Genomic DNA, 110,976 nt, shown 5'->3' on the forward strand with positions numbered 1-110,976 from the left:
GAATCTTGAGGATCAGCTCGGTGTGCAGCTGTTCGAGCGCGGTACGCGTTCGGTGAGTCTGAAAGCCGTTGGCGAGCCCTATGCGCGGGCGGTGCGCGAGGCGCTCGCCCAGTTGGCCACCGCCACCGCTGCAGCAACAGCCCGCTATTCGAGCTCGACATTGAACGTCAGCACCTCCGATGGCTTCGCGGGGAGATGGCTGGTGCCGCGCCTCTATCGCTTTCACCGTGCGCATGGCGACGTCGATGTGCGGGTTTCGACAAGCGGGAAGCTGACCAACTTCCTCGGCGACGGCATCGATGTCGCCGTCCGTTATGGCAACGGAAACTATCCGGGGCTCACGTCAGAGTTCCTCACCGGCGAGGAGGTGTTTCCAGTGTGCAGCCCAAAGCTTCTTGAGGGTGCACATCCGCTCCGCACGCCTCAGGACCTCAAACACCACACGCTGATCCGTGACAGCTTTCCGATCGACTGGGCGACCTGGCTGGCAAGCGCCGGGGTCGAGGGCGTGGACCCGCAGAGCGGGATTACCTTTGACTCTGCCACCTTTGCCATGGAGTCGGCCGCACAAGGCGAGGGGGTGGTGCTCGGCCGGACCATGCTCGTTGCGGCCGACCTTGCCGCCGGGCGACTCGTCCGCCCCTTCGGCCACGCCCTGAAATCCCCCTCCAGCTTCTATTTCGTCTACCCGCCGGAGGCGATCCGTCAGCGCAAAGTCAAGGCTTTTCGGGATTGGCTGCTCTCAGAAGTCGCGCCGCAAATTGACTGACGGGAAGGCCGAGAGAACAGGATCGTCTACATCGCGCAGTCACCGTCGGCTCGCCCGAAACGCGGTAACGATCCAGGCACGCGAGTCGAAAAGCACACCGTCCGCGGTCAAATGCGCGTCGAGCAGATCGCGCAACCGCCGCAGCGCCGCATCGACATCCACATCCGCGCGGGCGAGCGGATCCTTGACCAGTTGCAGGCCAAGCAAAGCGTCATAGGCCGCATCGACGTCCTGGCCGTAGAAGACCGGCTCATGCACTTCGGCAAAGTCGACCGAAACAAAACCGGATGCACGCAAGATCTCCGCGGTGATGGCGGGGTCGCCAAGCGAAAACGGGGTGGCGGCGCCCGCCGATATGGCGGTCCCCGGCGCAATCGCCCGCTGAATGGCAGTCGCCCACTCGTTGCGGCCCTCGCACTGCCATACCATCCATGCAAGACGCGCCCCTGGTCGCAACGCCCGGCCGATGTTGGCGAACGCCGCCGCCGGGTCGGCAAAGAACATCACTCCAAATCGACTAATGCACAGATCGAAGCCGGCAGGCGGAAATACCAGCAATTGCGCATCGCCGCGCTCAAAGGCGACGTTTCGCAATCCCTCTTTCGCGCTACACTTCCGGGCGATCTCGAGCATCTCGGCCGATACGTCCACGCCGAGCACGCTGCCTTCCACCGCGACACGGGCAGCATCACGAGAGGATTGTCCCGAACCGCATCCGATATCGAGCACGCGATCGCGCGTTCCCACCTTGACCGCAGCCCTGAAGACCTCGTTGTGCCGTCGCAGTTCGGCGTCGTAAAACGCAGCGCAGTTCAGCACCATCGCACGCCTGCCTGGAGATGATGGGCCGGCAGCATTTCCGGCCGCTCTGCCCTGATCTTTTCGCGTCGGGCCACCCCCGAACTGTCAGCCGCGCCGCGCCGCCTCGATCGCTGCAACGTCGATTTTCTTCATCTCCATCATCGCCTCGAATGCGCGCTTTGCTTCATCGCCGCCGGCGGCCATCGCTTCGGTCAGCACGCGCGGCGTGATTTGCCAGGAGATGCCCCATTTGTCCTTGCACCAGCCGCAGGCACTTTCCTGGCCGCCATTGCCGACGATGGCGTTCCAATAGCGGTCGGTCTCCTGCTGATCGTCGGTGGCGATCTGGAAGGAGAAGGCTTCGTTGTGTTTAAACGCGGGCCCGCCATTGAGGCCGAGACAGGGGATGCCGGCGACCGTGAACTCGACCGTCAGCACGTCGCCTGCCTTGCCGGACGGGTAGTCGCTGGGAGCGCGGTGGACGGATTTCACCGAACTGTCGGGAAAAATCTCGGAATAGAAGCGGGCCGCAGCCTCGGCGTCCTTGTCGTACCAAAGGCAGATCGTGTTCTTGGCGATTGTCATTGCTGGTCCCTTTGCTTTCGAAATCAATCTGGGCTTTTGAAATCAACCCGGGTTTTTCACAGCTGGCCTCGGCGTTGCACCGGACATGGAAATGCGCTCGTGCCATCGACGTTCCGACAGCAGCAGCTGCCCGGAATCAAGGTACCACGGCTGGTGCTTTCAGGACCAGATGCGGGCAGTGACTCGAACCGGCGATGGTCCGCCTGGTCCGACCGGCGGCCTCACTCTTTGCGTAGGGCAGCGCCGCTTTGCTCAAGGTCGCGCTGGCTTTCCGTTGGCGCGCCGTTGCCTCAGAAGGCGCATGAGCAAGTTCCGTCTGTCCTTGCGCGGGACGAGTTCGATATCGCTGACAAGTTTTGCGCCGCCCTTGTGCCGCTCCAATGTGATCTTGCGGCTGTGGAAGGCCTCCAGCTCGGCGCGGTGCGCTACGCTTATGATGGTGACCTTCGGCAATTCGCGAATAATCATCTCCATCATCTTGTCCTGGCTCTTCTCGTCGAGTGCCGACGTTGCCTCGTCCAGCACGATGATATCGGGGCGGTGCAGCAGAAGACGCGCGAAGGCGAGGCGCTGCTTTTCGCCACCCGACAAGGTCTGGTCCCATGGCGCGTCCTCCTCGATCCGGTCGTTGAGGTAGTCGAGTCCCACCTTGTCGAGGGCAGCCTTGATCTTATCCAGCGTCCAGTTGTCGGCGGCGCCTGGATAGGCGACAGCGCGGCGAAGCGTCCCGGTCGGGATGTAGGGCCGTTGCGGCAACATGAACAACCGTCTGTCGGCGCGGATGTTGACGCTGCCGCTACCCCATGGCCACAGACCCGCGACGGCCCGCACCAGCGTACTCTTGCCCGAGCCGGATTCGCCGGCGACGAGCACCCGCTCGCCTGGTTCGATCACGACCTCGGTTTCCTTGACCACGGCGGTGCCGTCGTCGAGCGACACGGAGAGATTGTTCAGGCTGAGCATCGCATTGCCGCCGGTCTCGCCGCGCTTTATGCGTCCCAGCGTGTTGCTCTGTTCCGCCCGCTCGAGCCCGTCGAGCGACATCATCAGCGAGGCGATGCGCCGTGCACAGGCGTTCCAATCGGCGAGACGGGGATAGTTGTCGACCAGCCATCCGAACGCGCCCTGCACGATGGCAAAGGCCGAGGCAGCCTGCATGACCTGTCCAAGTGTCATGCTGCCTTCGAGGAACTTTGGAGCGCAAAGCAAGACCGGCACGACAGGCGCAAACAGGCTCGACCCCTGAGACACCAGCGCCGTGCGCATGTGCTGGCCTGCAAGGAGCGCCCATTGCCTGAGCACATGGGCAAATGTCTTGTCCATGCCGCTGCGCTCCTCCTCCTCGCCGCCGAGCAATGCGATGCTCTCGCCGTTTTCCCGCACGCGCGTCAGCGTGTAGCGGAACTCGGCTTCCGCCTGATTTTTTCCCTCGGAGAGGTGGACGAAATGGCGGCCAATGACCGCCATCGAAGTGGACGTGATCGCGGAATAGAGCACTGCGGTGATGACCAGGAAGCCGGGAACGGTGACGGTCGAACCTGCAATCGTCAGGGTCAGGGCGCCGCCGATCGTCCAGAGCACCACGATGAAGGTCGAGGCCGACAGAAATGCGACGATGACACCGGCGATGAAATCGACGGGCGATTCGGTGGCAATCCGCAAATCCTCGGCGATGCGGGCTTCGGGGTTGCTATGATCGCCGCCGACGAGGTTCAGCTGATAGTAGCGGCCGCTTGCGAGCCAGCGCGCGATGACCGCAGTGGTGAGCCAGGAACGCCAGCGGCGCTGTATCCTCATGCGAAAGAAGACTTGCGCCACCACAAGGCTGGCGCTTCCGAGCACGAGTGGCACGAAAACGGCGCTCAGCCAATATACGGTATGGGCATTGCGTTGCTCAATGGCGTCGAAAATTGCGCGATTCCAGACATTGATCCCATACTGGAAGCCGACATTGGTGACGATCAGAACCAACAGCCCGATCGTCAACGGCCAAGCCACCCTGTCGCCACTGCCGCCCCAGTAACCGCGCGCGCTGATCCAGAAGCGCTTAAGCAGGTATCTCTTGCGCGCCCGCTCGGCCTCTTCAGGTGTCAGCTCCGGACCGGGTTCGGTGACATCCGGCGGCGGCGCGGGCTCGCCGACGACCTCGGACGCGACTTCGACAGTCGATTGTTTCTCGTGGCGCGGCTTCTCGGCATAGCGCGATTGGGCGCCGTCAACCGATTTCAGCTTAAATTTAGCCTCGGGCATCCGGCGATAACGGCTTAAAAATCAGAAGGTTTCATAGCGTCCGCTCGAGATCCCAGATGCCAACAACGCCAAGGCTTCTCAGCTGTTCCGGTGCTCGCAGCAGCCTATGGTCGTTCTCGATGACAGGCTTTGATCGTTGCGGGGCAGAATTCGCTTCAGGCTCTCAAGATTTGTCCGCATGCTGCATTCGAAGAGGCTGGACGCAAGCGGCGCGAGAAGTGCCATCGGCCCGAGTCAACAGGATCGAGGAGGAGAGATCATCTCGATTGCGATTGCGAGCATCTGCTGCCCAGCCGGACCGCGCCAGCCCCGAGTTCCGGAACAAGGGTGCGATTTTGCCGTTGAGCCAGAAACTGGAAGCGACCCGCATGTCCGAATTGCCGAATGAAGAGATCGAAGGGCGGCTGAACGCCCAGCGCGAGACTCTGGCGCTGGTCGTTGCGCTGCTTGCCAGCAAGGATACGGCACCCGAGCGAATATGGGCCGAACTGGAGGCCCGTTTTCAGTTTCAGAACAGTCAGGAGGACCCTGGCGTCCTGCCAAGCCGCGCATTCGCCATCGAAGCTGCGAAGATGCGGGAGTTCAAGCTGATCGCCGAAGAGGCGCGGGCGCGCAATGCGGAATGGAACGGCAGGGACAAGCCACAGGGCGCCAGCTGAAACCCCGGAGAGTGGATGCAGGACCAGCTATTTTATGATGACTGAGCAAGCGTCAGCTTTGCTGCAAAAGTGTACGTGCCAACTCTTGCCATTCCTCGTCAAGCGTTAAGGTCGACGGCGCCGCGTTGCTGCGGCGATACCAATATTCCGCATTCGACTGGTCGCCTTCCTTGCGGTGGAGATAGGCATGCACGTGCATGCCCGCCGTATCGTCGCGCTGCTGCGCGCACTCGTGCGCCTTAGCCCAATCGCCCTTTGCATCCCACCACAGCGCCTGCAGGGCAGGGCTCAAGCCGGCTGGCGGCTGTGGTTTCGCAATCGATTCCCTGAAGGCTTGCAGATCCATTTTCCACCTTAGCGACGGTGCAGGCGCCGATAATAACCGCGCCGGCAGCCGACCGCTAGCGCGCATCGGGCGGTATGACCGGAATGGGTGTCGGGAGCGCTGAGCGCGGACGTCCGATAACCGCGCGGCCGGAGGCTTGATTTGATGACGTGCATGAAATAGCGCGCGCCACGACACCATGATGCCTGAGACAACGAGGATGAGTAGCGAGCCGATGACAGCCTCCGACCAGCCGCGCCAATTCTACCACGGCACCCGGGCCGACCTTAAACCGGGAGACCTGATCGAAGCCGGTTACAACTCCAATTACGGGGCGCGAAAGCAGGCAGCCTGGGTCTATCTAACCGGCACTCTGGATGCGGCTATCTGGGGTGCAGAACTGGCCGCCGGTGACGGACGCGAAAGGATCTACATCGTGGAACCAACCGGCCCGGTCATGGACGACCCTAATCTTACGGACAAGAAATTTCCCGGCAATCCGACGCAGTCCTATCGCTGCCGCGAGCCGCTCAGGATCACGGGCGAGGTCACCGAGTGGCAGGGCCACTCCCCCGAGCGGCTGAAAGAGATGAAGGACCATCTCGAACGGCTGAAGGCACAAGGCATCGAGGCAATCGATTGATCGCTGAGCCCTGCGATTGCCAAGCTTGGCTCTGACCTACGGTCGGCGGCAGTCCCCGCGAAATACGGCTCCACGTCCGCAGTGGCTCCGCGAGTTGTCGTTGCTTGCAGGGCTGGAGAGCGGATGCTCCTTTTCATCTCGTCGCGAACGTGATGATCTCTGGGCTCGAAGGGCCAAGTGGGCTGCCGTCAAAGCCGCCGAATTGCTGTTCGATTCGTAGCCCCGCGTTCCCCAGCAGGCTCGATAAGGCGTCCGTCTCGAGGAATCGCAAGGTGCTGCGACTAACTTGCGGAAGGCTCGGATGCTTTCCGCCGAACCTGTGGGTGAATGTCACCGTCTGTCCATCGAACGGCATGATCACCTCTGTTGTGATCTGCACCAGCGACCCGTCAGGCAGCTCAACGACGACCGCATTTTCGGGTGTCCAGTGCTCCCACGCCCGCACCGAAGGGTTCCGCGTTTCGAACGCGAAGCATCCGCCTGGCACAAGGGCGTGTCGGACAGCCGCCATGAAATCCCTCAGGTCTTCGTCGCTGACAAGGGCCTGGAATGCGTGCCCCGTCATCACAATGAGATCAAACTCGGCTGTCCAGCCGGCCGATTGGAGATCGCCGAGAACCCATTCGATATCCGCGCGCGTTCGTGCGCGATTCAACACGCCGGGTGCTGGGTCGATGCCGCAGAGCCGCCCTGAATGTCCGGCCAGGCGTGCCTCGTGAAGGAGGGTGCCCGTTCCACATCCGACATCAAGCACCGCGTCTGCTGTTAGAATGCGGGGCAGGTAGAAATCATAGTCGTCGCGCGCAGATCTCGGGTGCCAGGCATCGTAGACGGCAGCGAGATATGGGTCGGCGAAAAGGTGGTCGACCATAGGCGGTATTCCCAATCAACTTTGACTGTGCGAGCGGTGTCGCCGCGAGCATATAGCCCATAAGTCGCGTCGATCGTTACCGCACGACCTCGCGGTGGCGGCCGGGCAGGCGGGTGGCGATGAGCTTGTCGATGCGGCGGCCGTCGAGGTCGACGACCTCGAAGCGCCAGCCTTGCGCGTCGACGCATTCGCCGGTCGCCGGCAGATGGTGCAAATGCGACAGCACATAGCCGGCGACGGTTTCATAGTCGCGGTTCTCGGGCAGGTCGATGCCGAGGACCTCCGCCATCTCGTCGGCCTGCATGTAGCCGGCGAGCAGCCATGAGCCGTCCTCGCGCTTGACGGCGTTTTCCTCTTCGCCGGCGTCGAGATCCGAACGGAAGACGCCGGTGATCGCTTCCAGAATGTCGGCCGGGGTGACGATGCCTTCGAAATGGCCGTATTCGTCATGCACCAGCGCCATCGGCACGTCGGATTCCTTCAGCGTCGCAAGCACGTCCAGCGCGTCGGCCTGGTCATGCACGATCGGCGCGGTACGCACGTGCCGGCGCGGGTCGAGGGTGCGTCCGCCCAGCATCGCGGCCAGCACGTCGCGGGTCTGGACGACGCCGATCATGGCGTCGACGCCGCCGTCGCCGGCCGGCAGGCGCGAATGCTGGGTGTCCATCAGCAGCTTCCTGATGGCCGCCTCGTCGGATTGCAGATTGATCCAGTCGACTTCGGTGCGCGGCGTCATCACCGCGCGCACGGCACGGTCGCCGAGCCGCATGACGCCGGCGATCATGCGCCGTTCGTCGGATTCGATGGTGCCGTGGTGCTCGGCTTCGGCGACCAGCATCTTGATCTCCTCGTCGGTGACCTTATCCTCGCTCTGGCCGTGCTGGCCAAGCAGCCACAGGAGGGCGCGGCCGGAAAAATCGAGCAGGAAGACCAGCGGCGCCGAAACGCTGGCGAGGATGGTCATCGCCGGAGCGACCCTGACGGCGACCCGTTCGGGGTCGCGCAATGCGATCTGCTTGGGCACCAGTTCGCCGATGACCAGCGAGCCATAGGTGATGATGGCGACGACAATGCCGACACCGAGCGGGTCGGCAAGGCTTTCGCGGACGCCGGCCGACGCCAGGAAGGTGGCCAGCCGCTCGCCGAGCGTGGCGCCGGAAAACGCGCCGGACAGGACGCCGACCAAGGTGATGCCGATCTGCACCGAGGACAGGAATTTTCCCGGATTGGCGCCGAGCGCCAGAGCCCGGCCGGCACCCTTGACGTTGCGGTCGATCATCGCCTTGAGGCGCGCCGGCCGTGACGAGACGATGGCGAGCTCGGACATCGACAGAAGGCCGTTCACACAGATGAGGACGACCACGATGGCAATTTCAGCATAAAGCATGCCGGGTCCATAGCATTGCTGCGCGGTTTTCGAAAATAGGACGGTCGCGCTTTTTGAATTTAGCGAGCCGGGCAATCAGGCGGCACCCCTTCCGCATCCCAGGGCGGCGCGGAAAAATGCTCGATCAGGGCGTCGACGACGACGCGCACCTTTGGCGCGAGATTGCGTGTTACCGGCCAGATGGCATGCACCACGGTGTTTTCGACAAGACAGTCCGACAGAACCATTTCGAGCTCGCCGCGCCTGATGCTGTCGGCCGTCAGCCATGTCGGCAGATAGACGATGCCGCAGCCGGCCAGTACCGCATCGAGCATCGGTTCGCCGTGGCCGAGCACCAGCCGCGCCTTGGGCGCGAATTTTTCGAGACGGCCGTCGACATGCCTGACGGTCCAGGGATGGACCGTGCCGTCGCGGCCGTAGCCGATGAGGCTGTGCCTGGCCAGGTCCTCCATCGATAGCGGCCTGCCATGGCCGTCGAGATAGGCGGGGGCGGCGACGATGGCCGAACGTTGGGCATAGATGCGGCGCGCGGCGATCGACAAGCTGTCGTCGAGGTCGCCCATACGCACCGCCAGGTCGATGCCTTCCTCGATCAGGTCGACGCGCCGGTCGTTGAACGAGATTTCCATAGTCAGATCCGGGAAGCGCTTCGAAATGTCGAACAGCACCGGGGCGACGCATCGCCGGCCGAAGGCCAAAGGCAGGTCGACGCGCAGCCGCCCGGAAGGCACCTGCTTGCGGGAAGCGAGTAGTGACTGGGCGGCTTCGATTTCGGCCAGCGCCCTGACGCAGGCTTCGTAATAGCTCAGACCTTCGCTGGTCGGGCTGAGGCTGCGGGTGGTGCGGTTGAGCAGGCGGACGCCCAATCGCTGTTCCAGCTGCGCGATCGACTTGCCGACCGCCGATTTGGTGACATGCAGCCGTGCGCCAGCGCCGGTGAAGCTGCCGGCCTCCACCGCGTGAGCGAATGCGACGATGCCTTGCAAATTGGCTGATTCCAATGAAGCGCTCCTATTGTAGAGTTTTGCTCCTTAATCTGTTGCAGAACATGCCACATGGAAGCACTTTTCTCCATAGTGAAACGGCGTAAATGTCTCGCGCAATCATCAACCACGGAGCGCGAACCAAATGAGCACCGAAAACAGATCCTGGCAGATGAACGGTTTCGGCCTGTCCAGGTTGAAGCCGGCTGATGGAAAGCTGCCCCAACCCGGGCCGCATGATCTTCTGGTACGAGTCACAGCGGTATCGCTGAATTACAAGGACAGGATGATCGTCGATGGCGTGCTGATACCGGACCTCAGCTTTCCGTTCGTGCCGACATCGGACGCGGTAGGCGAAGTAGTCGCCACCGGCAGCGAAGTCAGCCGCTTCGGCATCGGGCAGCGCGTGCTCGGCCAGGTGATCGCCGACTGGCCGGACGGCGACGCCCCGCCGGTGCTGCACAAGCATACGCTTGGTTCGTCACTGCCCGGCATGCTGTCCGAGCATGTGCTTTTTCATGAGGATGCCGCCGTGGCGGCGCCGCCGCAGCTCAGCGACGTCGAGGCATCGACGCTGCCGATTGCGGCGCTGACGGCGTGGTTCGCGCTGGTCGAGGCGGCCAAGCCGATCCCGGGCGAAACCGTTCTCATCCAGGGCACCGGCGGCGTGTCGCTGTTTGCGCTGCAATTTGCCGCCGCCTTCGGCCTGCGCACCATCATCACCTCGAGCAGCGACGAGAAGCTCGAGCGGGCGAAGGCGCTCGGCGCCTGGAAGAGGATCAATTATCGCAGCCAGCCGGCATGGGACGAGGCGGCGCGCGAACTGACAAACGGGGCCGGCGTCAGCCATGTGCTGGAAATGGTTGGCGGCGACAATGCGCGGCGCTCGCTCAATGCGCTGGGCGCCGACGGCAGGCTGTCGCTCATCGGCCTTCTCGGCAGCATGGAGCTCAGTTTCCCGATCATTCCGTTCCTGCGCAATCGGATCGTCGTACAAGGCATATCGATCGGCCACCGCCGCGCTTTCGAGCGAATGAACCAGGCGATCGAGACGCTTGCCATCAAGCCGGTGATCGACAAGGTGTTTGGCTTCGACGAGGTGCCGCAGGCATTTGAGCGTCTGGAGACAGGACCGTTCGGCAAGATCGTGATCACCGTGCCCTGAACCCGTCGGGACGAAATGGCTGTCAGACGGGAAGGCCGATTGCGCGCCTACGGCAGTTGCAGCAGGACCCCGATGATGGCCTTGCCGTCGGTGAAATAGGGATCGCCTTCGCCGTTGCGCCCGGTCTTCGTGGCGCCGACGCCTGGTATCTCGCTGGTCGAGATCAGCATGCCGGCGGCGGAGAGGTCGCGCATCAGCCCGTCGCGCTCGGCGTCGATGTCGGGGCCGATATGATGGGTGATCGCGCCGGTGTCATGGCTGAGGCCGACGCCGCGGTCAAAGCTTGCAGAGCCAAGCCAAAGCGGCCGGCCGTCGTCTCCGGTCGCATCGGTCTGCCAGAAGCGGACGTGGTGGCGCCGATCGGCGCTGTCGCCGACCGGCTTTTCGAAGGCTAGGTCCTGGGCGCGGCCTTCGAACAGCAGCCGGCTGACCGGCGCGTCGGGATAGGGGCGGTTAAACAGCACGCTTTCGCCGATCTCGATCGCCGTCTTCAGCGTGATCGCGTCTGCCGTATCCCAGCCGGCGACGGCAAAAGCATGGACAAGCTCCTTCTTCATGCCGACCAGGCCGACATTGATCGGATCGCCCGGAATGCCTTGCGGCGTGTGCGTCACCATCTCGAATTGCTGATTGCGAAAATTGCGGTCCCGTAACGTCCAGAACTCAGGCGCGGCGAAATAGGCGAGCGAAAGATAAGCGGCACAGCATGCCACCAGCCAGGTCGTTGCACGTCGTCGAAGGCTTCGTTGGCTCAAGAGGCACCACCCAAGCGTCTGCGCACCATCTTAACCGGCACAGCAAGTCTTGGGCAGGGGCTGCAATCAGCGGCAGGCGCGATAGCCGTTCTTGCGGTTCTTGATGTCGAAATGGAAATGGTTGCGGTGATCGTAATTGTAGCCGGGGCCGAGCACGGTGGTGAAATACTGGCAGCCGTCGGCGCGGACATTGTTGAGGAAGCCGCGCGTCCGGAAGGCGAACAGGCCGGGCTTGCGGACGTCGATGTCGTCGCCATTGTTGAGCTCGATGCTCATCACGTCGAGCGCATTGCCCTTGCCGTGTTCCGACAAAACACCTTCGCCGGCAATCCTGCGGCAGGAATAGCTCGAGCCCTGGTGGATGGTCTTGACGCCCGAGAAATAGCGCCAGCGGGCCGACGGCACGAGTTCGTTCCTGGTCCAGCCGGCAAAGGTGGCGGCCATGTCGCAGGTCAGCGTCGCGGCCGGCTTCATCTCGACACTGCCGATGGCCGAGACCTTGACCGGATAGTCGATGCCGCACTGGCCTTCATGGATCGGCGCAACGTCGGTGTAGACGACGCCGAGGCGTTTTAGCTCTTTACGGCAATCGATCTCTGTGGCCGGCATCTGTTCGGCCGGCGACATCGGGTTGTCCAGGCGCGGATAGGCGGCGGTCATAAAGGGATTGGACGGGACGAGGCGCTGCATACCCGAATATTGCGGCCCGGAATCTTGCGCGCCGGAATATTGCGGGTCGGAATTGGGCGGGACGGCAGCGGTCTGGCTGCCGACATCGACGGCCGGCTGCAGCGACAGCACGCTGCCGGTATTGCAGGCTGAGACCGCCGCCACGGCAAGTAGGGCGGCAAGCCTGCCGGCTATGCGCGCGCATCCTGTGTGCCGCGCAGCGGCAAGCGCAGCGCGAAATAGCCCGGCCATCGGAAGGGTTCCTGTCCCCAGATGGCACAGACTCTAAACCTGAAGAGTAAAGGAAAAATCAGCGGCGCCGTTCACGCCTGCGGCCAAATTGCGGCGCCCCATTACCGGCGGCCGGCGTCATTGGCAAAACGTGCCGCCGTTGCGGCGCGGTTCGAGGTCGAAGTGGAGATGCTGCGAATGATCGGCGTCGCTGCCGGGGCCAAGCACGGTCTTGAACGGTCCGCAGGCTGCCTTGCGCACTGCGTTCAGGAATTTCGCGTCCTTTTCCGGCGGCGCCGGGCCGACATCGATCTCCTTCCCGTCCGAAAGCTTGAAGCTGGCGATATCGAGCGCGTTGCCGAAGGCGTGCTCCGACAATTTGCCGCCGCCATTGCGCGACCGGCAGACAAAGGCGGAGGCCTGGCCGATCGATTTAATATCCGCGCCGAACTCGGCCTTTGCGGCAGGCTGGATGACCGAAGCAGCAAAGCGTGCGGCCGCTTCCGCCATCTGGCAATTCAGCTCGGGCTCCGGGCCGATGGCTATGGATTTGCCGAGCGTCTTCAGCGCGATCGGGTAGGGGATCGAGCAACCGACTGCCGTATCATGCTCTGGCTTGCGCTCCTCGAAATCGACGCCCATCGACTTCAGCCGCCTGCGGCAGGCCAATTCCTCGGCCGGCATTTCTTTCCCGGCAATGGCGGCCGATCGAGGATCAGGAAGGATTTTTTGCTCCGCCTTCTCGTCTGCCTCGGCCGGGTTTGGTGGCGCGCCTGGTGGGCTTGCCGGCGGCTCAGCCCGTGCCGGCTTTTCGGGCGGCTGCGGTGCAATCGCCGGCGGCTCCGGAGCATCCTCCGGGCGCGGTTCGGGGACCGGGATCTCGGTTGGTGGCGGCGGAGTGACTTGCTGGTTGAGCTGCGGAACCGGTGCAGTTTGCGGTAGGTCGGGTGCCTTGGCCAAAACGGGTCCCGCCAGCGGCGTAGCCGCAACAGCCAGCAGCAATCTGCCCAATCTGAAAAAGCCAAACGCCGCCATTACGTCGCAACGGCCAGAATGCAGGGAAGTTGCCTTGAGCGAGGGGGGCGGCCGATCACAATCGGTAACCGCGCCGTCACGCGCCGATCGCTTCCAAGCCTTCCTCGAGCCAGTCCGCCAGCAGCGGCATGCCGAGCAGATATTTTGCTGTGCGCTTGTTGGCGCGCTCGCGGGCGGCGGACAGCGCGTCCGTCCATTCCGTCGCGTCATAGTCGCCGCGGCCGACCCAGGCCAACGCAATCAGTTCGGCCGCTTCGTCGACATTGAGATCGTCGATCAGCTCGCGCAGTTCTTCCTCGGTGAGATCTTCGGAGCTTTCCTCGGCAAGGCCGTCATGATGGTGGTTGTCGTGCGCGTTGCCGTCGAGCTCTACCTCGTGCTCGGCGCCGTCGGCATAGTCTTCGTTGACGGCGGCGCTGAGCGCCTTCGCCTTCAGGATGAACAGGCGCACGGTGTCGGGACCGATCGAAAGCTCCCAGTCTCGTTCAACGCGTTGCTGCACCGGCCGTCTCCCTGCTTCGTGCTCGGTCGGCCCGATGATAGCGGATTTGCAGCGCTCGTCACATTATCTTGCGCGGCGGCGTTGATCGTGAAGCATGATTTCCGATGCCCTCTCTTCCCGGGATAAGATGGCCTTGCTGGGAGAGATCGCGGTTTTGAGATAGGATGACATTTTCCGGGACGAAACGGCTTTGGCCCGGCGTTAGTGTTGCATTGTCAGGTTCAAAGGAGAGTGTAATGCGCAGACGACTGCTGATTCAGGTCATGACCATCGCCGCCCTGCCGCTGTTTGTGGCGCCGGCGTTTTCGGCTGGTGAAGGCGGAGGGGGCGGCAGCGATGGCGGCCAGAGCCAATGCAAGAAGGGGCAGGTCTGGGACAAGAAGCAGAAGAAATGCGTCTCGCCGAAGCAAGGCATGCTGGACGACGACAGCATCTACGATGCCGGTCGCGCGCTGGCGATGGATGGACGCTACGACGAGGCGATCGCCGTGCTCAGCCTCGCCGCCAACAAGCAGGATCCGCGCATCCTCAATTATCTCGGCTATTCGCATCGCCATTCCGGCCGCGTCACCGTCGGCCTCGGCTATTACGAGGAAGCGCTGCGCATCGACCCGAATTACACGCTGGTGCGCGAATATCTCGGCGAGGCGCACCTGCAGATCGGCGATCTTGCCGGCGCCCAGGAACAGCTCCGCGAGATCGAGAAACGCACGGGCAAGGGGTCTCGCGAATACGGCATGCTGTCGGAGCAGATCGATCATTTCATGAGGAGCTGATCCGACTTCCGGAACGCTGCTCATAACCGGCTGCGAGCGATCGCAGCCGGTTTTTTGCTGTACTGGATGCTGCCCCGAACCCGGAATTTGGCATCACGGTACACGTGATGCGCTCCTTGACGTTAGGTCAGCCGCGCAATCGGTGGATGATTTTTCAAAATCCGACTTTTTGGACGTGAAAAACCCGCGAAGATTGCTATATCTTGCGAAATTGTGGTGAGACGGTTCCGTTAGCCCGAGGCTGCCGGACCGTTTTCTTTTTGTACCATCGACAAGGTCGCTCCCGATTGCGGGGGCGGCGGCAGGAAAGGTCAGGCATTATGAACAAGGTCCCGATGACAGGCGAGGGGTTCGCGTCATTGAAGGAAGAACTGCGCTGGCGCCAGCAACAGGAGCGGCCGCGTATCATCGAGGCGATTTCCGAAGCGCGCTCGCATGGCGACCTATCCGAAAATGCCGAATATCACGCGGCAAAAGAGGCACAGAGCCTCAATGAGGGCCGGGTCAACGAACTCGAGGACCTGATCGCGCGGGCCGAGGTGATCGACGTCACCAAGCTCAGCGGCGACAAGGTCAAGTTCGGCGCCACCGTGGTGCTGGTCGACGAGGATACCGAGGAGAAAAAGACCTACCAGATCGTCGGCGACCAGGAAGCCGACGTGAAGTCCGGCCGCATCTCGATCTCCTCGCCGATCGCGCGCGCCCTGATCGGCAAGGAAGTCGGCGACGCCATTGAGGTCAACGCACCGGGCGGCGCCAGGGGCTACGAGATCGTCCAGGTGCAATTTATCTGAGGAATTTAAGGCGAGCCCCTGATCCCGTCAGGTAGCGCCGCCCCTCATCGCCCTGCCGGGCACTTCTCCCCATATAGTGACGGGGAGAAGGGGCCGTCCGGAACCTCGGCGCCGTTTCTGCAACGTTACTGATTGGCGAAATCTTCGGTGAAAGGCGTCCTTCTCCCCGTCCCTATACGGGGAGAAGATGCGGCAGCCAGATGAGGGGCAGCGCCAACTTTCAGGACTATCCCCTACCGACCTTGACCTGATCAATCTCCCGAAGCGCCAGCAATCTCTCTGCTTCCGCCATCACCTCCGGCGGCGTGACGCTGCGGCCAGGCTCGGCCAGTAGCGTCGATGAGAATGGCCCGCGCGGGCCGGTCAGGCCAGGCTCGGTAGCGAGGAATATCGCCACCGTCGGCAGGCCGAAAGCGCTGGCGAGATGGGTCAGGCCGGTGTCGGCGCCGATGACCAGCGCCGAGCCGCCGATGACGGCGGCAATCTCGGCAAGCGGCGACCTGGGAACCACCACGGTTTGCGAAATGGCGCGGGAGATCGCCTCGGCAACCGCCTGTTCCCGGTCGTCCGACCAGGTGGTGACTGGCGTCATCCCCTTGTTCACCAGCAGGCGAGCGGTTTCGATCCAGTCCGCGACCGGCCATTTCTTGTCCTCGCGGCTGGTGCCGTGCAGCAGGAAGGCGGTCTTTTCGCCGACAAAAATCGATCTTCCGGCTGGCGGCGCGATACCCGATTCAAGCCTGGAAAAATCCGGCTCGTAGCCGAGCGCCAGCCCGAACAGGCGTCTCGTGCGCTCGATGGCATGCAGGCCGCGCGGCACGGCGTAGCGATGGCCATAAAACAGGCTTGCCGAAGGCTCGCGGGCGCTCGAGCGGTCGAACCCGGCGATCGGTGCTGCCGCCAGCCGCGCCACCAGCGCCGATTTCAGCAAGCCTTGCGCATCGAGAACGAGGTCGTAGCGGCAATCGCGCAAGGCGCGGCGCAAGCCGACCACTTCCCGCCATGTGCCGGGCTCGAGCAGCTTCCTGCGCCAGCGCCGGATCGCCAGGCTGTGGATGGTTTGGATGGCTGGATGCAGCGCCACGATGCCGGCAAATGCCTCTTCGACACACCAGTCGAAGGAGATATCCGGCCGAGCGCGGCGCGCATCCTCGACCGCCGGAAAGGTGTGGATGACGTCGCCCATGGACGATGTCTTGACGATCAGCACCTTCATGCGGCGGCCGGCATTTCCAGCAGCCGCTCCGCCGCCGCCACGACGCGTTCGACCTCCAGCGTCTTCAGGCAGTTGAGATGACCGAGTGGGCAGGTCTTCTTGTGGCAGGGCGAACAGGAAAGGCCGAGCCAGACCAGTTCGCGGCGCTCGGCGAGCGGCGGCGTGTTCTGCGGCGAGGTCGAGCCGTAGACGGCGACGACCGGCGTGCCGACGGCGGCGGCGACATGCATCAGCCCGCTGTCGTTGGAGACGGCGAGCCTCGCCGCCGCGATCAGGTCGATGGCATCCTCGAGCCGCGTCTGGCCGGCAAGATCGACGGCGCCCGGAGCCAGCGCGGCGATTTCCGCCGTCACCCCAGCGTCGTTCTTCGACCCGAACAGCGCGACGCCAAACCCTTTCGCCATCATCTCACGGGCAAGGCCGGCATAGTGTTCGCTCGGCCAGCGCTTGGCCGGGCCGAATTCTGCGCCGGGCATGACTGCCACGAATTTCCCCGCCGTCAGCCCGAAACGGCTGAGCAGTGCCGCCTGGCTGGCTTGATCGACGGCGAGCTTCGGCGCCTGGAAGGCGCCACCACGGGCAAGGCTGAAATAGGCCTGCGCGGTGCGCCGTTTCAGGCGATCGGGCAAGGGCACGATGTCGGTCAGCAGCCCATAGCGCATTTCCTTGAGATGGCCGACGCGGCGCGGAATGCCGGCAAAGAACGGGATCAGCGCCGACTTCCAGCTTCCCGGCAGGACAAAGGCCATGTCGTAGCGGCCGCGCAGCAGGCGGCCGAAGCGCCTTCGGACGCGGAATTCGAACGCGCCGGATTGCAGCGGCAGGTCGATCTGCTGGCGGATTTCGGGCATGCGCTTGACCAGCGGTGCTGCCCAGGCCGGCGCCAGCACGTCGATGGCGGCGTTCGGATGAAGCTCCCTCAGCGCCTGGAACAGGCACTGCGCCATCACCATGTCGCCCACCCAGCGTGGGCCGATCACGAGGATCGTTGGGCTTTCAGCCATTCGACATAGTCTCTGACGCCGGTTTCCACTGTGCGGAACTGGCCATTGTAACCGGCTGCGCGCAAGCGGGACATATCAGCTTGCGTAAAGCTCTGGTAGCTGCCCTTGAGGTGGTCGGGAAACTCGATGAACTCGATCTGGCCTTGGCCGAGCGTATCGATCACCGTTTCGGCAATGGCGCGGAACGGCTGAGCCTTGCCTGTGCCGCAGTTGAAGATGCCGCTCGAGCCGCGTTTCCACAGCCACAGATTGACGTCGGCGACATCGCCGACATGGATGAAGTCGCGGCTCTGCTCGCCGGGCCCGAAACCACCATAGGCGCCGAACAGTTTCGGGTTCTGGCCTTGCTCGACCTGGTTGAACAGATGGAAGGCGACAGAGGCCATGGCGCCCTTATGCGCCTCGCGCGGTCCATAGACGTTGAAATAACGCAGGCCCGCGACCGGCGAGTGATCGGTATCGAAAACGGTGCGGCGGACATAGTCGTCGAACAGTTTTTTCGAATAGGCATAGACGTTCAGCGGCCGTTCGCATTGCGGCTCCTCGCGGAACTCGGCGCCGCTGCCATAGACCGAAGCGGAGGAGGCATAGAGGAACGGCACGCGCAGGGCCAGGCAGGCGTGCAGCAGGCGCTTCGAATAGGCGTAGTTGACCTCCATCATGAACTTGCCGTTCCATTCGGTGGTGGTCGAGCAGGCGCCCTGGTGGAAGACCGCCTCGATGCGGCCGAGGTCACCGGCCTCCATCCGCGCCAGAAAATCGTCCTTGTCGAGATAATCGGCGATCTCGAGATCGGCGAGGTTGGCGATCTTGTGGCCGTCGGTGAGGTCGTCGACGACGAGGATGTCGCTGAAACCCTCGGCGTTGAGCGCGGCGACGATGTTGGAACCGATCATGCCGGCGCCGCCCGTGACGATGATCATGAAAGCCTCTGGTCTCGCTTGTCGATTCCGGCCCTTATAGGGGAGGTCGATAGGGCTGTCGATAAAGCAGCAGAGAGCAATTGCTTCGGGTGGATGCAGTTCCAACTTCTGGCGGAGACATCGATTATCTAGTCGGCGCCGCCCCTCACCTGCCTGCCGGCATCCTCTCCCCGTATAGTGACGGGGAGAGGGGCGCTCTCGTCGACGGTTTCGCCGATCGCCAACATTACAGACGAGCGCTGAGATCGCGGGCAAGCCCCCCTTCTCCCCGTCACTACACGGGGAGAGGATGCCGGCAGGCGGATGAGGGGCGGCGCCGACGCCTGCAAGAAGGGCAAGGGGGCGATTGCCCTGCGCCACAGTGAGGCCGCAAAGTTGCCGCTTCAGTCGATTCGCTACCCGGTGAGATCGTCAGGGACAAAGAATGCCGTCAACCGAACTGCTTGTCGCCTTTTTCGCCACCACGGCGATCTTCGCCTATATCCCCGGTCCCGCCATGCTCTATGCCGCCGCGCAAACCATGGCGCGCGGCCGCTGGTCCGGCCTGATGGCGGCGCTCGGCATTCATCTCGGCGGCTACGTACACGTCTTCGCCGCCGCTGTCGGCCTGTCGGTGCTTTTCCATGCCGTGCCGGTGCTTTACATGGCGGTCAAGCTGGTCGGTGCGCTGTATCTGATCTGGCTCGGTGTTTCGCTGTTTCGCGCCAAGGCGCAAGGCGACGTTGTCTTGCCGGGAATTCAGCCGAAATCCGCCCGCCGCGCCTTTTTCGAGAGCGTTGCCGTCGAGGTGCTCAACCCCAAGACGGCGATTTTCTTCATGGCGTTCCTGCCGCAATTCATCGATGCCTCGGCAGCGTTTCCGGTCTGGCTGCAGTTCGTCGTGCTTGGAACGATCGTCAATTTGATGTTCTCGTCGGCCGATATTGTTTGCGTGGTGCTGGCCGGCGCGGTGATCGCCAGGCTGCGGCAGTCGAGCCGGGCGCAGCGCCTGATGCGGCGCGCTGGCGGTGCGGTGCTTGTCGGACTGGGCGTGCATGTCGCGTTGCAGAAAAGCTGACGCACTGTCTCGCCGCGGCGATCGGTCGAAGGCCCGCCGTTGCGTCGGCTGAAATTGCGGTATATCGGCATCGCCATGAACGGCCGGCCCTGCCAATCGAATTTCCCGTCACTGAAAATCGGCCCTCCCGCGCGTTGACATGATCAAGCTGCCCTCTCCCGAACCTCTTCACCGCGCCATCTCGCGTTTCGGCGGCGTCACCGTGCTGGTGGTCGGCGATTTCATCCTCGACCGTTTCGTCAACGGCGTGATCGAGCGCATTTCGCCGGAAGCGCCGATCCCCGTGCTGCACGGGCGCGGCGAAACGCTGGCGATGGGCGGCGCCGGCAATGTCGTCGCCAACATCGTTTCGCTCGGCGCTGCCGTGATACCGGTCTCGGTGATCGGCGCTGACGAGGCCGGCAAGAACCTCATGCGCATGCTCGGCGAATTTCGCGTCGACACCGGCGGGCTGGCGCAGGATGCCGATCGCATGACGTCGTCCAAGAGCCGCTTCAGCGCGCTCAACCAGCAGGTGCTGCGTTTCGACGAAGAGGAAATCAAGCCGCTGGGCGATGCCGAGCGCGCGACATTGGTCGGGCATTTTCGCGAAGCGCTGGCACGCGCCGACATCGTCATTCTGTCCGACTATGGCAAGGGCGTGCTGCTCGACGGCGTCGCCGGCGAGCTGATCTCGATCTGTCGGGAAGCGGGCAAGCCGGTGCTGGTCGACCCGAAGGGCCGCGACTATGCGCGTTATGCCGGCGCGACGGCAATCACGCCCAATCGCAAGGAACTCGGCGAGGCGGTCGGCCGCGCAGTGTTTGCCGACGACGAAATCGAGGCGGCGGCACGCCAGCTGATTTCGGCGCACGGTTTCGATTTCGTCGTCGCGACGCGCAGCGAAAAGGGCATGAGCGTCGTCGGTGCGGACAACGCCCGCCATATCGCCACGCAGGCGCGCGAAGTGTTCGACGTTTCGGGCGCCGGCGACACGGTAATCGCGACCTTCGCGCTGGCTCTTGCAGCAGGGGCTGATCGTGTCATGGCCGGATCGATCGCCAACGCCGCCGGCGGTGTTGTCGTCGGCAAGCGCGGCACGGCGCGGCTGACGATCGAGGAGCTCACCGGTGCGCTGTTTGCCTCGCATGGTCCGGTCGCCCACTTGGATGCGATCCTCGATGCCGCCGCCGCCGCGCGGCTGGTGGCGGGCTGGAAAGACGAGGGCTTGAGCGTCGGCTTCACCAATGGCTGTTTCGATATCCTGCATGCCGGCCATGTCAGCCTGTTGCATGCGGCGCGCAGCCAGTGCGACCGGCTGGTGCTCGGCCTCAACAGCGATGCCTCGGTGCGCCGGCTGAAAGGGCCGGGGCGCCCGGTCAACGACCAGCATGACCGGGCCTGCGTGCTGGCAGCACTTGCCTCGGTCGACGCCGTCGTCATCTTCGAAGAGGATACGCCGCTTTCGCTGATCGAAGCGCTGAGCCCCGACATACTGGTCAAGGGCGCCGACTATACGGTCGATCAGGTGGTTGGCGCCGACGTCGTGCAGAAGGCCGGCGGGCGTGTCGTACTGGTCGACCTCGTCGCCGGCAAGAGCACGACCGGCACCATCGGCAGATTGCGCGCCGGGAACTGAGGGTTACATGTCCGAACTGAACGATTACCTGGCCCGCTCGGCGGCCGCGATTTCGGCGATGGTCGAGCGCGACCTGACCAGCGGGATGGAGCGGGCGGTCAGCGCCGTCGTCGCCGCGCTTTCGCAGGGCAAGGCGCTGCTGATAGCCGGCAATGGCGGCTCGGCCAGCGACGCCATCCATATCGCCGGCGAGCTGGTCGGCCGCTTCCTCAGGGAGCGCAAGGCCTACAACGTCATCGCGCTGCCGGCCAACGCGGCGGTGCTGACCGCCTGGGGCAATGATTACGGCTTCGACACGGTGTTTGCGCGCCAGGTCGAGGCGCATGGTTCGGCGGGCGCCGTGCTGCTCGCCATCTCGACCAGCGGCAATTCGCCAAGCATCCTCGCCGCCGCCCAACAGGCGCGCATGATGGGCATGACGGTGGTCAGCCTGACCGGCGACACCGGCGGCAAGCTGAAGCCGCTCTCCGACATCCTGCTCAACGTACCCTCGACCTCGACGCCGATCATCCAGCAGGGGCATTTGTGCCTCTACCACCATTTGTGCGAAATGGTCGAAACGCGCCTCTGCGACGCAGGGTGATCCTCGAACTCTCAGGACTTGGGTTCCTCGCCCTCCGCGAAGCGGGGGAGAGGTGGCCGCGCAGCGGCCCGCGAGGGGGGGTGGTATAGCGCGGGTGCCACAACCACACTCCCGGGGGGCCCCCCCCCCCCCCCCCCGGGGGGCCGAGGGGGCCCCCACCCGGCCGGAGAGGGGGCTTCGTAGAGCGCGGTTCCCTCTCCGTCTCGGCTTCGCCGAGCCACCTCTCCCCACTTTCGTGGGGCGAGGAACCCAAGCTGGAATGAAGCCAATCTTCAACGCTGAAGGCAATTTTGTTCTTGCTTTGTGCCGGCAGCTATGCTACTAATTTAGGTATGGTGATGATTTCCACCGACGATCCCGCCCGCCGAGGCGGGTTTTTTGTTTCCGGGTTTTGTTTCGCAGCCGCTTTGCCTGCTCTCTTAAGCCGAAAACGCCACCAGCCCTTCGTCTTTGACCCGGCGGATGGTCAGCGCGGTTCGCACCGTATCGACATTGGGGGCCGAGGCCAGTTCCTCGATGACGAAGGTCTGGAAGGTGCCGAGATCGCTCGCCACGCAATGCAGCAGGAAATCGGACTCGCCCGACACCATCCAGGCGTCGCGCACGATCGGCCAGCCGCGGGTGCGCTCGGCGAAGGTCTTGAGTTCGGCGTCGGCCTGGTGATGCAGGCCGATCAGACAGAAGGCGACGACGTCGAGGCCGAGCGCCGGAGCGTTGAGCAAAGCGCGGTAGCCGCGAATGATGCCGGCCTCTTCCAGCCGCCTGACGCGGCGCAGGCACGGCGGCGCCGAAATGCCGACGCGGCTCGACAGTTCGACATTGGTCATGCGTCCGTCCTGCTGAAGCTCGCGCAGGATCTTCCAGTCGATGGCATCGAGATCGGCCTTGATCGGCATGGTGGCTTCCGTGGTGACGCGAAAGAATCTTTCGCGACTTTGTAATTAAACGACTTTGCTGTCTATTCCATCCGCTGGATCGAGGATTTTCGCATCATCTTGCTGCGGGTTGCTTGTCGCCGTTGCCGGCGCCGAAGCTTTCCGGGGACGAACGGCAACTTGCCTTGCTGGCGTCGCAGGCAACACTTACATTACGCGCAACAATCGACGAGAGTTCATGCCACAATCCATGGCTGCTCCCCGCAGAGGCTTTTCATGATCACCAAGCACGCGCCTGTTCTCATCATCGGCTCCGGCCCCGCCGGCTATACGGCGGCAATCTATGCCGCCCGCGCCATGCTCAAGCCGATGCTGGTCGCCGGCCTGCAGCAGGGCGGGCAACTGATGATCACCACCGACGTCGAAAACTATCCGGGCTTCGCCGAACCGATCCAGGGTCCATGGCTGATGAGCGAAATGCTCAGGCAGGCCGAGCATGTCGGCACCGATATCGTCAACGACATCATCACCGAAGTCGACCTCAACGTGCGGCCGTTCCGCGCCAAGGGCGATACCGGCACGATCTATACCGCCGACGCGCTGATCATCGCCACCGGAGCCCAGGCGAAATGGCTGGGCATCCCGAGCGAACACACCTTCATGGGTTTTGGCGTCTCGGCCTGCGCCACCTGCGACGGCTTCTTCTACCGCGGCAAGGACGTCGCGGTGATCGGCGGCGGCAATTCGGCGGTGGAGGAAGCGCTCTATCTCTCCAACCTGGCCAAGAGCGTCACCGTCATCCACAGGCGCAGCGATTTCCGCGCCGAGCGCATCCTGCGCGAGCGGCTGCTGCGGAAAGATAATGTCCGCGTCATCTGGGACACGGTGGTCGACGAGATCACCGGCAGGCCCGGCAAGGCGCCGCTGCCGCCGTCGGTCGAAGGGCTGAAGCTGCGCAACGTGGTGACCGGGCAGGAGATGCATCTGGTGGTCGACGGCGTGTTCGTGGCGATCGGCCACGCGCCGGCGGTCGAGCTGTTTGCCGGCAAGCTGAAGCAGAAGCCGAACGGCTATCTGTGGACGGCGCCGGATTCGACCCGCACCGACATGCCGGGCGTGTTCGCCGCCGGCGACGTAACCGACGACATCTACCGCCAGGCGGTGACGGCGGCCGGGCTCGGCTGCATGGCCGCGCTCGAGGCGGAAAAATATCTGGCGGGGATCGAGGTTCACCGCGAAGCGGCGGAGTGATTGTTCGATAAGCGGCTGAGAAAAGCCGCGCAAAAGCCTGATTTTTCATTCAGACGCCGAAAACAGGCGGACGCCAGAAAACAGGACGAGGGGAAATCATGGCGTTGGATTGGGACAAGCTACGCGTGTTTCACGCCGCGGCGGAAGCGGGGTCGTTCACCCATGCCGCGGAAACACTGCATTTGTCGCAATCGGCGATCTCGCGGCAGGTCAGCGCGCTCGAGCATGATGTCGGCGTGCCGCTGTTCAATCGCCACGCCCGCGGCCTGGTGCTGACCGAGCAGGGCGAGATGCTGTTCCGCACGGCGCACGACGTGCTGATGAAGCTCGAAACCATCAAGTCGCGACTGACCGAAACCAAGGACCGGCCCTCCGGCGTGCTCAGGGTGACGACCACGGTCGGCCTCGGCGCCGGCTGGCTGACCGAGCGCGTGCAGGAATTCATCGAGCTTTATCCCGAGGTCAGCCTGCAGCTCATCCTGGCCAATGAGGAGCTCGATCTCACGATGCGCCAGGCCGACTGCGCCATCCGGCTGCGCCAGCCGCAGCAGCCCGACCTCATCCAGCGCCGCCTGTTCACCGTGCATTTTCATCTCTACGCGGCGCCATCCTATGTAAACAAATACGGCAAGCCGAATTCGATCGCCGAGCTGAAAACCCATCGCATCGTCACCTTCGGCGTGCCGGTGCCGGCGCATCTGTCGGAACTGAACTGGCTGGAAACGGTCGGCGATTTCGAAGGCGGGCAAAGGGTACCGACGCTGCAGATCAACGACATCCTGTCGATCAAGCGGGCGGTGCAGGGCGGCGCCGGCATCGCCATGCTGCCCGATTACGTGGTCAGCAAGGATTCCGGGCTGGTGCAATTGCTGCCCGAGACCGAAGTGCCGTCCTTCGATACCTATTTCGCCTATCCCGACGCGATGAAGAACCAGGCGAAGCTGCATGTCTTCCGCGATTTCATCATCGCCAAGGCGCGCAGCTGGTCGTTCTGATTTAATGCATGTCGCGCAAAAGTGTGCAGCGGTTTTGCGATAACGACATGCATCAAACAAGAACCTAAAGCGCGTCGCATCAGGTCGGTCGAACGCAACGCGCTTTAGGAACGCGTATCCGCCAGCGTGCTGGCGCCGTAGCGCAAACCGTCGACCAGCAAGGCAACCATGCGCCGCGCCTGGGCAGGGCCGCCGCCATGTGCCGGCATGGCAAGGCTGGCGGCCGCCCCCAACAGGTCGCCCGGCTCGATATCGGCGCGCACCTCGCCGGCCGCGGCCGCCGCCTCCAGCAATGTTTGGAGCGCGGGCCGGAGCCGTTGGTTGAAATAGACAGGCAAAGTGTCGAATGCCGGATTGCCTGAGTACAAGGCTGCCGCGAGGCCGCGTTTTGCCGTGATGAAATCCACATAGCGCTGCATCCACAGGGCCAGCGCTTCACCGGGCTCATGCTTTCCGGCCAAGATCGGCGCGGCGTCCGCACAGGCGTCGACCTCGTTGCGGAAGACGGCCACGATCAGGTCCGAGCGCTGTGGAAAATGGCGGTAGACGGTGCCGACGCCGACGCCAGCCTTTTCCGCGATCTCTCGCACCGGAGCCTCCACGCCGGAGGTCGCGAACACCGCCATGGCCGCCCGGAGCAACGCGTCGATGTTGCGCCGTGCGTCGGCGCGCACGTGCCGATCCGCGCGGTCGCGGGGTTCCAGACCATCGCCTTGATCCGTTTTGCCGTTCGGCGTTTTTTCGCCCATCAAATTACCTCTTGCAAACGGAACCTTGTTCCGGATATATGTGGAACGTGGTTCCGCTTGACTTGTATCTAGCACGGCAAGGCGGTGTTGGCCACACATCGGTGCACAAAAGGAGATTACCATGCAGGACAAACCCGTCGCCCTGGTCACCGGGGCCAACAAGGGCATCGGTCTTCAGATCGCCAAGGACCTCGCGGCGAACGGCCTTACCGTGCTCGTAGGATCGCGCAGGCTCGAGCATGCGGAGGCAGCCGCAAAGAGCATTGGAGGGGATGCCCACGCCCTGCAGCTCGACGTCACCGACCAGGCCTCGATCGCCGCCGCGGCAGAGCGCATCCGCATCGAAATCGGCCGCCTCGATGTGCTGGTGAACAATGCGGGCATCTCCCACGCGGGAAAGCCCGGCACGTCGTTCGAGGAGATCATCAACTCGGGCCGCCCGAGCGTTGCCTCCCTCGACGACGTACGCGCGGTGTTCGAGACGAACGTGTTTGGCATCGTCGCCGTCACGCAAGCGATGCTGCGGCTCCTTCGTGAGGCGCCGGCGGCGCGTATCGTCAACGTATCGAGCGGCGCCGGCTCGCTGACATTGAACGCGGATCCGGCCTTTCCGTACCGCACTTCGTTTGGCGCCGTTTACAACCCGTCGAAGACGGCCGTCAACGCGATGACGCTCGCCTTCGCCATCGAGCTCGAGGAGACCGGCATCAAGGTCAACGCTGCGTGCCCGGGCTACACCGCGACGGAGCTCAACAACTTCGAAGGTCCGCGCACCGTCGAACAGGCCGCGCGGGAGCCCGTGCGCCTCGCGCTTCTCGACGCTAGCGGTCCGACGGGCACGTTCTCGAACGAGGACGGCCCGCTGCCGTGGTGACGTAGCGTTGGAGCCTGCTTCAGCCGCGCCAAGGTGTCAGGCGGGGCAGCCAGCCTGGTACGGCACGGCGGTAGGCCTCGTATTCGTCACCGTAGCGGCGGGCAAGCGTCGGTTCCTCATATAGTCTCACGAAGGAGATCATGGCGGCCGCGGCGATGACTAGATAGGCGGCGACCGTCCAGCTCGAAAACAGCAGTGCCTGGCCGAGGACGATCGACAGCACGGCGACGTACATCGGATTGCGGACATGGCGGTAGATGCCGCCGACGACCAGCCTTTCGGTCGGCGCGACCGGGGCGGGGGTACCCAGGCCCTCCAGGGCAAACCGGGCAAAGGCATGCAGCAGTATGGCTGTGCCGGCGACAACCAGCAGCCAGCCCACAGGAACGAAACCGGGCAGTCTCGACCAGGGCAGGCGATAGCGATCGGTCAGCAGCCAAGGCAACAGTCCGGCGACCACGCCGGGCGCTACAGCAAGGAAGATGATGCTGCCGGCGATCGCCGAAGTGGCTCGCATATAGCTCTCCTTACGGGCGCGGCCTTGAACGGTCTCCTGCAACGCGCTTCAGGTCTTGTCCGGCATGTAACCCAAACCGCTGCACCTCAGGTCAAGCTCGATGGCGGGCTTTTGGGCGGCATGCACCAGCAAGGTCTGGCTGCCGAAAAAACAAACGCGTGCTGCACGATTCCACGTCATCCTGCGTTTTTCGACTTTCCGAGCAGGAATCGCTGCTGATTCGCGGCTGCGGATCGATTTTTGCCTTGCCGCACGCCGTATTTCAGCGATTCAACTGGTCCTATTGCGCTTCGGGACGGATTAGACCACAGCCGGCGCCTTTTTGCATGTGAGTGTTGCAAAATAGATGCTTGTTTCTTGGGCATGAAGAGCACATATATACATCATCTCCTGAGCGCGTTCTCCTCCCATTAGCGCTCTCGAGTGTTCCCCTCTGGAGGTTAGCCTTAACAGGCACTTCCAATCAAACTCAGCCGGGTCTTCATTGATCCGGCTTTTTTGTTGCCCGAAACCAACACATCGCCAGAAAATCGGCCGGAACTGGCGCGTAACAGTGACATGTAACCTCGGGTAACATGCGTGGGCGCGCCAAATCGAGTAAGCAGAGCACAGGACGCGGTGTGGCTCGTCCGGGGGATGGGGGCATCACTCGGACGACTCGGGCTCAGGCAGCTACCGCGTCCGAACCTTCCTCCGCCAAAACACCGGCGGCAAGCATGCGGCGGACCTGCCGTTTCGCCTCCCACGAAGACGGTCCGCAAGAAACGGCGCCCGGATCATCCGGGCGCCGTTTCCTGTTGGGCCGCAAAGGCAGCTCAGGCGGCCTTGCCATTGGCGTTCAGCGCTTCGTCGGCCAACCGGCCGGTGAGTTCGGCCATGTGGTCGAAGACGGCCCGGTAGCTGGCGACACCCGCCGTGGCCGAGCGCAGCTCGATGATGAGGTCGCCGATCTCGGCTTGCGGCATGGTCGCCTCGACGACGTCCCATCCGGGCCAGTCGGGCCGCGCGTCGTAGCCGAGGATCTGGCCGCGCCGCTGCGGGATCAGCGCAATGATCTTCGACGTCGCGTCGGACGGCGTGACGATCTCGACCTTCATCACCGGCTCGAGCAGCACCGGCGAGCACGCGGCCATGCCTTCCTTCATCGCCAGCTTCGCCGCCATCTGGAAGGCCATGTCGGAGGAATCGACCGCATGGTAGGAGCCGTCGGAAAGGTTGACGGCAACATCGACGACCGGGAAGCCGAGCGGCCCGGACTTCAGGTAGTCACGCACGCCGGTCTCGACCGACTGGATGTAGGTCTTCGGCACGACGCCGCCGGTGATCGTATCGGTGAACTGGAAGCCTGACCCGCGCGGCAGCGGTTTGATCTCAATCACGACGTCGCCGAACTGGCCGTGGCCGCCTGATTGTTTCTTGTGGCGGCCGCGCTGCTGCGTCGCTTTGCGGATCGTCTCGCGGTAGGGCACGGCCGGCACATGGCCTTCGACCGGGATCTGGTTCTTGCCTTCCAGCCGCTCGCGCACGACGCGCAGATGCATCTCGCCATGGCCGGACAGCACGGTTTCGGCCGAATCCTGGTTGTGATGCAGGTTGAGTGAGGGATCTTCCTCGGCCAGGCGCTGGATGGCCGCCGACATCTTGACCTCGTCCTTGCGCTCTTTCGGCCGCAGCGCGAAGGCGAAGACCGGTTGCGGCGGCGCCAGCGTGACCAGCGGCTGGATGCCGCCCTTGGTCGAGCTCAGCGTCTGGCCGGTCCTGACGGCGTCCAGCTTGCCGAGCGCGACCGTGTCGCCGGCCTTGGCCGAAGTCAGCTTGACCTGGTCCTTGCCGAGCATCTTGTAGATGCCGGAGACCTTTGCCGTTTCGCCATTGGAAAGGAACAGCTCGGCGGCGTCGGCGACCTGGCCGGACAGGATGCGCGACACAGACAGCTTGCCGCCATGCGCGGTGTGGATGGTCTTCATCACCTGGACCACGGTGGCACTGCCGTCGGGGGCGCCGAGACGCTGGCGCGTCGCCGCGATGTCGGGTGCGTCGTGACGGATCGCCTTCAACAGGCGCAGCACGCCGTTGCCCTTCTCGGCGGTGCCGATCAGCACCGGCGTCACCGTGCCGTCGCGCAGATCTGCGGCGAGGTCGTCGAAGATCGCGTCCTTCGGCGGTTCGATCTCGTCAAGCAATTGCTCCATCAGCCGGTCGTCATGGTCGGCGAGCGTCTCCAGCATGGAAAAGCGCGCCTCGAGCTCGCGCGCCTTGTCGTCGCTCGGGATCTGGGCGACCTCGCTCTCGGCATATTCGCGGTAGATGTAGGCACGCTCCAGAGCGAGGTCGATCGAGCCGATGACGACGCCGTCCTTGCGCAGCGGGATCTGGCGCAGCAGCAATGGCACCGAGCTTGCGGGCTGCAGCATCTTCAGCGTGTCGCGCACACCTGCTATCGCCTTGTCGACCTTGTTCAGGAACAGCATGCGCGGCACGCCGAGCTCGTCGAGCTTGCGCATGATCAGCTGCAGGGCAGGGATCTTCTTCTCGTCGGCCTCGGCAACGACCACGGCGACGTCGCAGGCGGCCAGCACCGGCTCGGCTTCGAAGGAGAATTCGATGGAGCCGGGACAATCGACGAAGGTGAACGGCTCGCCCATGAAATCGGTGGTGGCGAAGGTCGCCTCGACGCTCATGCCGTGAGCGCGCGCCTCGGGCGAATGATCGGAAACGGTATTTCCGGACGAAACGGGATTCTGGCGGGGAATGGCGCCTGTACGGGCGAGTATGGCTTCGAGAAGTGTCGTCTTACCGCTTGCGAAGGGACCGACTATGGCAATGCATTTCGGTCCCGTGCGTCGTCCTCCGGCGCGAGTACCCATGGCTGACCTCCACTCAGGCGTTTCCCTGTGAGCGGCGGCCGGCCTGTCGGCCGTCGCGGGCGAGGCTTTTTTCAATTTGCCACCTACCCAAAGGGCATCGTCCCACGGGCAGGCCGGGAGGGCAAGGGATTTGAAGTTGAAGGGATTTGAAGTTGGGGCCGGTTCAGCCGGTGCCGGTCAGGCGCGACGCCAGCGGGGGTGCGTCCACGCGCTGCACCGCCACCGTCTCGGCAAAGCGCGCGAGCAACGGATTGAACAGGTCCGCACGCTCCCAGAAAGGCGCATGCCCGGCGCCGGAGACGATGTGGCAATGCTCCCACAGCGAGCCGTAGGCGAGCGTCTCAAAATAGCCGAGCCGGACGAACGGATCGTTCTCGCCATTGACGATAGCGACCGGAAACGCGGCTTGCTCGACCACCTGTCTCTGGTCGGCACCCTTGCCGGTGAGCATGCCGCGCGTCACCGCGGCGCGCAGCCGGCCGTCGGTGCGCAGGATGGCTTGGCGAAAGGACGGATCGGCGGTGTCGCCGAAACACAGCGTCTCGAAGCGCTCGGCATCGCGTTCGGAATACGTCTTTTTGGACGCCAGCAGCATGTCCCAATGCGCGTGGAAGCCGCGCAGCATGCCGAAAGGACCCTTCGATACCGGCGGCGCGCCGGTCAGCATCAGCCCGCCGACGGCGCGGTGAAAACTCGCGAGTTCGATTGCCACGTGCCCGCCAAGCGACCAGCCGAAGACGACGGCGCGGCCGATGCCCAAGGCATCGAGGAGCTGGGCCGCCGATTGGGCAAGGCCGGCGATTGTGTAGTCCGTCGCCGGATCGCGGGCGTCCGACGATTCGCCATGGCCGGGCAGGTCGAAAGCAATCAACCGATGGGCAGCGGCCAACGGGCTGTCGAACTGGCGGGCGAATACGGCGCGCGAACTGCCTGAGCCGTGGATCAGGACAAGCGGGATGCCGGGTCCCGACGACTGGCTGAGGCGCAAATCCGCTTGCGGCGTGCGGATCGTGCGGTGGGAAACGGCCATATCTGGTTTGGACCTTGGGATTGTCTCCAGGTCAACATCGCATGCCGAGGTCACCATGTTGTTTAGAACGGTGGTTAAGAAATGATTTCTCGGCTTGCGCCGGGTATGATGAACGAATCCACCACAGCTAACCCCCGGAGCCTGATGATGGAATCCACACTCGACCTTCTCGTCTCGATCAGCAGCATCGCGACGCTCGGCCAATATGCCTGGTCGATGCGCGCGCATTTCCAGTCGCCGACCATGTCTCCAGGCGCGATGATCATTTCGGCCGTCGTGGTCGGCACGGCGCTGTTCTTTCTTGCGCTGCTGTGGATCGAGCGGCAGCCATTGGCGGCGAAGATCGGCGGGCTCGCCATCGAACTGGCAAGCTCGGCGCTGTTCTGGTGGGCGATCTCGGTCTCCCGCAAGGCGGGGCTGCGGTTCGCATTCGATCCTGACAATCCCGACAGCCTGGTGACCGAAGGCCCTTATCTCCATGTCCGGCATCCGTTCTACACGTCCTACATCATCTTCTGGGTCGGATGGGGTATCGCGACCTGGTCGGTCTGGGCGGTGGTGCCGGTCGCCGGCATCGTTACAATCTACGTGATCGCGGCCTTGGACGAAGAGCGAAAATTTTCGCGGACAAGGTTGGCCGATGCCTACGACGCTTACCGCACGCGGACCGGTCTGTTCTGGCCGCGTTTTGCCCGCAGCCGGCAGGAGATGCAGCCGGCATCGGACGAAAGTGGTAGGGTCTAAGACACTGGATTGAATCGAGGATTTGCGACGATGAAGATCATTGCCTGCGGCAGCGTGCCGACGATTGTTGCGCCGGAAAAATACTTCACTGGCCGGGTTTTGCAGACGCCGATCATCGAGAAAGAGGCGCCGGCGCGGCTACGCGCCACGCTGGTCAGCTTCGAGCCCGGCGCCCGCACCCACTGGCACACGCATCCGCTCGGCCAGACGCTCTATGTCACATCCGGTGCCGGTCTCGTGCAAAGCTGGGGCGGGCCGCTGCAGGATATCAGGGCCGGCGACGTCATCTCCTTTGCGGCCGGTGAAAAGCACTGGCACGGCGCCGCGCCCAAATCGGCGATGACCCACATCGCCATGCAGGAGGCGCTCGAGGATGCGCATGTCGATTGGCTGGAGAAGGTGAACGACGAGCAGTATGGCGGCTGAAACGTCTCAGACCAGCGCGGCGGTAAAGCGCTGGATGCGCGTGCAGGCCTCTTCGAGCAGAGCCTCCGACGTGGCGTAGGAGATGCGGAAGTTCGGGCCGAGGCCAAAGGCCGAGCCGAAAACAACCGCCACGCCCTCGGCCTCGAGCAGTTCGGAGCAGAAGGTTTCGTCGCTGTCGATCACCTTGCCGCTCTTGGTCTTCCTGCCGATCAGCTGGGCACAGGAGGGATAGACGTAGAACGCACCCTCCGGCGACGGACAGGTGATGCCGCGCGCCTGGTTGAGCATCGAGACGACGAGATCGCGCCGGCCCTGGAAGATCGCCTTGTTCTTCGGGATGAAATCCTGCGGGCCGTTCAGCGCTTCGACCGCCGCCCATTGCGCAATGGTGCAGGCGCCGGAGGTCTGCTGGCCCTGGATCATGTCCATCGCCTTGATCAGCGGCACCGGGCCTGCCGCGTAGCCGATGCGCCAGCCGGTCATGGCATAGGCCTTCGACACGCCGTTCATCGTCAGCGTGCGCTCATAGAGCTTAGGCTCGACCTCGGCGATGGTCTTGAAGACGAAGTCGCCATAAGTCAGGTGCTCGTACATGTCGTCGGTCAGCACCCAGACATGCGGGTGCTTCAACAGCACGTCGGCCAGGCTCTTGAGTTCCGCTTCGGTATAGGCGGCGCCCGAGGGGTTCGACGGCGAGTTCATCAACAGCCATTTGGTGCGCGGCGTGATCGCCTTTTCCAGCACGGCCGCCGTCAGCTTGAAGCCGTTGTCGATCGAGGTGTCGGCAAAGGCCGAGGTGCCGCCGCAGATCGCCACCATTTCGGGATAGCTCACCCAGTAGGGCCGCGGGATGATCACCTCGTCGCCGGGGTTCAGCGTCGCCATGAAGGCGTTGAACAGGATCTGCTTGCCGCCGGTGCCGACGATGGTCTGCTCCGGCCGGTAGTCGAGATTGTTCTCGCGCTTGAATTTTTTTGCGATCGCATCGCGCAGCGGCACGATGCCGGATACCGGCGGATACTTCGTCTCGCCGCGGCGGATGGCCTCGATCGCGGCGTTCTTGATGTTGTCGGGGGTGTCGAAGTCCGGCTCGCCGGCGCCCAGCCCGATCACGTCGCGGCCGGCGTTTTTCAGCTCGCGCGCCTTCTGCGTCACCGCGATGGTCGCGGAAGGCTTTACGCGGGAAAGGACGTCGGCAAGAAAGGCCATGACAGATATCTCCAGAAAGGACCGGCGGGCGAAGGCGCCGCGGCGCCTCTCATGTCGCATCATCTGGTCAAGCGCAAGCCCAGCGCAGGCATTGTCGAATGAGCCAGCGCGCAATGCTGGCAACAATAAATTCATCAACGATCGGTAAAAGCTTGAACGGCAGGACCGTAGCCGGTCCGCCAGTCTCGCATAGCGAGGAACCGTGACACGCAGCATCGGGCTTGCCCATATCATCCGCCATGATGACGGCACCGCCAGCGGTGTCTGGGGGGTCTATACGCTGCAAAGCGCGTTCCAGCCGATCTTCGCCTTCAACAAGGGCAAGCTTTCCGTCGTCGCGTTCGAGGGGCTGATCCGGCCGTTCCGCGAAGGCGAGCCGCAGCCGCCAATGAGTTTCTTCAACAGCTGTCCGGCGGTCGACCGCCTGCATATCGAGGCGCTGACACGGACGCTGCACCTTCTGAACGCCGGCGCCTGCCTGCCGCGAGACGCCTCCATCTTCATCAATTTCGATCCATCGGTGTTCACCGACCGCAGCATCGCCGACAAGGCGCTGCGCGAAATGCGGCTGGTGCTGCACGAGGCCGACATCGATCCGCGCCGCGTCGTCTGCGAGGTCACCGAACAGAAATCTGCGTCGCAGGAAACGCTCTACAATTTCGTCGAGGCGCTCAGGGGCAATGGTTTGCGCATTGCCGTCGACGATTACGGCGCCGACGAATCCGACATCAATCGCATCAAGGAACTCAGGCCAGACATCGTCAAGTTCGACGCCGACTGGATCATGACGCTGATGGAATCCGGTGCCGGCTTCGCCTTGCTGACCGCCATGGTGACCAGCTTCGAAGAGCAAGGCATCCGTACGGTATTCGAGGGCATCGAGACGGGCTGGCAGCTCGAGCTCGCCGAAAAGTCGGGCGCCTCGATGGTGCAAGGCTTCGTGCTGGCACGCCCGGAGCTTGCACCGACCAGCTTTCACGTCTTCGACAAGGCCGGGCAGGCATCAGCGGTGTCGCCCGATAAGGACAAAGTGCCCACGGCCGTTTCGACCTCGCGGCGACCGATGCGGGCTTTCGGGCGCAGGGTGGCACCGTGACCGGGCGGGCCGACATGCGGCGCAAGGTCGGCGAAGCGATCTTTGCCGACGAGGTCGGCATCGAATATGGCGTCTACGGCGCATTCCGGCTGAGGAGCGCCTACCAGCCGGTCTTCGCGCCGCGCGGCAGGTTTCTCGCCGCCGTCGCGGTCGAGGGACTGATCGAGCCGCATCGCGCAGGCAGGCCGGTGGCGCCGCAAATCTTCTTCGAAGGTGTGCCGGCAGCGGATCGGCTGTTTGTCGAAACCATGTGCCGGGTGCTGCATTTGCGCAACTTCCGCAACATCGGCGTCGACGGGCTCGACCTGTTCTTCAATTACAATCCGCTGATCAACGATGACCCCGCACGGGCGCTGGCCGAAATCAGGCTGATGACCAGGCATCTGGCGGATTTCGGCCTGCATCCCGGCATGCTGGTCTGCGAGATTACCGAGCAGGCGGCCGGCGACAAGGTGCTTGTCAGCCTGGCGCGCGAGATGCGGCGCGACGGCGTCCGCATCGCCATCGACGATTTCGGCACCGGGCATTCGACCGAAGAAAGGGTAGCGCTGGTGCAGCCCGACATCGTCAAGATCGACGGCACCTGGTTCGCAGAATTCTGCCGCCATGCCGCCGCCGAGCGGTTTTTCCGGCCGCTGGTTTCGACGCTGCACGACCGTGGCGCCAAGGTGCTGGTCGAAGGCGTCGAGAACGCCACGCATCTGCGCGTCGCGCTGGATGGCGGCGTCGACCTGCTGCAGGGCTTTTACCTTGCCCGGCCGGCGCTGGCCGGTACGCTGTTCGACGAGGAGCCGCTGTCGATCGACAGGCTGCTTGGCAGGGATAACAACGTCATCCCCTTGTTCGGATGAATGCATCAGCGGCGCTGATGCTTACGCCAAAACAAATCACTGGATGAAGCCGCCGCTGCCGCGATAGAGGCTGGATCAAGCCCTGAGACGGGTGGTTGCGAGCAAGGGGGAGCACCGATGATACTCTATGGAATGATCGACAGCGGCAATTGCTACAAGCCGCGCCTGTTGATGGCCAAGCTCGGCATCGCTTTCACCAATGTCGAGGTCAGCTCGCACACCGGCGACACGCGCAAGCCCGACTATGTCGCGAAAAACCCGAACGCCATGGTGCCGCTGCTCGAACTCGACGACGGCCGGCGGCTGGCGGAATCCAATGCCATCCTGCTCTATCTCGCCGAAGGCACGCGGTTTCTGCCGGCGGACAGATACGAACGCGCGCTGGCCTATCAGTGGCTGTTCTTCGAGCAATACAGCCACGAGCCTTATATCGCCGTGCGCAGGGCGCTGCTGACCTTCCCCGAAAGAGCCAAGGACGCAACGCCCGAGCGGCTGGCGCTGACGCTGGAGCGCGGCAACAAGGCGCTTGGCGTCATGGACAAGCACCTGGCCGGGAGCACGTTCTTTGCCGGCAATGCGCTCAGCGTCGCCGACATCGCGCTCTATGCCTATACGCACACGGCCGAGACGGGCGGGTTTCAGCTCGACGCCTATCCGGCGGTGGCCGCCTGGCTGAAAAGGGTCGAGGCCGACCCGGGGCATGTGCCGCTGGAGTGGCTGCCTTAGTCACGCTTCTCGGCGCTTCGCGGCTCGCTCCGGAGGTCGGGCTTGCGGCCCTCGGCCGATGACGTGAATGGTCGCGCGGCTATTTCAGCAGGCGATCATATTCGGAATGGGTGCCTATCCAGAACCAGACCACGTCATCGTGGTCGCGAACAGCCACGGCGCGGTAGTTGATATCAACCCGCGCCGACCAGTAGCGCCCGACCTGTTTGAAATGCAACGACGGGTGGAACGGGTCAGAATTCAGTTTGGCGAAACGTCTGTTCGCCTTTGCTCTGATTAACGAGGGCAGTTTTGCGTAGGCCTCCCAAAACGAGGGAGTAGCAAAATGATTCACAGAGGCCGGGTCCGGCCGGCGCGATGATCAGCCAAGGCCTGCTCGGCAAGCTTGTCCAGCCTGCCGCCCTTGGCGTCGGCTTCGATCTGCCGGTCCCACATGTCGGCCTGCAGCGCCTCGAACCATGCGGCAAACGCTCTCAGCTCTTCGGGGCTTAGTTCGGCAACGGATTTCTCAATCTGTTCAAGCTTGCTCATGAATTAATAGTACCACATTGGGCCAAAAACACCACAAAGTGGGACTATAGGCCCAAGGCAGCGGTTCACTGGAATCCAGACAGCAAAAAGGCGGGACAAAATCCCGCCTTCCCATGCTTGGTAGCCTGATCGGGAGCGCTTTGGCCGGGCCGGCAGCAATCTGCTGCTTCGGCTTGTCGGGGTCTTTCGCTCCGGCGCGCTTCTCGCGCGACCGCCAGTACATCCGTGACTTGCCGCGCGCCCCGGGCTAGCGCCCGGCGCGCGCCATTCGCAAAATCAGGCTGCCTTGCTCAGAGATCCAGCGGACGACTTGCCAGTGCGGCGGTCCTGCTCGATCTCGAAGTTGATCTTCTGGCCTTCGACCAAGGTCGACAGTCCAGCACGCTCGACTGCGGAGATGTGAACGAAAACGTCCGCGCCGCCGCTGTCAGGCTGAATGAAGCCGAAACCCTTGGTGGAATTAAACCACTTGACCGTACCTGTTGCCATTTCGATAGTCCTTTACGTTTGCTTTAGTTTGACTGGGCCGAAACCCAGCCGGTTTGTATCGAGATTTTGGAGATAGAACGTCAGCAAACGCGAATATCGCGAGGCCCGGATCGATCGGCCGAAATATCAATGGACCGCATATAATATGCCTTCGCGCAAAAAACAAGACGGGGCGGAAAATGGCGCGGCGGCAACGCTGCCCAACGGCCGCCCCAATCGCGTGAGAGCGTCGTCGCTGCGCGCCTGACGCGGGAGGATCGCGACAGCTTCGGGCACGGGTTTTGGGGAGAGGGACATGAAAATCGTTCTGCTTGCCGCTTGCCTGACGCTGGTGGCCGCCGAGGCGCAGGCGGTCTCGCGCTACGACCCGACCCGCATGAGCTGCGGCAAGGTGCAGGCGACGATCGCGCGCGAGGGCGCGGTCATCCTGCGCTACAGATCGGCGCGCGTGCCGGGGCTGGCGCTCTATGACCGCTACGTGCGCAGCCAGCAATTCTGCGACATCGGCGAGGTCAGGGCGCGGGCCTCCGTGCCGAGTGCCGATACGAATTCGTGCACCGTCTATAAATGCAAGCGGGTGGAATTCGATCGGCGCTTCCGCCGGCGGCTGCTTCCGGATTAGGCTGGTCGAGATGGGTGCGCCGGGGTACCGGCATCACCTGAATATCAGCACACCTAAAACCCGAACGACACCTGCGCCGGCGGCGGCGGGCCGACGCGCACGCCTTCCATGGCCAGCATCTTTTCCTTGGTGGCCGAGCCGCCGGGCGCGGAAAATCCGCCGATCTTGCCGCCGGCGGCAAGGATGCGATGGCAAGGGATGACCAGCGGCACCGGGTTGGCGCCGAGTGCGGCACCGGTTTCGCGCGCCAGCCCGGCATGGCCGGCGCGTTTGGCCAGTTCGCCATAGGTGGTGGTTTCGCCGAAGGCGAGTTTTCGCGCCGCGTCATAGATCGCCAGGCGGCAACCCCAGGCGCGCCGACCGGCTCTACCAGAGCGGCTATTATTACGACGCCAAGCGCAAGGGGATGCTGGGCGAAACCGGCCTCGGCAGCGATAGCCTGCGCCGCCGCATGCAGCCCGATGCCTGAGCCGCGCCCGCCGGCGCCAAACGACATCCGCCTGCGCAAGATCTTCGACGACACGCTTCTGGCGCCGCGCTGGCCCGAAGGTTTTTTCATGCGCGGCTTCGAAGCCGCCGATGCACTCGCTTTGCATTCGCTGTTGACCGCGGTGTTCGACGACGGCGCCGACGGGCCGTTCGACGAATGGTGGCCGCGCATTTCGGCCGACGCGGAATTCGACCCAGCTTTGTGTTTCCTGGTCATCGACGGCAAGGGCCGGCTGGCGGGCGCGGCGCTCTGCTGGACGCGGGCTTTCGTCAAGGATCTTGCCGTCCACCCGGAGGCGCGCGGCAAGGGCATCGCCGAGGCGCTGATGCGGCACGCGTTTGCGGTGTTTCGCGCGCGGGGCGCCGAGCATGTCGATCTCAAGACCAACACGGTCGAGAACGCCGCCGCCGTCCGGCTCTATCAGCGGCTGGGGATGGTCGAGGTGGATTGGGCGGGGTGAGCATAAGTTCCCTTCAGCGAAGGCTGGCCGCCAATTGGCGAGGTCGGCGCCGCCCCTCATCCGGCTGCCGCCACCTTCTCCCCGTATAGGACGGGGAGGAGGGGCTGGCCGCAACGCTGGCACGCCCTTCTGCCACGCCGGAGATTGGCGAAACCATCGGCGAAGGTACCTTTCTCCCCGTCACTATACGGGGAGAAATGCCCGGCAGGGCAATGAGGGGCAGCGCACACCTTATGTGATTTGACGCTGCGGCGCGCTGACCTACCCTCTAGTGCCGGAACCGGGGAGACGAGCGATGCAGTCACCTTTCAACCGGAGCGTCACGCTCGCAGCGGCGGTGATCCTGGCCGCCGCCACCGCAGCCTATGCCCATCACGGCTGGTCGTGGACGCAGGACGGGTTTTTCGAACTCCGGGGCAAGATAACGGCCATCTATATCGGCAACCCGCACGCCACGCTGGACGTCGATGCGGAGGGAGAAGCCTGGCGGGTGGAGATGGCGACGCCGTCGCGCACGATCGCCGCCGGCTTCACCGAGGAGGTCGCCAAGATCGGCGACGAGGTGACTGCGATCGGCAACCGCTCGCGCGACGAGAGCGAAAAACGCATGAAGGCGGTCCGCGTCATTGTCGGCGGCAAGACCTATGATGTCTATCCCGACCGCGTGCCGCCGGCCTGAATGGACGGGTTTTTCGCCGGCATCGAGCAACTCGCCTTGGTGCGGTGGCTGAAGGCCTCCTTCGTCGCCTACCCAATCGTCAATGCGCTCCACATCATGTCGATCGGCGCGCTGCTGACCAGCGTCTGGCTCATGGACCTCAGGATCCTCGGCGCCTTCCGCTCGCTGCCGCAGGCACCGTTCGTGGCGCTGCTGCGCCGTACAGCATTTGCCGCGTTCGCCGGTGCGCTGGTCACGGGCTCGCTGCTGTTTTCAGTCAGGGCGAGCGAATATGCGGCGATGCCGATTTTTCTCGCCAAGATGACCCTGATCCTTCTCGCCGGCGCCAACTTTCTCATCTTCATACGCCGTGCAAAGGGCGGTGATGAGCCGGCCGGTGGGGTCGTCACCGTCCTGGCGGTGCTTTCGCTGGTGTTGTGGACGTCCGTGCTGTTTGCGGGGCGGTTTATTGGGTTTCTGAACTGAGGCGAGCGTTGGGGTGTGGGCAGGGCTTAAAGCGGGCCAAGGGCCCTGCCCGCCATAGGCCTTAATCCTATGCAACCCGATGGGGTTCAATTTCAAATGACGCTTTGTTCACTCGCCGAGTAAAACACCGAAAAACGCCTGGTTTCGTTTCTTTGCGTTTTCGATCAGCGTTTCATACCCGATCGCCTGTATAAATATCTCTTCGTGATCCCTAAATCGAAAAAATATCTTCGGACTCCAATCATTCTTGAAATCGTGCTTCCGAAGGACACTAACCATACTTGGTGTATGATCAGCGATTATGAAGGCAAACCGACGGATGACACCGGTAAAAGTAATATGACTTCCGTCTGTTTTGCTTATACCGCCTCTATCTGTTGCCTGCTCAAGAGTATTTATTACTTGAAGGACCGGGTCAAGTTTTTCGTGTCCGAACCTATGGTCATCGCGACTCGGCTTCTTAAATTCAATGATATTGATCGTTGTGCCATCATTGTCGCCGAGGATCATGCTATCCTCGAAGAAAATCAAATCGGCGACTTTATCCCCTGGTTTCCTGCGTCCGCCGTGTAGCGTCCGATCGCTGGACACATAAGGCAAAAATGCGAGCGCATCATCTATGAGCCACAGATTGTGTGAAAAGTACTCCGTATTCACACTGTCGGAAAATCTTCTAAAAACAAGCTCGTGGATGACGTCTTCTGGCTCTCTCTTTCCATCTGATTTAAATTTTCGGGCGACTTCCAAGAGCTCGATGATATTCTTTCTATGGATTACGTATTCTGCCAGAGCTTCTTTTTTTGCAGCATCAATTTTTCCAACTATCTCGGAGAGCTTTTCGCCGTAATTCTCGGGATCGCCCGCAGCAAGAGAGATCGCTTTCGATAAATCTCCCGAGGCTCGGAAACGCTCGATGGCCAAGTCGGAGACAAATTCTTCTGCTGACCAGTTATTCGGTTTCGCCGCAACATATTCAGTCACTGTTCTGCCGCGCAAGCCTAAGCGAAGGATTGGGTTCTCACGGAGGGCATCTCCAAGGTTGCTGGATTGCTCATCTTTAATCTTCTCGATCTGGGAGACTTCGGCTCTCTCAATTACCTCGCTTATCGCTGAAACGATATTTTCAACCGATTTCGGTGGAAGATTTATACCTGTTCTCGCGTCGTTGAGCCTCGTCTCGAAAGCAGGCCCTCTGACTACCGCGATTACTATGTATTTTTCGCCCTTTTCATCAATGAAGAATGGTTGGCCGAGTTTATTGGTTAGATCGCGAGGTGCTCCGACGATCCGATCTGCAGCGGAGAGCAGAAGGCAGTGGCTAGTGAACGTTCTGGTTTTGGGGATGCGAGTTACGGAATATTCCAGTTTTTCATTTTTCCCGTCGATCTCGCATTCAATCTCTCCGGAGTCGGATTCAACAAAGACGCTCTTAAAATGCTCTGTAATGTCTTGTGGTGGTGCGTCGTCGAATTGGATCGTGATCTTTGGAAGCCACTTGTACAAAAAATAGGGGAGAAAATGACTGCCTATTTCATCGGCGACATGATCTGGGCGTAACCCTCGTATCAAGTCATGCCAATTTGTAAGGGGCTGACGGTATTCCACCCGAAGTCCTGGACCAAGAAAGTCAGGTTCGCCCTCGACAAACGTTATTTCGTTGTCGTTGACTATGTCAAATTTGAATGATCTTAATTTCTCAAACGAGAAAAAGTGGTATCTGCTTTGATACGAAATAGAAGAATACACCTTAAACGCTATGAAACGACCGAACCCACGGCCATTTTCCTTGAGCTTGTATCCAGAAAATGGGGTTCGGAATGACTTATAGTTGTCATCTGTCAGACCTACTCCATTATCTGCTATCGTAACGCGGAACCTCAGCGGGTCTGCGGGGTGAATGAAATGTATTTCAATTTTTCCGTGTTCGGCCGCGCTATCTTTGAATCTTGCTCCGATACCATGCATCCCGTTCGAGATAGCCTCTAGGACCGGGAGCAGGAAACTGTGAAGATCATAGCCGAGATGCGTTCGTGACAAGACCGCACGCATGTCGGGTTTTAAAAGTTCGTCAGAGATACTTTCAAGCATGGCGCGCCCCTCCCACCTAAAACCCTACATTACCTGCAATATCTCGTTCAAGAGAACAGACAATCACCATTCGTCGTTCAAAGTGCCATTCAAGGGCGGCACCTCTCCTCAGGCCGATCGCCCATGAGTGACGGCCGCCGCAGGGGAGGTCGTCGTGCCGTAAGAGTGTTCTTCCTCCTGCTGTCGAGAAGGAGTCGTGGATCAGCACACTAGACTAGCGCCGAGACAGTTCAGGTTGTTGGCAAGCTGCCAGCGTAGGCGGGACAGCGCCCCCCTCTGGCCTGCCGGCCATCTCCCCCACAAGGAGGGAGATTGGCTAATCGCCTAAGCAAAATACTCCTGCAGCGGCCTGACTTCCAGGCTCCCCGCCTTCAGCGCAGCAATCGCCTCGGCCACCGCAGCCGCACCCGACAGCGTCGTGTAATACGGCACCTTCTGCATCAGCGTCGCGCGGCGCAGCGACTTCGAGTCCGACACCGCCTTCTGGCCGTCCGTGGTGTTGAAGACGATCTGGACCTGGCGGTTGCGGATGGCGTCCTCGATGTGCGGGCGGCCTTCCAGCACCTTGTTTATCTTTTCGGCGACGACGCCGTTTTCGGCGAGGAAGCGCTGCGTGCCTGAGGTCGCCAGCACCTTGAAGCCTTGGCCGGCGAGGCGCTTGACCGCCGGCAAGATGCCTTTCTTGTCCTCGTCGCGCACCGAGACGAACAGCGTGCCCGCGCGGGGGAGATCAACACCAGCCCCGAGCTGGCTCTTGGCGAAGGCGAGCGCGAAGTCGCGGTCGAGGCCCATGACCTCGCCGGTCGAGCGCATTTCCGGGCCGAGCAATATGTCGACGCCGGGAAAGCGGGCGAAGGGGAACACCGCTTCCTTGACCGCGATGTGGCCGGGATTGCGTGGGTCGGGCATGGCGCCGTAATGGGCGAAGGCGTCTTCCAGGCTCTCGCCGGCCATGATGCGGGCGGCAATTTTCGCGATCGGCCGGCCGATGGTCTTGGCGACGAAGGGCACCGTGCGCGACGCGCGCGGGTTGACCTCCAGCACATAGACGGTGCCGTCCTTGATCGCGTATTGCACGTTCATCAGCCCGCCGACATTGAGCGCGCGGGCCAGCGCCGCCGTCTGGCGCTCCAGCTCGTCGACCAGCTCGGAAGGCAGCGAGTGCACCGGCAGCGAGCAGGCACTGTCGCCGGAATGGATGCCGGCCTCCTCGATATGCTCCAATATGCCGGAGACGTAGGTCGACTTGCCGTCGCAGAGACAGTCGACGTCGACCTCGATGGCGCCCGACAGATAGGTGTCGAACAGCAGCGGGTTCTTGCCGAGCAGCGTGTTGATCTGGCCGGTCTTGTCGTTGGGGTATTTCTGCTTGATGTCCTCCGGCACCAGGCCGGGCACGGTGTCGAGCAGGTAGGATTGCAGCATGCTCTCGTCGTGGATGATCTGCATGGCACGGCCGCCGAGCACATAGGACGGGCGCACCACAAGCGGGAAGCCGAGCTCGCCGGCGACGAGGCGGGCCTGCTCGACCGAATAGGCGATGCCGTTCTTCGGCTGGCTGAGGCCGAGCTTGTGCAGCAGCTTCTGGAAGCGGTCGCGGTCCTCGGCCAGATCGATCATGTCGGGCGAGGTGCCGAGGATCGGGATACCGGCCTTCTCCAGCGCATCCGCCAGCTTCAGCGGCGTCTGGCCGCCGAACTGGACGATGACGCCGACGAGCTCGCCCGAGGCCTGTTCGGCGCGCAATATCTCCAGCACATCCTCCGGCGTCAGCGGCTCGAAATAGAGCCGGTCGGAGGTGTCGTAGTCGGTCGAGACGGTCTCGGGGTTGCAGTTGACCATGATCGCCTCGAAGCCGGCGTCGCGCAGCGCAAAGGCGGCATGGCAGCAGCAATAGTCGAACTCAATGCCCTGGCCGATGCGGTTGGGGCCGCCGCCCAGGATGACGACTTTTTTGCGCGACGAGACCTGAGCCTCGTTGGCGAGCGCGCCGGCGAAGGGAACTTCGTAGGTCGAGTACATATACGCGGTCGGCGAGGCGAACTCGGCGGCGCAAGTGTCGATGCGCTTGTAAACCGGATGAACGTCGAGTTTTTCGCGAATCTTCTGGATCTCTTCGACGTCCTTCCTGACCAGCGATGCGAGGCGGGCATCGGAGAAACCCATCGCCTTCAGCATGCGCAGATTGGCGGCGTCCTCGGGGATGCCGTGCTCGCGAATGCGCGCCTCCATGTCGAGAATGCCGGCGATCTGCTCGAGGAACCACGGGTCGATCTTGCACATTGCGTGCACGTCTTCGAGCGAAGTGCCCATGCGGATCGCCTGCGCCACCATGCGCAGCCTATCGGGCGTCGGCGTGCCGAGTGCGGCGCGAATGGCGTTGCGGTCGTCGACGTGGCTGGCAGCTGTCGTCCCATGGCCGATGCCGGGGATCTCAATCTCGTCCAGACCAGTCAGGCCGGTCTCCAGCCCGCGCAGCGCTTTCTGCAGCGATTCCTGGAAGGTGCGGCCGATGGCCATGACCTCGCCGACCGACTTCATCGATGTGGTCAGCACCGGCTCGGCGCCGGGGAACTTCTCGAAGGCAAAGCGCGGGATTTTCGTCACGACATAGTCGATGCTCGGCTCGAACGAGGCCGGCGTTGCTCCGCCTGTGATGTCGTTCTCCAACTCGTCCAGCGTATAGCCGACGGCGAGTTTTGCCGCGATCTTGGCGATCGGGAAACCGGTCGCCTTGGAGGCGAGCGCGGAGCTGCGCGAGACGCGCGGGTTCATCTCGATCACCACCAGACGGCCGTCGGCCGGGTTGACGGCGAACTGGACGTTGGAGCCGCCGGTCTCGACGCCGATCTCGCGCAGCACCGCGATCGAGGCGTTGCGCATCATCTGGTATTCCTTGTCGGTCAGCGTGAGTGCTGGGGCGACGGTGATCGAATCGCCCGTATGCACGCCCATCGGGTCGATGTTCTCGATCGAGCAGACGATGATGCAGTTGTCGGCCTTGTCGCGGACAACCTCCATCTCATACTCCTTCCAGCCGAGCACGCTCTCCTCGATCAGCACTTCGGTGGTCGGCGAGGCGTCGAGGCCGGACTGGACGATCTCGAAGAATTCGGCGCGGTTGTAGGCGATGCCGCCGCCGGTGCCGCCCATGGTGAAGGAGGGGCGGATAATTGCGGGCAGGCCGACATGGTCGAGCGCTTGTGCTGCAATCGCCATGGCATGGCTGATATAGCGTTGCTTGCGGTCGCCTTCGCCGAGGTTCCAGCGCGTTTCCAGAGCATCGAGCGCGGCGTCGAGATTTTCGGGCTTCTCGGCCTTCAACTCGGCGCGCTCGGCCTCGTGCGTCTTGCGGTCGGCATTCTTGACGTCGGTGGCGTTGGCCAGCATCGACTTCGGCGTTTCCAGGCCGATCTTGTTCATCGCCTCGCGAAACAGCGCGCGGTCCTCAGCCTTGTCGATTGCGGTGGCGTCGGCGCCGATCATCTCGACCTGATAGCGGTCGAGCACGCCCATGCGGCGCAGCGACAAAGCGGTGTTGAGCGCGGTCTGGCCGCCCATGGTCGGCAGCAGCGCGTCGGGCCGCTCCTTGGCGATGATCTTGGCCACCACTTCGGGCGTGATCGGCTCGATGTACGTGGCGTCGGCCAGCTCCGGATCGGTCATGATGGTGGCCGGATTGGAGTTGACCAGGATGACGCGAAAACCCTCTTCCTTCAGCGCCTTGCAGGCCTGGGTGCCGGAATAGTCGAACTCGCAGGCCTGGCCGATGACAATGGGGCCGGCCCCGATGATCAGGATCGACTTGATGTCGGTGCGTCTTGGCATGTCGAGGGTCCGTTCGGCGGGCGGCTTGCACAAAAAGCCGGACGGGATGACCCGGCCGGTTGTGCGCGCGATTCTGGTATCAGGCTAGGAGGGCCTTATAGGGAAGAGTTTTGCCGGATGTAAGCCCCTAAAATGCGGGTAGGGGAGTAGGGGAGTAGGGGAGTAGGGGAGTAGGGGAGTAGGGGAGTAGGGGAGTAGGGGAGTAGGGGAGTAGGGGAGTAGGGGAGTAGGGGAGTGGGGGAGTAGGGGAGTAGGGGAGTAGGGGAGTAGGGGAGTAGGGGAGAGTTCGAGCGCCCTTTAAACATATTGCCCTACTGCCCTACTGCCTTATTCCCTTACCACTATCCCCCAACGCCAAAGCATCCGTAATCTCGAAGCGTTCGGAAGCACCGACGCGGATCATGTTCAGGCTGCCCTCGCGGGTGAAGCGGAATTCGCCGGGCGCGTCCGCACCGGCCGGCTTGCCGGCCTGGAAGCTGATGATGCGCGTGCCGCCATCGGGCCATGTCACGGTCACGTCGATCTTGTCGCCGGTGCGCACGACGTCGGCCTTGCAGTTGGTCATCGGCTGACCGAGATAGCGCGCGCAGGGGATGGCGTTGCCGGCACCGGGTACCGGTGTCCCCGGCGGCTGCAGCCGCGCAACGGTCTTTGCGTCGGCCGGAGGCGCCGCATTGACGGCGCCGAAATTCTGGACGGAATCCCCCGCCGCGGGCGGCGATCCATCAACCGGTCCAGTCGAGGGGTTTCCAGCGGCCAGGGCCAGGCGGTAAGCATCCTCGATCGCCACCTTGCCGATTGCGTCAGCGGAGTTCAGCACCGTTTCGGGAGCGGTCGCGCCGAGGCGCGTTGTCAGATCGGGCAGTGGTTGAGAGGCAGGGCTCTCCGTATTGGCCGCCGCCTGGGGTGTCACTTGCTGGGGATTGATAGGATCGAGGTAGCGCGCCGGCGCCCATCCGCTCAGTTTGGGGTCGTCAATGTCTTCAACCTTGCACCATTTGTAACCGCTGATGTCGCCGCAGCCGAGATTTTTCACGCTCGAACCGCTCGGCAGCCGCGCCTCGATCTTGCCCATGGCCGACGCCGTGGCGCGCACGTTCAGGAGATCATCCGGAGCAAGACCCGTCACAATCGAGATAATGGGCTCCGGCTCCTGGCCGTTGGCCGGCAACTCCGCCAGCATCAGCGGAGCGGCAACCATCGCAAGCAGCGTCGTTGGGAGTGTTACTGTGCGCCTAATCATCTGCCATGGGCGGTAGGTTCAATTGCCGAAGGCGCGGCCAGGCACGAAAGCGCCATCGCACGCCAGCCGGTTTTTATAGGCGACGAGACGGCGCTGTGTAAGCCCGAAAAGGTGCCGCGTGTTGAATCGCGACCAAGCCACTTCCGTGAACTATCAGCCGGCAAAATATTGCACATTTCATGTAAATATGCACTCTCTCAAGTAAGGTTGAGGAGGGCAATATGGTCGACCTTGAAATATTTGCGCAGGTGGAAAACATAGTTCGCCAGCGTATCAAGAAAACGCGCGCCGAGATTGAGGCTTCACTTGGTCACATCGCCAACGGCAATCCGCTGGCCGCCGAACAGACCCTCTCCAGGCGCCTCGACAGGTTGCAGGTAAAGGCGTCGCTCAGCCGCACCGAAGCGGAGATGATATCGGCAGCGATCGACATGAGGTCTGCCGGGGAAAGAAAGGCCGCCGCCAAGCAGCCAGGGCCGGAGGCAATTCTCGGCCCAACGCTCGATTTCATCGGGGTCGCATTCCTCGAGCGTGGGCGCCGTGCTGCCGATGCGGTTGGCCGCGTTGCCTTTCTCAACGGCAATCCACAGGGATCGGGTTTTCTCGTCGGGCCAAGGCTGTTCCTCACAAACAACCACGTGATTTCGTCGCTGGCGGATTCCCGGCGCTTCCAGGTCCAGTTCGATTATGAGCAGGACGGTGCGAATGCCGTGCGTACGCCGACGACGTTCCTGTTCGATCCTGAATCCTGTTTCGTGACCGATAGCATAGAGGGTCTGGACTATACGCTGATCGGGGTCGGCGAGCGGCGTTCCGGTCCAAAGGAACTGGGGGAGTTCGGTTTTATCTCGCTGTCGGATGCGCGCGACAAGCATATGCTCGGCGAAATCGCCAACATCGTTCAGCATCCCGATGGCCGCTTCAAGGAACTGGTGTTGCGTGAAAACCGGCTGGTGGCCCGCGACGAAACGGTGCAAGTGCTGCACTATGTCGCCGACACCGAACAGGGTTCGTCCGGCTCCCCGGTCTTCAACAATGAATGGGAACCTATCGCCCTGCACCATTGGGCCGGCCCGTTCCACGAGGTGACGGGCATAGGTGGCTATGCGCTTGCGCGCGAGATCAACGAAGGCATACGGATCAGCGCCATCGTTGACCATCTGGGTGCTAGAAAGTCCAAGCTGCCGGGCTCCTCGGCATCGGCGGTTTCGCAAGCTCTGGCGATTTGGGCCGGCATGCCGCGCATGATGGACGAGACAGTTCGGCTGAACGCCGATATTCGCGAAGATGTGCCGGACAAGCCGGTGCAGCGGCCGAACCGGATCGCAATCCGCCGGCGACGAGACACAATGCCGATGGCTCGGTCACCTGGACTTTTCCCGTCGAAATAAATGTCCGGGCGCCGCTGATCGACCGCGACGGAGGCGATGCGAGACGAAACGACGGCAAAGGCCCGGCAAGCGAACCCGGGAAGGTGGCCATCGCCGAGGCCGCGGGTTGGAAAACAGAGGATTTCGACGATCGTGGAGGGTATGAGCCCGGCTTCATACCGGGCTTTGTCCTGGCAATGCCGACGGTTGCCAATTCACCCTACCGGTTGGCCAAAAACCTTCTTGCCAAACCGGGAGAGGACCCACACGAATTGCGCTACCATCATTTTTCGATCTTGATGAACGCCGATCGCAGGCTTGCCTTCGTCACCGCCTGCAATATCGATGGATCCCGCACCAAGGCGGTCAATCGTGAGGACAAGACGGTCATCGACAACCCGTCGCTTGTCGAATTGGGGGTGGAGTCGATTTCCGGTTCGGAAGCCAGCGATGCTTTCCGGCCGGATCGGCGCATCGACCTTGGCGAGCAGATGAACCAGGAATTCTATTCGAGCCAGAATGTGCCTGGATTTCCCGTCGCAAAATCCAAGGAACGAATCGCTCGAATGTTCCAGAAGGGCCATATTACACTTCGCGGCGACCCCGCATGGGGCGTCGATCAGGAGGCGGTCGCGGCAGAACGCGACACGTTCTTTTATACCAATGCTGCGCCGCAAGTCGGCTTCTTCAATCAAGGAAGCTCGCTTAACCATCCCGGCTCCAAAGGGAAGTTGAGATGGCGCGCGGTAGAAACCTATGTGCTGCGCAACGCCTATACGACGCGAGGCCGTGTCACGGTGTTTGCCGGGCCAGTGTTCGGCGAGGACGATCCTCCCTACCGCTTCGACAGCCATGTTCCGCTGAAGTTCTGGAAGATCGCGCTGTGGTCCGATCAAGCTGGCCTGCGCGCCATCGCGCTGCTGGCGGACCAGAAGCCGGTTTTGGAAGTGATGCCCGAAGCGTTCGGCGAGCGTGCCGAGGCATTCGATGACCCGCTTGAAATTGCCAGGATATCGGAGTTCCTTTCGACGGTGGCCGAGATTGAAGAGCTGACCGGCCTGAACTTTGGCCAGCAGGTGCGCGACGCCGACATTCGGGCCGGTTCCGAATCCGCCCCAGCACAGACTTTCAACCCAACGCAACTGGCGCCCAAGACGTCACGGCCAAAGGCTTCGGCGACCAAGACTTCGACGTCCAAGACTTTGGCGTCCAAGACTTCGGCGGCCAGCGCCCGACGTCCTGCCAAGCGATCGAAGCGATCGGCGTCCGACGACTGAAGATTGGACCGGTCGCGACTTCTGCCGCTCGAAGGCGGTCATCCGTTCAGCTGGGCATGAGCAAGCTCAGCCTGGGATGAGCAAGCTCAGCCTGGGATGAGCAAGCTCAGCCCGGCATGAAGCCGGTGCGCAGCGCGTGAGCCCATTCGGGCCGTCCCGCCTGCTCGGCCTGATACGCCGCCGCCTCATGGTCATAGTCGACGGCGATGGCTTCGAAACTGTCGGGGTGCAAGTCGACGATGCCGTAGCGGGCGTGCGGCGAACCCTGTTCGGAGACATGCGCCGGCGGGGTTGAATCGTCATAGGCGGGGCAGCCGATGCTGCCCGGGTTGAAGATGACCGGACCGCCGGGAATGCGGACCAGCTCGCTGCGATGGCTGTGGCCGCAAAGCATGATGCGGCAGGCGGGATCGATCGCGCCGAGGCGCCGCTCGATTGCGACCAGCGGCGCGCGCACCAGCCGGCCGTCGACGATCGCGTCAGTCAGGTATTTTTCGTCGTGGTCGGGCCGGGCGTGGAAGGCGAGTATGCCGAGCGCCACCTCCAGCGTGACGGGCAGCGCAAATAGCGCCTCGCGTTGCCCTACGGTCAGCCGTTCCTGCGCGTAGCGGTCGGACGGCCAAATTGTCTCGTCGGCGGTGTCGCGGGCAACGCGGCGGTCGTGGTTGCCGCGCACCGTCGGCAGGTCGAGCGTCTCGAGCCGCTCCATGGTCTCGCGCGGCCAGAGCGGGCCGGAAACGCAATCGCCGAGATTGACGATGAGGTCGGCGCCGCCGCGCTGCCGCAGATCATTGAGCACGGCGTCGAGCGCCAGGACATTGCCGTGGATGTCGGCGAGGACGGCAATGCGCATGGCAGGCTCCGTTAATTGGAATGGCTGGAGGGCGGGTGAAGCTACTTTGCTCGCCTCGCGAGGCAGGCGAGAGCGGAACCCAGCTTCGGGTCGTTCAGGCGCGGACTTCGATCTCGTGGCCGCCGACCGCCGGCAACGATGCGTCGCCGGCCGCGGCAATAACACTGTCGAGCAGGCCCGGGAAGCGGCGGTCGAGATCGTCACGACGCAGCGTGATCAGCCGGCTGGTTCCAACCGCCTCGGTGCGGGTGACGCCGGCCTCACGCAGCTTGGCCAAATGGTAGCTCAGATTGGTCTTCGAGCAGAGATCGAGGAACCGGCTGCAATTCAGCGGCACGCCCTCTTTGCTGGCGAGATAGCGCACGATGGCCAGTCGCGTCGGGTCGCCGAGCACGGCAAGCACGTTCGGCAGGCTGATCTGGTCGGCGGTGGGATGGGGCAAGGTCATGCCCAGGAATTAAGCACATTCGGAGCCGATTTCAACGCATCTCCTCTCGTGGCTAATGGACACATAGTTTCGTCCCGTCGCCCCGTCCTGACACCGGGCTGTCAGGATGGTTCGGCTATTTTGCAGCGGCTTTATTGACATCATGCCCTGTTATGTCCAATTGTTCAATAACCTTTGAACTAAGGAAATTGCCATGGATAAGCGCCTTATCTGGCTTGCGCTCGGATCGTTCACGATTTCGACCGAAGGTTTCGTCATCTCCAGCCTTTTACCCGACATTGCAAAGGATGCCGCCATCTCCGTTCCGCTCGCCGGCACGCTGATCACCGCGTTTGCGCTCGCCTATGCGATCGGCACGCCGATCCTGGCAACGCTGACCGGCGAATGGGACCGGCGCCGCGTCATCCTGTGGACGCTGGTGTTCTTCGTGTTGGGCAACGTCGCCGCGGCGCTAAGCTCCTCCTTCGAATTGCTGTTGATCGCGCGCATCGTCATGGCGCTGTCGTCAGGCTTGTTCGCGGCGACCGCACAGGGAACGGCCGTTGCGCTTGTCGACGATCATCACCGCGCCCGCGCCATTGCCGTGGTCGTCGGCGGCACTACGGTTGCGGTCGCGGTCGGAGCACCGCTCGGCGCGCTCGTTGCGACGGTTGCCGGCTGGCGCGGCACCTTCTTTGCCATTGCCGGCCTTGGTGCGCTCGCCGGCGCGATCCTGTGGTACCGGCTGCCGCGCGGCATCGTCGGCACCAGGCTGCCGCTCCGGATGCGGCTGGCAGCGGCACTTCGCCCCGGCGTCATGCCTATCCTGGTGACGACCATCCTGGCCCTGATCGGCGCCTTCACCGTCTTTGCCTTTGTCGCGCCGCTCGCGATCGAAGGCGGCGGACTGAACCCGATCGCGCTTCCCGGAATGCTGCTCGCTTTCGGCGTTGGCGCGGTCATCGGCAATATCGGCGGCGGTCAGGCCGCCGACCGTTTCGGCGCGACGCGCACCGTCTGCTGGTCGCTGGCGCTGAGTGCCGCCATGCTGGTCACGTTTTCGCTGATCCCGATGTTCCTGCCGCGCGAGATCGCCGGGCCGGCGCTCATGGCCATGATGGTGCCGTGGGGCATCGTCGGCTGGGCGTTCCCGCCGGCGCAGGCCAGCCGTATCATCAAGCTGGCGCCCGATGCCGCGCCCATCGTGCTATCGCTGAACGCTTCGGCGCTCTATCTCGGCGTGGCACTGGGTGCCGTGGTCGGCGCCGCGGTGCTGCGCTATGGCGCACCGGCCGACCTCGGCGTGGTCGCGGCGGCATTCCCGATCATTGGTCTGGGCGTGGTGCTGGCGGGCCATCTGGCGGCGCGCCCGGTGGCGATGCCGGCCGAATAAGGCTTGTTAGCGGAGCTTGGCTGCCCGCCGCCGATAATTCACGTCGCGGCGGGCGGTGCGTCAAAATCCAGCGCGGCGATTTCGTCCAGCGCCGAATTCTGGGAAGTTGCCGGAAGCGACCTCGCCGACGTTCCGCAAGAAATCGTCATGACCGCCGACGATCTGGTCGATGCGGCGCTTGCCGGCCTGGCCAAGGGCGAAACCGTCACCGCGCCCGGGCTCTCCGATCCGGCTGGGTTGGAAACCTATCTTGGTGCGCGGCAAGGTTTCTTCGGCAGCCTGCTGGCCGGCAAGCCGGCGGCACGCTACGCTGCCTGAAATAACTGATCTTACGCTGTCCGCCACATCGGGATGATCGAGGCGGCCAGCAGCAGGCCAAGCATGATGTTGAGCATGCGCCACTGCCGCTCGGTTCGCAGCAACCGGGCGAGCAGCGTGCCCGCCACGCACCATGCCGCCAGCGATAGGGCCGCTGCAAGACCGAAGACCGTGCCGAGCAGCACGGCGAGCTGCAGCGGCCCGTTGGCGAGCGCGGCAAAGGATGCCGCCGCTCCCAGCCCCATGGCCCAGCCCTTTGGGTTCATCCATTGCAGGCCGGCGCCGCCCAAAAAGCTGTTCGGCTTTGCCATGGCCACGTCCAGATTGGGCGGACCGCTGCGGCCGATCTTGAGGGCAAGCCACGTCAGATAGAGGGTACCGGCCATTTTCATTGCCAGTTGCAGCGAAGGAGCAGCGGCCAGCAGACCGGCGAGCCCGGCAGCGCCTGCCGCAGCCACCGTGGCCAGGCCGGCCGCACTCCCGGCCATCAGCGGGATAGAGCGGCGAAAGCCGAACTGCGCGCCGGACGCCGTCGATAAGGTCGTGGCCATGCCGGGCGTTGAGGTTGAGACCAGCGCGAACAGGACGAGGGGAAGGACGGTTTCAAACATGCTGCTTCCTTTGAAGCCTGCACGGTAGGCTGTTTGGCTCATCAGTAAATGCAATGTTTGCTATGGTTTGTATTAGCAAATATAATGGCCAGATGCTCCGCAATCTCGATACTGCCCTGATCCGAACCTTCGTCACCGTTGCCGATAAGGCCAGCATGACGGCAGCAGCCAATGCGTTGCATCTGACGCAAGGTGCCGTCAGCCAGCAGATCAAGCGTTTGGAAGAGGTTCTCGGCTGCAGCCTGTTCGAGCGCGACCGGCGTGGATTGCGGCTGACCCGCTCCGGCGAGCGATTATTCGGCAAGGGCAAGCGCCTGCTTTCCCTCAATGACGAGATCCTGGCGGAGATGGCGGGCGATGCAGTTGCCGGTCAGGTGCGGCTTGGCGTGCCGTACGACCTTGTCGGCACCTTGCTTGCGCCGGTGCTCAAGGCCTATGCCGAGGCGTATCCGCAGGTCGAGATCTCGCTTGTCTGCGCCTCGTCGCCGGAGCTGGCTGCGGCCTTGGCGGCTGGCACGATCGAGCTCGCGGTGATCGAGGAGCCGATCGGTCGGTCGGCCGGCGAATGCCTTGTTGTCGACCGGCTGGTCTGGGTCGGCGCCAATGGCGGCGCCGCCCGCAGCAAGCGGCCCTTGCCGGTTTCGATGGTCGCCGAGACCTGTGCGTTCCGCCCGGTGGTGCTGGAGGCGCTTAACGAGCATGGGCTGGAATGGCGCACCGTATTCGAAAACGGCAGCATCGACGCGACGACGGCGACAGTGCGCTCGGACTTGGCCGTCACCACCTGGTTGGCGTCGACCGTGCCTGTCGACCTCGACATTTTGGCCAACGATCCGGAGCTGCCGTCATTGCCGAATTTTTCGATCAATCTGCATTTGCCGAAGCACGACGTCGCGCCGGCTGCACTGGCATTCGCGGGCCACCTCCGCGATGGGTTGGCAGGGCGACGAGAGGCGGCTTAAAAACAGCAATAAGGACGGCCAGTGTTCAGCCGTCCTTGATCGCCCCGCGGCATCTACTTCCAGTTCTTGCGCCGCTCGATCTCGGCTTCGGACGGCTGCTCCGTGGCAAATGACCCGGTCTTGATCTCGCCGGAGCGTTCATAGCTCGCCATGAGGACGCCGGTGGTCGATGCCTGCGAACGGGTCAGCTTGAAGGCGGCAGGTATCGTGCCGCTGCCGAACAGCTTTTTGCCCTTGCCCAGCACCAGCGGGAAGATCAGCAGGCTGATCTCGTCGATCAGGTCATTGGCGAGCAAGGTCTGGATCAGCTCGCTCGATCCCTGAATGAGCAGGTCGGGGCCGTCCTCCTGCTTCATCCGGCGCAACGTCGCCACGACATCGCTGCCGAGCGGCTGGCTGTTTTGCCAGGACAGCGAATCCGGCCTGTGCGTCGCCACATATTTGGTGACGGCGTTGAAGCTCTCGGCGATCGGATCATTCTTCTGATAAGGCCAGTGGGCGGCGAAGATGTCGTAAGTCTTGCGGCCGAGAAGCAGCGCGAACGGTTTTGAAAACGTCTCGCCCATCGCGGCGCCCATCACATCGTCCCAGTAGTGAAACGTCCAGCCGCCGAATTTGAAGCCGCCGACAGGGTCCTCTTGCGGGCCGCCGGGCGCTTGCATGACGCCGTCGAGGCTGACGAATGTTGCGGCGATGATCTTCCTCATTGGAGCTCCCTTTCCCTGATCCGTGCCGTCATGGCCGGAGTTCGAGCCAAGGACGGGCGAACGGACATTTATCCGACAGCGGCCGGCAAATTTCCAGGGTTGGAAGGGCGGATGACTGCCGACATGGTTGCGTCGGCTTGGAGAAGAGAAACGCTCAGCCCAGACCGACGACCGTATCGTAGAGCAGCTTAAAGTTGAGCACCAGGATGAGCCCGGCGACCACCCAGGCCAGCACGGCAACAGCGCGGGAAATGGCGAAATTGCCCATCTTGCGCTTGTCCGAGACGAACTGCACCAGCGGTACGACAGCGAAGGGGAGCTGCATCGACAGGATTACCTGGCTGAAGACCAGCAACTGGCCGGTTCCCTTCTCGCCATAGAGCGCGGTGACCACCACCACCGGAATGATGGCGATGCCGCGCGTCAGCAGGCGGCGCGCCCATTGCGGGATGCGCAGCCGCAAGAACCCTTCCATTACGATCTGGCCGGCGAGCGTCGCCGTCACCGTCGAGTTCAGGCCGGAGGCGAGCAGCGCTACGGCAAACAGGATGGAAGCGATGCCGAGGCCAAGCAGCGGCGACAGAAGCTCGAAGGCCTGGCCGATCTCGGCAACGTCATGATGACCGGTGCCGTGGAACGCCACCGCCGACACGATCAGGATGGAAGCATTGACGAACAACGCCAGTATCAGCGCGATGGTCGAGTCGGTCGTCGCCCATTTGATGGCATCGCGCTTGCCGCGATCGGTGCGCTCGTAGGCCCGGGTCTGCACGATCGAGGAGTGCAGATAGAGATTGTGCGGCATCACCGTGGCGCCGATGATGCCGATGGCGATGTAGAGCATGGCCGGATTGGTGACGATCTCGGACGACGGCACGAACATCGCGTGCAGGATGGAGCCGACCGGCGGGGCGGCGGCAAAGATCTGAATGGCGAAGCAGCCGAAGATGATAATCAAAAGCGCTATGATGAAGGCCTCGAGGAAACGGAAGCCCTTGTTCATCAGCAGCAGCAGCAGGAAGGCATCGAGCGCGGTGATAATGGCGCCGCCGATCAGCGGAATCCCGAACAGCAGTTGCAAGGCGATCGCCGTGCCAATGACCTCGGCCAGGTCGCAGGCGATGATGGCCAATTCGCAAGCGACCCAAAGCATGAAATTGACCGGTCGCGGATAATAGGCGCGGCACGCCTGCGCAAGGTCGCGGCCGGTGGCGATGCCGAGCCGGGCGGCGAGTGCCTGCAGCAGGATCGCCATCAGGTTCGACAACATGATGATGAAAAGCAGCGTGTAGCCGAATTGGGCCCCGCCGGCGAGGTCGGTCGCCCAATTGCCCGGATCCATATAGCCGACCGAAACCATGTAGCCCGGCCCCATGAAGGCGAACAGCCGGCGAAGCCAGATCCCCGAGTGCGGCACCGTGATCGTTGCGTTGACTTCGCGAAGGCTGGGCTGCTCGTCGTCCTCCGGGCGGGCAAATCGCCACATGGACCGGGGGGCTGAGGTGGCTTCGGCTTCCGACATGAAATGGCTTTCCACTGGGACGATCGATGTTGTCTCCTTATCTATGCCACGGCTGAACATTATGCAATATGCTATATTTCATTGTCTGAGCTTTTCTTGTGGCCGCTTGGCCGTGCGGCCGGAACGGCAGTGAACGCCGGTTGCGCCGGCCACCGAATGGAAATAAACGGCCAGAACCAATAGGGTTCCGTGTTATGACCGCAATGTCGATTCAAACTGCCGGGAGGAGCGCGTATTGGCGCTGAAGAAAAGACCGGTTCCTCGCGAAAAGCCGCTGCCTGACGCAGAAATCCACTCGGAAGGCTTCAGGCAGACGCGTGAAGCGCGCCGCAGCGCGCTGGTCGAGGATTATGTCGAGCTCATCGCCGACCTGATCGAGGATGGCAACGAGGCGCGCCAGGTCGATATCGCGGCACGGCTCGGCGTCGCTCAGCCGACGGTGGCGAAAATGCTGACGCGGCTGTGCGCCGACGGGCTGGTCTCCCGGAAGCCTTATCGCGGCGTGTTCCTGACCGATGCCGGCCGCAAGGTTGCGGAAGAGAGCCGCATTCGCCACCAGACGGTCGAGGCCTTCCTGCGCTCGCTCGGCGTCAGTGCCGAGACGGCGCGCATCGACGCCGAAGGCATCGAGCATCATGTCAGCGCCGAGACGCTCGAAGCCTTTCGCAAGGCAATAATCGCCGCCCGCTGAAAAGCACGGCCAGCGTATCTCTTCGCGCGACTCGTTTCCCACGAGCAGGGTGAACGGCACAGACCTTGCGATGTCTCGGCCAGAGCAGGCAAGCGTCAGCAAGCATTGCTTGTTCGCACGAAAAATACTGTGACTTGGCGTAACCGTTGAGATAATTGTTGTCGTGTCCGATCGAACCGGGACACGGCCCGATCGGCCGGAAAATTGCATCACGGGGGTTGCCATGCTCTGGAAGGGCCGTCGTCAGAGTGACAATGTCGAGGACGAGCGCGGCCAGAGCGGCGGGCTTGGCGGCGGGCCGGGGCAGTTTCGCATCCCGATCGGCGGTCGCGCCGGCGGCGGCGGCATGTCAGGCATTATCATCGTAGGGTTGATTTTCCTGGCAGGGTGGTATTTCGGCTTCGACCCGAGTCAGATCCTCGATAACAGCGGCTTGCAGCCCGGCGGCGGCCAGATCACCGACAATAGCGGCGAGCAAGACGGCGGCACCGGTGCGCCGGCATCCGACGAGATGAAGCAGTTCGTGTCGACCGTGCTGGCCGAGACCGAGGATACCTGGACTGGTATTTTCCAGTCCGAGGGCCTGACCTATCAAGATCCAAAACTGGTCCTGTTCAGCGGCCAGATTCGCTCCGCCTGCGGTTCTGCCTCGTCAGCGGCCGGACCATTCTACTGTCCCAACGATCGCAAGGTCTATCTCGACACCACCTTCTTCCAGCAACTCGATCAGCAGTTCGGTGCCTCAGGCGATTTCGCACAGGCCTATGTGATTGCGCATGAGGTCGGCCATCACGTGCAGAACCTGGTCGGCATCCTGCCCAAATTCAACCAGATGCGGCAGAGCATGGGCGAAGCGGACGCCAACCACATGTCGGTGCAGGTCGAGCTCCAGGCCGACTGCTTTGCCGGCATTTGGGCACATTTCACCGGCCAGAAGGGCATTTTGGAGCAGGGCGACATGGCGGAGGCACTGAACGCCGCCAAGCAGATCGGCGACGACACGCTGCAGAAGAAGATGCAGGGCTACGTCGTGCCGGAAAGCTTCAACCACGGAACGTCGCAGCAGCGGCAGACCTGGCTGGCGCGCGGCTTCCAGAACGGCAAGCTTTCGGACTGCGATACGTTCAACAACCCGATCTGAACCGCCGGTTTTCTCGCTAATCCGAGAGACTGGATCGCAGTCAGGGGATGTCAGGATGAAAGCACTCGGCCCGTTCCCTCATTGTTCCCAGCGATGTGCTCGCCTATAAGGTGTGTTCCCGTTCGCTCGGGCGGCCCGAGGAGATATACCATCATGATAGACCCCAAAACCGCCAGGCGGGGCCTTGCGCTTGTTTTCACCACCCTGCTGCTCGACATCATCGGCTTCGGCATCATCATGCCGGTGCTGCCGGCCTATCTCAGGGAATTGACTGGCGTCGGCATCAGTGAGGCGGCTATCGAGGGCGGCTGGCTGTTCTTCGTCTATGCGGCGATGCAGTTCGTTTTCGCACCAGTGATGGGCGGGTTGAGCGACCGGTTCGGGCGGCGGCCAATTCTGCTCGCCTCGGTGCTGACGTTCGCTATCGACAATCTGATCTGCGCTATCGCCTGGTCCTATCCGATGCTGTTCATCGGCCGCGTGCTGGCCGGCATTTCCGGCGCCAGTTATTCCACGACATCGGCGTTCATTGCCGACATCTCGACCGACGAAAATCGTGCGAAGAATTTCGGGCTGCTCGGCATTGCTTTCGGCGTCGGCTTCGTCATAGGGCCGGTTCTGGGCGGGTTGCTCGGCACGTTCGGGCCGCGTGTGCCGTTCTATTTCGCTGCCGGGCTTGCTTTCGCAAACTTTCTGATCGCGCTGTTTCTGTTGCCGGAAACACTTGATAACAAGCACCGTCGCCGCTTCGAGTGGAAACGCGCGAACCCGGTCGGCACGCTCGTCCAGATGCGCAACTACGAAGGTATCGGCTGGATCGGACTTGTCTTCTTTCTGATGACGCTGGGGCACATGATGTATCCTGCGGTCTGGTCGTTCGTCTCCAGTTATCGCTATGGCTGGAGCGAACAACAGATCGGCTTCTCGCTCGGCGCTTTCGGCCTGTGCGGGGCGATCGTCATGGCGACAGTCCTGCCGCGCGTGATCCCTAAGCTTGGCGAGTGGAAGACGGCGGTAATCGGTCTGGCATTTACCGCACTCAGCGCCTTCGGCTACGCCTTCGCGTCACAAGGCTGGATGATCTATGCAGTGATCGTCGTTGGATGTCTCGAGGCGTTGGCCGACCCGCCGCTCAGAAGCCTGGCGGCCGCCAAGGTGCCACCTTCCGCCCAGGGCGAACTCCAGGGCGCGATGACCTCGATCTTCTCGATCACCTCGATCATCACGCCGCTGCTTTATACGGCGATCTTTTCCTGGTTCACGGGGCCGAGCGCGCCGGTGGTTTTCGGCGGTGCCCCGTATCTGCTCGGCGCGATTTTCCTCACGCTGGCGCTCGTCGTCTTCGTCACCAGGGTGGCCAAGCCGACGCCGAAGGAAGTCAAACGCATGCACGCGCAGGAAGCGGTGACAGACGGGGCTTGATCGGCGCCGGGAGCCCGGCCGGCGCCGTCAATCAAATCCGTTTTTACGCATGCGCTAAACACGCTCGGCCAGTGCCGGCTCGCCGCGCTTTTCGCGGATGAGATTGACGAAGCGGCGAAACAGATAGTGCGAATCCTGCGGGCCGGGCGAGGCTTCGGGATGATGCTGGACCGAGAAGACCGGCCTGCCGGTGAGCGCAATGCCGCAATTCGAACCGTCGAACAGCGAGACATGGGTTTCCTCGACGCCGCTCGGCAATGAGTCGGCGTCGACGGCAAAGCCATGGTTCATCGAGACGATCTCGACCTTGCCGGTGGTGTGGTCCTTGACGGGATGATTGGCGCCGTGGTGGCCCTGATGCATTTTTGCGGTCTTGCCGCCCAGCGCCAGCGCCAGCATCTGGTGGCCGAGGCAGATGCCGAAAAGCGGGATTTCGGTCTTCAACAGATCCTGGATGACCGGAACGGCGTAGTCGCCGGTGGCTTCCGGATCGCCAGGGCCGTTGGATAGAAAAATGCCGTCGGGCCGCATCGCCAGGATCTCCTCGGCGCCGGTTTTTGCCGGCACCACAGTGACCTTGGCGCCGAGGCCGGCCAGCAGGCGCAATATGTTGCGCTTGACGCCGTAGTCGACGGCAACGACGTGCATCGACGGATCAGCCTGTTCGCCAAAGCCCTCGTTCCAGACCCAGGGCGTCTCGCGCCAGACCGAGGACTGGCCGGAGGTCACCTCCTTGGCGAGATCAAGCCCGATAAGCCCCGACCATGCGGCGGCGCGGCGCTTGAGGTCATCGATGTCGAAGATACCGTCGGGCGCGTGCGCGATGACGGCATTGGGCATGCCCTTTTCGCGGATCAGCGCGGTCAGCGCCCGCGTGTCGATGCCTGAAAGTGCGACGATGCCGCGCTTCTTCAGCCACTGGTCGAGACCGGTTCCGGCGCGGTAATTCGACGGGTTGGTGACATCGGCCTTGAACACGGCGCCGACGGCGCCGGCGCGGGCCAGCGGGTTGAGGTCCTCGATGTCTTCGTCATTAGTGCCGATATTGCCGATATGCGGAAAGGTGAAAGTGACGATCTGGCCGGCATAGGATGGGTCGGTGAGTATCTCCTGGTAGCCGGTCAGCGCGGTGTTGAAGCAGACCTCGGCGACGGCGGAGCCGGTGGCGCCCAGACCGCGGCCCTCTATGACAGTGCCGTCGGCCAGCACCAGCAGGGCTGTCGGTCTCTCGCTGGCCCAAGGGGGGGTCGACGCGGCTGTCATCGTTGCCATGGCGGCACTCCTAAAGGTTGCGCCCTCAGTCGGCGCAACAAAAGGCGCGAAGCGGCGATCTCACAGCCTCGGCGCGCTAGGTTTTCATTTGTGCCTGTCGTTGCCCAAAACCGCTACGCATTTTTGGGCGACGTGCACTAGAATTCAATTCATGCAAGGCCCAGTACATAGGGGAAGGCGCCAAGGCGGTCAATGATGCCGCGCCGTGCGAGCCTAGATTTATTTCGTCGAATAATATCAGCGGTTTGCCGGACGCTATCGAGTTTGCCTTGAGCTATCGGCACGACTATTGTCCGCGGCATTCGAAGGAGAAAGCACCATGCGAGGCAAAATCGCCGAATCCCTGAAGAGTGCGATGAAGGCGCAGGACAAGCGCCGGCTGCCGACATTGCGGCTGATCCAGGCGGCCATTCATGATCGCGACATCGCCAATCGCGGCGCCGGCAAGGAGCCGGCCAGCGACGACGAAATCCTGCAGATCCTGGCCAAGATGGTGAAGCAGCGCGAAGAATCGGCCAAGGCGTTCGATGACGGCAAGCGGCCGGAGCTTGCAGCGCAGGAACGCGACGAGATGGCCATCATCCGCGACTTCCTGCCGACGCAACTGGGTCAGGCCGAGACGGAAAGCGCCGTCCGTTCCGCCATCGCCGAGACCGGCGCTAGCGGCGTCAAGGATATGGGCAAGGTGATGGCGGCGCTCAAGGAGAAATACGCCGGTCAGATGGATTTTTCCAAGGCGAGCGGCATCGTCAAGAGCCTGCTTCAGTAAGCTGCCGAAGGCCCTTGCCGTCGCGCCCGCAATCCGGCAGCCAAAAGCTCGCGCCCGTGATCGAACTCGTCAAACCGGCGCTTGAACACCTGCCGTCCTACAAGGCGGCCCTCGAGCGCGGCTGGTCGCCGGACAATGTGCGGCTGCTCGACGCGACGCGCGAGCAGCTTGCGGCTATCGAAAAGGATCCAGCGACTTTCCTTGGCGATCTCGACGATTCCGATGGCAAGGGACCGCCGATCACCTTGCCCGACGGTTCGACGGTGCCGCGGCTGCCCGGATTCCGGCGCTGGATCTGGGACGGGGAAGTCGCAGGCTCAATCGGCCTGCGCTGGCAGCACGGCACCGCGGCGCTGCCGTCGCATGTGCTCGGCCACATCGGCTATGCGGTGGTGCCGTGGAAACGGGGACGCGGCTATGCGACCGAGGCGCTGCGGCTGATGCTGGTGGAGGCGAGGGCGGTTGGCCTGCCCTTCGTCGAAATCACCTGCAAGCCTCACAATGTGCCCTCGCAGAAGGTCGTTCTGGCCAATGGCGGCCGGCTCGTCGGCCGTTTCTTCGAGGACGCCGCCTATGGCGGCGCGGAAAGCCTGCGCTACCGGATCGATCTGTAGCCCTATTCGGCGGCAGCCGGCAGCGGCGGCGCAGCCCGGCTTCGCCATTCCCAGACATGCGAGGCAAGCGCAACCGCGACCGCGACCAGCATGGCGATCGCGCCAACCACCGGCAGGCTGCGATAGCCATAGCCGGCATTGAGCATCGCCGCGCCGAGCGATGCGGCGAGCGCGATGCCGACATTGAAGCCCGACGGGATGAGCGACGAGGCAAGGTTGGAGGCGTCCGCGGTCCAGGTCAGGATGCGGGTCTGGATCGGCGTGCCGATGGCAAAGTTGAGGCCGCCCCAGACGAAGATCGCTATCACCATCGGCAGCGGGTAAGGGCTGACAGCGTAGATCAAGGCGAGCATTGCCGCCTGTAGGAAAAGCATGGCGATGAGCGACGGCATCAGCTTCCAGTCGGCGAGCCGCCCGCCGGCGAAGACGCCGATCGTTGCGCCGACCCCATTGAGCAAGAGCACCCAAGGTATCCATTTCTCGTCGAGGCCGGTGACCTCAAGCAGCGTCGGCGTGATGTAGGTGAACAGGCCGAACTGGCCGATCATCAGCATCAGCATAATAATGAGCGAGGTCCAGACCTGCTGGCGTGCGAGCACGCGGACCTCGCTTCCAAGGCTCGCCGACGGGCTCGACGATCCCGTCTTGCGCGGCAGCAGGGCGCCGATTGCCGTGAAGGCCACCACACCGAGCGCGCACATCACCCAGAATGTCGCACGCCATCCCCAGATGTTGCCGATTGCCGTGCCGGCCGGAACGCCGATCACGTTCGATACGGTGAGGCCGGACAGGATCAGCGCCACCGCCATGCCGCGCTGGTCTTCGCGCACGAGGCCGACGGCCACCACCATGGCAACGCCGAAATAGGCGCCATGCGCGACGGCCACCGCTATCCGCAACAGCAGCATCGAGGCGAAGTCGGGCGCCAGCGCACAGGCGGCCTGGCCGATCGTGAAGGCTGCAGTCAGTCCAAGCAGCAGGGCCTTGCGGGAGAACCTTTTGGTGGCGAGCGCCAGCAGCGGGCCGCCGACTGCAATGCCGCCGGCATAGCCGGAAACGAGATAGCCGGCGGTCGGGATCGCGACGCCAAGGCCCTCCGCCACCTGCGGCAGCACGCCGGCGATGACGAATTCGGTGGTGCCGAAGGCAAAGGCGGCAATGAACAGGGCAACGAGGGGGAGCATGGCGGAAAGACGATCCTCGGATAAGGTCGCCTCAAACCACGGATGAGGGCAGCGGGCAATCCAGAAATTGTCGACGCCGCTTTAGCTTTTCTTGATCGCCGGTCAGGCGCCCGCCGCGGAGGCAAGAGCTAGGCGGCTGCCTTCCTTCCATAAGGAATTTTCAGCCACGCTCGCTCGTGAAGATAGTAGAGCAGCGACTTGGTGACGACCTCGGTTAGGCCGATGGCCGCGGCGAGCTTGATGCTTCCGGTCACGACGAGCGAAATGATCATCGTGTCGATGGTGCCGGTGACGCGCCAGGAAAGCGCTTTGGCGAAGCTGCGGGAATGGGTGTCCATCGACTTTCCTTCCGGTAGATGCGGCGATCTTTAGCCGACAGACAGGAGGTGGCGCAAAGATAATTTTCTGCGCATTGGCCAACAGCAATTTTCTAGGCGATGTTCTGAAGCTACCCGGCCTGTGGATGCAATCTATCCGGCCTTCAGCCGCGAACCGGTGAGCAGGCCGCGCTCTTCAAGTACGGGATAGGCCATCGAGGCGAGCAGCGAGTTGATCTGCTTGAGGTCGCGAATGGTGTCGAGATGGATCGAACTGGTCTCGACGCTCTTGGGGGTGCCGTCGCGCAGCCGTACGAAATGGCTCTGGCTGGTCTCCTTCTCGCGGTCGCGCAGCCGGTCCTTTTCCAGCACCAACTGGCGAGCGGTCTCCGGATCGCGGGATACCAGCACGTTGAAGGCAAGCCTGGCATTGGCAAGCACCAAGCCATGGAAGGCGCAAAGCTCACGCCAGCCTTCCGGCGTGAACTCCAGCCCGCGCTCGAATTTCTTCTTCACGTGGACCAGCATGTTGCGCACGATGATGTCGCCGACCTGCTCCAGCTTGACGCAGGCGCCGATCAGCTCCTGGCAACGCAGCGCCTCGTCCTCGCTCAACGGGTTCTTGGTGACCTTGGCCAGATAGAGCTTGATCGCAGCGTGCTTCCTGTCGACACGGTCGTCGAGTGCGGCCAACGCGCCGATCTTGTCGGCATCGGCGCTCTCATAGAGCTCGATGATCCGTTTCAGCATGATCTCGACCGTTTCGCAGACCCGCACCACCTCGCGGGTGGCGTTGGCTAATGCCTGGCTCGGCACGTCGAGCGCACTTTCGTTGAGCGCCGAAAGCTCGACGACGTCGAGCGCGTTGGCGGGCTGCGGCTTGGTGCCCAGCGCCACGATCTTTTCCGAGGCGCGATAGACCAGGCTCGCCAGCGGTAGGCCGGCAATCAGGATCAGGATGTTGAAGACAATGTGGGCATTGACGATCTGCTCGGGCACCGTGCTGCCCAAGAAGGCGACCGGCGGTTTGAACGTCAGGAACAGGATCAGCATGATCAGCGAACCCATGCCGCGCATCAGGAGATTGCCGATCGGCACGATACGAACGCCGGGTTCTGCGTTGCGGGTTAGAAGCGGCGCGATGATCGAAGAGCCGAGATTGACACCGAGCACCAGCACGATGCCGAGTTCGGGCGGGATGAAGCCGCGGCCGGCCAGCGTCACCATCAGCAGCACCGCGGCGATCGAGGAATGGAACAGCCAGGTGACCAACGCCGCCAGAAGATAGGCGGTGACCGGATCGCCGGAGAAGTAATCGACGATGAGCGGCATCAGCGTGCTCTGGCGCAGTGGCTCCGACGCCTGGCCGATCATCTCCAGCGACAGAAGCAGCAGGCCGATGCCGACCAGGATGCGGCCGAACTGGCGCCAGTCGCGCCGCTCGGTGGCCATGAACATGACGGTGCCGGCGACCAGGCAGATCGGCACCAGCAGCGACAGATCGAAGGTGAGCAGCTTGACCACCAGTGCCGAGCCGATCTCGGCGCCGCGCACCGCAAGCTGGCCCGACATGCCGCTGACAATACCGGAGCCGGCGAATGAGCCGACCAGCAAGGTGACGGCGGTCGAGCTTTGCAGCGCGACAGCCAGGCCGCAGCCGGCCAGAACCGCCATGAACGGATTGCGCATTGTGGCGCGCAGTTTGTGGCGCAGCACATCGCCATAGGCGCGCTCGACGCCGGTCTTCACCAAACGGGTGGCAAACAGCATCAATGCGACCGCACCGGCAAGGTGCAGCAAAACGACAGAGCCACTCATGCCAGGCCCCGCAACGCGACAGGTGCCAGCGACGCGGGCGCGGTGAAGTCAAAGGGGCAAAAGTGGGCGCGAATCGTGGACATTGCAGAGGTTGATATTACTCCGATTTATTTTAGCCGAATAATAAATTTTGCCCGGTTCGGACGCGTGCTGCCACGCGACGGGGCGTGTCGGAAATGGATGGCTGACAAAATGGTTGCATAGCCTGCGGGGTTGCGGAGGGTCATGCGTCCATTCTCGGACGGTCGCTTTAAAGGTAGCGCTGAATTAGTCGTTCTAAATGCAAGAAATCATTACGAAAACGTAATCTCGGTGTTCAGTTTCGGTTCATCCTTCCGGCTCTATTCCGTAGGCATCGACAACCAAGGGGTACCCGCCATGAAACGTATCGTTCTTTCCGCCATTGCCTTCTCGATGCTGGCCGCAACCACCTGGCAGGGCCAGGCTGCACCTCTGAACACACCAAACGCGCCGCAGTCGAACTACAGCCAGGTCGACTGGCAAAGGCCCGGCAGGCATATCGACGTAAACAAGCGCGTCGTAGTGAAGAAGAAGATCGTCGTGAAGCGCAGCCATTGGCGCAACGGCCAGAGATATTCCAGCTGGAAGCGTCACCAGCCGATCCGCGATTATCGCCACTATGGCCTGCGCCGTCCCGGTCCCGGCCAGGAGTGGATCCGGGTCGGCAATGACTATCTGCTGGTCAGCGTTCTCTCCGGCCTGATCTTCGGCGCCATCGCCGCGCAGTGACCGCGGAACGGCTGACCGCGCTGCGTCGGTTTAGATCGAGAAGGCGGCCCGCGGGCCGCCTTCTCTTTTTGGCCTGTGAAAACCGGGTATGATCGCCATTAGGAGTCGTCGGGCTTCGCCGGCGTGATTATATGGAGGCCAAACGAGCTGTCCCCCATGCGCTTTCCGCCTGCTTTCCTCGACGAGATCCGCGACCGCGTGCCGATTTCTTCGGTGATCGGCCAGCGCGTCGCGTGGGACAGGAAGAAGACTAACGCGCCGCGCGGCGACTATTGGGCGTGCTGTCCCTTCCATGGCGAGAAGAGCCCGTCCTTCCACTGCGAGGACAAGAAGGGCCGCTACCATTGCTTCGGCTGCTCGGTTTCGGGCGACCATTTCAAGTTCCTGACCGAACTTGACGGGATGAGCTTTCCTGAAGCGGTCGAGAAGATCGCCGACATGGCCGGCGTGCCGATGCCGGTTCGCGATGCCCAGGAGGAGCGGCGCGAAAAGGAACGCGCCAGCCTGACTGACGTCATGGAGATGGCGACGGCGTTCTTCCAGGAACGGCTGCAGGGACCGGAAGGGGCAAAGGCCCGCGCCTATCTGCGCGACCGGGGGCTGACACCGGCGACGCAGCAGTCTTTCCGCCTCGGCTATGCCCCCGACAGCCGCAATGCGCTGAAGGAGCATCTTGCCGCCAAGGGTGTCCCCAAGGCCGACATCGAGGCGTGCGGGCTGGTGCGCCATGGCGACGACGTCCCGGTTTCGTACGATTGGTTCCGCGACCGCATCATGTTCCCGATCCCGGATTCCAGGGGCAAGATCATCGCCTTCGGAGGGCGGGCACTGGCGCCGGATGCGCTGGCCAAATATATGAACTCGCCCGATACGGAGCTCTTCCACAAGGGCAACGTGCTCTACAATTTCGCCCGTGCGCGCCAAGTGCTGGGAAAGGGGGCGCTGGCCAAGGGCGGCACCGTCATTGCCGTCGAAGGCTACATGGATGTGATCGCGCTGGCGCAGGCCGGCTTCGAAAACGTGGTGGCGCCGCTCGGCACCGCGTTGACTGAAAACCAGCTCGAACTTCTATGGCGCATGGCTGGCGAGCCGGTGCTGTGCTTCGACGGCGACCAGGCCGGGTTGAAGGCAGCGTGGCGCGCCGCCGACATGGCGCTGCCGGCGGTCCAGGCAGGCCGCTCCGTGCGCTTCGCCCTGCTGCCGGAGGGCAAGGATCCCGACGATCTGGTCAAGGGTGACGGACCGGATGCGTTCCGCGCCGTGCTTTCCGAGGCGCGGCCGCTGGCCGACCTCTTGTGGATGCGCGAGACCGCCGGCGGCATCTTCGACACGCCGGAACGGCGGGCGGAGCTCGAAAAGACGCTACGCGAACTGACCAGCCGCATCCGCGACGAGAGCCTTCGCTATCACTACCAACAGGAAATGCGCGAGCGCGTGCAGAGCTTCTTCGGTGCCCAGCGCGGACGCCAGGGACGTCAGGACGGACGGCCAGGTGAGCGCTTCCCGGGCAGGGTCTCAGCACCCGGCGGACAGTTTGCACGTGGCGGCAATGCCGGTGGGCGCACCGCGATCACCGAAAGCCTCGGCCGCTCGGCGCTGGTCAAACGCGGCGGCGAGGGCATGTCGGTGCGCGAGGCGACGATCATTGCGGCCCTCGTCAACCATCCCGTGCTGATCGACGAGAATTTCGCCCATGTCGAGTTCCTCGATCTCGCCAATTCCGATCTGAAGCGGCTGCATGCGGCCATCCTCGACGCCATGGCGCACGATATGGCCAACAACCGCGAGGCTGTAATCGCGACGATCGAGCGGGCCGGCTGCGGTGAGATCTGGCAGCGCGCGGTGGCGCTGATCAAACGTGCGCGGCAATGGCCGGCGCTGGAAACGGCAGCACTCGACGATGCTCGCGATGCGTTCAGCCAAGCTCTCCACTTGCAGCGCAGCGCGCGCACCTTACATAAGGAGCTGAAGCAGGCGGAAGCAGCGCTCGCCAGCGATCCCACGGACGAAAATTACCGGCACCTGGTCGAAATCCAGGCGCAATTTCGTGATGTGCAGGCAACGGAAGCGCTGATCGAAGGGTTTGGCGTATCGTCGGGCAGAGCTGGGCGCGTTTAGATCGAAGCCTCCAGAAGACTGAAATGTAAGGACGTGCTTGCGCGTTGAATCAAGCGTGCGGTGCTCTAAGTCGGGTAATTGATTCGCTTTTTTCATGCGAATCATGCGAGAGGCGCTTGACCTTCCGCCAGAATGGCGGAATCAGGTCGATTCGAAACGTTAACCCGCCCCGGCATCGACGGGAATGCAGCGATGTAAGGTACTGATCACTGGACAGGCAGTCAGCTTGCCACAGATATCAGGGTTAATCTGGACTTAACGAGAGATGCAGTTACTGGCCCGGTAAAGCGCGTTCTGGAAGGAGCGCATCCAATTTGACCGGACCGGCAGCTTACGCGGCTTTGATACTCAGCCGCTTGGAGAAAATAAAGACTATGGCGACAAAAGAAAAGGAAGAAGTCGAGACCGAACGCGAGGCCGCGACCGATGGCCCTCTGCTCGACCTTTCCGACGATGCTGTCAAGAAGATGATCAAGGCCGCCAAGAAGCGCGGTTATGTCACCATGGACGAGCTGAATTCGGTGCTGCCCTCGGAGGAAGTGACCTCCGAGCAGATCGAGGACACGATGGCCATGCTTTCCGACATGGGCATCAACGTGGTCGAGGACGACGAGCAGGGCGAGGAGCCCGAAGCCGCCGATACCGCCGCTGACGCCGAGGAAGACGCCAACGAGCTGGCCGAGCAGACCGGCACTGCCGTCGCCGCCACCACGACCAAGAAAGAGCCGACCGACCGAACCGACGATCCGGTCCGCATGTATCTGCGCGAGATGGGCTCAGTCGAGCTTCTGTCGCGCGAGGGCGAAATCGCGATCGCCAAGCGCATCGAAGCCGGCCGCGAGACGATGATCGCGGGCCTGTGCGAAAGCCCGCTGACTTTCCAGGCCATCATCATCTGGCGTGACGAGCTCAACGAATCGAAGATCCTGCTGCGCGAGATCATCGACCTCGAGGCGACCTATGCCGGGCCGGAGGCCAAGCAGGCGCCGGTTGTCGAGCGTATCGAGGAAGCCAAGACCGAGGAAAAGTCGCGCCGTTCGCGCGAGGACGAGGACGACATCACCAATGTCGGCGGCGACACCCGTGGCCTGGTGGACGATGACGAGGAAGACGATGACGAGGCGAGCCTGTCGCTGGCGGCGATGGAAGCGGAACTGCGCCCGCAGGTGATGGAGACGCTCGACGTCATTGCCGACACCTACAAGAAACTGCGCAAGCTGCAGGACCAGCAGGTCGAGAACCGGCTGGCCGCCGCCGGCACGCTGTCGCCCAGCCAGGACCGCCGGCTGAAGGAATTGAAGGACCAGCTGATCAAGGCGGTGAAGTCGCTGTCCTTGAACACGGCGCGCATCGAGGCGCTGGTCGAGCAGCTCTACGACATCAACAAGCGCCTGGTGCAGAACGAAGGCAAGCTGTTGCGGCTGGCCGAAAGCTATGGCGTGCGCCGCGAGGAATTCCTCAAGGAATATCAGGGCTCGGAGCTCGATCCGAACTGGACCCGCTCGATCGGCAATTTGACTTCGCGCGGCTGGAAGGAATTCACCAAGAACGAGAAGGACGCCATCCGCGACCTGCGCGCCGAGATCCAGAACCTCGCCACCGAGACGGCGATTTCGATCCAGGAATTCCGCAAGATCGTCAACCAGGTGCAGAAGGGCGAGCGCGAAGCCGCGATCGCCAAGAAGGAAATGGTCGAGGCCAATCTGCGCCTCGTCATCTCCATCGCCAAGAAATACACCAATCGCGGCCTGCAGTTCCTCGACCTGATCCAGGAAGGCAATATCGGCCTGATGAAGGCGGTCGACAAATTCGAATACCGCCGCGGCTACAAGTTCTCGACCTACGCGACGTGGTGGATCCGGCAGGCGATCACCCGTTCGATCGCTGACCAGGCGCGCACCATCCGCATTCCGGTGCACATGATCGAAACGATCAACAAGATCGTGCGCACCTCGCGCCAGATGCTGCATGAGATCGGCCGCGAGCCGACGCCAGAAGAACTGGCGGAAAAGCTCGCCATGCCGCTGGAAAAAGTGCGCAAGGTGCTGAAGATCGCCAAGGAGCCGATCTCGCTCGAAACGCCGGTCGGTGACGAGGAGGATTCGCATCTTGGCGACTTCATCGAGGACAAGATGGCGATCCTGCCGATCGACGCGGCGATCCAGGCCAATTTGCGCGAGACGACGACGCGCGTATTGGCCTCGCTGACGCCGCGCGAAGAGCGCGTGCTCAGAATGCGCTTCGGCATCGGCATGAACACCGACCACACGCTTGAAGAGGTCGGCCAGCAGTTCTCGGTCACCCGCGAGCGCATCCGCCAGATCGAAGCCAAGGCGCTGCGCAAGCTCAAGCACCCGAGCCGGTCGCGCAAGCTGCGCAGCTTCCTGGACAGTTAGGCTAGGCTTCCGTGGGGGAGATAACAGAGAGACGGTCATTGCGCCGCCTCCTCCCACGGGTCATCGTTTTCAGCCTGGCCGGTCTTACCATTCACCTATTGGCTCTACTTGGAGCAATGATCTTCGGTCATTCTTTTGTGCCGTCGCAACGTTATGTGAGCGACCACGATATGATCGCGAAATCGATTGCTATACCTGCTGGCTGCTTAATTCTCGTTCTTTACTGCCGAAAGTTTGCAAGGGACTTCGACGCCCCGCAGGTGTCCATCAAGACCCTCATCCTTTCTGGTTTTGGCGTTATTGTGTTGCCTTTTATTTTCGGCGTTTTTATCCGTGCAACTGTCCTGACTGCATACCCGCTCTGGCTGGCGGCACTGATGGGGAAGCATACGCAACTCGAATTTTCCGTCAGTGATACGGCGGGTTGGTCTTACCGCTGTCCGAATAGAGTCAGTCTGGCGGGCATGCCGATGATGACCGGCACTCTATGCGGTATCTCGGACAACTTTCGTAATACACTTCATCAGGGCACTCGGGTCGTGTTGACCGGGCGCGGCACGGCGGACGGACTTTTTGCGGCGGGAATTGATGTTGTTCAATAACTGTAATTCCACAGGGATTTGTCCGTGATAGTGACAGCCGGATGAAAGCGGTTGACATTTGCATGATAGGGCAATGGCCATCGACGGTTCACCGGGCTCGTGGTGCAGTCGGCTGCATGAGACCGGCCGCGAGCCGAACTGGCGGAAAAGCTCGCCATGCCGCTGGAAAAAGTGCGCAAGGTGCTGAAGATCGCCAAGGAGCCGATCTCGCTCGAAACGCCGGTCGGCGACGAGGAGGATTCGCATCTGGGCGACTTCATCGAGGACAAGATGGCGATCCTGCCGATCGACGCAGCGATCCAGGCCAATTTGCGCGAGACGACGACGCGCGTATTGGCCTCGCTGACGCCGCGCGAAGAGCGCGTGCTCAGAATGCGTTTCGGCATCGGCATGAACACCGACCACACGCTTGAAGAGGTCGGCCAGCAATTCTCGGTCACCCGTGAGCGCATCCGCCAGATCGAAGCCAAGGCGCTGCGCAAGCTCAAGCACCCGAGCCGGTCGCGCAAGCTCAGAAGCTTCCTCGACAGCTGAGGCCGGGTGACGGATAAGCAGTTTCAAGGGCGCCGGTGGCGCCCTTTTCCGTTTGGGCACAGGCGATCACGATTGAACGCGCCGCTCTTGCGTGTCGTGCCCTACGAGAGGATAATTCCGCGACGGACGCATTCTCTGGGCGACAAACCCGGATGCCCGCCCCGGCAGTTGGACGCCGTGCTCCGTGGCACCGGAGGGAGGTGTGGCATGACAACTTACATCGTGCTGATCAACTGGACGGAGCAAGGCGCCAAAAACGTGCGCGAATCGCCGAAGCGGCTCGATGCCGCCAAGAAGCTGCTGGGAGACATGGGCGGGTCCTTCAAGGCATTTTATCTCACCATGGGGGATTGCGACATGGTGGCCGTGCTCGAAGCGCCCGACGATGCCGTCCTGGCTCGTTTCTCGTTAATGCTGGCGACGGCTGGCAACGTCAGGACTCGGACGCTCAAGGCTTTCCCGGAGGATGCCTATCGCGAGATCATCACCTCGCTCGGCTGAGCCGCGGCGCCTGAAGCGCGTCGCGCTGAACGGCCTTTGCGACGCGCTTAAGCTCTTCTTTTTATGCATGTCGTTATCGTAAAACCGCTGCGTACCCTTTGGGCGACCTGGATCAGCGAAACCGGCCATTCCGCCGGTATCGTGTCACGTTGCGGCGCAACGGCATTTCTCGGATAATCCGTGCGTGTCCTCTGGTGCCGTTTCGAAAGATGAGCAAGCCTCTGCTGACCGTCTGGTATAATACGCGCTGTCCGGTCTGTGATGCCGGTATCAGCCGGCAGAAGCGGCGGCTGATCGAGGCGGTCAAGGCCGGGCGGATCGAATTTCGCGACATCAATGCCGAACCGGCGGCGCTGGCCGGATACGGCATCGGGCTGGAGGACATCCGGCGCCGGCTGCATGCGATCGACGCCGACGGCAAATTGCTGGCCGGCGCCGATGTTGCCATTGCTGTATGGCGGACGACGCCCGGCGAAGGCTGGCTCGCAACGCTGTTCGGCAATCCCGGCGCACTGCCGTTGACGCGCTATGGCTATGATCGCTTTGCCGATCTGCTCTATGCCTGGAACCGGCGCAAAGGCCGCTGGTAACGGGTATTATTCGCTCCGCACCGAAAGGTCCGGAAATTGTTTCCAGGCCTTTCGCGTGCCCTGCTATCGAGCCACGGGCTCGCAAAGCCAGCCAACGATACGGCGCACCGCCGGCAGCACCAGCAGCAGCGTCGGAAAGGCCACCAGCCAGGACAGGCCCCAAGCCGTCAGCCAAGTGGCCAGCATGTCGGGCTGGAAGCCAAGGCTTTTCAGTGTCGAGATGAACGACACGATGAACGTCATCAGCAACGACAGCACCAGCGGGCCGAGCACGGCGGCATAGCGCGCAGGCAGCTTGCTGCGGGGGGTTTTCATGGTCATTTGGATTTCCCTGAAGCATCCGGTTCGTCGCCTTGCATCCATTCGCCGGTATTGTCGGCGTAACTGCCCGGAACGACCGGGGTGGATGCGTTGCTTCACAGACGCTTACGGAGCGGCCTTCGGCCCTCATGCACCCTCTAGCTGCCCTCGCTGGCGAAATCAATCCTGCTGGTGCCATTTTCAGATACATCGTAAGATATATCTTGACTCGACCGTGGCGGGCACTTAGTTGAGATATATCGTAAGACATAACTCAAGGAGCAGACAATGCACAAAGACAATCATTTCGGGCATCATCGTTTTGGCGAACACGCCGAGCGCGTTTTCATGCATATGGCCGGCAAGTTCGGTGGGCGCGGCGGCTTTGGTCCGTTCGGGCATGGCATGAGAGGCGGCGGACGCGGCGGGCCGGGCGACATGTTCCGCACCGGGCGCATGCTGGCCGACGGCGATCTCAAGCTGATCACGCTGTCGCTGCTGGCCGAGGCGCCGCGGCACGGCTATGACATCATCAAGGCGCTGGAGGAGCGCACCAGCGGCTTCTACAGCCCGAGCCCCGGCGTGGTCTACCCGACGCTGACCTTCCTGGAAGAGGCCGGCTACGCCGTTTCTACGGCGGAAGGCAACAAGAAGGTGTTTTCAATCACCGAGGCTGGGCAGGCGCACCTCAACGAAAATCGCGAGATGATCGACCACGTGCTCGAACATCTCGAGCGCTTCGGCCGCAAGATGGCGAAGGCGCGCGACTGGTTCGGCTGGAACGATGACGGCGACGGTGGCCGGCGCGGCCGCGGCCGCTCGGAAAAGCGCGACGAGTTTCGCGCCGTGCGCCACCGGCTGCGCGCCGCGCTCGGCGAAATCGTCGATGCGCCTGAAGCAAAGCAGGCCGAGGCAATCAGCATATTGGAAGCTGCCGCAGAGGCGTTGGAAGCGTTGTCGCGCGACTGACCTCTGAGTGCCAAGCCAGCTGCGGCCCTTGCCCGCTCGGCCAAGGACCGGTACTGAAAATCATCCTGCACCGCGCTATGTGGTGCAGGATGATTGCCGTTGGAGGATACCCCATGTCTTTTCTGAAGCGTCTTTTCGGCGGAGGCAACGAAGCCGCCGAGCCAAAGACAGCGGCGCCGGCAAAGCAGATCGAGCACAAGGGATTTTTGATCAGCGCCACGCCCTACAAGGCGGAGGGCCAGTACCAGACCTGCGGCGTGGTTTCGAAGGAGATCGACGGCGTGATGAAGGAGCACAAATTCATCCGCGCCGACCGCTTTGCCGGGCTTGATGACGCTGTCGACATCTCGATCAAAAAGGGCATCCAGCTGGTCGACGAGCAAGGCGAGAAGATCTTCGGATAGATCGGCTACTACAGCCTTGGGTCGATTGGCTCGCTTTCCAACGCCAGCACGGCGAAGACACACTCGTGAACCCGGCGTAGCGGCTGCTTGGCGACAAATCGCGTTAGCGCTTCGTGGCCAAGCGCGAACTCTCTGAGCGCCAGGCTGCGCTTGCCGGCCAGGCCGCGTTCTCGGAGGCGGACGAGATTGTCGGGCGCGTCATATTCGGGACCATAGATGATGCGCAAATATTCCGGGCCGCGGACCTTCAGCGCCGGCTGGATGAGCCCCTTCTTGCCACGGCTGACGAAGTCGCATGGTTTGACCACCATGCCTTCGCCGCCTGAGCCAGTCAGCGCTTCCCACCAGGCGACGGCCTCGGCACACGCGCTGCCGTCGGCCAGATCAACCATACGCCATCGAGTCGGCGTGACCACGCCGCCACGGGCAGCCAGACGGTCCGCGAGCGACATGTGCCAGACATGGTCCTGGTCAAACCAAACACGTCCCTCGCTGGCCAGCAGGTGGAAAGGCGCGGCCTTAAGGTCCTCGACGCCCGAAACTGGCCATACGTAGGGTGCCCAGGCGGTGGCGTATTTGGCTGCGCGGACGGCCCGGTCTTCAAGGCGTGCGTTCAGGCCGGCTGCATCGACGCCGCGCGCCATCGCACGGGCCAGCGCCTCGCTGCTGGCCTTGAGACCGGCGGCAGAGGATGTGGCCACAGGCGCATACTGGCTTTCGATCAGACTGCCGGCCTTGGCCGACCAAGGCATTATCTCGGCGTCCAGCAGCAGCCAGTCGCTGTTCAATTCCTTCCACAGATCCGCCGCGTCGACCTCGGTGCGAAGACGGGCGAGCAGGTCCTCCGTCATGGCAGTGTCATTGAAAAAGGAGCGTCCGGTGCGGGTCCAGATTGCGCCGGTTTCGTCGCCAGGGACCCCGAAGCGGCTGCGTGCCGCCTGCGCGTTCCGGCAGAGCGCGATCACTGCCCGCGAACCCATGTGCTTCTCCTCGCACACGATCTGCGCAACGCCGCGCTCGCGGAAGTAAGCGAAGGCATCCTCCGGACGTTCCAGCCAGCCGTCCTGGCTGCTGGTCTCGGACGGCGACATGGTCGGCGGCAGATAGATCAGCCATTGCGGCGAGAGCGCGAAGCGGCTCATCACCTCCAGTGCTGCCGACGCGTTCTCCTCGGCCACGACAATCCGGCCCCTCAGTCCGGTCTCGATCCAACGGCGACCGGAGACATCCTGATAATCGAGCACGCCGTCGGCGTCGGCCTGTGCCGATTTACCGGGACCGGACCCGCCCAGCGGACGTATCGGCTCCGACCAGGTCTCGATTGCCGACACCTCGACCAGTTCGCGTTCCGGCCAGCGCAAGGCCGTCAGCTTGCCGCCAAATACGCATCCGGTGTCGATGCACAGGGTGTTGTTGACCCATTCGGCCGATAGCGTGGGCGTATGTCCATAGATAATGGCCGTCTTGCCACGATAGGCCGCAGCCCAGTCGGCACGGACGGGCAGCCCGAACTCGTCGGTCTCGCCTGTGGTCTCGCCGTACAGAGCGAACTCGCGCACAGCGCCGGAACCGCGTCCGATCATCTCTTCCTTGAGGCCGGCATGGGCGACGGCGAGGCCTCCGCCATCGAGCCAGACATGGCTGCGCAGGCCGTCGAGAAAGGCCGGCAGCGCCTCGCGCAGGCCTCGGTCCTGTGCATTTAGCTGATCGACAGTCTGCTGGAGGCCGTGAGCGACCGTGACCTTGCGGCCTTCTAGCCAGCGGCTGAGTTTGCGTTCATGGTTGCCCTGGACACAGTAAGCCGTTCCAGCCGCGACCATGCTCATGGCAATGCGGAGTACGTTGGGCGAGTTGGGGCCGCGATCGACGAGGTCGCCGACAAAGACGATCTTGCGGCCCTCTGGTGGAACCACGGTGACCGTTCGGTCGCCCTGATGCTCAGACCAGACGATGCTGTAGCCCAATCGAGCGAGCAGGATATGAAGCTCATCCGAACAGCCGTGGATGTCGCCAATGATATCGAACGGGCCATGGTCGTCGCGCTTATCGGTCCACAGCGGCTGTCGCGACACCTCGGCCGCGTCGATGCTGGCCTCGCTGGTAAGCTTCCAGACTTGGCGGAAGCCCTCGCGTTGGAGGCCGCCAAGACCCTTGCGGATCTCGGTTGTCATGCGCTGGGCGACCCCGGCGCCGAACGGCCGGTCGGCTCGCACCGCATTGCGTGCGACGCACACCTCGACGCCTGGATCGAGGACCACGGCGACCGGCAAAGCGTGCCACTTGCGCGCCAGCTCAATCCAGGCCTTGCGGTCGGCGGCTCGCACATTGGTGGCGTCGATGACGGCCAGCCTGCGGTGTTTGAGCCGCTTGCCGGCTATTTCGCGAACCAGGTCGAAGGCATCCGCAGAGACGTCCTGGTCGGTTTCGTCGTCGGAGATCAGCGCCCGGCACTGGTCCGAGGAGATAATCTCGGTCGTCAGGAAATGCTTGGCGGCGAAAGTCGACTTGCCCGATCCGGTCGAGCCGATCAGCACGACGAGGGCGAAGTCAGGAATGGTGAGGTTGGTCTTATCGGGTTCTCTCATCGGGTGAACACCGCCATCTGTGTGGGGGCGCCGAGGGTCGGGTCCTCGGCTCCGATACCGCTGAAGGTGGCTGCATAGCCATAGATCTCGGTGATTTTGGCCGCCCAGGCTTGGAACTGAGCCCGGCTCCATTCGAAACGGTGATCGGGATGGCGAAATGCGCCAGGGACCAGTCTTGGAAACAGAGCGTTGTAGTCCGCATTCGGAGTGGTCACGATGACGGATTTGGGCGCCGTCTCACCGAAAACGATGCGTTCGACCAGGGGCAGCCTGTCCTCGTCGAGATGCTCGATGACCTCGACCAGAACGGCGACGTCGGCTGCGGCCCAACGGCTGTCCCGGTAGGTCAGCGATCCATGCAGCAGCGTGACCCGGGCCTCGGGCGGCCCGCCTAATTCGTTCAGCTTGAGACGCTTTGCGGCCCATTCCAGTTCGCGCGCCGCCGGATCCAGACCGAACAGCTTGTGGATCCATCGCTCGCGCACCAGCCTGTCGAGCAGCTTACCTTCACCGCATCCCAGATCCGCAACCGTGGTTCCTCCCGTCGCCCGAATGGCGTGGACAACTGCGTCCATGCGCAGATCGTTGAGCCGGATAGGCGTCTCAAGCGCTTCCTCGGGCGTGGCGCGCAACTCGGCAGGTCGTGCCTCGCCAGACGTCTCGGGAGCCAGCCGCTCCAGGGCGATGCGGGTCAAGGCCCTGCGATTGCCCAGATAGCGGCGCACGATCAGGTCTTTGGCCGGATGATTTTCCAGCCAGCCTTCGCCTTTGGACAGCAGCTTGTCGATCTCTGCTTCGCCGACCCAATAATGCTTGGCATCGTCCATCACCGGGATCAGCATATAGAGGTGGTTCAACAAGGCGCTGAGCCGGCCCGTGCCGGTCAGCTTCAGATGGCCGTATCGGGGCTCGCCTGCAACACCCCCGATTCCTTCGATTGGCGTCAGATCGACTGTCCAGCCCAAGGGTTCGAACAAACTTCGAACCAGAACCTCACCGCCGCGCATTGGCAGTGGCGTAACCACGGCTTCCAGCGGCAGTTCGCTGTCGGCCAGTTCCTGGCGCTCCTTCGATATACCGGTCATCGCCGTCCGCAGCATTTTATTCAGCGCCACCGACAGGAAGGATGATGCTGCGTAAGGCCGGTCGTTCACATATTGGTCAAGCAGGCCCTCTGCCTGGCCCTTGCCCCGCACCAGGCCCACAGGATCGACATCGAGCAGGAGTGCAGCCTCGCAACGCTCTTCGGTTGCCTCGGGATAGAACAGCCACGCCTTGCCGAAAGACAGGTCGGTCTCGTGCAGACGATCCGGATGCTTGTGCAGCAAGAAGCCGAGATCGGTGGCCGGACGGTGCGTTGTGGCAACGGAAAGGAACATCCGCGACCGATAGCGCAGACAAGCGGAATAACCAATGGCGGTTGTGTGGCCCACCACAATAGGTTGTCGCCAACGACAACAAGGGCAGGCGCCGGGCGCCTGCCCTTGTACAATTCAGACGATGCTGACGCTTTACGCCGCGGTGGCGACGCGCTCGGCATTACCGGTCGCGGCCACAATGGCGTCGACCTTTGTCGAGGCCTTGGCCAGCGCTGCTGCCACCGCATCGGCGCCCATGCCGACTCCTTCGATGCGGATGACCTCGACATCGGTCATGCCGAGGAAGCCAAGCACGCTGCGCAGGTAGGGAATGGCGTGATCGAACTGCACGGCCGCACCTTCGGAATAGATGCCGCCCGAAGCCAGTACGATGTAGACCTTCTTGCCGGTGACGAGCCCCTTGGGGCCGTTCTCGCCATAGGCAAAGCTCTTGCCGGAACGGGCAATGTGATCGACCCAGGACTTCAGCGTCGAGGAGATGTTGAAGTTGATGAAGCCGGTGGCGAGAATCACCGAATCGGCGGCGAACAGTTCGTCCAGCACGACATCGGAGACGCCAACGACTTCAGCCTGGCGCGAGGTGCGCGCTTCGGCCGGCGTGTAGATGCCGGTCGCATAATCGGCATCGATATGCGGCAGCGGGTTGGCGACGAGGTCGCGGGCGACAAGCTTGGCCGAGGGATTGGCGGCAAGCAGCTTTTCGGCGAGTTCGGTGGCGATGCGGGTCGAGTGCGAGGCGGCGCCGCGTGGGCTGGATGTGACAAGAAGGATCGACATGATGGGTCTCCAGGGTTGGATTAAAATCTCCCGGCAAATATGTGTGCGCAGACCCATTTGAAAAACTGGTATATTTTGTATATGATCCATCTAAATTGTGGATTGAACGATGCAGCCTAACCCGACCCTTGACCAACTGCAGATCCTGGTTGCGGTGGCCGACACCGGCTCCTTCTCGGCTGCCGGGCGCAAATTGAATCGCGCGCAATCGGTGATCAGCTACGCCATCGCCAACCTCGAAGCGCAGCTCGGGCTGAAGCTGTTCGAGCGCGAGGGCACGCGTGAACCGCAACTGACCGATGTCGGCAAAGCGACGCTGGAAGATGCGCGGCGCATGGTCGGCGTGCTGCAACGCATCCGCTCGCGTGTCGACGGATACCGGCAGGGATTGGAGGCGGAAGTTACGCTGTCGGTCGACGTGACGCTACCGTCGCCGGTGCTGGTTCGGGTGCTAAAGGCATTCGAGGCGCAGTTCCCGGCCGTGACGCTGCGTCTGCATATCGGCTCGCTTGGCCTTATCCTCGATCATGTTGTCGGCGGACAGGCCGATCTCGGCATCGGGGGGCTTCTGGGTGAGACGGACGTGAATCTGCTTCGCATCGGCTTCTTCTCCCTGGTGCCAGCCGCAGTGCCTGATCACCCTCTGGCGCTGCTGCCGAGACCAGTGGCGCTAGAGGATGTCCGCGAACACATCCAACTGGTCGTCTCGGACCAGTCCGAGCGTACGCGCGGGCGTGACTATGGCGTCTTCGCCTACCGCACCTGGCGGCTGACGGATGTGCGCACCAAGCACGTGCTGATGCGCGAGGGGCTGGGCTGGGGCGGGCTGCCGCGATGGCTGATTGCCGATGATCTGGCGAACGGCCGGCTCGTCGAACTCGATCTCGAGCCTTACAGCGAAGTCCGCTCGCCGCTCTATGCCATGCACCGCGCCGATCGCAGCCCAAAACCGGCGGCCGCCTGGCTGATCGACCAGTTCAAGCGCCAGCTAGGCTGTTTCAACGAGTTCGAACCGGGTGAGGTGCCTGAGGAGGAGCCGGAGACAGGCCGTCGATCAGCGCTATGAGAACGGCGCGATAGTCCTCGATCGATGCTCCAGTTTCGATGGCGAGCGCTGCGCGGTCGAAGGCGGCAGCGAGCAAAGCGGTCAGTGCTTCCACAGGCAGTCTCGTCATGGAGTGCGAGCGCATCGCGGCAACAAGGCCTTCGCGCAGCGAACGGTTGCCATGGCGATTGTCGATCGCATCCATGGCGGCGCGGCCGAGCACGGCCGGGCCATCAAGCAGCAAGAGCCGCGTACGGCCGGGCGCACGCATGGCAGCCAGATAGGCATCCGAGCCGGCAATCAGCGCATCGCGGGCAAATAGCGAAGGCGGCGACGCGCGTTCGATCTCTTCCGAGACGGCTTGCGCCTCCTGTTCGACCACAGCGGCAAACAACGCCTGCTTGTCGGCAAAGTGATGATAGAGCGCGCCGCGCGTGACGCCGGCAGCGGCGGCGATCTCGGGTGTGCCGGTCTCGGCATAGGACTTTTCGGTGAACAGTTTGCGAGCCGCGGCGATGAGCTCGGCGCGTGTCGCGGCGGTGCGATCACGGTTGGAGCGGCGAGCGGATCCTTGTTGCATACATGCAGCCTGTATGTTAATTCCATTTACCTGCAGACTGTATGTTATTTGCCGGGAGAAGGAAAGATGAGAACGACGAGCTATTATCCGGTGCTGATGACGAGCGACATTGCCGGCACGGCAGCCTTTTATGTTGCGCATTTCGGCTTCAAGCCGCTGTTTGAGGCCGACTGGTACGTGCATCTGCGCTCGGCCGAAGACCGTCGCGTCAACCTCGGCATCGTCCAGGGCGATCATGAGACGATCCCGGAGGAAGGGCGGGGCCGCACATCTGGCCTGCTGATCAATTTCGAGGTCAGGGATCCGGATGCCATCTATGAGCGGATCACCGCCGCTGGCCTGCCGATCCTGCGAACGCTGCGCGACGAATCCTTCGGCCAGCGCCATTTCATCACCAGGGATCCCAACGGCGTGCTGATCGACGTGATCAGGCCGATCCCGCCGAGCCCAGAATTTATGGCGCAATATGCGCAGGGTGCTGCGGCGCGCTAACTCGCCCGCGCCAACGGCATCACGGTGACCTGAGTAATGCCGGAGCGGCGCACCACCGTGCATAGTGTCTCGCGGCCGATTCGCTCGGCGTCGAGCATGCGCACCAGATCGTCGACGCCGGTGACCGGGCGGCCGTCGATGGCGGCAATAATGTCGCCTTCCCTGAGGCCGGCTTTGGCCGCCGGGCTGTTCTTTTCGACGGTGCGCAGGCGCACCGCCGTGCTGCTCGATACTTGCGACAAAAGGGCTGCGCGGCGCGGCAGGTTGGTGGTGTCGGCGGAAACGCCGATGAAGGCACGGCGCACACGGCCGAAGCGGATGATTTCCGAGATGACGAAATTGGCGGTGTTGGAGGCAACCGCGAAGGCGATGCCTTGCGCACCGTGGATCATCGCGGTGTTAACGCCGATCACCTCGCCAGCCGAGGACACCAGCGGTCCGCCGGAATTGCCGGGGTTGAGCGCGGCGTCGGTCTGGATGACGTCGTCGATCAGCCGGCCGGTGGAGGCACGCATCGAGCGGCCGAGTGCCGAGACGACGCCAGTGGTGACGGTCCATTCGAAGCCGAGCGGATTGCCGATGGCAATAGCAATCTGGCCGCGCCTCAATCGCTTGGAATCGCCAAGCGGCGCGACGTCGGCAAAGTTGCCGTCGGCGCGCACCAGCGCAATGTCGGTGTCGGGATCGCGGCCGAGCACGCGGCCTTCCCTGGAGGCGCCGTCCGGCATTGACACGCGCACGCTGCGCGCATCGCCGACGACGTGGAAGTTGGTGACGACCAGCCCGTCCTGCGCGATGACGAAGCCGGAGCCATGGCCGCCCGGGCCACCGATGCGCTCGATGCGGCAGACGGCGGGCCCGATGCGGTCGACGGCATCGGCGACCGTCGCCGAATAGGCATCGAGAAGGGCATCGTCATATTGCAATTGCTGGGCGGGCAGGGCCATCCGAGGGCTCCGTTTGGAACAAGATGAACAATGCCTATATGTGCGGAGCGGCCGGACCGGCCGCGACCTGACCAGATGGCCAGTCAAATGCCCAACTAGCCGTCAGGCGAGTATCCGCCAACGTCCTGCCGGGCGATATCTGGGTCACGAAGAACCCAGGAGATAAATCATGAGCGATTTCAATCTGAGCACGTTTTCCGACGCCATTGCCGACATCGCGGCAGCCGCGGCACCAGCGACGGCCAGCTTCGCGACGCACCACCGGACGTCAACTGCTTTCCACTGGCGGGACGGCTATTTCGTCACTGCCGAGGAGGCGGTCGAGGCCGGCGAGGAGATCGAGCTGACGTTTTCTTCGGGCGACGCCGTCAAGGCGGAACTGGTCGGCCGCGACCCGTCCACCGGCACGGCCGTTTTGAAACCGGCCGGCGCGCCGGCCGCCCCGTCACTGGTAAAGGCGGATGCGGTGCGGCCGGGCAATCTGGCGGTCGTGGCGGGCAATAGCGACGGCACCTCGCTCGCTACCTTCGGCACGGTCGGCGAGGTCGGCCCGGCCTGGCGTTCAATGCGCGGCGGCACGATCGACCGGCGCATCAACCTTGCCGTCAATGCCGGCGGCCGTTTCGAGGGTGGCCCTGTGCTCGACGCCAAGGGTGGACTGATCGGCATGCTGCTGTTCGGGCCACGCCGGCGGGCGCTGGTCATGCCTTACGAAACGATCGAGCGGGCAGTCACGACGCTGCGCGAGAAGGGCCATGTGGCGCGCGGCTATCTTGGCGCCGGCCTGCATCCGGTCCGCAATGGTGATACACAGGGCGCCATGGTGATGAGCCTCGACGATAACGGGCCGGCGAAATCAGCCGGTCTCAGTCTCGGCGACATCATCGTGTCGTGGAACGCGGAGACGGTGCATGGCCCGCGCGAGCTGATCCGCAAGCTCGGGCCGGACAGCGCCGGTGCCTTGGTCACACTCGGCGTGGTGCGCGGCGGCGAGAACCGTGAGGTTTCCCTGACCATCGGTGAAAAGCCACTGAGCTGAGGGATAGATGGTAAGCGGCGAGGTCGCTGGCAGACGGCTGACGGTGCTGATCGCGCTCGGTGACGTCGAGCGCGCGCGAAGTCTGTCCGCCGTTCTTGCCGCGACCGATGATCTGCGGCCGGTTCTGGCCGGCGAAGTCGACGGGCGTGAGGCGGCGGATGTCGCCATCGTCGATGATCATGGGCTACAAGGCGGGCTCGTCGACGCGGCTATGCCTCGCGTGCTGCTATCGTCGCGAGCGGCCCGCGAACGGCCGGCCGATACAGTGTTTGCCGTGCTGCCCGTGCAAGCGGACGAGTTGCTGATCGCCGCCGCCGCGCGGCTCGCGGCTGCGGGCTACCGGATTTCGCGCGACAGCCATGCTCTATCCGATCGGCATCACGATTTGACCTTCCATGACAGCGACCGGTTCGAAGAGGAACCGACTGACGAGCATATCGTCCGGCCGACGCTTTCGCCGCGGGAAAGCGAGGTGCTGGCGCTGCTGGCCGAGGGCGCCCCCAACAAGGTCATCGCGCGGCGGCTGAACATCTCCGTGCATACGGCGAAGTTCCATGTCGCAGCGATCCTGACGAAGCTCGGTGCCGCCAACCGCACCGATGCGATTGCCATCGCCATGCGGCAGGGCCTGGTGCTGGTCTAGCTCGTCTCAAGGCCGACGCAGCGTAACCCGCATCCGGTGTGTTGGGCCTTGCGCGGCGGTTCTCAGCCGCGCAAGGATCGTGTCTTTCATGTTGAAGGAAGGCGCAAGGATGTCGCTCAAGGGAAAGACGCTTTTCATCTCCGGCGGGTCGCGCGGCATCGGGCTGGCGATTGCGCTGCGCGCCGCGCGCGATGGCGCCAATGTGACGATCGCGGCCAAGACCGCCGAGCCGCATCCGAAGCTGCCCGGGACGATCTACACGGCGGCGCACGAGATCGAGCAGGCCGGCGGCAAGGCGCTGCCGGTGCTGTGCGACATTCGGGATGAAGAACAGGTCGCCGAAGCGGTCGCCAAGACCGTGGAGAGGTTCGGCGGCATCGATATCTGCGTCAACAACGCCAGTGCCATCCAACTCACCGGCACGCTGGAGACTGATATGAAGCGCTACGATCTGATGCACCAGATAAACGCGCGCGGCACTTTTCTCGTCTCCAAAATGTGCATTCCGCACTTGAGGTTGGCGGAAAATCCTCACATCTTGAATCTGGCGCCGCCGCTCGACATGAAGGCCAAGTGGTTCAAGAACCATGTCGCCTACACGATGGCGAAGTTCGGCATGTCGATGTGCACGCTGGGCATGAGCGCCGAGTTCGCCAGGGATGGCATTGCGGTCAATTCGCTATGGCCGATCTCGACCATCGACACCGCGGCGGTGCGTAACCTCCTGGGCGGGGCGACGGTGGCGGCGATGAGCCGTTCGCCCGACATCATGGCCGATGCGGCATACGCCATCCTGGTCAGGCCGTCGCGTGAAGCGACCGGCAATTTCTACATTGACGAAGAAGTGCTGCGCGCTGAGGGCGTCAGCGATTTCTCGGCCTATGCGCCGGGTGCGACAGGCCCGCTCGCCGGCGACTTTTTTGTGCCGGACGAGGTGTTCGGCCGGTCGGATACCAAAATCAAAGGTATCTACTGACGGAAAGTATCTCGCTACAGAAGTATCTCTCAAAAGACCGGCACAGACGCGTGCTCACTCCTCGGCTTTCTTGGCTTTGCCAAGACCCATCAGCCGGTCGATATAGGCAAGCATCAGTGCCGACAGAACGAAGGCCAGATGAATGATGGTCAGCCACATCAGCTGGTCGGTCGTGTAGGAGACCGAGTTCAGGAACACCTGCAAGAGGTGGATCGAGGAGATCGCTACGATTGTCGAGGCGACCTTGACCTTCAGCGAGCCGACATCGATCGTGCCCAGCCAATGCACCTTGCCGTCATTTTCATCGAAGCGGCTGACGAAGTTTTCGTAACCCGAGATGATCACCATCACCACCAGTGAGGCGACCAGCGCGGCATCGATGAGGCCGAGTATTTTCAGGATTGTGTCGGTGTCATCGAGCGTGAAGGCGACGGAGACGAACTCGAACAGCTTCTTGCCGAAGGACACGGCATAGATGGCAAGTGCCGCACCCAGTCCGAGATAGAAGGCGACCAGCAGCCAGCGCGAGGTGAGAATGATCGATTCGATGGCGAGTTCGAGGCGCTTCATGCGGCGATTCGGGCTCCGTTGTCGGAGCGCCGTATTTCGGGCAGGCTGCGGCGGTTTGCAAGGTTTCAAAAAACGAAACCCCGCCGGGGAGGGGAACCGGCGGGGCTCGTGTGTCCCGCTGGAGTCGGGACAGGGCAGGGAACGCCCTTTCCAGAATCTGGGATGGGTAATCGCGCGTTTCAAGATTGATGACCGCGCGATTCAATTGTTGATCAAATCGCGCGGTTCACATTGCGGTTTATTGGGCGCTGGCCACCGGCGCTACCAGGGGGGTAATCCGGCGGATGGCGACGCGGCGGTTCTCGCGGTTGGGTCCCGACGTGTTGACCTTGAGATACTCCTCGCCATACCCCTGCGTCGTCAGGTTCTCCGGCGGGATGCCAAAGGCGTTGGTCAAGGCTTCGGCGACCGCCTCGGCGCGGCGGTCGGACAGAGCAAGGTTCGCTTCCGGTGTGCCGACAGCGTCGGTATGGCCCTCGATCAGGAAGCTCTCGGCCGGGTTTTTCTTCAGCAGCTTGTCCATGGCGTTGGCAACACCCTCCAGCTTCTGGACCTCGGTGTCGGAAATCGAGGCCGAACCGAATTCGAAGTTGAGCGTGTCGAGGTCGATGCGGCGGGCGATGTCGCGCACGCGGGCCGAGCGCTTGACCTCGTCGATCGAATAGAGGCGCTGGACCCTCTCGACCGGCGGCCGTTCGAGGAAGGTGTAGTAGTCGTCCGGATCCTCGACCTCTTCGGAATCCAGAATGTATTCCTCTTGCGGGATGGTAAGGCGCATCGGCGGCAGGTCGTCGCCCGGGTCGCGCCAGTCTGCATCATCATCATAGTTCCGCTCGTCGACATAGCTCAGCACATATTCACGGCCGTCGGGCGCGATGCGTGAGCGCTGGATGACGTCGCCGTAGCGGTTGCGGATGGTGACGATCCGGACACCATTGTCACGCTCGACGATTTCCCGGGTGCGATCGCCCGACAGGTCCTCATAATAGACATTCCTGGCGCCGCGGTGCATGCGCGGTGCATCGCTGCTTTCCACGAACGTCTGATTGTTGAACTGGAGGATGACGCGGTCGCCGAATTCCCTGACGACGTTGGTGCCCTGGGGGCGCGGACGACGACGAACATCCTCGATGTCCGGCGCACGCTCGACGCGCTTGCCTTTTTCCTCCGTCACCGGAACGATCTTTTCAGGCTTGATCGCCTGCTGGGCCGCCTTGTCGTCGGTAGGTGGCGGTCCCTCCTGGACCGGAGCCGGCTTCGGGGCTTCCACCTGGTTCTCGCCCTGCTGGGCGGGCTGGTTGCCCTGCTGCTTACCGGCATTTTGGCCGCGCTCCTTGCCACCCTTGCGTTTGCGCAAGACATCCTTCTGGCTGTCCAGAACAGGTGCCTCGTTCGGATTGGCCTGGGCTTCACCCTGGACCGGATTTTCACCCTGGACCGGCGCGGCCTGGCCAGTCGAAGGCTGTTCGCCGGTCGAGGGCTGTTGCTCTCCTGTCACCGGCTGTTCGCCGCCAGGCCTCTTGCCACGTTTCTTGATCTTGTCCTGGGGCTGTTCGCCCTGGACGGGAGCGGCCTGCTGCTCGGTCGGCGCCGGCTGGCCTTCCGCCTCCGTGGCGGGTCCGGTCAATTCAGCAGGCTTCTTGCGCTTGCCCGGCTTTTGTCCGGGCTCGACAGTCGGAGCCTGTTCTGCCGGGGCAGCCTCGATCTGCTGGTTCTGTTTTTGCTTCTTCTTGCGCGGATTGATGTTGGGCTGGTTGTCGTTTGCCGGCGCTGCCTGCTCGGCCGGTTGTTCCGATGGGGCCGCTTCGATCTGCTGCCGATTGCGCCGCTTCTTGCGGGGTTGCTCGGTCTCGGCCGGAGCGATCTGCTCGGCCGGAGCGGATTCTGTTTGCTGCTGCTGATTGCGCCGCTTCTTGCGGGGTTGCTCGGACTCGGCTGGAGCGATCTGCTCGGCCGGAGCGGATTCTGTTTGCTGCTGCTGATTGCGCCGCTTCTTGCGGGGTTGCTCGGACTCGGCTGGAGCCGCCTGCTCGGCCGGAGCGGATTCCGTTTGCTGCTGCTGGTCGCGCTTCTTCTTTCTGGGCTGCTCTGCCTGCTGGCTTTGCGCGCAGGCCTCCGCCGACTCGCCCTCGGCGCAACTCGATTGCACTGGGATGAACGGCGCTGCGGTGCGTTGCACGGGGCTGAATGCGGCATTGCCTTGCAGCGGGAACGCGCCTAGCGGCGCGGACGCCATCAACAGGCCAAGCGCCGTGCCTGCCAGAATCCGTGGTTGGCGTTTCATCATAAACACTCCTTGTGGCGTCCCATCCCTGCCCAAACTTTCAGCAACCATGTTTGGTTCCTGTTTGTAGGTTCTAGCTGTGGCACAGGGCGATTGACCGGCGTTTTGAAGGCGACTTCATGTCATTCGTATGGTCCTGGCGTATGTTCCGGCGTATGGTCCCGGCGTATCGTTCGGACGAGGGTGCACGGTTGCCGTGCTTGACCTTGAAGCGTCCGAGGGCCACATGCCGACGATGGAAAAGCCGTTCTGGAAGACCAAGACGCTCGAGGCGATGACCCCGGCCGAGTGGGAATCACTCTGCGACGGCTGCGGCAAATGCTGCCTGTCCAAACTCGAAGACGAGGACACCGGCGAGATCTACTGGACCAGCGTCGGCTGCCGGCTGTTCGACGCTGGAAGCTGCCGCTGCTCCGACTATGCCAACCGGCTGGCGCGTGTTCCGGATTGCGTCGGGCTGACGCCGCAGAATGTGCGCACCATCAGCTGGCTGCCCAAGACCTGCGCTTACCGGCTGGTCGCCGAGGGCCGCGACCTCTATTGGTGGCACAGGCTGGTGTCGGGAAGCGACGAGACCGTGCACGAGGCCGGCATCTCGATGCGCGGCCGGGTCAGCGCCAGCGAGACCGACCTTGCCGAGCCGGACGACTATTTCGACCATATGCTCGCGGACGAGCCTTAGGATTTTACCGCGAAATCGAGAATCCGGAACCGACGGCAAAACGGACGTTGTCCATCCACCATGCCCACCCTATGCAGCACCGCCGTCCATAACACCGGTTCCAGAAGCGAGAGACTGTTCCGGTTCTGCCTTATGAACTGGAGATGAACGGCCGGTTCGCAAAAAATTCAGACAGACAGGTGCATTCTCCTCCCATCGGTTCGACGAAAACGTGTGGAAACCCTCAACAAGGAGAGAAGACAATGTTCAACACCATCAAGACGGCGGCTCTTTCGGCTCTTGTCGGCCTTGGCACGCTTGCTGCCATCCCCGCTCATGCTGACAGCATCTATCTCGGCTTCGGCAACAACCAGGATCCGCGCGTCGGCGTCTATACCGGCGACGAAGATGATGGTTACTATCGCGAACACCGCCGTCATGGCGGCTGGCGCCGGTCCTGTTCGCCGGAGCGTGCCATCGACAAGGCCGAACGCATGGGCCTGCACCGCGCCCGCATCATCGACATCAACCGCCGCACGGTCAAGGTCGCCGGCCGCCAGTATGGCGACCGCGTCGTGATCGTATTCGCCAACGAGCGCGGCTGTCCGATCATCTATCGCTAAGCCCGTCGGAGCTTTGCGGCCGGCGATTTTTCAGCCGGGAGAGTGCGGAGTCCCTTTCCGCCAGGACGGAAAGCGCGGCTCAAAAAATCCCGGAGGATCGATCCTCCGGGATTTTTCATGCTGCAAGCGATGATCATTTCAATTCGAAAGTCACCGTCACCTGTGCGGTATAGGAATTTTCGCCGGCTTGCACCGGGACCGACGCACCGGCGGCATCGAATGCCTTGGCGTTGATCGGCATCGGCGGTGGTGCGAAATTCTGGTCGGTGATTTCCAAGACCCGGCCGATGCCGACGCCGGCCGCTTCGGCCAGCGTCTTGGCCTTGGCCATGGCATTGGCGACGGCCTTCTTGCGCGCCTCGGTGACGGCTGCCGCCGGATCGTCGTTGGAGAAGGAGATGCCGCCGCCCTGGTTGACGCCGAGCGACACCGCCTTGTCGAGAATGTCGCCGGTCTTGTCGATGTCGCGGATGCGCACCGACAGCGTGTTGGTCACCTGATAGGCGACAAGCTCGGCCTCCTGGCTGCCGTCGGGCTTGTTGGTGTAGTTATAGCGCGGGTTGATCTGGATGCCCGCGGTCTGCAGGTCGCGCTCCTTGATGCCGGACGATTTCATGGCAGCGATCACTGCGGCCATGGCGTCGTTATTGGCATCGAGCGCTGCACGTGCCGTCTTGGCTTCGCGCATGACGCTGAGCGTCAGCAGAGCCAGATCGGGTGCTATCGCCGCCTCGCCTTCACCGGTGACGACGATACGCGGCGGCGGTGGCGAATCGGCGGCGGCCGCGATCGCCGGAAACGCGATTGCGGCGGCAATCGCCAGGGGCAAAATACGTCTGGTCATGAAATCTCCTCGATCTGGGATCCCAAGACAGCCGAGTGTTGGCCGGCGTCCAATGGGCGACGTGCAATAGGTTATCAATATGGGCTGATTTGGGCGATCTCTGCCAGCCCCCTTGGAACGCCTGCTCGGAAAGCCCTCGGAAAGCCTTGTGCGGTTCAGGGAAAAACACTAATCCAGCGCCGTGGGGCCTGTAGCTCAATGGTTAGAGCCGGCGGCTCATAACCGCTTGGTTGGGGGTTCGAGTCCCTCCGGGCCCACCATGGCTTTTGTGGCCGTTGATTTAATTGGATTTTTTGGCCATTTTTGTCCCACCTCTTTCAACCCCCTCAGAAAGTGGGACAATTTTGTTCTCTTTTCGATCGATAACCAGCAGGTATTTCGCCGCTCTCGCTACCTTCCGGCGACGCGCTTTCTTGATGTAGTGGTCGGGCTGCTGGTACGTAGTCCACCCATATATCGCCTTCAGCTGCTCGTGCGTCGCGCCGTTCTCAGCGGCGATCGTCGCGCCGGCCTTGCGAATTCCATGAGCACTGCAGTGCGGCAGCTCAGCTTGATCACACCACTGGCGCATCTTGTTGCCCAGACCGTTCTCCGAGAACGGGCGACCATACTCATTGACCAGGAAGGTCATCTGGTCGGAGGGCGTGTGCTCAAGTTCCGCCTCTAGTTCGGGCAGAAGCGGGAGCTCCACCAACACCGCATCCTTGTTACGACTGGTCTTCCCAGGCTTAATTCTGATCCACTTCTCCCACTGCTCGGTCTCCTCGTTGTAGACGAGCGTGATGTGCTGTCGACCGAAGATCGCGACGTCGGACAACCGCAGGCCAGTAAACATGAAGATCGAGAGCGCACGTCTGGCTGCGGTACCCAGCGGATGCCGCTTCTCATATTGAACGATCTCCGACACGTCCCATGGGTGCCAGCCGTCGCCGCTCTTTAGCCGTCTGATGCCGCGGGCGGGATTGGAGTCGACGCCCGGAATCTCTGTGTCCTTTGCCCACTCAAACATCGCGCTGATGGCTTTTACGATATTGTTTGCCGCGCCAAGGGCGTCGAGCCTGGTGTCCCTGATCTCCTTAACATGAGACCGTTTCATACCGGCGAATGGCAGAGATCCCTTGGTGGGATACTGAGGATCCGGGTCACCTTCGAGCGGATGAGGTAATTCGCATACGCGCTCCAGAATTGCTCGTCGGCGCGCCATAGTGTCTTGGGTGATTTCCGTGCCGCCCCGACGGTAATACTCCTGGCAAAGCCACAGCAACGTGCCTTTCTTCGCTGGCTCGGAAGGCTTGGGGAGGCGCCGGCAAATCTCGGGAAGAGTGCCGGGCCGAACATAAGTGACCTCGGCGCGCGCGCACCGCAGTTCCTCGAGGAACTCGTCGCTGCCGGTCGGTTCACGGAGCCGGACCTTCTTCCGACCCGGTGCGCGAAAATAGTACCGATCATTGCCGTGGCGATCAGTGTCCTTCACTACGCCCTTAAGATCGATTTTCACGGGCTCATCCGTCATGTTCGTGGTTTTCGATCCCAAGGATTGTCTAGTGGCGGCGAATCTTCGTCAAGCTTTGGTGCTCCTCCGATTTGGCGGTGAGGGAGCTTTCGAAAGGCCAATACAAGTTCCTCGACGTCCCAAACAATGCGCCCCTTGCTCGGCATTCGTGGCTGGGGCATCCGGCCGTCCTGGACCATTTCATCAAAGGTCGTTGAGCTTACGCCGATGAACGTCGCAGCCTGCTCGCGATTGATTCCTACCGGCGGGAGCGAGGGCGGCAAGACGCTCGGGGTGCGTAGCATCGGTTTAGCGCGTTGAAAGCGCGTTTTTGACGCCTGCCTGTCTTCCTATGTACCTGTCCGAATATTGCAGACGCTCAATCATGTCCTAGCCCTGTGCTTGCAGGCTCACCCTAGGTCTCCAGACCTCAGGATCGCTCAAGACACCGGACTCTTTTCCAGCCTTTGTGTACGATGATGGGTATCTTAATGCGCTCGAGGCCAAGAACTGAATGGTCGGCGACTTGGAAGGGCAAAATGAGCGTGGAACCACGAATCTGAGTCAGAGGCGGAATCCAACTGAGGAAAGTATGGCTGTGTTTTCAGACGGTTATGACTCTCATGCATGCGTAACAACCAACAAGAATACCAACAAAATGTTTCTGTGGTTACTTTCATTCCTCATGGAATGCGCGACTGATTTGGTCCGACAGCGGCTTCACAAAATAAGAAAGCGCCGTACGCTCGCCCGTCTGGATCATCGCTTCGGCCGGCATGCCGGGCACGAGCGTCAGGTCCTTGAGCTTCGTCAGTTCCGCATGCGGAACCGACAGACGCACCAGGTAATACGAAACGCCGTTTTTTTCGTCCGTCGCCAGATCGGCTGCGATCCGGCTGACATATCCGTTCAATACCGGCGTGGTCCTCAGATTGAAGGCTGACATCCGCAGCACGGCCTTGTGACCAAGCTGGATTTGGTCGATGTCCTTCGGGGTGATTCGTGCTTCAAGCGCAAGATCGTCGCCTTCCGGCACGATTAGCATAATCGGATCGGCGGGCGTGATCACTCCTCCGACCGTATGAACTGCGAGTTGTTGAATGGCGCCTGACTGCGGCGCGACAATATCGATCCGTCGCAGTTCCTGTTCAGCCGCCACCTTGCGCTCAACATACTCCCCAACCTGCGCCTGAACCTCTCTGAGCTCCTGGCCGACTTCCGTCTTGAAATCCGGATCGATCTGCAGGATCTGCAGGCGCGTTTCGGCTATGCGGGCTGCCGTCTGTGCCTGATGTGCAATCTTCTCACCGCGTTCGCCGCCGAAAGTGGCAACCTGCGTCTTCAGACTGTTCAAGCGTTGGTCCGAGACAATGCCTTGGTCGCGCAGCCCACTCAGGGCAGCAATTTCCTTTTGGAGGATCTCGGTGCTTTTCTCACAAGCGATTGCCTGCGCCTTGAGCCCCTCGATCTCGTGCTCATATTGAGTGATGCGTTCCGCTAGCTGCGCCTGCCTTCCGTCGCGGGATTGTCTGCGGAATTCGAACAGCCGCGTCTCGCCATGTACTGCCGAAGCTACGTCCGGAACATCTCTGCGGGCGAGCAGCCAGTCCGGGAAGGCGATCTCCGCCAGATCGTCACGCTCAGCTTCGAGTCGTGCCAGGTTGGCGGCCAGCTCATCGAGCCGCTTGGTGACTACAGCGAGAGTGGCGCGCGTCTGGGTGGCGTCGAGCCGCATGAGGATGTCGCCGGCTTTTACTTTATCACCTTCGCTCACCAGGATTTCTCCCACCACCCCACCGGTCGGGTGCTGCACCTTCTTCACATAGGAATCGACGACAAAGTGTCCGGACGCGACAACCGCACCGGAGAGATTCGTGAAGGCCGCCCAGGCTCCGGCTCCTCCAACAAAGATCACGCTCGCCAGAAGGCCCGCCACCAGGTGCCGGCGAATGGAGCTGGAAACGTCATTGTTCTGATGAATGCCGGACACCGGGATCCTCCATGTCAGCGCGCTCTCCCACGTTATCCTGTGTAGATTCGATGGCCTTGACGCCAGCGCCTCGTGCCATCGCTGCCCCCTTCAGGACTTTGGAAAGCGCTTCATCACGCGCACCGAATGCTCGCTGCCGTCCACCTTCCATGACCAACACAAAATCCACGGCGCGGATGGCGCTCGGCCGATGGGCGACGACAACCGCAATGCCCTTGCGCCCGCGCACGGAGGCGATCGCCTTGACGACCGCAGCCTCGCCTTCCGCATCGAGATTGGCATTGGGTTCATCCAGCACAACAAGGAAAGGGTCTCGATAGAGAGCACGGGCAAGACCGATACGCTGGCGCTGCCCGGCGGAAAGTGCCGATCCGGCCTCACCAATCGGAGTTTCGTAGCCGTGCTCAAATCGGAGGATCAGTTCGTGCGTGCCCGCTGCTTTCGCCGCGGTGACAATAGCCTCAGGGTCAGGATTATCTTCAAAACGAGCGATGTTTTCGGCAATGGTGCCGTCGAACAGTTCAACACCTTGCGGCAAATAGCCGATATGACGGCCTAGCGCTTCCCGGTCCCATTGATCGAGGCTTGCGCTGTCGATGCGAACCTTTCCGGCGACCGGCGTCCATGCGCCGACGATGGCGCGCGAGAGTGTCGACTTCCCCGAACCCGATGCACCGATGATCCCGAGTGCGCTTCCCGCCTGAACGGCAAACGCAAGGCCGGTCACGGTCGGCTTCCTTTCGCCGGGCGGAACGATTGTCACGCCTTCGAGGCGGAGTTCGCGTTCAGGTGCAGGCATTGGCATAACAGGAGCGGTTTCAGGAACCTTTCCCAGGAGGTCCTCCAGCCGCGCCCAGCCCTGGCGCGCCATGAGGAAGGGTTTCCAGCTTGAAATGGCCAGATCGACCGGAGCCAGCGCACGCCCCATCATGATCGAACTGGCAATCATGACCCCGGCCGTAGCCTCCTGCCTGATCACAAGGTACGCGCCGACGGCAAGAATGGCCGATTGCAGCAGCACGCGCAGCGACTTTGAAATGGCACCCAGCCCACCTGCCACGTCCCCGGCTTTCCGGCTGGCGGCCAGATACTTGGCATTGGCCTTGTGCCATCGGGCAGCGATCCGCTTTCCGAGACCGAGAGCTTGCACGACCTCGGCATTGCAACGCGCTGCTTGCAGTAGACCATTGCGTGCCATGTTGTGGGCAATGGTATCGCGTATCGGTCGTTGCGAGAGAGTGTTGGCAAGAAGTGTCAGAGATGTGAGACCGATCGCCCCGACAAGTGCCGTCATGCCGATCCAGAAATGAAAGAGGAAGCAAATGCCAAGATAAAGCAGCATCCATGGCAGATCGAAGAACGCTGTCGGGCCGTTTCCACCTAAGAATCCGCGAACATTGTCGAGATCGCGTAGCGGCTGCAAGCCGTCGCCCGGCATGCGCGTTGAAAGCGGAAGGCGAACGATCGCATCGTGAACGCGTCCGGAAAACTGTTCATCGAAATGCTCGCCAATCCGCAGCAGCACGCGCGCGCGCAAAATGTCGAGCAGGCACTGGAACGCATAAAGCCCTGTAGCAAGCACGACGAGCCCCACTAGCGTCGATACGCTGCCACTTGCCAGAACGCGGTCGTAGACCTGAAGCATGAACAGCGGCGAGATCAGCGCAAGCACGTTCACCACGCCGCTGATCAACAGAATTCCCCAAAAAGCGGAAGTCAGAGGGAAAGGTCTCAAAGCTGAATCTTTCAAGGAATGGTTACTCACGTAGGTCTCCGTGAGGATCTGGCGACCCAGCTCCCCATATTGCTCCCCGAGCGGCGACCGACTGCATCCGCTCGCTGCTTCAGGATCAGTGCTCCCGCCGAATATGTTTGGTTTGGCATCTAATGGAGCGGGTCAACAACAACACCGTCCGGCTGAAGGTTTGGAAGGGCAACGTCATCGTGGCCGGCCGCAAGGGCCCGAACAGGCTTCCGCCTCCACGCCTTCAGGGAGATTTCGGTGTACGACCAGCGCGACGTGCAGGGCTTCGTCAAGCTGTACACGCTGCGACTGCTCCCGGGCGCCCCGGCCCATCGCACGTAGCGGAAACGGAAAGCGCCCGCCCCCGGGGGGCGGGGCGCTGTTCCGTATGGGTTTTCTGGATCAAACGAAGGTGAAGTCCGACGCGGTCAGGCCTAGGTCGGCCACGGTGACCACACCGCCCAGGTGGACGAATTCATGCGCGTTGTTGTCGGCGGTGACATAGGCCAGAGTTGCGACTCTGTCGGTGTAGCTGCTTTGGTAGACAATGATGTCGCCGGCGTGCTCGCCGGAGATCGCACTCGCGGCTTCAGAAGCAGAGTTGAAAGATTCGCCAGTGATTACCACGACGTGTTCGCCGTTCGCACCTGAGGCCGCACCACTGTAGAAGCTGCTCACCGGGTAGCCGGACTGTATGCTGGCGTTGTTGACGAAGTTCGCGCCAAAACCGTCATTGTAGAGGCCCACCGCATCGAAGGCGAACTTGTCCTCCGCCGGGTTGAAATCGGTGATAGTGGTAATGTCCGACTTCGACCCGACAACCCCAGGCACCGGATTGTGGAACTGGAACACGAACGTGTCACTGTCGGTGCCCCCGGTCAACGTGTCCTGGCCGTCACCCACGTAGAGGACATCCTGGCCGGGACCGCCGCTGAGCCTGTCATTGTCCTCACCGGAGACGCGCGGGTTGAAGCGGCCGTTGTCGCCGGAGAGATCGTCCCAGCCATCTCCGCCGAAGATGCGGTCGTTACCCTTGCCGCCGATGAGTCGGTCACTGTCCGGGCCACCCGAGATCTCGTCGTTGCCGCCACGACCGTCAATCCAGTCACCGCCCTGGAAACCCTCCATCCAATCGTCAAGCTCGGTGCCGATGAGTGTTTCGGCACCCGGGCCACCCTCGATAATCTTTGCCATCGAAAATACTCCTAATGATGCACCCTGCCTGACGCGTTCATATTGCTCATCGGATAATTAGAGAAATCGATTGCTTGGATAGACACACATTTACGAAATGGATGCATTCACGTTCACTTCGCCCTTCTGCTGAGCAGTTGCGGGCTCGCTGGCGGCGGGGACGCTGGTCGCCCAAGCAATCGATGAAGATTCGACACTCAAACCGGGACTAGGACGAACTTCGTAACGGGGCCGTCCTGGTTGGGCCCCAAACGTCTCTCTGTTTGCTCGACGCCGGCATACCCGCACCGTGAGCGCTGGACGAGGACAAGTTCCGCTGGCGGAGAACGGCGTGATCGGCTTGCCGCGCCGAAACTGATGGCGCTCGTCGAAGGCATGGACTGGACACGCGTTCGAGCCGAACGGCGACGGCGTCCGGCCGGAAGGCGGTGGCGAAGTGACTCAGGCGCAAAAGGCGGGCTTCAGGCCGTGCACAATAAGCTTCTGTCGGCGTCATGATGAGAAGCGCTTCGGCCCGTCCCCACGAAATCGATACGCTCAAGGCGATGTTCGTCGCCATGGCGGCGGAGAAGGCCGAACTGCAACAACTCCGGAGCGAAACACTCAAGGCCGAGATCGTCCGGATGGCGACACTCAACGAGCGTGCCCAGGAGAGGATCGCCAACCTTCATGGGATCGTCAAGCAGCTGGAGCGCGCCGCTTCGGTCGCAGCTCCGAGAAGCTCGAACGTGCCTAGCAGGCCTTCGCCTTCGAAATCCAGACCGGGCTCGGCGCGATTGAGTCCGAGCTCGAGGCCGCAAGACCGACAGGCGGGCCGCGACGTGCTGCGCGACCGCGCAAGGCGTTCCCGGCGCATCTGGAGCGGGTCGAGATCGTCATCCAGCCCGAGCCATGGGGGAAGAAGCGCTCCCGCAGCCAATCGTCCAGTCCGTCAAACGCGGTCGGCCGCACAGGCTTGCGAAACGGAACAGTCCCGCCCTCGCTTAGATACCGAGGCACCGTGTTGCGAGCGCACCCGAATTCGTTCGCCCGTCGGTTCCCCAGCCAAGCTCATGCAGCGGCAGCATCGCTGCCACCTCTTCAGGCTGAAGGATCTGCTCTCCCTGCATCGTTCTCGACAATGCAGGAATCGCCCAATCCCAATCGCCATCCATGCCTCCTCTCATAACCGAGGGGTCGTCGGCCGACAACTGAGACGTCCGGTGCTCTTAGGCGGGGTAATCATACGAGATGCCTCCTGCAACATCATTTCCCGCATCCATAGGCTTGCCGGATCATTATTGTGAAGCGCAGGCCATTGGACGGCCTCCGTGAATGCGGCAGGAAGTGGCGGCGGAAGTTCGACAATCCGCAGGGGTGTTAATTTTGCGAAATGCTGCGCCAGCCGTAAGGGCATTGTCCCGATGCGGTTGGTGCCTGATAGAAGGGGCGGGATCATGCTAAAGCCCTGTACGACGACCTCGATACGTCTCTCGAAACCGTTCTCGAGCAAATACCATTCCTCGATGGAGGGCTGCCGGGTGTCCCCGAATTTAAGCACAACCTGCCCCATCGACAAGTATCGGTCGAATGTAAGTGGCTCTGACAGCTGCTTGTTCGTGCCGCAGCCTACGCATACGAGCATATCTTCGAACAGGGCTGCGCGAGGATGTTTCGACATGAACACTTCCGGCATAATCAGAAAATCAACGTCGCCGCGCCGGAGAAGCTCCTCGGGGTCGTCGGAAATAAGCAGACATTCGAAGCGGACGGCGGGAGCTTCCCGCGCAGCACGCTTTACGATCTTCTTAAAAAATACGAGCGTGAGGTAATCGGAAAGGATGATGCGGAAGCGACGATCCGATCGGGCCGGGTTAAAGGCGTCCCAGGAAATAATCGACAGCTGGATGTGCAGCAATGCGTCCCGGACTGCTGTGGCGAGCCCCTCCGCGCGCGGTGTCAAAATGAGTTCGCGGCCGTTCATCGTAAATAGCTCATCGCTGAAATAGGCGCGTAACCGACCGACGGCGGCGCTCATGGCCGGCTGACTCAGGTTAATACTGCGGGCCGCGGCGGTGACTTTACGCTCCCTGATCAAAGCGTCCAGCACAACCAGGAGATTTAGATCGAGTCCCTTAAAACGCATGTATTGACCTATCCGACGCGTGGATGGGTATCGCCCAAAGAATCAATTTTACGAATGGTGAGTAGCGTCAACGCATCAGCCGACGACGAAATAGAGCAACCGATAGGAAGAACGGCAAAACCGTGTATATGCAAAGCGCGCCGATATGCAGGCCCATGCTGCCGGCCGGACGGCCAAGCATCGCCGGACGAATGAGGTCAATTGCATGTGCGAGCGGCAACAAGGAGGCGACGTCCTGAAAAGCGCCGGGCAATTGGTTGACCGGAAACATCGCGCCGCAAAGGAACAGCATGGGTGTTACAACAAGCGTATTATAAAATATGAAATATTCATAACTGGGCGCAAGCGCCGTGACGACCATCGCTAGACTCGCGAAGGCGAGGCCACTGAGAGCGATGACTGGCAGCAAGCAGAGGATGGATGGCCACGATGTGTAGCCGAGCGTGGTGGCAACAATAGTGATTGCTGTGCCCGCCATCAGGGCCTTGGTGGCTGCCCACGCCAATTCGCCGAGTAAGATATCGCCGAGCGTCAGCTGAGTGCATAGCATTCCTTCCCAGGTGCGCTGGTTGTCCATGCGGCCGAAACTCCCGTAAACCGTTTCAGCGGTCGCCGATGCCATCGCGCTTGTGGCAACCATGCCAGCCGCGAGAAACGCAATGTACGAAGTGCCCTCAACAGGACCTATCATTGTTCCGATGCCAAAGCCGAGACCGAACAGATAGATCATCGGATCGGCGAGGTTGCCGAGAACCGATGCAAGCCCGATTTTCTTCCATCCAAGATAGTTGCGGCGCCAAACCGCGACCCAATTCCACGCATTGGCGGGCATGGCCGCCGCATAACGTTCGCCCATTGTTCAGTCCTCCATCTCGCGCCCGGTTAGCCGCAAGAACACATCCTCGAGATTGGGGGGACGCTGCAGAAGGCGCAGACCCGCGCGCCCGCGTAGCTGCACCAGCACCTGCTCCGGATCGGGTGCATAGCAAAAAAGCGTCTCACCGCTCACCTCGATGCGCTGTGCGTACGGCCGGATCAGCGCACCCAGTTCATGCGGATTGCCGCCGTAGACCTCGACCACGTCACAGCCGATCTGCTCGTCAATGAGTGCGGACGGGCGGCCTTCGGCGATCTTGCGCCCCTCCTCCATAACGCACAGCCGATCGCACAGCCGCTCGGCCTCTTCCATGAAATGGGTAGTCAAAAGAATAGTCTTGCCCCGCGCCAGCAGCGATCGCAGCCGTTCCCAGATCAGGTGGCGGGCCTGCGGATCGAGGCCGGTGGTCGGCTCGTCCATCACCAGCAAGTGCGGGTCATTGATCAGCGCACGCGCGAGCGTCAGGCGCCGCTTCATGCCGCCGGACAGTTCGGCGACGCGCGCATCCGCTTTGTTCTCGAGGCGGGCGAACTCAAGCAGCGATGGTATGACCGCTTCGATCTGGCGTCTGCTCATCCGGAAGTAGCGCCCGAACACCAACAGGTTCTCGCGCACAGTGAACGCGGTATCAAGATTGTCGAACTGCGGGACCACGCCGATGCGCATACGTGCCAAACGGGCGCGCGCCGGCACTGGAGCGCCGAGCACAGTAATCTTCCCCGCATCAGGCGATGTCATGCCGAGGACCATACGCGCAATCGTGCTTTTGCCCGCACCGTTCGGTCCCAAGAGCCCGAAGCATTCCCCCGCCGCAACGCGGAACGACAGTCTGTCGACAACGAGCTTGTCATAAGTTTTGCTTACCTCAGTAAGATCGATCGCTACCGTGGACATGGGTTCATTTTACCTAGAGGGTCGCCTCGACCGGCGGTTGCTCGGTTGCCTGCCGGACCTGAAACTGTGACTCGTCTTCGCCATCCCAGCCGTCGATAAAGAACTGATCGACATCACAAGGATTTAGCCCCTGTTCCGCCAAAGCGGCGACAATTGCGTCGAGATTATCGATGGTTTGGTAACGCGGATTGTTGTGCCGCTTTTCCTGCTCAACGCAGAAGACGAGCCGTCCATCCTCGACAAGGGCGATCGCCCCATCATGGGTCAGCTTGGTACCACAGATGCGCATAGTGTCTCCACGTTAACGGCGATAGATTCGATTCATCAGGAAGCGGAAAGCGGGTTCCGGAAACGGACGAGCAAGCAGTCTTCGTTGACCGACTCGCCCCGACACTCAAGACGCTCTACCTCGATCAACGTTTCGTTCAGCATGGCGATGACCGGCTCAGCACCAGCGGCGTGACCCCAGCGACGGCAATTAGCATCCCTTGCCGATCCGAAGATCAGATGCCCGCCTGGCGCAAGCACCCGCACCAGGTTTTTGACGGCCGCGCGCATCTCGGCTATGTCTTCGAGGTAGTATAGGACCTCCGCCACAACGATCAGGTCAAACAACTCGTCGGTCGAAAACTGTTGAACATCGGAGACTATCCAGTTGATGCGCGACGGCTCCTTTATCCGTTGACGTGCTCGAGCAATCGCTTGCGCCACGACATCGATGACGGTGAGCCCTTGGCAGTAGGGAGCTAGCTTTTCCGTGAATGCGCCGGCAGCGCACCCGACTTCGAGGGCATTTGTAATGGAGCCTTGGGCAAGCGCCAGCTGGAGCATTTGCGTGTGGCGCTCCCGCTCGAACGGATTGCCGTCGAGGCGCCACGGATCGTCTGCGGCCAATTCCCGATCGAGCAACTGATGATTCATGTTCTGGGTCAAACTCGTCCACCTCTCGTCCACCTAGGTAATTAGCGATCACTCGTCGCCGCAGATGTTGCTCGACAGCGCTGATCCCGAAGAATCCGCGCAAGATTGAGCCTGCGAAGCGGAGCCGCATGCGGTGAGAATTCTGCCCTGCTTGATCCAGTGATCGGAGTTTGGGTGGGGGCCTGTTTTCCCCCAGTGTTCGATGTAGCGACAGCAGAGCTTCGCGACAGCCAATCGCTATTGCTCAATGTACACAGCGCGTAGGCCTTCAAGGGAAGTAAGAGAAAGATGTTGATGAACGTGTGCAGGGAAAAGCCCAGAAATCGAAACTGTCGAGCACGAAATGCTACCACGCAGCATCGGAGCATGGTCATGGACACAATCATCAGTCCTGTCCACCAAGGCACAGTGCCTGTCAGTGCGAAATGTGCGAGGCCCGTTAGTACCGATAGGGCGAGGAGTAGCGGCCCGAGATTCTGTCCGACCACGTCCAACGTGAGATAGCTATTGAGGCCGGGCAGCAAGCGCAGCCCAAGCAGCGTGTCCCGGAATGTGCTTCGTGCCCAACGGAGTTGTTGGCGCAGATACGGTCCGAGTCTGTTCGGAACGACTGTGGCCGCGATGGCGCCCGGAACGTACTCGGTTCGAAAGCCTGCTTTCAGCATGAGGATAGTGAGATGGCGATCCTCCCCGAAGTCGCTTGGCTTGCCCCGAAAAAATTGCGACTCGTACTGGTCCAGTAACAAAAGGAGCGCAGACCGGCGGTACATGGCACATGGGCCGCAACAGCACATAACGGCACCGAAGCGAGCCTGTGCCGCGCGCTCCTCGTTGCAAGCCAGCCAGTACTCCATGTCTATCAGCCTTGTCAGCCAGCTCTCGCTCCGGTTACTGGCAATCAACTGACCCATGACTGCGCCGACCGCTGGATCTCGCATCTTCGGTACAAGCTTGGTGATGACGTCGGACGCGAGTATCGTGTCTGAATCAACGTTAAGCACCAAATCCCCGGATGAGCGGCGTATCGCGGCGATCTGCGCCTTGCGCTTTCCAACATTCTCGGGAAGCAAAATGATGTCGAACCTAGGGTCGCGCGCGTAGGTTTCGTGGACAGTTCCTACGGCTTCGCGATTTCCAGAACCGTCATCAACCACATAGACCCGAAGTCTTCCGGCGTATTCTTGGTCTGCAATGGACGCCAGGCACTCTGAAAGCGTGCGCGGATCCTCGTTGAAGCAGGGGACGATGACATCCACGCTGGGCAGTTGATCGGAGCCGACGAGATCCTCCAACGCCGATGAGTCGTTTGTCGGCAGAGCATAAATCCCCTGCATGCTCTTATAAGCAGTCGAGAGCAGTGCATAAAGCGAAATGGCCACAGTGCTGGTTGTACCAAGAAGAGTCATGGGATCTCGTTTGTTCAGTGATGTTGAGGAAGTGAGCGGATTACAAATCCGCGCTCATGAAGTGCTGGAATCAGCCGGGACAGCGCCGTGACCGTCTGGTCGCGCAGACCGGCGTGAGCGCCCTGGCTCAACTCGCCGGGAGGGCATCCGTCGTGCAAGAGTACGATTGCGCCCGGCCGGACAGAGGCGAGCACGGTATCGATAATCGCGTCGACCCCAGGGCGAGACCAATCTCGAGGGTCGACGGACCAATGGAGGGCCGTCAGCCCGGCGATCTGTGACGCTGTGAAGACTTCTTCGCTCCAGGCCCCGTAGGGCGCGCGAATATAGCGCACCGAGGCCTGAGGGCACGCCCTCATGATGGCGCCGTTCGCTTCAAAGATCTCACGTTGCACTTCGCCGAAGCCGCATTTGTACAGATCCGGATGAGTCATCGTGTGGTTGCCTAGCTCGTGCCCTTCTGCAAACATTCGTTGGATTAGATCCGGGTGCTCTAAGGCGTAGGCGCCGATGACGAAGAAAGTCGCCGGCACCCGCTGCTCTGCCAGCACATCCAGAATCTCCGGTGTGAAAAGTGGATTGGGACCGTCGTCAAACGTCAGATAAACGCTGCGACGGCCGGTGCCGTCAGAGCACTCACGGCGCACTTCGTACAAGCAATCGGGACGGCTCATAGCTCTGGTCCGTTCCGATCGATCATCGTGCCCGTGGGCCATTCGCTGATCGGCCGTCCAACTGGCAGAACAATGGTGAGTGCGTCATCAATGCGTGTGGGCGGCAGGTCGAGGCGCGCCTCTGGTCGGGTGGAGCGCACGCGAATTCCCGACAAGACGGCCAAAGGGCTGTATCGCCGCCCGAACCTCTCAACATGATTCCGCAGCGCGTGCCGGACGGTTCCGAAAGCGAATGGAACGCCAAGCTCCTGCAGTATTGGAAGCACGACATGGATTGAATGGGCGATTCCGAGACTCTCAAGATCCGGACGTACCCCGTACAGGCCCAGCTCAGCCACCAACAGATCGACCGCGTCAACCTTGATGAAACGGCGCAGTATGCCCATGTGAGCCGCTACACCGTTCGAATCATAGGCGATTGCGCGGAGTTCAGGCCTGGCGCCGGCCCAGCTTCGACTACCTTCGAACGGTTCTGCGTTGGACGCCCCAGTCGGCCCGTAGGTATTACGAAAGAACTGGGCGAGCTCGACGTGGTCCGAGAGCTGCAACTCGTTTTCCCAGCACAATTTCCACTGCACCTGAGGGCGCATTCAGGACCTCTCTTCAAAATAGTTTCTTGCGGGCCGCATTACCCGGCCAAAGCGGCGGCGTTGTTGGCTGCACTCAACCGTTGTCGTTAGCGAAGGTGAGCCAGCCGGTGGGGCTCGCCAATGAGCTCTCTCGATGTTCCCGCCCGTCGCGGCGCCGTCGATTTGAGCTTGACGTCGGTCATTTACGTTCCTCTAATGCATGGTTCGTAAATTCGTAAAATTGATTGTTTAGATGATGCCCATCCACACGCTGGATAGATCAGGATATGCGGTTTAAGGGGCTGGATCTGAATCTCCTCGTTGTGCTGGACGCTCTGATCAGGGAGCGTAAAGTCACTGCCGCGGCCAACAGTATTAACCTGAGCCAGCCGGCCATGAGCGCCGCCGTCGCTCGGTTACGCGCCTACTTCAGCAATGAGCTATTTACGATGAACGGCCGCGAGCTCATTTTGACACCGCGCGCGGAGGGGCTTGCCCCAGCAGTCCGGGACGCATTGCTGCACATCCAGCTATCGATTATTTCCTCCGACGCCTTTAACCCAGCCCAATCGGATCGTCTCTTCCGAATCATGCTTTCCGATTACCTCACGCTCGTGCTTTTTAAGAGGATCGTAGAGCGTACTGCGCGGGAAGCTCCCGCCGTCCGCTTCGAATGTCTGCCTATTTGCGACGACCCCGAGGAGCTTCTCCGGCGCGGCGACGTTGATTTTCTGATTATGCCGGAAGTGTTCATGTCGAAACATCCTCGCGCAGCCCTGTTCGAAGATATGCTCGTATGCGTAGGCTGCGGCACGAACAAGCAGCTGTCAGAGCCACTTACATTCGAGCGATACTTGTCGATGGGGCATGTCGTGCTCAAATTCAGGCACACCCGGCAGCCCACCATGGAGGAGTGGTATTTGCTCGAGCACGGTTTCGAGAGACGCATCGAGGTCGTCGTACAGGGCTTTAGCCTGATCGCGCCCGTCCTATCAGGCACCAACCGCATCGGGACCATGCCCTTACGGCTGGCGCAGCATTTCGCAACAACAACACCCCTGCGGATTGTCGGACTTCCGCCGCCACTTCCTCATCCCGCATTCACGGAGGCCGTCCAATGGCCCGCGCTTCACAATACTGATCCGGCAAGCCTGTGGATGCGGGAAATGATGTTGCAGGAGGCATCTCGCCTGGCGCCTTTGCTTGAAAGCTATTGAGCGTCTCGGGCTTCCTGGAGGCGGTCGCGATCGCGTAGGAGCGGTTGCCATTCGGGCGCCAGGCCTTTGGCCCGGCAGAGCGGCGCAGTTCCTTGCTGAGTACGAGGGCCAGGAACGAGCAGAACACATGCCCGGGTTGGTGCTGAGTTGACTGCCGCCTCCGATTTCGCGTGCGAAGTCCCAGAAGATGTCTAGCCCCACTCAAATGCCAACTTTGCCGGCCTTGCCGCGGCTTTTCACGCGCGGCCAGGCGAGGAGATGCCGGTCGACGAGGTCAATCCCAATGGACTGTGCCGGCCTCGCTCGGCTACTGGCGTGAGGCATCCTTGACGACACCGCCCTGCACCGACAACGTCGAGATGTTGGCAATGAAGCCGGTCGCGATTGACGCTGCGGATGTAGGCAATTTACCTCGCGCTTCGGGCTGAACGCGCGGCCGATCCGTTCACCCAATCGGCGCTTCATCCTGGGCCGCGGCTGAGGCCTGTGGGGTGCGGCTACCCCGCGTGGATGGGATAATCAATCAACTTTCTCTCATTCATGAAAGGAAACTCCCCGCTTACGATAGAAGCCATCAGTTTCATATATTTTCCGGCAGATGGATGTCGAACGGCAGAAATGTCTGTCCTGGTGTTTCAGCAGTGCCGGTCTCGATAGCCCGCGTCATCAGCGTTATCAGCTCCTGGGAAAGCCGGCGCATTGGCGTGGCGACCGCCATCGTGATGATGTTATCAGCGAGTGCCGCCCGAGATTCCGGCGTGATTTCATTCACGATCGCGACGAGATCGCGACTTTTACCCTCTTCCCGGACCGCGGAGATGGCGCCCTCCATGCCGCCCCCGGCGACATAGAAGCCGACGAGCTCGGGTTCCCGCTGCATGAGATCAAGCGTTGCCTCGTAGGTGACCTGCCGTTTCTCCAGGTTCACAAGCGGATCGAGCACCTCGAACGTCGGCGCGTTCTCACGGCAATAGGAGCGAAAGCCGACGTCACGGAGCTCGTGCCCCTGGAAACGATGGCTACCGACAAACACCGCCACCTTGCCGGGCCGTTTTGCGACCTTGGACACCATCCAAGCGGCCGTGCGCCCCACCTTGCGGTTGTTGAGGCCGATATAGCCCTGTCGCACGCCGGCGGCGAAGTCGGAAAGCAGCGAGAAAACCGGAATGCCTTTGGCCTTGAGGTCCTCAACCGCTGCTGTAATTTTTGGGTGGTCCGGTGCCACCATCGCGATCGCATGGCAGCGTGCGCCCAAATCCTTGAGCGGTGCGATTAGGTCGCTCGGCATATGTGACGCGGCGAATTGGATGAGCGGAATGCCGTGGAAGGACTGGGCCAAATTGACCGACGCTTCGACCTCGCGCGCAAAGTCTTGGTAGAAATGCTGGGCCGGTTTTCTCAAGATGAAGCCCAGACGGTAGCACGGTAGGTCTCGCCGCAAGCGCTGCTTGATGAGCCCGGCAGCATGATAGCCGATCGCGTGGGCGGCGTCGTGGACCCGCCGCGCGGTCTCCTCGCGCACCGGATGGCGGGCGTTCAGAACCCGATCGACCGTTGCTACGCTGACTCGGGCTTCGCGGGCGAGATCGGTAATTGTGGGGCGCTTGGTCATGGGTCCTATTCTGATTGGTTTTTGACGCAGGCTGGCTCTCTGTCACCTAGCGCGATTCGACAATGCTTTCGGGTGGGCAAAGTGGAGACGCCCGCATACTGAATGATCGACAGCGTATTGGACTACTCCAGACGTAGACCGGCCGGGTATAACGGAAGGTTCATTCGCTTAGGGCGGCGATGATTTGCACTCACACATTTAGCGCTTCTGATACATGGTCCGTGAGGCGCCGTTTAGAGCCTGCGAGTCGATCGTTCAGGTCATGTGACCAGCTTGGCGAAACCGGTCGCGGTGCGTCGCCCTTACTCGGCGGAGGATAGCCGGTTTGATGCCTCGGCAAGCTGATGACCGCAGAAGGCGGCTTTCATCTGCGCTTGGTCCAATTCTCCTTCCCAGCGGGCGACGACGAGGGATGCCACTGCGTTACCAACGCAATTCGTCAACGCCCGGCATTCGGACATGAAGCGGTCGATGCCGAGTATCAGGGCCATCCCAGCAACGGGAACACTCGGAACTACGGCGAGCGTAGCAGCCAGGGTGATGAAGCCCGCACCTGTCACACCTGCAGCGCCCTTGGAGGAAAGCATCGCAACGAGCAGCAGCAGAACCTGATCGCCGATTGACAGATCCGTGTTCGTCGCCTGCGCGATGAAGAGGGCCGCCAGGGTCATGTAGATATTCGTGCCGTCCAGATTGAACGAATATCCGGCCGGGATGACGAGACCCACAACCGAACGCCTGGCGCCCGCCTTCTCCATCTTCTGCATGAGCGAGGGGAGCGCGGCCTCCGAGGAGGACGTTGCGAGGACAAGCAGCAGCTCTTCCTTGATGTAGCGAATGAGAGAACAGATCGAAAAGCCGTTGTAGCGGCAGACCGCGCCGAGAACCCCGAACACGAAAAGAAAGGCGGTGAAATAGAACGTCGCGACCAGCATCGCGAGGTTGACGACCGAACCGATGCCATATCTGCCGATGGTGAAGGCCATTGCGCCGAAGGCGCCGATCGGCGCGGCTTTCATGAGAATGCCGACGAGCTTGAAGACAGGCGCGATGAGCGCCTGTAGGAAGGAAACGACAGGCTTGCCCGTCTCTCCGGCCATCGCGAGCGCCATGCCGAACAGAACCGAGAAGAACAGCACCTGCAGGATGTCGCCTTCCGCGAAGGCACCGACAATCGTTGGCGGGATGATGTTCATCAGGAAGCCGGTGACCGACTGCTCGTGGGCCTTTGCGGCAAAGGTATTCACGGCCTGGACATCGAGCGAGGCCGGATCGATGTTGAGGCCGGCGCCAGGCTGGACGACATTGGCGACGATCAGGCCGACGATCAGCGCGAGCGTCGAGAAGGTGAGGAAATAGACCATTGCCTTGCCGGCGACCCGGCCGACCTTGTGAAGATCGTTCATGCCGGCAATGCCGGTCGCAATTGTCAGGAAGATGACAGGCGCGATGATCATCTTGACCAGCTTGATGAAGGCATCACCCAGCGGCTTCAGGCTCTCGCCGGTCCCCGGATAGAAATAGCCAATTGCGACGCCGAGGGCGATGGCGGCAAGCACCTGCGCGTAAAGCTTGGCATAGAAGGGTTTGCGGGGCGCGGGACTCGCGCCGCGGACTTGTGCAGCTGACACCGTTTCTCTCTCCCTGACCGGATCGAGGTGGCGTGACTTCTCCCGGGCTTCTCCCTATCGCGGCGCTCCGGTCGAACGCTGCACCAACGCCGCCGCAATACCCATGCCAAATGGATCCGCATGACCTGAACTGACGTTGGGCTCGCCAATGATGGGATGAATGCGGTGGCACAAGACGGGAATGACAAGGCCGCCGTCCAGCACGCGCTTGATGTTCTCCGGCAGATTGCCGGTCGATCTCTCTGGCTTGCGGTTTTGCTGCACATCGTGGCGGGCTCCTCGGTTTGCCGACTTTGGGAAGGGCCGCATCGCTGGCACCAGGGCGCAGAATTGCCGTGTTCTTTGCCGCGCTGCCGCTGCAGCGACAGCTTGAAAGCGACGTCGAGACGTAGGGATTGACGCCGCTGGTGCTGACCGCGACGATGCGGTTCAGAAGTTCCGAGCACCGCCGAGAAAGCCGCGCTCGACCGCCACCTTCGCGCCTTCACACGCGACGCCGCCGCCTTATCTGCGTCATCAATATCGAGGAAATGGCGGTTGCCGCGACCGACCAGTGTCGTCGGCAGTGATTATCGCTCCCGCCCCTGGTTCGCAGGCGCTGGTGACTGGCACGGCCCGGCAACTCGGCGCGGTCAGCCGCTCGGGCACCGCATCGCCGGCGCCGTATTTCTGTCGTTCAACATCGCCGACAAAAATTAGAACTGATGAATTCTATCATAGGCCGCGAGGTTTCCTTTCACGAATGAAAGAAAGCTCGATTGACTATCTCGCCTCGCTCCAGTCTTTTGAAAATCAACGTGTGGTTGCCCCCGTGCAAGCCGAGAACGTGGCCAAGCTTCGTGGAGGGAGAGCCAAGCGATGCGTCAGGGGTCGACCCGCTTTGCACTCGACCACACGGCGGTGGCACGAGTTCACGTCAGAGCATTTTCGCGCTTGCCCGCGACGTCGCGGGCGCACATGCCGCCGGCATGCATTTCATGGCGCGAGATCGAGGATCATATGCACCACAACATTCCCAAATCAGAACAAAATGCCAGCGAGTGCCGCATTTCGCTTCCGGATGCGAAAAGGGCTTACCCAAAGTCCGAGATGAACACCGCGGTCCCTTTTGTGCCATCGCATGAGCACGCGCTTACCGGCATCTTCGAAATATCGAAAGTACTCACCGACCCCGCCCGGCTCGAAGTCACGTTGGCCAAGGTCGTCGATCTCCTGCCCTCGTTTGTGCAGATGCGGCACGGCATCTTCGCTCTCTTCGACGCTGAGGGCGTACTGGACATCACCGTAGTCACCGGCTGCGACGAGAACAGCGATGAGCGCTCCCGGATGCGCCTGCCGCGCAAGGCAATCGATCTGATTGTGACGACGGACACGCCGCTCGTCGCCGAGAACATAGCGGTGCATTCGGCCTTCACTGCCGCTGACGTAGAGGTGCTTGGGGCCTCCGACACCATGTCCTTCATCGGCGTTCCCATTCGTATTGATGGGAACGCCGTAGGCACGCTGACTATCGACCGCGCCTTGGACAGCAGGTCAACGTATCGGCTCGATTATGATGTCCGGCTGCTCACCATGATAGCCAACATGGTGGGACAGACAGTCAAGTTGCACCGCTTCTCCGCGGGCGACCGCGAACGACCGACGGAGGTGGAAGATCGGCTGCAAACGCAATTCTCTGATGTCAAGCACCCTGCACCGCAGCGCAAGAAGGTTCACGTCAAGGGAATGATTGGCGATAGTCCGGCGCTAAGCGCGCTGCTCGAGAAGATCGCAGTGGTAGCTAAGGCAAAGACCACGGTTCTGTTGCGAGGCGAATCCGGTACCGGGAAGGAGCTGGTCGCCAAGGCAATTCACGAGTTCTCGCCGCGCGCCAAGCGGCCCTTCATCAAACTCAATTGTGCAGCGCTGCCAGAGACAGTCCTGGAATCCGAATTGTTCGGTCATGAGAAGGGTGCCTTCACAAGCGCGTTCAATTCCCGCAAGGGCCGCTTTGAGCTCGCCGACAAGGGGACGTTGTTTCTGGATGAGATCGGCGAGATCTCGGCCTCCTTCCAGGCAAAGCTACTGCGCGTCCTGCAGGAGCAGGAGTTTGAGCGCGTCGGCAGCAACCAGACCATCAAGGTCGACGTTCGCGTGATTGCCGCCACGAACAGGAACCTTGAAGAGGCGGTTGCAAGGAATGAGTTCCGCGCCGACCTATATTATCGCATCAACGTGGTTCCCTTGCTGGTGCCGGCGTTACGCCAAAGGCGCAGCGATATTCCGCTCCTCGCAGCTGAGTTTCTCAAGAATTTCAACGATGAGAACGGCCGTACGCTGACCTTCGATCCGCGTGCGATTGAAGTACTGATGAAATGTGAATTTCCCGGCAACATTCGCGAGCTTGAAAATTGCGTGCACCGGACAGCGATCCTGGCGGAGGGACTATCAATCGGGAGAAACGACTTTGCGTGCTCCCACGACCAGTGCTTTGCCGAGGCGCTGCGGAAGAGCAGATCGGGCAAGGCCGCGCTGCAACCAGCGCCAATCCTGCCAGAGGCAGTGAATCCGGCCACGCCTCCGGATGCGGCCGCTCGTTCGGCCGCCACCACAGTCCCGCCTGCCGGAGCAACCCACTCATTGGGCGCGAGGACCACCGACGCCGAGC

Annotated in this window: 107 protein-coding genes, 1 tRNA gene and 4 pseudogenes (2 of these 112 only partly in view); 51 read left to right on the forward strand and 61 right to left on the reverse strand. The window is 62.2% G+C overall.

The genetic code is table 11. The features are described 5' to 3' along the window. On the forward strand, positions 1–769 hold the 3' portion of the coding sequence (gcvA, locus tag NKI59_RS16045; protein ID WP_352705301.1) for a transcriptional regulator GcvA. 125 nt of this gene lie to the left of the window's left edge; the window shows 769 of its 894 coding nt (coding positions 126–894); its start codon lies off the left edge, out of view; it ends in the stop codon at positions 767–769. 39 nt (positions 770–808) lie between these two features. On the opposite strand, the gene NKI59_RS16050 is transcribed toward gcvA, so the two are convergent. The 3 genes from NKI59_RS16050 to NKI59_RS16060 all read right to left on the reverse strand — a co-directional run bounded on the left by NKI59_RS16050 (position 809) and on the right by NKI59_RS16060 (position 4,405). Then, positions 809–1,591, reverse strand: coding sequence for a class I SAM-dependent methyltransferase (locus NKI59_RS16050; protein ID WP_352705303.1), 783 nt, complete (start codon positions 1,589–1,591; stop codon positions 809–811). A gap of 84 nt (positions 1,592–1,675) precedes the next feature. Continuing rightward, on the reverse strand, positions 1,676–2,149 hold the full coding sequence (locus NKI59_RS16055) for a VOC family protein (RefSeq protein WP_352450557.1): 474 nt from the start codon (positions 2,147–2,149) through the stop codon (positions 1,676–1,678). 258 nt (positions 2,150–2,407) lie between these two features. Continuing rightward, complete coding sequence (locus tag NKI59_RS16060) at positions 2,408–4,405, reverse strand: ABC transporter ATP-binding protein/permease (protein WP_352684355.1); 1,998 nt, start codon at positions 4,403–4,405, stop codon at positions 2,408–2,410. Between the two features lie 368 nt (positions 4,406–4,773). Here NKI59_RS16060 and NKI59_RS16065 point away from each other — a divergent pair, with 368 nt between their 5' ends. Continuing rightward, positions 4,774–5,064, forward strand: coding sequence for a hypothetical protein (locus NKI59_RS16065; protein ID WP_352684358.1), 291 nt, complete (start codon positions 4,774–4,776; stop codon positions 5,062–5,064). Positions 5,065–5,116: 52 nt separating this feature from the next. Here NKI59_RS16065 and NKI59_RS16070 read toward each other — a convergent pair whose 3' ends face one another. Then, positions 5,117–5,410, reverse strand: a complete 294-nt coding sequence (locus NKI59_RS16070) for a hypothetical protein (protein WP_352541050.1) — start codon at positions 5,408–5,410, stop codon at positions 5,117–5,119. Positions 5,411–5,624: 214 nt separating this feature from the next. Here NKI59_RS16070 and arr point away from each other — a divergent pair, with 214 nt between their 5' ends. After that, entirely contained in the window at positions 5,625–6,032 is a 408-nt protein-coding gene (arr, locus tag NKI59_RS16075; RefSeq protein WP_502901068.1) for an NAD(+)--rifampin ADP-ribosyltransferase, read from the forward strand. Positions 6,033–6,165: 133 nt separating this feature from the next. On the opposite strand, the gene NKI59_RS16080 is transcribed toward arr, so the two are convergent. The 3 genes from NKI59_RS16080 to NKI59_RS16090 form a co-directional block, all read right to left on the reverse strand. Continuing rightward, positions 6,166–6,903, reverse strand: coding sequence for a class I SAM-dependent DNA methyltransferase (locus tag NKI59_RS16080; protein ID WP_352684361.1), 738 nt, complete (start codon positions 6,901–6,903; stop codon positions 6,166–6,168). A gap of 76 nt (positions 6,904–6,979) precedes the next feature. Next, positions 6,980–8,290, reverse strand: a complete 1,311-nt coding sequence (locus tag NKI59_RS16085) for a hemolysin family protein (protein ID WP_352705308.1) — start codon at positions 8,288–8,290, stop codon at positions 6,980–6,982. 59 nt (positions 8,291–8,349) lie between these two features. Beyond that, complete coding sequence (locus tag NKI59_RS16090; protein WP_352705310.1) at positions 8,350–9,291, reverse strand: LysR family transcriptional regulator; 942 nt, start codon at positions 9,289–9,291, stop codon at positions 8,350–8,352. Between the two features lie 127 nt (positions 9,292–9,418). On the opposite strand from NKI59_RS16090, the gene NKI59_RS16095 reads away from it, so the two are divergent. Beyond that, positions 9,419–10,438, forward strand: a complete 1,020-nt coding sequence (locus NKI59_RS16095) for a zinc-dependent alcohol dehydrogenase family protein (RefSeq protein ID WP_352705312.1) — start codon at positions 9,419–9,421, stop codon at positions 10,436–10,438. A gap of 47 nt (positions 10,439–10,485) precedes the next feature. Here NKI59_RS16095 and NKI59_RS16100 read toward each other — a convergent pair whose 3' ends face one another. The 4 genes from NKI59_RS16100 to NKI59_RS16115 all read right to left on the reverse strand — a co-directional run bounded on the left by NKI59_RS16100 (position 10,486) and on the right by NKI59_RS16115 (position 13,630). Continuing rightward, positions 10,486–11,193 (reverse strand): LssY C-terminal domain-containing protein, encoded by a 708-nt coding sequence (locus NKI59_RS16100; RefSeq protein ID WP_352705314.1) that lies wholly within the window; start codon positions 11,191–11,193, stop codon positions 10,486–10,488. A gap of 66 nt (positions 11,194–11,259) precedes the next feature. Beyond that, the gene (locus tag NKI59_RS16105) at positions 11,260–12,114 is read right to left on the reverse strand and encodes an extensin-like domain-containing protein (protein ID WP_352705316.1); all 855 of its coding nucleotides are present in this window, start codon (positions 12,112–12,114) and stop codon (positions 11,260–11,262) included. 117 nt (positions 12,115–12,231) lie between these two features. Continuing rightward, a complete protein-coding gene (locus NKI59_RS16110; protein WP_502901069.1) occupies positions 12,232–13,053 on the reverse strand; it encodes an extensin-like domain-containing protein in 822 nt (273 codons plus the stop codon). A gap of 151 nt (positions 13,054–13,204) precedes the next feature. After that, positions 13,205–13,630: a DUF3775 domain-containing protein gene (locus NKI59_RS16115; RefSeq protein ID WP_023678354.1), complete on the reverse strand. Its 426-nt coding sequence runs from the start codon at positions 13,628–13,630 to the stop codon at positions 13,205–13,207. Between the two features lie 236 nt (positions 13,631–13,866). Between NKI59_RS16115 and NKI59_RS16120 the strand changes: the two genes are divergently transcribed. Then, complete coding sequence (locus NKI59_RS16120) at positions 13,867–14,406, forward strand: tetratricopeptide repeat protein (RefSeq protein WP_352705320.1); 540 nt, start codon at positions 13,867–13,869, stop codon at positions 14,404–14,406. Positions 14,407–14,726: 320 nt separating this feature from the next. Further along, complete coding sequence (greA, locus tag NKI59_RS16125; RefSeq protein ID WP_023719113.1) at positions 14,727–15,200, forward strand: transcription elongation factor GreA; 474 nt, start codon at positions 14,727–14,729, stop codon at positions 15,198–15,200. Between the two features lie 226 nt (positions 15,201–15,426). Here greA and waaC read toward each other — a convergent pair whose 3' ends face one another. Genes waaC through rfaD form a run of 3 tightly spaced genes read right to left on the reverse strand, consistent with a single transcriptional unit; the run spans position 15,427 to position 18,343 of the window. After that, positions 15,427–16,416 carry a lipopolysaccharide heptosyltransferase I gene (gene waaC, locus NKI59_RS16130; RefSeq protein ID WP_352705322.1) on the reverse strand — a complete coding sequence of 330 codons (990 nt, stop codon included), beginning with the start codon at positions 16,414–16,416 and terminating at the stop codon, positions 15,427–15,429. Continuing rightward, a complete protein-coding gene (gene waaF, locus NKI59_RS16135) occupies positions 16,413–17,420 on the reverse strand; it encodes a lipopolysaccharide heptosyltransferase II (protein ID WP_352705324.1) in 1,008 nt (335 codons plus the stop codon). The genes waaC and waaF overlap by 4 nt, the downstream gene beginning before the upstream one ends. Beyond that, positions 17,393–18,343 carry an ADP-glyceromanno-heptose 6-epimerase gene (rfaD, locus tag NKI59_RS16140; protein WP_352450437.1) on the reverse strand — a complete coding sequence of 317 codons (951 nt, stop codon included), beginning with the start codon at positions 18,341–18,343 and terminating at the stop codon, positions 17,393–17,395. The genes waaF and rfaD overlap by 28 nt, the downstream gene beginning before the upstream one ends. A 424-nt stretch (positions 18,344–18,767) precedes the next feature. Here rfaD and NKI59_RS16145 point away from each other — a divergent pair, with 424 nt between their 5' ends. The 3 genes from NKI59_RS16145 to NKI59_RS16155 all read left to right on the forward strand — a co-directional run bounded on the left by NKI59_RS16145 (position 18,768) and on the right by NKI59_RS16155 (position 21,601). Further along, entirely contained in the window at positions 18,768–19,400 is a 633-nt protein-coding gene (locus NKI59_RS16145; RefSeq protein ID WP_254819253.1) for a LysE family translocator, read from the forward strand. Between the two features lie 139 nt (positions 19,401–19,539). Then, the gene (rfaE1, locus tag NKI59_RS16150; RefSeq protein WP_352705326.1) at positions 19,540–21,018 is read left to right on the forward strand and encodes a D-glycero-beta-D-manno-heptose-7-phosphate kinase; all 1,479 of its coding nucleotides are present in this window, start codon (positions 19,540–19,542) and stop codon (positions 21,016–21,018) included. 7 nt (positions 21,019–21,025) lie between these two features. Next, positions 21,026–21,601 (forward strand): D-sedoheptulose-7-phosphate isomerase, encoded by a 576-nt coding sequence (locus NKI59_RS16155; protein WP_352705328.1) that lies wholly within the window; start codon positions 21,026–21,028, stop codon positions 21,599–21,601. Between the two features lie 419 nt (positions 21,602–22,020). Here NKI59_RS16155 and NKI59_RS16160 read toward each other — a convergent pair whose 3' ends face one another. After that, positions 22,021–22,497 (reverse strand): Lrp/AsnC family transcriptional regulator, encoded by a 477-nt coding sequence (locus NKI59_RS16160; protein WP_023678347.1) that lies wholly within the window; start codon positions 22,495–22,497, stop codon positions 22,021–22,023. A gap of 255 nt (positions 22,498–22,752) precedes the next feature. On the opposite strand from NKI59_RS16160, the gene trxB reads away from it, so the two are divergent. Both trxB and NKI59_RS16170 read left to right on the forward strand, forming a co-directional pair. After that, a complete protein-coding gene (gene trxB, locus NKI59_RS16165) occupies positions 22,753–23,727 on the forward strand; it encodes a thioredoxin-disulfide reductase (protein WP_352705330.1) in 975 nt (324 codons plus the stop codon). A 98-nt stretch (positions 23,728–23,825) separates the two neighbouring features. Then, the gene (locus tag NKI59_RS16170) at positions 23,826–24,722 is read left to right on the forward strand and encodes a LysR family transcriptional regulator (RefSeq protein WP_023678345.1); all 897 of its coding nucleotides are present in this window, start codon (positions 23,826–23,828) and stop codon (positions 24,720–24,722) included. Between the two features lie 104 nt (positions 24,723–24,826). Here NKI59_RS16170 and NKI59_RS16175 read toward each other — a convergent pair whose 3' ends face one another. Further along, positions 24,827–25,471 (reverse strand): TetR/AcrR family transcriptional regulator, encoded by a 645-nt coding sequence (locus NKI59_RS16175; RefSeq protein WP_352705332.1) that lies wholly within the window; start codon positions 25,469–25,471, stop codon positions 24,827–24,829. Positions 25,472–25,592: 121 nt separating this feature from the next. Here NKI59_RS16175 and NKI59_RS16180 point away from each other — a divergent pair, with 121 nt between their 5' ends. Continuing rightward, complete coding sequence (locus NKI59_RS16180) at positions 25,593–26,345, forward strand: SDR family oxidoreductase (RefSeq protein ID WP_352705334.1); 753 nt, start codon at positions 25,593–25,595, stop codon at positions 26,343–26,345. Positions 26,346–26,364: 19 nt separating this feature from the next. Here NKI59_RS16180 and NKI59_RS16185 read toward each other — a convergent pair whose 3' ends face one another. Beyond that, positions 26,365–26,862, reverse strand: a complete 498-nt coding sequence (locus tag NKI59_RS16185) for a methyltransferase family protein (RefSeq protein ID WP_352705336.1) — start codon at positions 26,860–26,862, stop codon at positions 26,365–26,367. A 100-nt stretch (positions 26,863–26,962) separates the two neighbouring features. On the opposite strand from NKI59_RS16185, the gene NKI59_RS16190 reads away from it, so the two are divergent. After that, positions 26,963–27,166 carry a hypothetical protein gene (locus NKI59_RS16190; RefSeq protein ID WP_352705338.1) on the forward strand — a complete coding sequence of 68 codons (204 nt, stop codon included), beginning with the start codon at positions 26,963–26,965 and terminating at the stop codon, positions 27,164–27,166. A 511-nt stretch (positions 27,167–27,677) separates the two neighbouring features. On the opposite strand, the gene NKI59_RS16195 is transcribed toward NKI59_RS16190, so the two are convergent. Then, the gene (locus NKI59_RS16195; RefSeq protein ID WP_352705340.1) at positions 27,678–29,729 is read right to left on the reverse strand and encodes an elongation factor G; all 2,052 of its coding nucleotides are present in this window, start codon (positions 29,727–29,729) and stop codon (positions 27,678–27,680) included. A gap of 163 nt (positions 29,730–29,892) precedes the next feature. Then, positions 29,893–30,759, reverse strand: coding sequence for an alpha/beta fold hydrolase (locus tag NKI59_RS16200; protein ID WP_352475048.1), 867 nt, complete (start codon positions 30,757–30,759; stop codon positions 29,893–29,895). 147 nt (positions 30,760–30,906) lie between these two features. Between NKI59_RS16200 and NKI59_RS16205 the strand changes: the two genes are divergently transcribed. Next, positions 30,907–31,503 carry a methyltransferase family protein gene (locus tag NKI59_RS16205; protein WP_352705342.1) on the forward strand — a complete coding sequence of 199 codons (597 nt, stop codon included), beginning with the start codon at positions 30,907–30,909 and terminating at the stop codon, positions 31,501–31,503. A gap of 30 nt (positions 31,504–31,533) precedes the next feature. Next, a complete protein-coding gene (locus NKI59_RS16210) occupies positions 31,534–31,929 on the forward strand; it encodes a (R)-mandelonitrile lyase (protein ID WP_352705344.1) in 396 nt (131 codons plus the stop codon). 6 nt (positions 31,930–31,935) lie between these two features. On the opposite strand, the gene NKI59_RS16215 is transcribed toward NKI59_RS16210, so the two are convergent. Then, a complete protein-coding gene (locus tag NKI59_RS16215) occupies positions 31,936–33,138 on the reverse strand; it encodes a pyridoxal phosphate-dependent aminotransferase (RefSeq protein ID WP_352705346.1) in 1,203 nt (400 codons plus the stop codon). Between the two features lie 202 nt (positions 33,139–33,340). On the opposite strand from NKI59_RS16215, the gene NKI59_RS16220 reads away from it, so the two are divergent. From NKI59_RS16220 to NKI59_RS16230, 3 genes are all read left to right on the forward strand, one after another. After that, complete coding sequence (locus tag NKI59_RS16220; RefSeq protein WP_352705348.1) at positions 33,341–34,234, forward strand: EAL domain-containing protein; 894 nt, start codon at positions 33,341–33,343, stop codon at positions 34,232–34,234. Next, positions 34,231–35,085 (forward strand): EAL domain-containing protein, encoded by an 855-nt coding sequence (locus NKI59_RS16225; RefSeq protein WP_023678335.1) that lies wholly within the window; start codon positions 34,231–34,233, stop codon positions 35,083–35,085. The genes NKI59_RS16220 and NKI59_RS16225 overlap by 4 nt, the downstream gene beginning before the upstream one ends. A 117-nt stretch (positions 35,086–35,202) precedes the next feature. Continuing rightward, positions 35,203–35,811 carry a glutathione S-transferase family protein gene (locus NKI59_RS16230; protein WP_352705351.1) on the forward strand — a complete coding sequence of 203 codons (609 nt, stop codon included), beginning with the start codon at positions 35,203–35,205 and terminating at the stop codon, positions 35,809–35,811. A gap of 79 nt (positions 35,812–35,890) precedes the next feature. Here NKI59_RS16230 and NKI59_RS16235 read toward each other — a convergent pair whose 3' ends face one another. From NKI59_RS16235 to NKI59_RS16245, 3 genes are all read right to left on the reverse strand, one after another. Further along, the gene (locus NKI59_RS16235; RefSeq protein WP_352616729.1) at positions 35,891–36,145 is read right to left on the reverse strand and encodes a type II toxin-antitoxin system RelE family toxin; all 255 of its coding nucleotides are present in this window, start codon (positions 36,143–36,145) and stop codon (positions 35,891–35,893) included. Then, positions 36,142–36,342, reverse strand: a complete 201-nt coding sequence (locus NKI59_RS16240) for a hypothetical protein (protein ID WP_352475039.1) — start codon at positions 36,340–36,342, stop codon at positions 36,142–36,144. The genes NKI59_RS16235 and NKI59_RS16240 overlap by 4 nt, the downstream gene beginning before the upstream one ends. A gap of 276 nt (positions 36,343–36,618) precedes the next feature. Then, complete coding sequence (locus tag NKI59_RS16245; protein ID WP_023678332.1) at positions 36,619–36,831, reverse strand: cold-shock protein; 213 nt, start codon at positions 36,829–36,831, stop codon at positions 36,619–36,621. A gap of 295 nt (positions 36,832–37,126) precedes the next feature. Here NKI59_RS16245 and NKI59_RS16250 point away from each other — a divergent pair, with 295 nt between their 5' ends. Further along, positions 37,127–37,453 carry a hypothetical protein gene (locus NKI59_RS16250; protein ID WP_352623128.1) on the forward strand — a complete coding sequence of 109 codons (327 nt, stop codon included), beginning with the start codon at positions 37,127–37,129 and terminating at the stop codon, positions 37,451–37,453. Between the two features lie 53 nt (positions 37,454–37,506). On the opposite strand, the pseudogene NKI59_RS16255 reads toward NKI59_RS16250, so the two are convergent. Beyond that, a pseudogene (locus NKI59_RS16255) lies at positions 37,507–37,794 on the reverse strand (methylated-DNA--[protein]-cysteine S-methyltransferase); the annotation flags it as partial. A gap of 120 nt (positions 37,795–37,914) precedes the next feature. Between NKI59_RS16255 and NKI59_RS16260 the strand changes: the two are divergent. The 3 genes from NKI59_RS16260 (at position 37,915) to NKI59_RS16270 (ending at position 39,547) form a co-directional block, all read left to right on the forward strand. Beyond that, on the forward strand, positions 37,915–38,403 hold the full coding sequence (locus NKI59_RS16260) for a GNAT family N-acetyltransferase (RefSeq protein ID WP_352705353.1): 489 nt from the start codon (positions 37,915–37,917) through the stop codon (positions 38,401–38,403). A 295-nt stretch (positions 38,404–38,698) separates the two neighbouring features. Beyond that, a complete protein-coding gene (locus NKI59_RS16265; protein WP_352705355.1) occupies positions 38,699–39,082 on the forward strand; it encodes a DUF6152 family protein in 384 nt (127 codons plus the stop codon). Continuing rightward, positions 39,083–39,547 (forward strand): DUF6644 family protein, encoded by a 465-nt coding sequence (locus NKI59_RS16270; protein ID WP_352705356.1) that lies wholly within the window; start codon positions 39,083–39,085, stop codon positions 39,545–39,547. It begins immediately after the preceding gene. Between the two features lie 108 nt (positions 39,548–39,655). On the opposite strand, the gene NKI59_RS16275 is transcribed toward NKI59_RS16270, so the two are convergent. From NKI59_RS16275 to NKI59_RS16285, 3 genes are all read right to left on the reverse strand, one after another. After that, positions 39,656–41,635: an ATP-binding protein gene (locus NKI59_RS16275; protein ID WP_352705358.1), complete on the reverse strand. Its 1,980-nt coding sequence runs from the start codon at positions 41,633–41,635 to the stop codon at positions 39,656–39,658. Positions 41,636–41,959: 324 nt separating this feature from the next. Continuing rightward, a complete protein-coding gene (carB, locus tag NKI59_RS16280) occupies positions 41,960–45,463 on the reverse strand; it encodes a carbamoyl-phosphate synthase large subunit (RefSeq protein ID WP_352705360.1) in 3,504 nt (1,167 codons plus the stop codon). A gap of 319 nt (positions 45,464–45,782) precedes the next feature. Beyond that, a complete protein-coding gene (locus NKI59_RS16285; RefSeq protein ID WP_352705362.1) occupies positions 45,783–46,646 on the reverse strand; it encodes an SH3 domain-containing protein in 864 nt (287 codons plus the stop codon). A gap of 281 nt (positions 46,647–46,927) precedes the next feature. Between NKI59_RS16285 and NKI59_RS16290 the strand changes: the two genes are divergently transcribed. Continuing rightward, entirely contained in the window at positions 46,928–48,097 is a 1,170-nt protein-coding gene (locus NKI59_RS16290) for a trypsin-like serine peptidase (protein ID WP_352705364.1), read from the forward strand. Positions 48,098–48,180: 83 nt separating this feature from the next. Further along, complete coding sequence (locus NKI59_RS16295) at positions 48,181–49,353, forward strand: DNA/RNA non-specific endonuclease (RefSeq protein WP_352705366.1); 1,173 nt, start codon at positions 48,181–48,183, stop codon at positions 49,351–49,353. A gap of 106 nt (positions 49,354–49,459) precedes the next feature. On the opposite strand, the gene NKI59_RS16300 is transcribed toward NKI59_RS16295, so the two are convergent. After that, positions 49,460–50,206: a metallophosphoesterase family protein gene (locus NKI59_RS16300; RefSeq protein ID WP_352705368.1), complete on the reverse strand. Its 747-nt coding sequence runs from the start codon at positions 50,204–50,206 to the stop codon at positions 49,460–49,462. A 94-nt stretch (positions 50,207–50,300) separates the two neighbouring features. Next, positions 50,301–50,654: an ArsR/SmtB family transcription factor gene (locus tag NKI59_RS16305; RefSeq protein WP_352457526.1), complete on the reverse strand. Its 354-nt coding sequence runs from the start codon at positions 50,652–50,654 to the stop codon at positions 50,301–50,303. 193 nt (positions 50,655–50,847) lie between these two features. On the opposite strand from NKI59_RS16305, the gene NKI59_RS16310 reads away from it, so the two are divergent. Next, the gene (locus NKI59_RS16310) at positions 50,848–52,026 is read left to right on the forward strand and encodes an MFS transporter (RefSeq protein WP_254820339.1); all 1,179 of its coding nucleotides are present in this window, start codon (positions 50,848–50,850) and stop codon (positions 52,024–52,026) included. Positions 52,027–52,173: 147 nt separating this feature from the next. Continuing rightward, positions 52,174–52,344, forward strand: a complete 171-nt coding sequence (locus NKI59_RS16315; protein WP_352705370.1) for a hypothetical protein — start codon at positions 52,174–52,176, stop codon at positions 52,342–52,344. An 11-nt stretch (positions 52,345–52,355) separates the two neighbouring features. Here the strand turns inward: NKI59_RS16315 and NKI59_RS16320 are convergent, their stop codons facing one another. After that, positions 52,356–52,955, reverse strand: a complete 600-nt coding sequence (locus NKI59_RS16320) for a LysE family translocator (protein WP_352450708.1) — start codon at positions 52,953–52,955, stop codon at positions 52,356–52,358. A 92-nt stretch (positions 52,956–53,047) separates the two neighbouring features. Between NKI59_RS16320 and NKI59_RS16325 the strand changes: the two genes are divergently transcribed. Continuing rightward, positions 53,048–53,917, forward strand: a complete 870-nt coding sequence (locus tag NKI59_RS16325) for a LysR family transcriptional regulator (RefSeq protein WP_352705373.1) — start codon at positions 53,048–53,050, stop codon at positions 53,915–53,917. 53 nt (positions 53,918–53,970) lie between these two features. Here the strand turns inward: NKI59_RS16325 and NKI59_RS16330 are convergent, their stop codons facing one another. Both NKI59_RS16330 and NKI59_RS16335 read right to left on the reverse strand, forming a co-directional pair. After that, positions 53,971–54,624: a dihydrofolate reductase family protein gene (locus tag NKI59_RS16330; protein ID WP_352683795.1), complete on the reverse strand. Its 654-nt coding sequence runs from the start codon at positions 54,622–54,624 to the stop codon at positions 53,971–53,973. 154 nt (positions 54,625–54,778) lie between these two features. Then, positions 54,779–56,146, reverse strand: a complete 1,368-nt coding sequence (locus NKI59_RS16335; RefSeq protein WP_352683793.1) for an Nramp family divalent metal transporter — start codon at positions 56,144–56,146, stop codon at positions 54,779–54,781. A 235-nt stretch (positions 56,147–56,381) separates the two neighbouring features. Here NKI59_RS16335 and mntR point away from each other — a divergent pair, with 235 nt between their 5' ends. The 3 genes from mntR (at position 56,382) to NKI59_RS16350 (ending at position 59,400) form a co-directional block, all read left to right on the forward strand. Beyond that, on the forward strand, positions 56,382–56,837 hold the full coding sequence (gene mntR, locus NKI59_RS16340) for a manganese-binding transcriptional regulator MntR (protein ID WP_023678308.1): 456 nt from the start codon (positions 56,382–56,384) through the stop codon (positions 56,835–56,837). 223 nt (positions 56,838–57,060) lie between these two features. Further along, complete coding sequence (gene ypfJ / locus NKI59_RS16345) at positions 57,061–57,978, forward strand: KPN_02809 family neutral zinc metallopeptidase (RefSeq protein ID WP_352683791.1); 918 nt, start codon at positions 57,061–57,063, stop codon at positions 57,976–57,978. 153 nt (positions 57,979–58,131) lie between these two features. Then, on the forward strand, positions 58,132–59,400 hold the full coding sequence (locus tag NKI59_RS16350) for a TCR/Tet family MFS transporter (protein ID WP_352705376.1): 1,269 nt from the start codon (positions 58,132–58,134) through the stop codon (positions 59,398–59,400). Positions 59,401–59,454: 54 nt separating this feature from the next. On the opposite strand, the gene carA is transcribed toward NKI59_RS16350, so the two are convergent. Then, entirely contained in the window at positions 59,455–60,672 is a 1,218-nt protein-coding gene (gene carA / locus NKI59_RS16355) for a glutamine-hydrolyzing carbamoyl-phosphate synthase small subunit (RefSeq protein WP_352705378.1), read from the reverse strand. Positions 60,673–60,991: 319 nt separating this feature from the next. Here carA and NKI59_RS16360 point away from each other — a divergent pair, with 319 nt between their 5' ends. Together NKI59_RS16360 and NKI59_RS16365 are read left to right on the forward strand one after the other, a co-directional pair. Continuing rightward, positions 60,992–61,441 carry a GatB/YqeY domain-containing protein gene (locus tag NKI59_RS16360; protein WP_023678304.1) on the forward strand — a complete coding sequence of 150 codons (450 nt, stop codon included), beginning with the start codon at positions 60,992–60,994 and terminating at the stop codon, positions 61,439–61,441. 56 nt (positions 61,442–61,497) lie between these two features. After that, the gene (locus NKI59_RS16365) at positions 61,498–62,055 is read left to right on the forward strand and encodes a GNAT family N-acetyltransferase (RefSeq protein ID WP_352457535.1); all 558 of its coding nucleotides are present in this window, start codon (positions 61,498–61,500) and stop codon (positions 62,053–62,055) included. A 2-nt stretch (positions 62,056–62,057) separates the two neighbouring features. On the opposite strand, the gene NKI59_RS16370 is transcribed toward NKI59_RS16365, so the two are convergent. From NKI59_RS16370 to NKI59_RS16380, 3 genes are all read right to left on the reverse strand, one after another. Then, entirely contained in the window at positions 62,058–63,239 is a 1,182-nt protein-coding gene (locus NKI59_RS16370; protein ID WP_352705380.1) for an MFS transporter, read from the reverse strand. A 128-nt stretch (positions 63,240–63,367) separates the two neighbouring features. Next, the gene (locus NKI59_RS16375) at positions 63,368–63,577 is read right to left on the reverse strand and encodes a DUF2061 domain-containing protein (RefSeq protein WP_023678301.1); all 210 of its coding nucleotides are present in this window, start codon (positions 63,575–63,577) and stop codon (positions 63,368–63,370) included. 132 nt (positions 63,578–63,709) lie between these two features. Then, a complete protein-coding gene (locus NKI59_RS16380) occupies positions 63,710–65,374 on the reverse strand; it encodes a Na/Pi cotransporter family protein (protein ID WP_352705382.1) in 1,665 nt (554 codons plus the stop codon). 378 nt (positions 65,375–65,752) lie between these two features. Between NKI59_RS16380 and NKI59_RS16385 the strand changes: the two genes are divergently transcribed. From NKI59_RS16385 to NKI59_RS16415, 7 genes and pseudogenes are all read left to right on the forward strand, one after another. Then, a complete protein-coding gene (locus NKI59_RS16385; protein WP_352705384.1) occupies positions 65,753–66,124 on the forward strand; it encodes an RcnB family protein in 372 nt (123 codons plus the stop codon). A 156-nt stretch (positions 66,125–66,280) separates the two neighbouring features. Beyond that, positions 66,281–68,242 (forward strand): DNA primase, encoded by a 1,962-nt coding sequence (gene dnaG / locus NKI59_RS16390; RefSeq protein ID WP_023678298.1) that lies wholly within the window; start codon positions 66,281–66,283, stop codon positions 68,240–68,242. 374 nt (positions 68,243–68,616) lie between these two features. Continuing rightward, positions 68,617–70,638, forward strand: a complete 2,022-nt coding sequence (rpoD, locus tag NKI59_RS16395) for an RNA polymerase sigma factor RpoD (protein ID WP_023678297.1) — start codon at positions 68,617–68,619, stop codon at positions 70,636–70,638. Positions 70,639–70,676: 38 nt separating this feature from the next. Further along, entirely contained in the window at positions 70,677–71,240 is a 564-nt protein-coding gene (locus tag NKI59_RS16400) for a hypothetical protein (RefSeq protein WP_352473952.1), read from the forward strand. A gap of 135 nt (positions 71,241–71,375) precedes the next feature. Next, positions 71,376–71,774: pseudogene (locus NKI59_RS16405) on the forward strand (sigma-70 family RNA polymerase sigma factor); the annotation flags it as partial. Between the two features lie 207 nt (positions 71,775–71,981). Then, positions 71,982–72,275: a GYD domain-containing protein gene (locus tag NKI59_RS16410; protein WP_352450720.1), complete on the forward strand. Its 294-nt coding sequence runs from the start codon at positions 71,982–71,984 to the stop codon at positions 72,273–72,275. 209 nt (positions 72,276–72,484) lie between these two features. Continuing rightward, entirely contained in the window at positions 72,485–72,865 is a 381-nt protein-coding gene (locus NKI59_RS16415; RefSeq protein WP_352450721.1) for a thiol-disulfide oxidoreductase DCC family protein, read from the forward strand. 63 nt (positions 72,866–72,928) lie between these two features. Here NKI59_RS16415 and NKI59_RS16420 read toward each other — a convergent pair whose 3' ends face one another. Continuing rightward, a complete protein-coding gene (locus NKI59_RS16420) occupies positions 72,929–73,186 on the reverse strand; it encodes a DUF2798 domain-containing protein (RefSeq protein WP_031212108.1) in 258 nt (85 codons plus the stop codon). 267 nt (positions 73,187–73,453) lie between these two features. On the opposite strand from NKI59_RS16420, the gene NKI59_RS16425 reads away from it, so the two are divergent. Continuing rightward, positions 73,454–74,134, forward strand: coding sequence for a PadR family transcriptional regulator (locus NKI59_RS16425; protein ID WP_352705387.1), 681 nt, complete (start codon positions 73,454–73,456; stop codon positions 74,132–74,134). Positions 74,135–74,247: 113 nt separating this feature from the next. Then, on the forward strand, positions 74,248–74,538 hold the full coding sequence (locus NKI59_RS16430) for an HlyU family transcriptional regulator (protein WP_023678291.1): 291 nt from the start codon (positions 74,248–74,250) through the stop codon (positions 74,536–74,538). 8 nt (positions 74,539–74,546) lie between these two features. Here the strand turns inward: NKI59_RS16430 and NKI59_RS16435 are convergent, their stop codons facing one another. The 3 genes from NKI59_RS16435 to NKI59_RS16445 all read right to left on the reverse strand — a co-directional run bounded on the left by NKI59_RS16435 (position 74,547) and on the right by NKI59_RS16445 (position 79,279). Further along, complete coding sequence (locus tag NKI59_RS16435) at positions 74,547–77,123, reverse strand: polynucleotide kinase-phosphatase (RefSeq protein ID WP_352450724.1); 2,577 nt, start codon at positions 77,121–77,123, stop codon at positions 74,547–74,549. Then, complete coding sequence (locus NKI59_RS16440; protein WP_352705390.1) at positions 77,120–78,502, reverse strand: 3' terminal RNA ribose 2'-O-methyltransferase Hen1; 1,383 nt, start codon at positions 78,500–78,502, stop codon at positions 77,120–77,122. Before NKI59_RS16440 ends, NKI59_RS16435 begins: the two co-directional genes overlap by 4 nt. 132 nt (positions 78,503–78,634) lie before the next feature. After that, positions 78,635–79,279, reverse strand: a complete 645-nt coding sequence (locus NKI59_RS16445; RefSeq protein ID WP_352705392.1) for an FMN-dependent NADH-azoreductase — start codon at positions 79,277–79,279, stop codon at positions 78,635–78,637. A 109-nt stretch (positions 79,280–79,388) separates the two neighbouring features. Between NKI59_RS16445 and NKI59_RS16450 the strand changes: the two genes are divergently transcribed. Next, entirely contained in the window at positions 79,389–80,345 is a 957-nt protein-coding gene (locus NKI59_RS16450; RefSeq protein ID WP_352705394.1) for a LysR family transcriptional regulator, read from the forward strand. Here NKI59_RS16450 and NKI59_RS16455 read toward each other — a convergent pair. Next, positions 80,278–80,904, reverse strand: a complete 627-nt coding sequence (locus NKI59_RS16455) for a TetR/AcrR family transcriptional regulator (RefSeq protein ID WP_352705396.1) — start codon at positions 80,902–80,904, stop codon at positions 80,278–80,280. The genes NKI59_RS16450 and NKI59_RS16455 overlap by 68 nt on opposite strands. Before the next feature lie 66 nt (positions 80,905–80,970). Between NKI59_RS16455 and NKI59_RS16460 the strand changes: the two genes are divergently transcribed. Then, complete coding sequence (locus NKI59_RS16460; RefSeq protein WP_352705398.1) at positions 80,971–81,396, forward strand: VOC family protein; 426 nt, start codon at positions 80,971–80,973, stop codon at positions 81,394–81,396. On the opposite strand, the gene NKI59_RS16465 is transcribed toward NKI59_RS16460, so the two are convergent. After that, a complete protein-coding gene (locus tag NKI59_RS16465) occupies positions 81,393–82,343 on the reverse strand; it encodes a S1C family serine protease (RefSeq protein WP_023678284.1) in 951 nt (316 codons plus the stop codon). The two genes, NKI59_RS16460 and NKI59_RS16465, sit on opposite strands and share 4 nt — an antisense overlap. Positions 82,344–82,512: 169 nt before the next feature. On the opposite strand from NKI59_RS16465, the gene NKI59_RS16470 reads away from it, so the two are divergent. From NKI59_RS16470 to NKI59_RS16480, 3 genes are all read left to right on the forward strand, one after another. Beyond that, positions 82,513–83,382: a S1C family serine protease gene (locus NKI59_RS16470; protein ID WP_352705400.1), complete on the forward strand. Its 870-nt coding sequence runs from the start codon at positions 82,513–82,515 to the stop codon at positions 83,380–83,382. 7 nt (positions 83,383–83,389) lie between these two features. Beyond that, positions 83,390–84,025, forward strand: a complete 636-nt coding sequence (locus NKI59_RS16475) for a helix-turn-helix transcriptional regulator (protein WP_352450729.1) — start codon at positions 83,390–83,392, stop codon at positions 84,023–84,025. 109 nt (positions 84,026–84,134) lie between these two features. Continuing rightward, complete coding sequence (locus NKI59_RS16480) at positions 84,135–85,001, forward strand: SDR family oxidoreductase (RefSeq protein ID WP_352623588.1); 867 nt, start codon at positions 84,135–84,137, stop codon at positions 84,999–85,001. A 54-nt stretch (positions 85,002–85,055) separates the two neighbouring features. Here NKI59_RS16480 and NKI59_RS16485 read toward each other — a convergent pair whose 3' ends face one another. Beyond that, complete coding sequence (locus NKI59_RS16485) at positions 85,056–85,571, reverse strand: TIGR00645 family protein (protein ID WP_352705402.1); 516 nt, start codon at positions 85,569–85,571, stop codon at positions 85,056–85,058. Between the two features lie 238 nt (positions 85,572–85,809). Beyond that, complete coding sequence (locus tag NKI59_RS16490) at positions 85,810–87,855, reverse strand: OmpA family protein (RefSeq protein ID WP_352705404.1); 2,046 nt, start codon at positions 87,853–87,855, stop codon at positions 85,810–85,812. A 235-nt stretch (positions 87,856–88,090) separates the two neighbouring features. On the opposite strand from NKI59_RS16490, the gene NKI59_RS16495 reads away from it, so the two are divergent. Beyond that, complete coding sequence (locus NKI59_RS16495) at positions 88,091–88,537, forward strand: YcgN family cysteine cluster protein (protein ID WP_023678278.1); 447 nt, start codon at positions 88,091–88,093, stop codon at positions 88,535–88,537. A gap of 242 nt (positions 88,538–88,779) precedes the next feature. Continuing rightward, the gene (locus tag NKI59_RS16500; protein ID WP_023678277.1) at positions 88,780–89,139 is read left to right on the forward strand and encodes a hypothetical protein; all 360 of its coding nucleotides are present in this window, start codon (positions 88,780–88,782) and stop codon (positions 89,137–89,139) included. A gap of 133 nt (positions 89,140–89,272) precedes the next feature. Here the strand turns inward: NKI59_RS16500 and NKI59_RS16505 are convergent, their stop codons facing one another. Next, on the reverse strand, positions 89,273–89,983 hold the full coding sequence (locus NKI59_RS16505) for an SIMPL domain-containing protein (RefSeq protein ID WP_023678276.1): 711 nt from the start codon (positions 89,981–89,983) through the stop codon (positions 89,273–89,275). 184 nt (positions 89,984–90,167) lie between these two features. On the opposite strand from NKI59_RS16505, the gene NKI59_RS16510 reads away from it, so the two are divergent. Further along, positions 90,168–90,243: transfer RNA gene (locus NKI59_RS16510), tRNA-Ile, on the forward strand. A gap of 20 nt (positions 90,244–90,263) precedes the next feature. Here the strand turns inward: NKI59_RS16510 and NKI59_RS16515 are convergent. The 13 genes and pseudogenes from NKI59_RS16515 to NKI59_RS16575 all read right to left on the reverse strand — a co-directional run bounded on the left by NKI59_RS16515 (position 90,264) and on the right by NKI59_RS16575 (position 103,890). Next, positions 90,264–91,481, reverse strand: coding sequence for a tyrosine-type recombinase/integrase (locus NKI59_RS16515; protein WP_352457555.1), 1,218 nt, complete (start codon positions 91,479–91,481; stop codon positions 90,264–90,266). Positions 91,482–92,151: 670 nt separating this feature from the next. Beyond that, positions 92,152–93,465, reverse strand: coding sequence for an HlyD family type I secretion periplasmic adaptor subunit (locus tag NKI59_RS16520; protein ID WP_352483786.1), 1,314 nt, complete (start codon positions 93,463–93,465; stop codon positions 92,152–92,154). Further along, positions 93,440–95,215 (reverse strand): type I secretion system permease/ATPase, encoded by a 1,776-nt coding sequence (locus NKI59_RS16525; protein WP_352483832.1) that lies wholly within the window; start codon positions 95,213–95,215, stop codon positions 93,440–93,442. Before NKI59_RS16525 ends, NKI59_RS16520 begins: the two co-directional genes overlap by 26 nt. 396 nt (positions 95,216–95,611) lie before the next feature. Beyond that, entirely contained in the window at positions 95,612–96,403 is a 792-nt protein-coding gene (locus NKI59_RS16530; protein ID WP_352483785.1) for a calcium-binding protein, read from the reverse strand. An 891-nt stretch (positions 96,404–97,294) separates the two neighbouring features. Then, a pseudogene (locus NKI59_RS16535) lies at positions 97,295–97,557 on the reverse strand (hypothetical protein); the annotation flags it as partial. Positions 97,558–97,565: 8 nt separating this feature from the next. Continuing rightward, positions 97,566–98,528 carry a LysR family transcriptional regulator gene (locus NKI59_RS16540; protein WP_352483784.1) on the reverse strand — a complete coding sequence of 321 codons (963 nt, stop codon included), beginning with the start codon at positions 98,526–98,528 and terminating at the stop codon, positions 97,566–97,568. A 67-nt stretch (positions 98,529–98,595) separates the two neighbouring features. Then, complete coding sequence (locus tag NKI59_RS16545; protein WP_352483783.1) at positions 98,596–99,384, reverse strand: ABC transporter permease; 789 nt, start codon at positions 99,382–99,384, stop codon at positions 98,596–98,598. Positions 99,385–99,387: 3 nt separating this feature from the next. Then, positions 99,388–100,299 (reverse strand): nodulation factor ABC transporter ATP-binding protein NodI, encoded by a 912-nt coding sequence (nodI, locus tag NKI59_RS16550; RefSeq protein WP_352457037.1) that lies wholly within the window; start codon positions 100,297–100,299, stop codon positions 99,388–99,390. 55 nt (positions 100,300–100,354) lie between these two features. After that, positions 100,355–100,588 (reverse strand): annotated as a pseudogene (locus NKI59_RS16555) (carbamoyltransferase N-terminal domain-containing protein); the annotation flags it as partial. A 35-nt stretch (positions 100,589–100,623) separates the two neighbouring features. Continuing rightward, entirely contained in the window at positions 100,624–101,220 is a 597-nt protein-coding gene (nodS, locus tag NKI59_RS16560) for a nodulation methyltransferase NodS (RefSeq protein WP_352450799.1), read from the reverse strand. 41 nt (positions 101,221–101,261) lie between these two features. Then, on the reverse strand, positions 101,262–102,626 hold the full coding sequence (gene nodC / locus NKI59_RS16565; protein ID WP_352483782.1) for a chitooligosaccharide synthase NodC: 1,365 nt from the start codon (positions 102,624–102,626) through the stop codon (positions 101,262–101,264). A gap of 14 nt (positions 102,627–102,640) precedes the next feature. After that, complete coding sequence (gene nodB, locus NKI59_RS16570) at positions 102,641–103,300, reverse strand: chitooligosaccharide deacetylase NodB (protein ID WP_352457035.1); 660 nt, start codon at positions 103,298–103,300, stop codon at positions 102,641–102,643. Continuing rightward, a complete protein-coding gene (locus NKI59_RS16575; RefSeq protein ID WP_352483781.1) occupies positions 103,297–103,890 on the reverse strand; it encodes a NodA family N-acyltransferase in 594 nt (197 codons plus the stop codon). The genes nodB and NKI59_RS16575 overlap by 4 nt, the downstream gene beginning before the upstream one ends. 266 nt (positions 103,891–104,156) lie before the next feature. On the opposite strand from NKI59_RS16575, the gene NKI59_RS16580 reads away from it, so the two are divergent. Continuing rightward, complete coding sequence (locus NKI59_RS16580) at positions 104,157–105,086, forward strand: LysR family transcriptional regulator (protein ID WP_352450743.1); 930 nt, start codon at positions 104,157–104,159, stop codon at positions 105,084–105,086. Between the two features lie 580 nt (positions 105,087–105,666). Here NKI59_RS16580 and NKI59_RS16585 read toward each other — a convergent pair. From NKI59_RS16585 to NKI59_RS16595, 3 genes are all read right to left on the reverse strand, one after another. Further along, positions 105,667–106,698, reverse strand: coding sequence for a LacI family DNA-binding transcriptional regulator (locus NKI59_RS16585; RefSeq protein ID WP_352705408.1), 1,032 nt, complete (start codon positions 106,696–106,698; stop codon positions 105,667–105,669). Between the two features lie 302 nt (positions 106,699–107,000). Continuing rightward, positions 107,001–108,329, reverse strand: a complete 1,329-nt coding sequence (locus NKI59_RS16590; RefSeq protein ID WP_352705410.1) for a dicarboxylate/amino acid:cation symporter — start codon at positions 108,327–108,329, stop codon at positions 107,001–107,003. 54 nt (positions 108,330–108,383) lie between these two features. Then, a complete protein-coding gene (locus NKI59_RS16595; RefSeq protein ID WP_156937379.1) occupies positions 108,384–108,593 on the reverse strand; it encodes a hypothetical protein in 210 nt (69 codons plus the stop codon). A gap of 735 nt (positions 108,594–109,328) precedes the next feature. Here NKI59_RS16595 and nifA point away from each other — a divergent pair. Then, positions 109,329–110,976 carry the 5' portion of a nif-specific transcriptional activator NifA gene (gene nifA / locus NKI59_RS16600; protein WP_502901070.1) on the forward strand. 125 nt of this gene lie beyond the right edge of the window, so only the first 1,648 of its 1,773 coding nucleotides appear in the window; it begins with the start codon at positions 109,329–109,331; its stop codon lies off the right edge, out of view.

The organism is Mesorhizobium sp. M0598 (assembly GCF_040320865.1).
In the GTDB taxonomy this organism is placed as follows: domain Bacteria; phylum Pseudomonadota; class Alphaproteobacteria; order Rhizobiales; family Rhizobiaceae; genus Mesorhizobium.

Excerpts from the sequence above, each read along its gene's own strand:
- nodB (WP_352457035.1), bottom strand. The coding sequence starts at position 103,300 with ATGAGCCGTCCCGATTGCTTGTACGAAGTGCGCCGTGAGTGCTCTGAC.
- NKI59_RS16585 (WP_352705408.1), bottom strand. The coding sequence starts at position 106,698 with ATGACCAAGCGCCCCACAATTACCGATCTCGCCCGCGAAGCCCGAGTC.
- NKI59_RS16330 (WP_352683795.1), bottom strand. The coding sequence starts at position 54,624 with ATGAGGAAGATCATCGCCGCAACATTCGTCAGCCTCGACGGCGTCATG.
- NKI59_RS16185 (WP_352705336.1), bottom strand. The coding sequence starts at position 26,862 with ATGCGAGCCACTTCGGCGATCGCCGGCAGCATCATCTTCCTTGCTGTA.
- NKI59_RS16335 (WP_352683793.1), bottom strand. The coding sequence starts at position 56,146 with ATGTCGGAAGCCGAAGCCACCTCAGCCCCCCGGTCCATGTGGCGATTT.
- NKI59_RS16175 (WP_352705332.1), bottom strand. The coding sequence starts at position 25,471 with ATGGGCGAAAAAACGCCGAACGGCAAAACGGATCAAGGCGATGGTCTG.
- waaC (WP_352705322.1), bottom strand. The coding sequence starts at position 16,416 with ATGAAGGTGCTGATCGTCAAGACATCGTCCATGGGCGACGTCATCCAC.
- NKI59_RS16155 (WP_352705328.1), top strand. The coding sequence starts at position 21,026 with ATGTCCGAACTGAACGATTACCTGGCCCGCTCGGCGGCCGCGATTTCG.
- NKI59_RS16490 (WP_352705404.1), bottom strand. The coding sequence starts at position 87,855 with ATGAAACGCCAACCACGGATTCTGGCAGGCACGGCGCTTGGCCTGTTG.
- NKI59_RS16580 (WP_352450743.1), top strand. The coding sequence starts at position 104,157 with ATGCGGTTTAAGGGGCTGGATCTGAATCTCCTCGTTGTGCTGGACGCT.
- NKI59_RS16430 (WP_023678291.1), top strand. The coding sequence starts at position 74,248 with ATGTCTTTTCTGAAGCGTCTTTTCGGCGGAGGCAACGAAGCCGCCGAG.
- NKI59_RS16305 (WP_352457526.1), bottom strand. The coding sequence starts at position 50,654 with ATGACCTTGCCCCATCCCACCGCCGACCAGATCAGCCTGCCGAACGTG.
- NKI59_RS16215 (WP_352705346.1), bottom strand. The coding sequence starts at position 33,138 with ATGGCCTTTCTTGCCGACGTCCTTTCCCGCGTAAAGCCTTCCGCGACC.
- NKI59_RS16240 (WP_352475039.1), bottom strand. The coding sequence starts at position 36,342 with ATGAGCAAGCTTGAACAGATTGAGAAATCCGTTGCCGAACTAAGCCCC.
- NKI59_RS16180 (WP_352705334.1), top strand. The coding sequence starts at position 25,593 with ATGCAGGACAAACCCGTCGCCCTGGTCACCGGGGCCAACAAGGGCATC.
- NKI59_RS16425 (WP_352705387.1), top strand. The coding sequence starts at position 73,454 with ATGCACAAAGACAATCATTTCGGGCATCATCGTTTTGGCGAACACGCC.
- nodI (WP_352457037.1), bottom strand. The coding sequence starts at position 100,299 with ATGTCCACGGTAGCGATCGATCTTACTGAGGTAAGCAAAACTTATGAC.
- NKI59_RS16315 (WP_352705370.1), top strand. The coding sequence starts at position 52,174 with ATGACCGCCGACGATCTGGTCGATGCGGCGCTTGCCGGCCTGGCCAAG.
- dnaG (WP_023678298.1), top strand. The coding sequence starts at position 66,281 with ATGCGCTTTCCGCCTGCTTTCCTCGACGAGATCCGCGACCGCGTGCCG.
- NKI59_RS16420 (WP_031212108.1), bottom strand. The coding sequence starts at position 73,186 with ATGACCATGAAAACCCCCCGCAGCAAGCTGCCTGCGCGCTATGCCGCC.
- NKI59_RS16245 (WP_023678332.1), bottom strand. The coding sequence starts at position 36,831 with ATGGCAACAGGTACGGTCAAGTGGTTTAATTCCACCAAGGGTTTCGGC.
- NKI59_RS16360 (WP_023678304.1), top strand. The coding sequence starts at position 60,992 with ATGCGAGGCAAAATCGCCGAATCCCTGAAGAGTGCGATGAAGGCGCAG.
- NKI59_RS16320 (WP_352450708.1), bottom strand. The coding sequence starts at position 52,955 with ATGTTTGAAACCGTCCTTCCCCTCGTCCTGTTCGCGCTGGTCTCAACC.
- NKI59_RS16460 (WP_352705398.1), top strand. The coding sequence starts at position 80,971 with ATGAGAACGACGAGCTATTATCCGGTGCTGATGACGAGCGACATTGCC.
- NKI59_RS16160 (WP_023678347.1), bottom strand. The coding sequence starts at position 22,497 with ATGCCGATCAAGGCCGATCTCGATGCCATCGACTGGAAGATCCTGCGC.
- NKI59_RS16350 (WP_352705376.1), top strand. The coding sequence starts at position 58,132 with ATGATAGACCCCAAAACCGCCAGGCGGGGCCTTGCGCTTGTTTTCACC.
- rpoD (WP_023678297.1), top strand. The coding sequence starts at position 68,617 with ATGGCGACAAAAGAAAAGGAAGAAGTCGAGACCGAACGCGAGGCCGCG.
- greA (WP_023719113.1), top strand. The coding sequence starts at position 14,727 with ATGAACAAGGTCCCGATGACAGGCGAGGGGTTCGCGTCATTGAAGGAA.
- NKI59_RS16190 (WP_352705338.1), top strand. The coding sequence starts at position 26,963 with ATGGCGGGCTTTTGGGCGGCATGCACCAGCAAGGTCTGGCTGCCGAAA.
- NKI59_RS16310 (WP_254820339.1), top strand. The coding sequence starts at position 50,848 with ATGGATAAGCGCCTTATCTGGCTTGCGCTCGGATCGTTCACGATTTCG.
- rfaE1 (WP_352705326.1), top strand. The coding sequence starts at position 19,540 with ATGATCAAGCTGCCCTCTCCCGAACCTCTTCACCGCGCCATCTCGCGT.
- NKI59_RS16145 (WP_254819253.1), top strand. The coding sequence starts at position 18,768 with ATGCCGTCAACCGAACTGCTTGTCGCCTTTTTCGCCACCACGGCGATC.
- NKI59_RS16095 (WP_352705312.1), top strand. The coding sequence starts at position 9,419 with ATGAGCACCGAAAACAGATCCTGGCAGATGAACGGTTTCGGCCTGTCC.
- NKI59_RS16495 (WP_023678278.1), top strand. The coding sequence starts at position 88,091 with ATGGAAAAGCCGTTCTGGAAGACCAAGACGCTCGAGGCGATGACCCCG.
- NKI59_RS16275 (WP_352705358.1), bottom strand. The coding sequence starts at position 41,635 with ATGCTTGAAAGTATCTCTGACGAACTTTTAAAACCCGACATGCGTGCG.
- NKI59_RS16500 (WP_023678277.1), top strand. The coding sequence starts at position 88,780 with ATGTTCAACACCATCAAGACGGCGGCTCTTTCGGCTCTTGTCGGCCTT.
- NKI59_RS16265 (WP_352705355.1), top strand. The coding sequence starts at position 38,699 with ATGCAGTCACCTTTCAACCGGAGCGTCACGCTCGCAGCGGCGGTGATC.
- ypfJ (WP_352683791.1), top strand. The coding sequence starts at position 57,061 with ATGCTCTGGAAGGGCCGTCGTCAGAGTGACAATGTCGAGGACGAGCGC.
- NKI59_RS16370 (WP_352705380.1), bottom strand. The coding sequence starts at position 63,239 with ATGCTCCCCCTCGTTGCCCTGTTCATTGCCGCCTTTGCCTTCGGCACC.
- NKI59_RS16290 (WP_352705364.1), top strand. The coding sequence starts at position 46,928 with ATGGTCGACCTTGAAATATTTGCGCAGGTGGAAAACATAGTTCGCCAG.
- NKI59_RS16230 (WP_352705351.1), top strand. The coding sequence starts at position 35,203 with ATGATACTCTATGGAATGATCGACAGCGGCAATTGCTACAAGCCGCGC.
- NKI59_RS16465 (WP_023678284.1), bottom strand. The coding sequence starts at position 82,343 with ATGGCCCTGCCCGCCCAGCAATTGCAATATGACGATGCCCTTCTCGAT.
- NKI59_RS16445 (WP_352705392.1), bottom strand. The coding sequence starts at position 79,279 with ATGTCGATCCTTCTTGTCACATCCAGCCCACGCGGCGCCGCCTCGCAC.
- NKI59_RS16375 (WP_023678301.1), bottom strand. The coding sequence starts at position 63,577 with ATGGACACCCATTCCCGCAGCTTCGCCAAAGCGCTTTCCTGGCGCGTC.
- NKI59_RS16575 (WP_352483781.1), bottom strand. The coding sequence starts at position 103,890 with ATGCGCCCTCAGGTGCAGTGGAAATTGTGCTGGGAAAACGAGTTGCAG.
- NKI59_RS16260 (WP_352705353.1), top strand. The coding sequence starts at position 37,915 with ATGCCTGAGCCGCGCCCGCCGGCGCCAAACGACATCCGCCTGCGCAAG.
- NKI59_RS16325 (WP_352705373.1), top strand. The coding sequence starts at position 53,048 with ATGCTCCGCAATCTCGATACTGCCCTGATCCGAACCTTCGTCACCGTT.
- NKI59_RS16385 (WP_352705384.1), top strand. The coding sequence starts at position 65,753 with ATGAAACGTATCGTTCTTTCCGCCATTGCCTTCTCGATGCTGGCCGCA.
- NKI59_RS16300 (WP_352705368.1), bottom strand. The coding sequence starts at position 50,206 with ATGCGCATTGCCGTCCTCGCCGACATCCACGGCAATGTCCTGGCGCTC.
- NKI59_RS16120 (WP_352705320.1), top strand. The coding sequence starts at position 13,867 with ATGCGCAGACGACTGCTGATTCAGGTCATGACCATCGCCGCCCTGCCG.
- NKI59_RS16415 (WP_352450721.1), top strand. The coding sequence starts at position 72,485 with ATGAGCAAGCCTCTGCTGACCGTCTGGTATAATACGCGCTGTCCGGTC.
- NKI59_RS16470 (WP_352705400.1), top strand. The coding sequence starts at position 82,513 with ATGAGCGATTTCAATCTGAGCACGTTTTCCGACGCCATTGCCGACATC.
- NKI59_RS16440 (WP_352705390.1), bottom strand. The coding sequence starts at position 78,502 with ATGTTCCTTTCCGTTGCCACAACGCACCGTCCGGCCACCGATCTCGGC.
- NKI59_RS16480 (WP_352623588.1), top strand. The coding sequence starts at position 84,135 with ATGTCGCTCAAGGGAAAGACGCTTTTCATCTCCGGCGGGTCGCGCGGC.
- NKI59_RS16540 (WP_352483784.1), bottom strand. The coding sequence starts at position 98,528 with ATGCGTTTTAAGGGACTCGATCTAAATCTCCTGGTTGTGCTGGACGCT.
- NKI59_RS16060 (WP_352684355.1), bottom strand. The coding sequence starts at position 4,405 with ATGCCCGAGGCTAAATTTAAGCTGAAATCGGTTGACGGCGCCCAATCG.
- waaF (WP_352705324.1), bottom strand. The coding sequence starts at position 17,420 with ATGGCTGAAAGCCCAACGATCCTCGTGATCGGCCCACGCTGGGTGGGC.
- NKI59_RS16270 (WP_352705356.1), top strand. The coding sequence starts at position 39,083 with ATGGACGGGTTTTTCGCCGGCATCGAGCAACTCGCCTTGGTGCGGTGG.
- carA (WP_352705378.1), bottom strand. The coding sequence starts at position 60,672 with ATGGCAACGATGACAGCCGCGTCGACCCCCCCTTGGGCCAGCGAGAGA.
- NKI59_RS16410 (WP_352450720.1), top strand. The coding sequence starts at position 71,982 with ATGACAACTTACATCGTGCTGATCAACTGGACGGAGCAAGGCGCCAAA.
- NKI59_RS16380 (WP_352705382.1), bottom strand. The coding sequence starts at position 65,374 with ATGAGTGGCTCTGTCGTTTTGCTGCACCTTGCCGGTGCGGTCGCATTG.
- NKI59_RS16085 (WP_352705308.1), bottom strand. The coding sequence starts at position 8,290 with ATGCTTTATGCTGAAATTGCCATCGTGGTCGTCCTCATCTGTGTGAAC.
- NKI59_RS16065 (WP_352684358.1), top strand. The coding sequence starts at position 4,774 with ATGTCCGAATTGCCGAATGAAGAGATCGAAGGGCGGCTGAACGCCCAG.
- NKI59_RS16505 (WP_023678276.1), bottom strand. The coding sequence starts at position 89,983 with ATGACCAGACGTATTTTGCCCCTGGCGATTGCCGCCGCAATCGCGTTT.
- NKI59_RS16200 (WP_352475048.1), bottom strand. The coding sequence starts at position 30,759 with ATGGCCGTTTCCCACCGCACGATCCGCACGCCGCAAGCGGATTTGCGC.
- NKI59_RS16105 (WP_352705316.1), bottom strand. The coding sequence starts at position 12,114 with ATGGCCGGGCTATTTCGCGCTGCGCTTGCCGCTGCGCGGCACACAGGA.
- nodC (WP_352483782.1), bottom strand. The coding sequence starts at position 102,626 with ATGACTCTTCTTGGTACAACCAGCACTGTGGCCATTTCGCTTTATGCA.
- nodS (WP_352450799.1), bottom strand. The coding sequence starts at position 101,220 with ATGAATCATCAGTTGCTCGATCGGGAATTGGCCGCAGACGATCCGTGG.
- NKI59_RS16195 (WP_352705340.1), bottom strand. The coding sequence starts at position 29,729 with ATGGGTACTCGCGCCGGAGGACGACGCACGGGACCGAAATGCATTGCC.
- rfaD (WP_352450437.1), bottom strand. The coding sequence starts at position 18,343 with ATGATCATCGTCACGGGCGGCGCCGGCATGATCGGTTCCAACATCGTC.
- NKI59_RS16450 (WP_352705394.1), top strand. The coding sequence starts at position 79,389 with ATGCAGCCTAACCCGACCCTTGACCAACTGCAGATCCTGGTTGCGGTG.
- NKI59_RS16475 (WP_352450729.1), top strand. The coding sequence starts at position 83,390 with ATGGTAAGCGGCGAGGTCGCTGGCAGACGGCTGACGGTGCTGATCGCG.
- NKI59_RS16530 (WP_352483785.1), bottom strand. The coding sequence starts at position 96,403 with ATGGCAAAGATTATCGAGGGTGGCCCGGGTGCCGAAACACTCATCGGC.
- NKI59_RS16070 (WP_352541050.1), bottom strand. The coding sequence starts at position 5,410 with ATGGATCTGCAAGCCTTCAGGGAATCGATTGCGAAACCACAGCCGCCA.
- NKI59_RS16080 (WP_352684361.1), bottom strand. The coding sequence starts at position 6,903 with ATGGTCGACCACCTTTTCGCCGACCCATATCTCGCTGCCGTCTACGAT.
- NKI59_RS16485 (WP_352705402.1), bottom strand. The coding sequence starts at position 85,571 with ATGAAGCGCCTCGAACTCGCCATCGAATCGATCATTCTCACCTCGCGC.
- NKI59_RS16435 (WP_352450724.1), bottom strand. The coding sequence starts at position 77,123 with ATGAGAGAACCCGATAAGACCAACCTCACCATTCCTGACTTCGCCCTC.
- trxB (WP_352705330.1), top strand. The coding sequence starts at position 22,753 with ATGATCACCAAGCACGCGCCTGTTCTCATCATCGGCTCCGGCCCCGCC.
- NKI59_RS16285 (WP_352705362.1), bottom strand. The coding sequence starts at position 46,646 with ATGCTGGCGGAGTTGCCGGCCAACGGCCAGGAGCCGGAGCCCATTATC.
- NKI59_RS16545 (WP_352483783.1), bottom strand. The coding sequence starts at position 99,384 with ATGGGCGAACGTTATGCGGCGGCCATGCCCGCCAATGCGTGGAATTGG.
- NKI59_RS16250 (WP_352623128.1), top strand. The coding sequence starts at position 37,127 with ATGAAAATCGTTCTGCTTGCCGCTTGCCTGACGCTGGTGGCCGCCGAG.
- arr (WP_502901068.1), top strand. The coding sequence starts at position 5,625 with ATGACAGCCTCCGACCAGCCGCGCCAATTCTACCACGGCACCCGGGCC.
- carB (WP_352705360.1), bottom strand. The coding sequence starts at position 45,463 with ATGCCAAGACGCACCGACATCAAGTCGATCCTGATCATCGGGGCCGGC.
- NKI59_RS16050 (WP_352705303.1), bottom strand. The coding sequence starts at position 1,591 with ATGGTGCTGAACTGCGCTGCGTTTTACGACGCCGAACTGCGACGGCAC.
- NKI59_RS16205 (WP_352705342.1), top strand. The coding sequence starts at position 30,907 with ATGGAATCCACACTCGACCTTCTCGTCTCGATCAGCAGCATCGCGACG.
- NKI59_RS16170 (WP_023678345.1), top strand. The coding sequence starts at position 23,826 with ATGGCGTTGGATTGGGACAAGCTACGCGTGTTTCACGCCGCGGCGGAA.
- NKI59_RS16455 (WP_352705396.1), bottom strand. The coding sequence starts at position 80,904 with ATGCAACAAGGATCCGCTCGCCGCTCCAACCGTGATCGCACCGCCGCG.
- NKI59_RS16210 (WP_352705344.1), top strand. The coding sequence starts at position 31,534 with ATGAAGATCATTGCCTGCGGCAGCGTGCCGACGATTGTTGCGCCGGAA.